Below are 114,204 nucleotides of genomic sequence, written 5' to 3'. Positions count from 1 at the left end.
GAGGTGAAATCGCCCATTTCTATTGTGAACTGGCGTTGCAGGCGATGGGCAGCGACGATCTCGACAAGGCGCAAAGCCTGTTGAAGAAGGCGGCGGTGGCAGATAAGGGCTGCGCGCGGGTTTCTATTATGCAAGGGCGGGTCTATCAAGCCTTGGGTGAGCCGGCGAAGGCCGTAACGGCCTTCGCTCAGGTTCTGGAGCAGGATCGTGCTTTCGTTAGTGAGGTCTTGCCGCTGATGGAAACCTGCTATCAGGCGCTGGGTCAAGCGGCGCCGTGGCATGATTTTTTGCGTCGTTGCGTCGAGGAGGATGCCGGTGCCAGCGCCGAGTTGATGTTGGGCCAGGTGATTGAGGCCGAAGAGGGGCTGGAAGCCGCCCAGATCTATGTCAGCCGCCAGCTACAGCGTCACCCGACTATGCGCGTGTTTCACCGTCTGATGGATTACCACCTGGCGGAGGCCGAGGATGGTCGGGCGCGCGAGAGTCTTTTGTTGCTGCGAGACATGGTGGGCGAGCAGATCCGCACCAAGCCCCGTTACCGTTGCTTGAAATGCGGCTTCACCGCCCACAGCCTGTACTGGCACTGTCCTTCTTGTCGGGCTTGGGCGACGGTCAAACCGATCCGCGGATTGGACGGCCAGTAAACACTGGGCGGGATTTGTCCCTAGATACGATGGCGATGCCCTAGGCAGAGCAGGGCGCGCTGTGTACAATGCCCCCCCTGAAAAAGGTATTTCTCCGATAAACGCCAGATTCAGGAACCCACCATGTCAAAATCTATCCCGATGCGTGCCCCTAGCCACTCGCCGATCATCGTCGCCCTCGACTATGCCGACCAAAATGCCGCCCTGGCGCTGGTGGATACTCTCGATCCACGCGACTGCCGTCTGAAGATCGGCAAAGAGATGTTTACCCTGTTCGGGCCGCAACTGGTTCGTACCTTGCAGCAGCGTGGCTTCGATATCTTTCTGGATCTTAAGTTTCATGATATTCCCAATACCGTAGCGCGTGCTGTCGCGGCGGCGGCAGAGCTGGGGGTATGGATGGTCAATGTGCATGCCAGCGGTAGTGCGCGGATGATGACGGCTGCGCGTGAGGCGTTATTGCCTTATGGCGCGGAGGCGCCACGGTTGATCGCGGTGACGGTATTGACCAGCATGGCGCAGGCCGATCTACAGGCGATCGGTATCGACATGGCGCCGGCCGATTACGCCGAGCACCTGGCGCGTTTGACCCAGTCTTGTGGGTTGGACGGGGTGGTCTGTTCGGCCCAGGAGGCGGCGCGTCTTAAGGCCTGTTGCGGGTCGGCGTTTAATTTGGTCACGCCGGGCATCCGCCCGATGGGAAGCGAAGCCGGGGATCAGCGGCGTATCATGACGCCGCAACAGGCGCTACAGGCCGGCGTCGATTACATGGTGATCGGGCGTCCGATCACCCAGGCGGCGGATCCCGCCGAGGCGTTGCGCGCCATTCTGGCGAGCCTGGCATAATAAGAGACAGAGAAGCGAGTCATGCAAGATAATAACAGTCGTCTGGTTTACTCCACCGCTAGCGGGCGTGTCCCGCAGGCGCCGGAGACGGTCGTACGGCCCAAAGGGGACGGTATCGTGCGTATTCAGCGCCAGACCAGTGGGCGTAAAGGGAAGGGGGTCTGCGTGATCACCGGATTGGATCTGGATGATGCCGCGACCCACGCGCTGGCGGCCGAGTTGAAGAAACGTTGTGGCTGTGGTGGCAGCGTGCGCGATGGGGTGATCGAGATCCAGGGCGATAAACGCGACCTGTTAAAACAGTTAATTGAGGCGAAAGGGATGCGGGTGAAGTTAGCCGGCGGTTAAGATCTGCCCCACGCGGCCGTAAGCGAGCCAACAAGAAAGCCGGCAATCTTGCCGGCTTTTTCATTTGTACGCTGGGCGTTACCCCGTTGGTATCACCGACCGACCTGATGGCCGATCAATCCGCCGATAGCGGCACCGCCGACGGTACCCAGTGCACTGCCATCGGTCAGAATGGCACCGCCGATCGCGCCGGCACCGGCACCGATGGCGGTATTGCGATCGCGTTTAGACATGTTGGAACAGGCACTGAGGGAAGCGACCAGGGCGAGGGCTAAGGCGACGCTGGTGGCGCGTTTCATGGAGAGGTTCATGTTGGGCTCCTTACTGCGTCCGACACGTTTTAAGTATAGTTGAGGCGTGCCGGAACCGGCTGATAATGAGTGCAGTATAGGCGGCAGGGAATTTATCGACAGGTAAATAGTCTGATTTCTGCCGCCCTCGGAACAGCGTTGCTGAGGGCGGCAAAAGAGAGGATCAGGCATGTGGTTGTCGGCGGCGGCGTAGCAGCAGCAGTAGGGTACCGATCAAGCCGCTGACCAGTAGTACTACCGGCAGGACGATGAGGATCGACATCACCTGATCCTGATGCTGCTGGACGAAAGGGATGTGGCTAATGGCCAGCCCCAAGCCCATCACCACGCCAACCCAGAGTAGAGCGCTGATCCAGTTGAAGAGCTGGAAACGCGTGTTACGCAGCCCGGACAACCCGGCGAGAACCGGTAGGATGGTACGCACGAAGGCCAAGAAACGACCAATGAGCAAGGCCATCAAACCATGACGATGAAACAGATTGTAAGCACGCTGGTGGTATTGCGGCGGCAGACGTAACAGCCAGCCTTGCACCAGACGGGTATCTCCCAGCCAACGCCCCTGCAAGTAGCTCAACCAACACCCTAGGCTAGAGGCGATGACCAGCAGGCACAGCGTCGGGAAAAAGGGGAGCACTGAGCGCGCGATCAGGGCACCGGATAACAGCAACAGACTGTCGCCCGGTAGGAAGGCGGCGGGGAGCAGGCCATTTTCTAATACTAGGGTAGTAAACAGAATGGCGTAAATAATCCAGACAATATGCGGATCGCTTAGCACGGCGAAATCGTGGGCCCACAGTGCATGCAGGATCGCTTTGATGACTTCCATTACGTTACCTTAATTAACCACGAACAGGGGTCTGAAGGAAAAAGCCGCGTTGGGCAGTGCGCATACCGGTGATCAGGCTGGTTGCCTATTATGTGATCTGCCGCACCCCAAATATCAGACAAGTTCGCAGGAGAGAGATACCCAACAATGGTACCATAAATAAGATAATACAATTGTAAATCAGTCTGAAATAGCGTGCGGGAATGTGACTGCCGTGGGAATCCGAGGTGTCCGGCGTTGAAAAAATGCGCAGCTGTCCATATCGGCGGTCGCCGAGGGCGGGAGATATGGCAGACGGCGAAGACACAGACTGATACAGAATGGGCCGCGGCACAACAGATTGGCCCTTTTCTTGTCCGCTTGACGCATTAGGATAGTAGCAAAACATTTCTAGAGGAAATGATGATGAATAAACCCTTTCTATGGCTGGGCGCCGGCCTGATGGCATGGTATGCCGCCAGCGCATTGGCGGAGCCCAGCACCTCGGTGGCGATCGATACGCCACATCCGGTCAGTAGTGTCCCCTCAGCCGCTATTGCGCCGGCAGTTGGCGCCGCCGCGGACAACAGCGCCGCCGCGGCCGCTCAAGCGCAGGTGAAGGTGCCTGCCGCTAGCCTGCGTTATGAGCAGGCATTGCAGTTAGCTTTTTATCATGAGGTCTACCGGCGCTGTAATCAGCAGAACAGCTTATCACCGCTGTATAACACTACAGTGGATGCGTTGCGTACGGTGACATCGTTGGGCGAGAAGAACCGCCTGACGGATCTGCTGTATAACGAGATGGCAGGTAATGCATTGGGAATGGCGATGGCCAGCGATCCCGATCGTCAGCGTTGCACCGTGGCGGGCGATATCTACCAACAATTGCTAAATAGCGGCGCGCCTAACGCTCTACAGCAAGATTTCCGTCTGCAATTACCAAGCGATGCGCCGCCTGCCGCCTGAGTGGCAGCATGACGACGCATTTAGGCCAGCTTTAACTCCTTCGCCGCTCGGGCGATGATCTCTAGCGCCCGGCGGATCTTTACCGCCGACAGGGCACTAAAGCCAAAGAGCATCAGCGGAGCGCCATCCTGCTCCAGGTAGGCGCGCTCCGAGCCGTTACACATACTTTGCAGGGTATCGAAGCGCACGCCGTCGCGCAGGCAGCGCTCACGCAGGCGATTGACACTCTGCGCACTGAGATCGGTTTTGAGCGTCAGGTGCAGCCCGGATGAGGTGCCTAACAGGCGGGCGCGGGGAAACAGCGCGCTCAACCCCTCGCGCAGCAACGCCTGACGAGCGGCGTATTCCAATTCCAGCTTACGCAGGTGGCGGTGATAGCCCTGATCCGACATGAAATCGGCGAGAAACTGTTGGTATAGCCAACTGGCGCCATGATTCCATAACGCCTTCAGATTCAAGATAGGCTCGACCAGCCGATCCGGACAGACCATAAAGCCGAGACGCATCCCCGGGCCCAACGTCTTTGAGAAACTACTCAGATAGATTACGTTGTTGGCGTCTTCCAGTGATTTGAGCGCGGGCAATGGCTGGGTGCCATACAGAAAGGTGGTGTCGTAGTCATCCTCTATCACATAGGCATTAGAGCGGCGTGACCAGTCGAGCAGGGCAAGGCGGCGTGCCAGCGGTAGGGTACTGCCGACCGGGTATTGATGCGAGGGGGTGACATAGGCTAAGGCACACTGCTGCTCGGGTAACCGATCGGTACGTAGCCCGTATTCATCGACCGGAATAGCGTGGATCTGCGGGGAGAAGCTATTAAACAGATTCCAGGCACCGGAGTAACATGGCGACTCGACAGTGATGTGCTCCTGCGGGGTTAGCAAGGTCCGCGCCAGCAGAGCTAACCCCTCCTGTACGCCATTGGTGATGATGATGTGTTGTGCATCGGTATGGATCCCGCGCGCCGCGGCCAGATACTTGACCAGCTCCTGACGCAGCGAGAGCAGACCGGCCGGTGGATGATAGCGAGTCATCAGCAAATGTTTGCTGCGCGATGCTTTGTTGTTCCAACTACGCCAACGTTGCCAGGGGAAAGCCGACTCATCTGGGTTACCTAGGCTGAAGAACAGAGGACTGTCGACGTCGACATAAGTGTCCGGGGCTTGAGTACATAGCACACTGGGGGGATGATCCAGTTCATGCCGCGCCGCCGGCGTTTCAGGGAGATCGATGTGACTGGCGTAGATCACGTCATAGCCAACACCGGGCCGACTAGCGATAAACCCTTCTTGCTGTAGCTTTTCATACACGGCGGTGATGGTATTGCGTGATACGTGCAGCTTACTGCCCAATTCACGGATCGAGGGCAGACGTTCACCATGTTGCAATGAACCATTGTGAAGCGCGGTGTGGAATTGCTGATAGAGTTGCGTTTGTAGCGCAAGCGGGCTGTTGCGATCTAGAGTAAACGACAGCATAGCAGATACCAAAGAGGATTAACGTACTGATAGCGCAGCCATCAGCATAGCGGATCGTGAGGCGCGCATGCAATGCACCTTGCGCTCAACTCACCATGAAGTAGTAGAGATCGAAGGCTAACAGTAACAGCGACACGACGAGGTAAAAGATCAGGTGATGGCGAACATTGTCGATCAGGCGTTGCAGTAGACGGTCAAGCATGATGCCTCACGGCACAAGGAGCGAGATTCGAGTATAGGAAAAACCCGTCTGCTCCTCAACCTTCGTCATCACCCTCTAATAGAGGTGGCGCAGCAGGTTATACAGATAACAGAGTTCGATGCGGTTTCTTACGTGCATTTTCTCGATAATACGCCGCTTGTGGGCGTAGATCGTCCGGGGACTGAGGTGTAAACGCTGGGCGATACGATGGTTGACGATCTGCTGCATCCAGTCATGCAGTACGCTGATCTCGCGTGCGGTGAGCAGCGGCCAGGCGCCGTAGATCTGTGCGATCGGATAAGCGGGCTCTAGCGCTGGTGGATGCGGCAGTCGACTGATCAGGTGCAATAACGCCGGGGTCATCTTTTTATTGATTAAATAAATGCCATTTTTTAAATACAGCGGTTGTTTAGTATAGGGATAGTGAGCCTGTGTATAAATAAAGCAGACCGCGCGCCGTGGGCGATGGAGAAAAGCCTGTAAGCCGCGATTAATATCATGGTGCTGGCAATAGACGCTGAGGTTAGCGAAGATAAAATCCATTTGCTCTGTCGTGTGGTTATCGCGGATGCTCGTGATGTCATCAATATAATTAATATTGATGTTTTTCTCATCCTTGATAAATAAATCGATGCCCATTTGGGTATAGCGGCAGGGCTCAATAACCAATAACTCCATGACTCGTCCTTTAGCGATCGCGCCGGTCGTTTATGGCGCGAGGTAAGGCGCCATGCTTGGCGTAGTTCCGTGAGCAGGCGTGACACGGGGCGATAATAGGGAATAACGCTACGAGGTGTTTTAAGCGCTCAAACTAATTTCTTTGCCGTACCCTGTCAATGGGAAAAGCCCCCATCTGTAAGTGAGGTGGGATTATTTTTCTTTCGATGAGATAACATATAAATAATAAAAATAAATCGTCATAATTAAATAGATATTGGTAAGTGAAATTCCCTTGGCGAGCGAATGAGGAGAGAGGGAGGCTCGTCTCGTCTGGGGGGCCGGGTAGCTACGGTTGGCCTCCTAGCCCGCGCTTTGCGATGGCAGAGGAGAGGAGCAGCGGCGCAGGCTATCCCACCAGGACAGAGGCGCGTTGTTTAATGCCACAGTCAACGTACGAGGGCCGGCACATGGAGCGAGTGCTGGGTGCGTCCAGCCTGCGTCAGGTTAACGTTAGTTGAGCGCTAGTCCAAGCGATGCGCCCCTCGTCGGATAGCGAGGAGGGGCGGGGATCTGGTCAACGCTTAGCGAGTCACCGCCGGCCAACGTCCCAGCCGAAAGGGACTCAGATTGAGCGCGGGCGCTTCACCGCGCGTCAGGGCAAGTGCCAGTTCGGCTAACGCCGGCGCCAATTTAAATCCATGGCTACCGAGGCCGGCAACTACGGTGATCGCCGGCGCTTGGGGCAGGCGATCGAGGATAAGATGATCGTCAGGCGTACAGGCGATGCTGGCGATGTCGCCGTGTAGGCAGGGGCCAACGTGGGGGAGAAATCGTTGCAGATAGTCATGGATCTCGTCATCCTCTTGGGCGTCGCGGGCTCGGGGGCAGCGCGCGGGTGGGGTGACGCGCACCCCACCATCGTAGCGCCCAGCCTTAAGGGCGCCATCGACGGCAGGGAAACTGTAGAAATAGTGGCCCTGCGCGGTCAGGGTGTGCAAGGCAGGGAAGTGCTGCGCCTCGCTGAGATTCGGCCCGGCTTGATACCAGGCGAAGGGTTTACATAGGATACGCAGCGGTAGTTGGGGTAACAGACTGTGTGTCCCGCTACCGGCACAGATGATGACGCGTCGGGCGCGCCATTCGCCCTGGGCGGCTAACAGGCGTACACCATCCCTCTCAGGATGCCAGGCGTGTAATGGACAATCAAAGTGCAGTTGGGCGCCTAATTCTGCCGCCTTCTCGATCAGGCTGGCGATGGCCAGATGGCATTTCAGGTAGCCGGCATCCGGCTCCAACAGTGCATCGTATGTCGCCGGTAGGGCGATTGCCGGCCAGCGCTCCGCGAGCGCCGCCTGGCTCAAGTCGTTGAGCGTTACGCCCTGCTGGGCCGCGCTGGCTCGGGTACCGCGCATGAAGGTACTGTGTCGTGGCCCCAGGCTGAGTACACCGCAGCGATGAAACAGGGGTAAGGCGCTGATCTCCTCTAACGCGAGCCATAGCTGTTGTGCCCGTTGGGCTAGCGCAGCGTATTGTGGGGTCGCCGCGTCGGTGTGGCGGATGAGACGGGTATCGCCATGATGGCCGCCCTGATGGTGCGGGGGCGAGTGGCGATCAAACAAGGCGACGTTGAGGCCGGCTAGCGCGGCATAATAACCGGCCGCGGCGCCGACAGAGCCGCTGCCAACGATTGCCAGATCATAGTCCATCTCCGCCTCCGTTTCGCTTTCTCCGCACCTGTCGCATCCGGCGCGTATGTCGTCTCACTACCTGTTAGTGTATACCGGGATGGCGTAGGCCGCCTGAGGGGGCGAAAGAAAAACACCGCCTGGCGGCGGTGTTGGGGGGAACGTTAATGCTTGATATAGTCAAGCTGTTGGTAATCGCTCTCTTCGATCTTGGCGATCCCGGCCTCCAGGATGGTAATGAGTTGCCGGGCTACATCGGTAGTCAACCACAGCGTGCGGTCGACGCGAGCATCCTCCGGGGGTTGATCTTGCGATGAAAGGTAGTGAAGACGGATCATTAAGGCATCGTAACTGTCTACGGTACTGATATCCCAACCGACAACCGGGTGCGTCTGGATCACTTCATCTTTGCCGTTCATAAGACCCCCTTAAGCGTAGTCACTAAAAATGCGTACTAACGAGGAGCAATAAGCTAGGATCAACAAACGCATGCCATGCGCCTTTTCAGTATATGCTTCCGCGCCACGGGCGATAGTTTTTTTCCCTCTTTACAATAAAAAACCTGATGTAGCAGGTAATTGGGCCAGGATTTAGACCTGGCGGCATTTCACTCGGGGATGTCGGGGCTGAACCAGTCGTCGGCACTCTCCCAGGTTTCTTGCAGGATCGTTTCGATGATCTCCCGATCGCTCTTACCGCCTCCCAGAACACTCAGGTTATTGGCACCAGCCTGGCGTACCTGCACGATGCAGTCGGGGTAGCGCGGTTGAAGACGCCGGGAAAACTCTTGCTGAAAGGCATCAAGCGCCCCGTCAGGTAGCGGGTTGCGCTTGTCTAGAGTCAGTTCAATGCGCATGGTTCACTCCTTAATGAGTTGTTTACTGTGAATATATACAGTATCGCTAGCCGCACGCAAGCGCTGACGTAGGTTTTTTTCTCTATCATCCCTATCAACGAATACCGTTTTCGGAGACTTTATCGACGGCGATCGCCAGCGCCTCTAACTGCGCTCGCGCTGTCTCGGCGAGACGATAGTCGGTGATCACGCGGCTGATAGCGCCGCTGGGCTGCAAGGGGTTGGGATGGATCTGGCCGAACTTCGACGCGTCGGTCAGGATGATATTTTGCGCCCCCTTGGCGAGAACCGCATTGACCACATCGGCGCGCATCATGTCGCGCCCGGTGAATCCGGTGTCGGGATGGAAGCCGTCGATGCCGATGAAAGCCTTACTGAAATAGACCTGTTGAATGCACTGGCGCGTTAACGGGCCGACGACGGTCTCGCTACGCTTCTGGTGCAGACCGCCCAACAGGATGACATCGCAGTCGGTCTCCTTGAGCAGGTGGGCGATATAGGTGCTGACGGTGACCAAGGTAATGTGTTTACGCTCGGCTAGGTAGCGCGCCAACAGGGCATTGGTGCTGCCGCTTTCGATGAAGATGGTTTCGCCGTCGTCCACCAGCGAGGCGGCATAGGCGGCTAGCTGCTGCTTCAGCGTGAAGTTGATCATCATGCGTGCATCGACCTCGTCGCTGTCCAGCGCAAGGGCAAAGCCGTGTACGCGTTTGAGGTAGCTACGTTTCTCTAGTTGCGTCAGATCCTGGCGAATGGTGACCTCGGAAACCTGGCAGAGATGAGCCAGTTCAGCGACGCTGATACGGCGTTTGTCGTTTACTAATTGCAGAATGCGTTGTTGTCTGGCGTTCATGGCGTCCTATACAAGTAGGCGGCAGGCGGCGCCGACGAAGTGTGCGCCACGATCGATACAGTCATGATAACACTGCATCTTGATGGGATGAATATGTCACGCCTGGGGCTGAGCCGTGCGCGGGGGCGGAGTGCGCATCGCCAGCTTAGCGCACGGTGCTTGAAGTGTAAAAAATCGGCGCTAGCGCACAAAAAGTAACCAAACAATCGCAGCTTTCTTTGATTTGAATCAATTTTGGTATGACCATATTACCCTTTGTGGTATCGTGCCCGCAGTGAATGACATTAACCTTCGTCAGCCAAGCCGCCACGCTGGGTTATGCGGAAGTCATCTTCGGTTAACGAATGGTTTACATTTTTTACCAAGGGAGAGAGCTTTGAGCGCAGCAAAAAAGAAAATCGTGATTGTCGGCGGTGGTGCCGGCGGACTCGAACTGGCAACCAGTCTGGGCCATTCGCTGGGGCGGAAAGGCAAGGCGGAGGTGGTGCTGATCGATCGTAACCATAGCCACCTGTGGAAGCCCTTATTGCACGAAGTCGCGACCGGTTCGTTGGACGATGGGGTCGACGCGTTGAGCTACCTGGCTCACGCGCGGGCGCATCATTTTACCTTCCAACTGGGCAGCATGACTGCGCTCGATCGCCAGAGCCGCCGAGTGACCTTGGCGGCGATCCATGACGAGCAGGGTGCCTTGTTGGTGGCTGAGCGCCAGCTCGATTACGATATCCTGGTGATGTCGTTGGGCAGTACCTCGAACGACTTCGGGACACCGGGCGTCAGCCAGAATTGCATCTTCCTGGACAGTCCGCAGCAGGCACATCGTTTCCATAACGAGATGCTTAACCTCTTCCTGAAATACTCAGCGGCGGGTAAGCCGGAGGAGAAGGTTAATATTGCCATCGTCGGCGGGGGCGCGACTGGGGTAGAGCTGTCTGCCGAACTGCACAACGCGGTCCAGCAACTACAGAGCTACGGTTACGAGAACCTGAGCAGCGCAGCGTTGAATGTGACATTGGTCGAGGCGGGGGAACGTATCCTGCCGGCATTGCCGCCGCGCATCTCGGCCGCGGCCCATCAGGAACTGAGTAAACTCGGTGTACGCGTGCTGACTCAGACTATGGTTACCCGCGCCGAGAGCAACGGTCTACAGACCAAAGGCGGTGAGTTTATCCCAGCCGATCTGATGGTGTGGGCGGCAGGTATCAAGGCGGCGGACTTCTTGCGCGATATCGGTGGCCTGGAGAGCAACCGCATCAACCAACTGGTCGTTGAGCCGACGCTGCAAACCACGCGCGATGCGCACATCTTCGCGATCGGCGATTGCGCCGCCTGCCCGCAGGCGAACGGCAGCATTGTGCCGCCGCGTGGGCAGGCCGCACACCAGATGGCGAGCCTGTGTGCCGACAACATCCTGGCGTTGTTGCAGGGCAAAAAGCTGAAACCATTCATCTATCGCGATCGCGGTTCGCTGGTCTCGCTCTCCGAGTTTAGCGCCGTCGGTAGTTTGATGGGCAACCTGACGCGTGGCTCGATGATGATCGAGGGGCGTATCGCCCGGCTGATGTACATCTCGCTTTACCGTATGCATCAGATAGCGCTGCACGGTTACCTGAAGACTGGCTTGCGCATGTTGGTCGATAGCATCAACCGGGTGATCCGCCCACATCTCAAACTGCATTAATCCCGCGACAGGCGCCGCGCGGCGGCGCCTGTAACCTATCTATTGACCGCGTTAGGTGTGACGCGCACACTGAACAGTCCGTTATCTGCGACTGGTTTTTCTCGATGTCATCCGATTCTGCTTTTCGTCTGACGCTCTCGCGCCAAGAAGTGATCCTGATCTTCATTACCATGCTCTGGGGTGGCACCTTTCTCATCGTGCACCATGCGATGACGCTAAGCGGCCCTTTCTTCTTTGTCGGCTTACGTTTCGCCGCCGCTACCCTGATGCTACTGTTGCTAAGCTGGCGTCATCTGCATGGTTTCACCCGCCGTGAACTGGTCTGGGGGATGAGCATCGGCGCGGCGATTGCCGCCGGCTATGGTTTGCAGACCTATGGCCTGCAAACCATCAGCAGCAGTAAGTCGGCCTTTATGACCGCGCTGTATGTGCCGTTGGTGCCGCTGTTACAGTGGCTGTTCCTCGGACGCCGGCCGCAGCTGATGGCCTGGATTGGCATTGGCCTAGCGTTTCTCGGTCTGCTGCTGCTGTCGGGACCGCAGGCAGGGAACGGTGAGTTCGGCATCGGCGAGATGACGACGCTGCTGAGTACCTTGGCTATCGCCGCGGAGATCATTCTGATCAGCGGCTGTGCCGGTCGGGTGGATGTGCGCCGGGTAACCCTGATCCAGTTGGCGACGGCGTCGTTGCTCAGCTTTATGCTGATGTGGCCGAATGGCGAGGCGCTGCCGCCCTGTTCAAGCTATTTGTTGTTCAGCGCCTTGGGGTTGGGGGCCGCTAGCGGCATCATTCAGGTGACCATGAACTGGGCGCAACGCAGTGTCTCGCCGACCCGCGCCACGGTGATCTACGCCGGTGAACCGGTATGGGCCGGAGTGGTGGGGCGCATCGCTGGCGAACGCCTGCCGGGGGTGGCGTTGCTGGGGGCCGCGCTGATCGTGATTGGGGTGGTGATCAGCGAATTGAAGCTGAAATCCCGCCGGCGTCGCGTGCGCCCCTCAGAATAGTCTTGAATCCTGTCCCGCTGCCCGCGCGGCGGGCATTTCTTCCGTTATTCCGATTGTTGATGCCCGGCGCTCTGCGCACACTGACTGCCATCACTTGGCTCATCACGGGTCGTAGCGCGACATTGGCCGCGGCACCGGGCTAGAAAACAAGAAGGATCACGCAGATGATGAATAAATCCATGTTGGCCGGTATCGGCATTGGGGTGGCGGCGGCGTTAAGTGTGGCGGCGGTCGCCGGGTTGAAGGTCTTTGATACGGCGCCGCAGTACGCGCGGGTGCTCTCGGTTCAGCCGATCCATGAGATGATCAAGACACCGCGTCGGGTATGCCGTGAGGTGACCGTGATGCATCGCCGGCCGGTACAGGATGAGAATCGCCTGGCGGGCTCACTGTTGGGCGCGGTAGCCGGTGGGGTGCTAGGCCATCAGGTCGGCAGTGGACGGGGACGCGATGTGGCGACGGTACTCGGGGCGCTGGGCGGTGGTTATGCTGGCAACCAGATCCAGGATCGTATGCAGCAGAATGATACTTATGCCACCCGCGAACAGCGTTGCAGCACCGAGTATGATAAGTCGCGACGTCTGCTGGGCTATGACGTCACCTACTTAATCGGTGAACAGCGCGGCCGGGTACGCATGGATCGCGATCCCGGATCGCAGATCCCGCTGGACAGCAAGGGACAACTGATTATCGACCAGAAAGCCTAACGCATCCAGCGTGTGACATGATGCACGCTCGATGAGCGAAAACACAGACGGCCCTACGGGGCCGTCTGTGTTGATTGCTGCCGACCTCAGCGCGGGCCGAGGGCGAGACACCGATTAGAGACGGTGCTCGGCGAAAGCCGCCAACAGTTGGCTGATGAACGCTAACCGCACCGGACGTTCGCTGAGATCGCGGATAAACTTCAGCTTGCTGGGGCCATCCAGGCGGAAAACCCCTGGCTGCTGTTGCAGCAGTCCGATCAGATAGCTCGGGTCGACGTGGTTGTTCTCGCTGAACTCGATGAAGCCTCCCTTGTCATGCCCTTCGATGCGCCGAATACCCAACGCCGCCGCCTGTTGACGCAGCGCGGCGCACTGTAACAGGTTGCGTGCCGCATCGGGCAACGGGCCGAAGCGGTCGATCAGCTCGGCGCGTAGATCGGCCAACGCCTCCGCGTCGCTGGCGCTGGCGATGCGCTTGTAGAACGAGAGGCGGGTGCCGACGTCGGGGATCATCTCCTCCGGCAACAGGGTCGGCATGCGTAGCTCCACCTCGGTCTGTTGGCTAGTCAGATCTTCCAGCGAGGGTTCGCGCCCGGCCTTCAGGGCATCGACGGCGCTCTCCAGCAACTCCATATACAGCGAGAAGCCAACGCTGGCCATCTGGCCACTCTGATCGTCTCCCAGCAGCTCGCCGGCCCCGCGGATCTCCAGATCGTGCGTTGCCAGGGCGAAACCGGCACCGAGATCTTCCAGTGAGGCGATGGCCTCCAGACGTTTCTGGGCGTCGACGGTCATCGCTTTCGGCGGCGGGGTGAGCAGATAGGCGTAGGCCTGATGGTAAGAGCGGCCTACACGCCCGCGCAACTGGTGCAATTGCGCCAGACCGAAGTGGTCGGCACGCTCGATGATGATGGTGTTGGCGCTGGGGATGTCGATACCCGTCTCAATGATGGTGGTACACACCAGCACATTGAAACGCTGGTGGTGGAAGTCGTTCATCACCCGCTCCAGTTCGCGTTCGCGCATCTGGCCATGGCCGATGGCGATGCGCGCCTCCGGCACCAGAGTCGCCAGCCGATCGGCGGCCTTCTGGATGGAGTCGACGTCGTTATACAGGTAGTACACCTGACCGCCACGTAGGGTTTCGCGCAGGATCGCTTCGCGCACCAACAGGCTATCGTACTCGCGCACGAAGGTCTTGACCGCCATACGGCGCGCCGGCGGGGTTGCGATGATGGAGAGATCGCGCATGCCGCTCATCGCCATGTTCAGGGTGCGCGGGATCGGCGTCGCCGTCAGGGTCAGGATGTCGACGTCGGCGCGCAGCGCTTTGATACGCTCCTTCTGACGCACACCGAAACGGTGTTCCTCATCGACGATCAGCAGCCCCAGATCTTTCCATAGCACATCGGTCTGTAGCAGCTTATGGGTACCGATCAGGATGTCGACCTTGCCCTCGGCGGTATCCGCCAGCACCTGGGCCTGTTCCTTGGCGCTGCGGAAGCGCGAGATCAATTCGATGCGCACCGGCCAGTTGGCGAAGCGGTCGCGGAAGTTATCATAATGCTGTTGCGCCAGCAGGGTGGTCGGCACCAGCACTGCCACCTGTTTACTGTTATGCACCGCCAGGAAGGCGGCGCGCATCGCTACCTCCGTCTTGCCGAAACCGACGTCGCCGCATACCAGACGATCCATTGCCAGCGGCTGGCACATGTCACTGAGTACCGCATTGATCGCCATCTCCTGATCCGGCGTGGTTTCGAACGGGAAGCCCTGACAGAACAGTTGATAGGCTTCACGGTCGTGGTGGAAGGCGAAGCCCGCCTTGGCGGCGCGCATGGCGTAGATGTCCAACAGCTCGGCGGCCACATCACGCACTTTCTCCGCCGCTTTCTGGCGTGCACGCGTCCAGGCGTCGCCCCCTAGGCGGTGCAGAGGCGCGCTTTCGTCGGCACCGCCGGCGTAGCGGCTTAGCAGATGCAGGGAAGAGACCGGTACATAGAGCTTGGCATCGCCGGCATAACTGAGGATCAGGTATTCGCCCTTGATCCCGCCCGCCTCCAGGGTGGTCATGCCGCCGTAGCGTCCAACACCGTGCTCCAGATGCACCACCGGTTGGCCGGGGGCCAATTCGGCTAGGTTGCGGATCAGGGTATCGGTATTGATGGTGCGCCGATTGTCTTGGCGCCGTCGGCTGACGCGCTCACCGAGCAGATCGCTTTCGCAGATCAGTGCCAGCCCCAGCGGGCTGTTGATGAAGCCGTGCTCGCTGGCGCCGACCATGATGTAGTGACCGCCGGGTTCGGCTTCCTCCAAGCGGGCGATCAGCCGGGGAGTGATCTGAATGCGCGCCAGCAGCTCCAGCAGGGTCTCACGCCGGCCTTCGCTCTCGGCGGAGAACACCACGCTGCCGTCGAACTGTGCCAGGAAGCGTTGCAGGTTTTCCAGCGGCTTCTTGCTTTGAGCCTCGACCGCCAGGCGTGGGAGCGGTTGGTAGTGCAGATTGCTGTGCCCGGCCCGCTCGCTGAGCACCTCACGGGTCAGTTGGATGCGTGGCCACTGCTTGAGGGCGGCAAATAACTCGTCGACCCGCATCCACAGACTTTCCGGTGCCAGCAGGGGACGCATCGGATCGACACCCCGGCTCTGGTGGCGCTGCACGATGTCTTGCCAGAAACGCTCGGCGGCCTGATGCAGATCGCCCAGGCCTAACACCAGGGTGCCGGCGGGCAGGTAGCTGAACAGGGTGGGCAGCGGTTGGCTGAAGAATAATGGTTGCCAATACTCGATCCCTGCCGGCCAGATCCCCTTGCTAACCTGCTGATAGATATGCTCGGCGTCGCGACGTACCTCGAAGTGCTCGCGCCACTGGCTGCGGAACAGTTCGATGGCGTGCTTGTCGGTCGGGAACTCGTGTGCTGGCAGCAGATCGATACGCTCGACGTCGTTTAAGGTGCGTTGGCTGTCGACGTCGAACAGACGCAGGCTGTCGATCTCGTCATCGAAGAAGTCGATGCGGTAAGGTTCATCGCTGCCCATCGGGAACAAGTCGAGCAGGGCGCCACGGGTGGCGAACTCGCCATGCTCCATCACCTGATCCACACTGCGGTAGCCGGCTTGTTCTAATTGGCCGCGTAGGGTGTCACGCGAGAGACGCTGCCCCTTTTGCATCACCAGGGCATGGCTGTGCAGGAAGCTGTGCGGGCAGACGCGTTGCATCAGGGTGTTGATCGGCAGGATGATGATTCCGCGCTCCATCCCCGGCAGATGGTAGAGGCTGGAGAGACGGGCGGAGATGATGTCCTGGTGCGGTGAGAAGTTGTCGTAGGGCAGGGTCTCCCAGTCGGCCAGGGTGGTGACCCACTGGCGGCTAAATTGGGGGATCTCGTCGCGCAGACGGAGCGCGGTCTGCATGTCGGGCACCACCAGCATCACCGCCCCGGGATGGCGTGCGGCGATCTCGGCGCATTCCAAGGCGCAGGCCGAGCCGCTGAGCTGGCCCAGTTGGCGGACATCGCCGGCGCGGGCCGGCAACGGGTAGCGTTCTGGCAGGGTAAGTCGATATTGTTCAGACATAGGGCGTTAGCGGATCTCGTGTACGTCGTGTCCCGCGCTGGGGAGCAATACGGATGTCAGCATAGATAATACCACTATATGCTCGTGGCGCGACATGCGCGCGCCATGACGCGATACCGCTGGCGGGCGTCGCGATGCCCATTGTGGTAACCTGTTCACAGACATATACTTGCCAATCACTTTGCGCATTGCAAGAAAGAGAGCCATGCATCAACCTGTCGCCCTATTTATTGGCCTGCGTTACATGCGCGGGCGCGCTTCGGACCGCTTCGGTCGGTTTGTTTCCTGGTTATCCACTATCGGCATCACATTGGGCGTGATGGCGTTGGTCACCGTGTTGTCGGTGATGAACGGCTTTGAGCGTGATCTGGAGCAGAGCATCCTCAGCCTGATGCCGCAGGCGCTGGTCACCACGCCGCAAGGCGAGTTGGATCCCACCCACTACCCGGCCTCGTTGCTGAGCGGGTTGCCCGGCGTGACGCGCGTCGCGCCGCTGACCAGCGGTGATGTGGTGTTGCAAAGCCCACACAGCGTTGGGGTAGGCGTGATGATCGGCGTTAACCCACAGGAGGCCGATCCGTTGGATCGCTATCTCAGCGGCGTCAGTCAGCAACAGTTACAGCCGGGTCAGTACCGCGCCATTCTCGGCAGCCAGTTAGCCGCCTCCCTTGGCGTCAAGGCGGGCGACCGGGTACGCCTGATGGTGCCGAGCGCCAGCCAGTTTACCCCGATGGGGCGTATTCCCAGCCAGCGCATCTTCACCGTGATCGGCACCTTTAACGCCGATAGCGAGGTGGATCAGACGCAGTTGCTGGTCAACCAGCAGGATGCCTCGCGCCTAATGCGCTACCCGTTGGGGCATATCAGCGGCTGGCGCCTGTTTATGCAACGTCCGCTGGACATCGAAGCGCTGGTGGCACATCCGTTGCCTGATGGCCTCGTGTGGCAAGACTGGCGGGCGCGGAAGGGCGAACTGTTCCAGGCGGTGAAGATGGAGAAGAACATGATGGGGCTGCTGTTAAGCCTGATCGTCGCCGTCGCCGCCTTTAACATCATCACCTCTCTGGGGCTGCTGGTGATGGAGAAACAGGGGGAGGTAGCCATTTTGCAAACCCAAGGGCTGACCCGGCGCCAGATCATGAGCGTCTTCATGGTGCAGGGGGCCAGCGCCGGCATCATCGGCTCGCTGTTGGGCGCCCTGTTGGGGGCGTTGCTGGCCAGCCAACTGAATACCCTACTGCCATGGCTGGGCGATATGCTTGGCGGCGGTACGCTACCGGTAGACATTCATGCCGCCCAGGTAGTGACTATCACCCTGGTTGCCATGCTGCTTTCCCTGTTGTCAACGCTTTATCCGTCATGGCGCGCCGCCGCCGTTCATCCTGCCGAGGCATTACGTTATGAGTAACCCTTCATCCCCGACGCCCATCCTGTTGCAGTGCAACGACCTGAGCAAGAGCTATCAGGAGGGCAAGCTAAGTACCGATGTCCTGCGTCATGTCTCGTTCGACATTCATCCGGGGGAGATGATGGCGATCGTCGGCAGCTCCGGCTCTGGTAAAAGCACCCTGTTACACCTGCTGGGGGGGTTGGATAGCCCGAGCGCCGGGGAGGTGATCTTCAAGGGGCAGTCGCTCAACCGCATGTCAGCGTCGGACAAAGCGGCGTTGCGTAATCGTGAGTTGGGCTTTATCTACCAGTTTCATCACCTGCTGCCCGACTTCAACGCGTTGGAGAATGTGATGATGCCGCTATTGATCGGCGGCATGAAGCCGAAGCAGGCTCAGCCTCAGGCGCTGGCGATGTTAAAGGCGGTCGGGCTGGCGCATCGCGCCCACCACCGCCCGTCGGAGTTGTCCGGTGGCGAGCGCCAACGCGTTGCTATTGCGCGGGCGCTGGTGCATAACCCGTCGCTGGTGTTGGCCGACGAGCCGACCGGCAACCTGGACATGCGCACCGCCGACACCATCTTCGATCTGTTGGGCGAACTGAATATGCGTCAGGGTACCGCTTTCTTGGTGGTGACCCATGACCTGGCGCTGGCGCGTCGTTTACGCCGCCAGTTGGAGATGCGCGATGGTCAGTTGACCCAGGAGCTGACGCTGATGGAGGCGCAGTGATGGGCATGCCGCTGGCTTTACAGATTGCCCGGCGCTTCAGCCGGGGACGGCGCCGAGGCGGGATGGTTTCGCTGATCTCGGTGATCTCGACCGTCGGTATCGCGTTAGGGGTGGCGGTGTTGATCGTCGGCCTGAGCGCGATGAACGGCTTTGAGCGCGAACTGGATCAGCGCATCTTATCGGTGGTTCCGCACGGAGAGATTTATCCGGTGGAGCAGCCCTTCCACGACTGGTCGTCGGTTCTGACGCGCGTCGCGCGGGTCAAGGGGGTGGTGGGAGCGGCGCCCTATGTCACTTTCACCGGTCTGATGGAGCATGGCAGTCAGCTGCGTGCGGTGCAGGTGCGTGGGGTCGACCCCACCCAGGAGAGTCAGGTTAGTGCGTTGCCGCGTTATGTATTGGATAACGCCTGGGCGGATTTCCGCGCCGGTAGTCAACAGGTGGTCTTGGGTAAGGGCGTGGCTGACGCTCTGGGCGTCCGGCGTGGCGACTGGGTAACGGTGATGGTACCTAACAGCGATCCGCAGATGAAGCTGCTACAGCCTAAGCGTATCCGCCTCCAGGTGAGCGGCATCCTCCAGTTGAGCGGCATGTTGGATCACACCCTGGCGCTGGTGCCGTTGGCCGATGCCCAGCAGTATCAGGAGCTGGGTGACAGCGTGACCGGGATCGCCATCAAGGTGGCCGATCCGTTCAGTGCCGATAAAGTAGTGCGTGCCGCCGGTGAGGTGACCCACGACTATGTCTATATTCGCAGTTGGAAAGGCACCTACGGCTATATGTTCCGTGACATTCAGATGATTCGCGTGATCATGTATCTGGCGATGGTGTTGGTGATCGGTGTAGCCTGTTTCAACATCGTCTCCACCCTGGTGATGGCGGTAAAGGATAAGAGCGGCGACATCGCCGTGCTGCGTACCCTGGGGGCGAAGGATGGCCTGATCCGCGCCATCTTCATCTGGTATGGCTTGTTAGCCGGCTTGCTGGGTAGCCTGTGCGGGGTGGCGATCGGCGTGCTGGCTTCGTTGAAGTTGACTCTGATCGGGCGTTTCATCGAGCGTCTACTGGGGCATCGCCTGCTCTCAGGCGACATTTACCCGATCGATTTTCTTCCTAGCCAGTTACAGTGGCTGGATGTCCTGGCGGTATTACTGACCGCCATCATCCTCAGTCTGCTGGCGAGTTGGTATCCGGCGCGGCGCGCGAGTCGTATCGATCCGGCGCGGGTATTAAGCGGCGGCCAGTGATGGAGGCGACGATGTACTACGGTTTCGATCTCGGTGGCAGCAAGCTGGCGCTCGGCGTGTACGACCAACAGCTCAGCCAGGTAGGGTATTGGCGCGTGGCGACGCCGCGTGACGATTACCCGGCGTTACTGGCGGCGTTGACGGCGCTGACCGAGGAGGCCGATCGGCGTTATGGCACTGCGGGCAGTGTCGGCATCGGCATCCCTGGCCTGCAACGCCCGGACGGTACGCTATTCTGCGCCAATGTGCCGGCGGTGATGGGGCAGCCGTTGGCCGCCGATCTGGCGGCGCGTCTCGCTCGTCCGGTGCGTATCGAGAATGACGCCAACTGCTTTACCCTTTCAGAGGCTTGGGATCCGGCGGCGCAGGCCTATACCAGCGTGCTGGGGATCATTCTGGGCACTGGCGTCGGCGGCGGCTTGGTGAGTGATGGGCGTATCTACCGGGGTGCCAACGGCGTGGCCGGTGAGTTCGGCCATCTGCGCTTGCCGCTGGATGCGCTCGACTACCTGGGGCGCGAGACGCCGCGCCTCGCATGCGGCTGCGGTCAGTGTGGCTGCCTGGAGAACTACATCTCAGGGCGAGGCTTCGCTTGGCTGTATCAGTGGCGTCATGGGGAGACGTTGAGCGCTCCCCAGCTTGTGGCGCGTTATCGCCAGGGGGAGCGGCGCGCGCGGCAACACGCCGCCGATTTCGCCGAACTACTGGCCATCTGCTTGGCCAATCTGTTTACCGTGCTCGATCCCCAATTGGTGGTGATCGGGGGCGGTCTGTCTAATTTTAGCGAGTTGTTTGCCTTGCTGGAGTCGCGTATTGCGCGTCACCTGCTACGCGTCGCCACACCGCCGCGCATCCTACCGGCGCGTTACGGCGACGATGGCGGGACACGCGGCGCGGCGTTCCTGCATCTGAGCGACGCCCGTTGCGCGGCCCGAGGGTCGGCGTGTGCGGATTAAGGAGTCATCATCATCATGAAAACGCGTCATCGTATCTGTCGCTTCAGAAAGAATAAACGGCTGCGCCATCAGCGCCTACGCTCGCTGGTCTATTATGAGGATATAGTATGGGGAGGCGGCATGAATAAAGAGGATACGATGAATCGACCGCGCGTCGTGGTGTTGACGGGTGCTGGCATCTCTGCCGAGTCCGGTATTCGCACCTTTCGGGCGGCGGATGGTCTGTGGGAAGAGCACCGGGTAGAGGATGTCGCCACCCCAGAGGGCTATCGGCGAGATCCCGCGTTGGTACAGGCATTCTACAACGCTCGCCGCCGTCAGTTGCAAATGCCGACCATCCAACCAAATGCCGCCCATCTGGCGCTGGCTCGCTTGGAGCAGGTGCTGGGCGACCGTTTCCTGTTGGTGACTCAGAATATCGATAATCTGCACGAGCGGGCCGGCAACCAGCGCATCATCCATATGCATGGCGAACTGCTCAAGGCGCGCTGTACCCAGTCGGGGCAGGTAGTAAAGTGGCTTGGCGATCTGAGCGTGGACGATCGTTGCCACTGCTGCCAGATCCCAGCACCGTTGCGTCCGCATGTGGTGTGGTTCGGCGAGATGCCTATCGGCATGGATGAGATCTATCAGGCGTTGCAGCAGGCGGATGAGTTTATCGCTATCGGTACCTCCGGCCATGTCTATCCGGCAGCCGGCTTCGTCCATGAGGCGCGGCTAAGCGGTGCCCATACCGTGGAGTTGAATCTGGAGCCGAGTCAAGTCGAAAGCGAGTTTGCCGAGAAGCATTATGGCCCGGCCAGTCAGGTGGTGCCGCATTATCTCCAGCAGCTGTTAATCCGCTGCGGACTTCCTTCCACATCAGTGTGATGGTGCGGGGCGCTGATGCGCCCCGGCCTGTGTTGCCCCCCTTAATGGGGGGGAGCGTTAGTCCTGAAAGAACCAATAACCGTTATTGACTAGCCCGGTCAGGATGGTGAGAAACGCCGGGTCTTCTAGCGCCGCGCCCAAACGAGCGCTGTTCAGGCAGCTGTGACGCGCCAGGGCGTCGAGCGCGGCCGAGTTCGGGCAGTCGAGTTGCTCCCCATTGACGTAGCATGCCTCGGCGATACGCAGTACCCGAATGCCGCCTAAGCGTTCCAGCACTTCACCGGCCTGTAGCAGTTCGTAGATCTCGCCCGCCTGGTAGGGCGGTTCCGGCGGCGCGATGTCCAACTCATGGCGTGATTGGCTGATGAACTCGCCGAACCATTGGCGGAAGTGGTCACCATCGTTCAATTGGGCGATCATCATGGCGCGCAAAGCCTCCAGCTCCTGTGGCAGGATCTCGGCCGGATTGTCGCGCGCTGTCAGTTGCGGATCGGCATAGTGGTTGGCGCCGAGATCGTGCGCCAGCATATGATCGGCGAAACCGCTGATCAACTCGCGGGCATTGGGTGCGCGGAAACCGACGGAGTAATTGAGCGCATTCTCCAGGGCGTATCCCTCATGGGGAAAGTGGGGCGGAATATATAGAATGTCGCCGGCGCTCAGCTCCACATCGATAATCGCCTCGAAGGGATCGACCTGGAGTAGATCCGGATGCGGACAATGCTGCCGGCGTTGCCCTTTCTCCCCGACACGCCAGCGTCGGCGGCCGCTGCCCTGAATAATAAACACGTCGTACTGGTCGATGTGCGGGCCGACGCCGCCGCCAGGGACTGAGAAAGAGATCATCAGATCGTCCACGCGCCAGTCTGGCAATTGGCGGAACGGGCGCATCAGCGCCGCTGCTGGTGAGTGCCAGTGATCGACCGCCTGCACCAGCAGCGACCAGTTGGTCTCACCGAGGTGGTCATAGCTGGTAAACGGGCCGTGGGCAACCTGCCACGCGCCCTCCTCGTGACAGACCAAGCGGCTGTCCACCTCTTGCTCCATCGCCAGCCCTGCCAGCTCGTCCGGCGACAGTGGATCGATGAAATTCTTGAAACCGTGCCGGATAACCAACGGGCGCTTTTGCCAATATGTTTGCAGGAATTCCTGCCAGTTGAGATCGAGCTGATAGTCCATGATTGCAATCCTGTGATGGTTGGTGGCACAGCGGCAAGTATAACGGATGGCACGCCGTCAGCCGCCGAGGCCGAGGGCATTTTGTGCCCTCGTCGACGGAATTAATCATTTTCCAACTGCTGCTGGCCGAAGCGCACGCACATGCGCGCGCCGCCCAAGGGGCTAGCGCCAATGGTGACGCTACCATCATATTGCGCAACCAACTCATCCACCAACGCCAGCCCCAGTCCCTGACCGGGGCGTAGGGTATCGGCCCGCTGACCGCGGGCGAACACCAATTCATGCTTATCGCTGGGGATGCCCGGGCCATCGTCGTCCACCCACAACAGCAGGTTATCGCCCCGTAGACAGGCGCTGACTTCGACGAACTCCAGGCAGTATTTGCAGGCGTTGTCCAACAGGTTACCCATCACCTCCATCAGATCGTTCTTCTCGCCGATGAAGGTCAACTCCGGCGGGATATCCAGCGAGATGTCGACCCCTTTACGTTGGTAAACCTTGTTGAGCGCCGAGGCCAGGGCATCGAGGATCGCCGGTACCGAATGCACCTCGCGATTGAGCACGCTATGCTCCGACTGGGCGCTGGCGCGGTGCAGGTAGTAGCCGATCTGTTGGGAAATTCGGCTGATTTGTTCCAGCATGATCGGTTCGGCCTGCTCGATGGTTAGGCTCTTGCTGTTGCGCAACGAGCGCAGGGTGCTCTGTAACACCGCCAGCGGGGTCTTCAAGCTGTGAGTCAGATCGGCGAGGGTGGTGCGGTAGCGGGTATAGCGTTGCCGCTCGTTGCTCAACAAGATGTTGAGGTTACGCACCAGACCGCGCAGTTCGAGAGGCGGATTTTCGCTTAGACTATCCCGTTGCCCTTTTTCCAGTTCGCGTACTTGGCTGGCGACATCTTTAATCGGTTGCAGGCTCCAATAGGCGGCCAGCCACAACAGGGGCACCACTAACAAGACGTTGGCGATCAACACATAGCTGAACCAGCCCCAGACCATATCCGAGTTCTGTAGCTCCTGTGGGATGGTATCGACTACCACGATGGTCAGCGCCGGGAGATGGTCGGTGGCGGCGTACTGGCTGACGGCGACCGAGTGGGTCATGGCATCGGCGCTGTCGTCGTCGTAATCTTTGAGTTGATCCTGCATTTGCGGGTTATCACCCAGCACCGTACTACTGAAGTGTTTGTTGCTATCGATCTCGTAGAAACCGGGTTTCTCCAGCCAGGCGTGATCGATGCGTTTCTCCAGCGCGGGTACCCGACGCTGACTCCAGAGCAGACGCCCCTCGCGATCGTAGATCATCACCAGGGTCGGGGTATTCAACGCCATGTTGGGGGGCGGGGTGATGGTCAGTCGTCCGTCCTGCCAGTGAGCCAGGCTGAAGAAAAGATTGCTTTCGCCGCGCAGCAGACGGTAGGTGGTCTTATCGAAGCTGACGGCGTAGCCGACCACGGCCACTAGGCCATAGGCCAGCGACAAGAGAAACACCATGGCGGCGGTGGCCAGCATGAAACGGGTGCGTAGTGAGAAAGGGCGAGCGTTCCAGGCTCGCCAGCGCTGACGCATCATGCCGGTACGTCGAAGCGGTAACCTTGACCACGTACGGTGGTGATGACCTCCGCCGGAAACGCACTCTGTAGTTTCTTACGCAAGCGTCCCATTAGGACGTCAATGGTATGGCTTTCGCGCAGTTCGGCATCGGGGTAGAGTTGCAGCATCAGCGCATCCTTACTGACCACCTTGCCGTTGTTGCGGATCAGCGTCTCCATGATGGTGTATTCGAAGGCGGTGAGTTTGATCAGCGTGTCGCTGACCCGTAGCTCGCGGCGCGACAGATCGACCTGGAATGGGGGCAGGCTGATGATCTGTGAGGCCAGCCCGCTATTGCGGCGCATCAACGCCTGCATGCGCGCCAGTACCTCCTCCAGGTGAAACGGTTTGGTGACATAGTCATCGGCGCCGGCTTCCAACACCGTCACTTTCTCCTGCCAACTTTCGCGGGCGGTGAGCACCAGGATCGGCAGGGTAACCTGCTCGCCACGCCAGCGGCGGATCAGACTCAGACCATCCTCGCCCGGTAAACCGAGATCGACGATCGCGATGTCCGGGCTCTGTTCGCGGACGAAAAAATCGGCCTCTTTAGCATTTTCCGCCGCATCGACCTGGTGGCCCAGTTCACGCATCTGTACCGCCAGATGGTGGCGCAGTAAGTTGTTGTCTTCGACGACTAAGATACGCATATTCAGATCCTTCCACTATCGTGTCGGGGGTACAATAACTCCCCGAAATGCATGGTTTCACCCTAGCGGAAAGTGGCTATAGCGTCCATGAAATATTGCTGACGTTGCCCGCTTTCCCTGAACCTGCCCGCCGGGTGTTGCCGACGGCGTCAGATGGGCTAACCATAAACACCTTAATGTCAACGCAAGATAAACTGGCTGATTATCGTTGGCGGGAGACGCTGTGTCGGCAGGGTGTGATGCAGCGCGCGCGGCGAAACGGTGATGATTGCTGCTTTTGGTATTGTTAAGGTACTATTGGCGATTGATGAGCGAACAGAGTGAGAGAGCGAGTATGACTGAGTTGGCGACGCAAACCGATGCCCAACGCGGTAACGAAGCGGAGACGGCGCCGCGTATCTTGGGCGCGTTATATGGCCAGATGTTGGGGGATGCCTTGGCCATGCCATCGGAGTTGTGGCCGCGGGAGCGGGTTCGCCAGCACTTCGGTTGGATCGATCGTTTCCTTGATGGACCGGCAGAGAATAGCGCCGCCTGTTATTTCCTCGCCGGGCAGTATACCGATGACACCTCGATGGCGTTGGCACTGGCTGATGCATTGATCGAGGCGGAGGGCGAGGTGGTGCCCGAGTTGATCGCGCGTAATATCATGGCCTGGGCCGAGGAGTTCAATGCCTTCGAGCGCAATATCCTCGGCCCCAGCTCACGCCAGGCGTTGAGCGAACAGCAGGCCGGGATGGCGATCGCCGCACAGGAGAATAACGGTATTACTAACGGTGCTGCGATGCGTATCTCCCCCTTAGGCTGTCTATTGCCGTCGGCACCGCTGCCGGCATTCGTCGAGCAGGTGTGGCAGGCTTCGAGCCCGACCCATAAGTCGGACATCGCAGTTGCCGGGGCGGTAGTGATCGCCTGGGCGGTCTCGCGGGCGATCGAGGGGGCGAATTGGGCGGAGATCCGCCTGGCGCTGCCCGGCGTGGCCGCCTATGCCCAACAATATCGTCCCTCCACTTTTAGCCCGTCGCTGGCCGCCCGTCTCGAACTGGCACTGGGGGTGAGCGAGACGGCATCGGGCTATGAGCAGGGTAGCGAACGGATCTATCAGTTGATCGGCGCCGGCGTCTCGACCATCGAGTCGGTGCCGGCGGCCATCGCCATGGTCGATCTGGCGCAGGGATGTCCGAACCGTTGCGCCGAGCTGTGCGCCAATTTGGGCGGTGATACCGACACCATCGGGGCGATGGCGACGGCGATTTGCGGGGCGCTCACCGGGGTTCAGGCGATCCGCGCCGATTGGCTGGCGACCTTGCAGCGGGTCAACCCACTGGATATGCAGCATTACGCCACGGCGTTGCAGCGTCTACGTCAGCAGCACGCGCAGTGCTGATTGTTGCACGGGCCGCGCTGCCGGCCCGCTCGTCTTAATCCTCCGCCGTGTATTCGTACATATCCCCACGGCAGTAGTTGATGCTGTATTCCAATGGTCGTTGAGCCTGATCGCACAGTAATTGACGGATCACCAGCATGGCGGTCGGCGCCGGAATGCCCAGCTTCTGTTGTAGCGAGGGGTCAGCTAGGCTGGCGCTGAGCTGGCTGGTGAGCCGGCCGAACTGGATCTGGCGAGCGCGCAGATAGGCATACAAGGAGTCGCCGATCTCGTTGCAGTGACCGATAGCCTCGCGCACCACGTAAGAGATGGCCAGCGAGAGATTCTCGCCATCCACGCTGCGGATACGCTCCAGGCGATAGACTGGTGTGTCGATAGGCAGCGCCAGTTTTTCGGCGATGGTGGCGGATGCCGGCACCAGTTCCCGTGACAGCCAACGGGTGCCAGGTGTATGGCCCAGCATGGCGACCTCATCGGAGAAGCCTTTGATATTGGTGAGCGAATAGGCCAGCGCTGGCACCGGCACCTGTTTGATCTGGGTACCAAAGCCACGTCCGCGCCCGATGATGTCATCTTGTTCCAGGCAGGCTAACGCCTTGCGTACCGTGATGCGTGAGATCTTCAACGCTTCGGTGAAGGCACGTTCGCTAGGCAGAAAGTCGCCCGGTTGCAACATCCCCTGAGCGATGGCTTGGCGGATGGACTCGTTGAAACGTAGATAAATGGGCATGGAGCCAGGTTGAGCGAGGTCATCACGGAGCTTGTGTAGCAGTGGAGTTGGATCGGCACTCATAGCGTTCGGCATCAATCATAAGCTGTATTGGATGATCCCAGTGTAATCGCTGGCGGGGCGAGGCAGAAGTAAAAAGTCGGTATGCTGTGACAGAAAGCGCGTCGTGGAGGGGAATTTGCGCCATCCGCAGGCGGCAGATGGCGCAAAAGTGAACATCAGGCGAATCGATTACTTCAGCTTATCGACCAGTTGGCTGGCGGCGCCGAGATAAGAGGCCGGCGTCATCGCCTTCAGCCGCTGCTTCTCCGCTTCCGGCAATGCCAGGCCGTCGATGAAGCGCTGCATCCCAGCGGCATCGACACGTTTACCGCGCGTCAGCTCTTTCAGCTTCTCGTACGGTTTCTCGATACCATAGCGGCGCATGACCGTCTGTACCGGTTCGGCCAGCAGCTCCCAGTTATGATCCAGCTCGTCCAGCAGGTGATCGTGATTAACCTCCAGCTTGCTCAATCCCTTCAGGGTCGCCGCATAGGCGATCAGCGCATATCCCAGGCCAACTCCCAGGTTGCGCAGTACCGTGGAGTCGGTCAGATCGCGCTGCCAGCGGGAGACGGGCAGTTTGGCGGCCAGGTGGCCGAGCAGGGCATTGGACAAGCCGAGGTTGCCTTCGGAGTTTTCGAAGTCGATCGGGTTGACCTTGTGCGGCATGGTTGACGAGCCGATTTCACCAGCGATGGTCTTTTGCTTGAAGTGGTTCAGCGCGATATAGCCCCACAGGTCGCGATCGAAGTCGATCAGAATAGTGTTGAAGCGGGCGACGCAGTCAAACAACTCGGCGATATAGTCGTGCGGCTCGATCTGGGTGGTGTAGGGGTTCCACTGAATACCCAGCGAGGTGACGAAGCTTTCGCTAAAGGCGTGCCAATCGATCTGCGGGTAGGCCGCCAGGTGGGCGTTGTAGTTACCGACGGCCCCGTTGATCTTGCCCAGGATCTCGACTTGAGACAGTTGACGCAACTGGCGCTCCAGACGGTAGGCGACGTTAGCGAACTCTTTGCCGACGGTAGTCGGGGTAGCTGGTTGACCATGGGTACGCGCCATCAACGGGATGTCACGGTACGTCTGTGCCAAGCCCTGAATGGTCGCGATCAGTTGGCGCCAGGTCGGCTTCAATACATCTTCACGCGCGCTGTGCAGCATGAGGGCGTGGGAGAGGTTGTTGATGTCTTCGGAGGTGCAGGCGAAGTGGATGAATTCGGAAACCGCGTGCAGCGCCGGGTACTCGGCGACCTTCTCTTTCAGAAAGTATTCGACGGCCTTTACGTCGTGATTCGTGGTGCGCTCGATGGTTTTGATGCGGCGGGCATCCTCTTCGTTGAATTCGCTGACGATACGGTCGAGGAAAGCGTTTGCCTGGGCGTCAAAAGCCGGCACTTCGCCGATCTCTGCACAGGCGGCCAGTTTTTGCAGCCAACGCACTTCTACCTGGACACGAAACTTCAACAGACCGAACTCACTAAAGATCGGCCGCAGGGCGGTGACTTTGTCGCCGTAACGGCCGTCGATCGGTGATACGGCGGTCAGAGAGGATAATTCCATCGGTAGCAACTCCTGGGGTTGGGAAAGGTTAACTATGAGTCAATAAATTCTGCGCCATTTGGAACAGGCGGTTACGCGAGAACATCAGCTGTAGGCGGCTGCCGCCGACCTGTTGCCACAGGATCCCCGCCCGGATACCGGCCAGCAAGGCGGCGCGCACTCGAGCTTGAATCAGCGAGTTTTGCAAGATGCTGGGCGAACCGGTGACCTGGATGCGCGGCCCCAATGGGCTAATGACATCGACATAAATGGCGGCCAGCGCGCTGATGATGGTGTCGGACTCCAGATCGAAGTGCGCCAGTTGGCGATCGAGCTCAGCGATGCGCCCGGAGAGGGTCGCCAGGGCCTGCCGGTTGCTATACAGTTTGCGCTCAAGCAGCATCAGACTCAGGCAGTAGCGGGTTAACTCGGCCCCCGGTCCTTGGCGGTTGGCGTTCAACACATTGAGCAGTGTCTCCAGCCCCGGTTTAAGTACGCGCTCATGGTCACCGAACACCGCCAGGGTCGTAGGCGGATCGGTTTGAAGAATACTGTGCAGCGAGGTGCGCAGAGCGCTACTGTCGCATTGTCCCTCATGGGCTAACTGCTGAACCAGACGCGCTGACTGACAGATACCGGCTAATGCCAGGGTGATGTCATAGTAATTCTTCGCCACGTTGACTCCTGTTTGCGGGCAGCGAGGCACCGACGATGAAGCGCCGATGCGGGATTCTGACGCCCGATCATGCCATAAACCCGACGCTAAACCTAGCGACATGGGCGATTGAAACCGACAACTGGCGCACATCTGCGCAAACGATGGCGTCGCAGCCGATCGCTCAGGTGACGATGATGCAGTTTTTCCCCTGGCGTTTAGCGCGGTATAGCGCCTCATCGGCCTGGGCGATGGCATGTTTAAGGTTGGAATGGCCGTCGAAATGGGTCAGGCCGAAGGAGGCGGTGACCCAAGCGCGTTGGCCGTGACCGAGATAGAGTGGGGCATGGCTGATCAGCCGGCGCAGATGTTCGCAGCGTGCGTTGGCCTGAGTGATCTCCAGCCCGGTGAACAGGATGATAAACTCCTCGCCGCCGAAACGGGCGATATAGTCTTGCGGCGAGAGGGTTTGGTTGGCCATCTTCGCCAGCGTGATCAGAACCTGATCGCCACAGAGATGGCCGTAATGGTCGTTGATCTGCTTGAAGTTATCGATATCGATCATCGCGATGCAACAGGGACGCCGCTCACGCTCTAAGGTCAGGATCTGTTGTTGCAGCCCTTGACGGTTGTAGGTTTGGGTCAGTTGATCGCGCAGCGCGGATTCGCGCAGGGTGAAGTAGGCGTTGATACTGCGCTGTTTTAGGGTCAGCGTCTGGTAGCAGAGCAGCAGGCAACAGTAGGCGATAACCTGGTGCAACAGCGCATCCAGCAGTTCGATGCGTTGCGCCAGTTCCGGAACGATGATCAGCAGGTGGAACAGGGCAACCAGCGAGATGCACAGGATAAACACACGCAGGGTATTGCGCTGCCAGATGCGGCTCAGCAGCAGCGGTGCCAGCATCAGGCCGATAAACAGATTATCGAGAACAAAACCTCCGGTGGTGATGAAGTTCAGAAGCCAGGCGGTCAGTCCGGCGCACCAACCCGCGAAAAAAGTGACCAGGATCATCGGCACAATTTCGAACGAATAGTGGATATGGGCGCTTACAGGCATTTTGCTGCCGCTGAGGTACCAGGAGAGTAAACCGGCGATCACCCCCCACAGGATACGTCCCGGCAAGGGCGAGTAGGGACCGAGCGCCCGCTGCTGACTCAGCGCAAAGTAACTGACGGAGAGAGTCGCGTAGGTGACGCAAGCGTTGATATACAGAAGATCGAGGGATTGCAGCGGACTCATGACTCAGTATCGACCGGGTTCAGACTTTTCTGAGTGTAACATAATCGGGACAATGAGCCGCCCACCGTGAGTGCAGTGCGCGGCGGGACAAGCGTAAAGCCAGCCAGACAGTTGTGTCTCACCGCCCCGGCTGGCCGAACGGATTAATCGATAAGACGCGCTTCAATGATGCCGCCACCGAGGCAGACTTCATCTTGATAGAAGACAGCGGATTGACCTGGCGTGACGGCGGCGACCGGTTGATCGAAACGAACCTCGATGCGGGTATCGTCGAGCGGGATCACCCGGCAAGGGATATCGGCCTGGCGATAGCGCGTCTTCACCGTGCAACGCAGCTCGGTGGTCAGCGGGCGACGATCGACCCAGTGTAGCTGCTGGGCGATCAAGCCATTGGAGAACAGGCGCGGATGATCATGCCCCTGGGCGACCACTAGCACGTTATTGGCCACATCTTTATCCACCACATACCATGGTTCCTCGTTACCGTCTTTCGTGCCGCCGATACCCAGCCCCTTGCGTTGGCCCAGCGTGTGGTACATTAACCCCTGGTGCTCGCCGATCGTCTGGCCATCGACAGTGATGATCTTACCTGGCTGCGCCGGCAGATAACGCCCGAGGAAGTCGCGGAACTTGCGCTCGCCGATGAAGCAGATGCCGGTAGAGTCTTTCTTCTTGGCCGTTGCCAGATCCAACTGGGCGGCAATGCGCCGTACCTCGGGTTTCTCCAGCTCACCGACCGGGAACAGGCTCTGTGCTACTTGCTGGTAGCTAAGGGTATAGAGAAAATAGCTCTGATCTTTGTTGGCATCCACGCCGCGCAGTAACTGGGTGGTACCGTCGATGTCACGCCGGCGCACGTAGTGGCCGGTGGCGATGTAGTCGGCTCCCAGATCTTCGGCGGCGAACTCTAGGAAAGCCTTAAATTTGATCTCTTTGTTGCACAGGATGTCCGGGTTAGGCGTGCGTCCGGCACGGTACTCCTGCAAGAACAACTCGAAGACATTGTCCCAGTACTCGGCGGCGAAGTTGACGGTGTGCAGTTCAATACCAAGCTTGTCGCAGACCGCCTGGGCATCGGCCAGATCGGCGGCTGCGGAACAATACTCGTCGTTATCGTCCTCTTCCCAGTTCTTCATGAACAGGCCAGCAACCTGATACCCCTGTTGTTGTAATAAATAGGCGGATACGGAGGAATCGACGCCGCCGGACATCCCGACGATCACTTTTTTCTGGCTGTTATCTGACATGAGACTCTCGCAGTCTGAGTGGAACATAAACGAACGCGTAGTCTACCACGTTGCCGCAGGGCGCGCACCGCCTGTGCGCGGCCGTCAAGGGATGGGCGGATAGGCGCACAGCAGAGACAGCGGATAACGTTCCCCGCGCTGATAGCTGAGCAGGCTCTCTGCTACCAGCGGCGAACGTAACTGCGACGAGGCGAGAATCTGTTCAGCGGGGAGCCACAGGCAGCGGTCGATGTCGCTGTCGTGTGGTTCGGCGGCCAGACAATGAGCCAGATCGATGGCAAAGGTGAAGCGTAGAAACGGGGTGGCGTCCGGCGCTACCCATTGGAATATTTGTAGCAGGGATTGTGGTTCGGCGCGCAGCCCGCTCTCTTCCCACAATTCGCGCGCTGCGGCCTGCAATAGCGTCTCGCCCGGCTCCAGATGGCCGGCGGGCTGGTTCCAACGCGCCTGACCATCGATGGTCTCTTCGACGATCAAAAAGCGCCCCTCCGCCTGCACGACGCAGGCGACGGTGACATGCGGTTTCAACATAGTGACTCCTCACTGGCCACCGGGGTGAGTTGCCTCAGGGCCAGTCGATCTCACGCCAGCAACCCGGCGCCAGATCCTCTAAGGTAAGGGTACCGATACTATACCGGATCAGACGTAGCGTGGGATAACCGATATGCGCCGTCATGCGGCGGACTTGACGGTTGCGCCCCTCATACAGCGTGATCTTCAGCCAAGTGGTGGGGATATGCTTACGCTCGCGGATAGGCGGATTGCGCGGCCACAGCCAGTTCGGTTCGCACACCCGTTCTACTTGGGCCGGTAGCGTCGGGCCATCCTTTAGTGTCAGGCCTTGGCGGAAGCGGGCCAGGTCAGACTCCGTCGGCTCGCCCTCCACCTGTACGTAGTATACCTTGCCAGTGCGCTTGCCCGGTTGGGTCAGTTGTGCCTGAAGTTGCCCATCGTTGGTTAATACCAGCAAACCCTCGCTGTCGCGATCCAAGCGCCCGGCGGCATAGATTCCCGGCAGCGGGATATAGTCTTTCAGGGTGGCGCGTCCCTGCTCATCGGTGAACTGGGGCAGTACGTCGAAAGGCTTATTGAAGATCACCACCCGCCGCGGTGCCGGCGGGCGTTTGTCTATACTGGGACGACGGAGCGGGCGTTGTGGACGGCGTGTACGAGATTTGGGGTCTGATTTTGACATTTTCCTGGCCATATAGGATGTTAGCAAGGCGCATGAGCAAAACTGTGCGTCATGGCGCACGGATTATAGCTAAAAATGTATTCCGATTGGCGTTATCCTTCAATTCAAGTAATATTGACACGGATTTTACAGGTGATTAACAAAAAATAGGGTAAAACACGAGGTAATATTTATTAAATCAACCGGTTGATTCCTGCAAGGTGCGGGCGAAACCTAAGCAAGTTACGCGGAGGGAGAAGTTAATGGAAAGTAAAGTCGTGGTGCCGGCTGAAGGGCAGAAAATTAGTGTTGACGCGCAGGGAAAACTGAACGTTCCGGCACAGCCCATCATTCCGTTTATCGAAGGGGATGGCATTGGGGTCGATGTGACGCCGGCGATGATCAACGTAGTCGATGCCGCCGTTGCTAAGGCATATCACGGTGAGCGCAAGATCGCTTGGATGGAGATCTACACCGGTGAGAAAGCGACCCACGTTTACGGCCAAGACGTATGGCTGCCTGATGAAACGCTGGCGTTGATCCGTGAATACCGCGTAGCGATTAAAGGCCCTTTAACGACTCCGGTCGGTGGTGGTATTCGTTCGCTCAATGTCGCTCTGCGTCAGCAGTTGGATCTGTATATTTGTCTACGACCGGTGCGTTACTACCAAGGGACTCCGAGTCCGGTGAAACAGCCGGAGTTGACCGATATGGTGATTTTCCGCGAGAACGCCGAAGATATTTACGCGGGTATCGAATGGAAGGCCGATAGCCCTGAAGCGAAGAAGGTGATCAACTTCCTGCGTGAGGAGATGGGGGTCAATAAGATTCGCTTCACCGATCACTGCGGTATCGGGGTGAAGCCGTGCTCCGAGCAGGGTAGCAAACGCCTGGTGCGAGCGGCTATCGAGTATGCCATCGCCAACGATCGTGAGTCGGTGACCCTGGTGCATAAGGGCAACATCATGAAGTTTACCGAGGGTGCCTTCAAGGATTGGGGCTACCAATTAGCGCGCGAGGCGTTCGGCGGAGAGCCGATCGATGGCGGTCCATGGCTGGCGGTGAAGAATCCGCGTAACGGTAAAACCATCGTGATCAAGGATGTGATCGCCGATGCCTTCCTGCAACAGATCCTGCTGCGCCCGGCGGAGTATGACGTAATCGCCTGTATGAACTTGAATGGTGACTATATTTCCGATGCATTGGCCGCTCAGGTCGGCGGCATTGGCATCGCGCCGGGGGCTAACATTGGTGATGCGTGTGCGTTGTTTGAGGCGACTCACGGCACCGCGCCTAAATATGCCGGTCAGGATAAGGTGAACCCGGGCTCGATCATCCTCTCTGCCGAGATGATGCTGCGTCACATGGGCTGGACGGAAGCGGCGGACCTGATTGTTAAAGGTATGGAAGGGGCGATCGCCAATAAGACCGTGACCTATGACTTCGAACGTCTGATGGATGGTGCTAAGCTGCTGAAATGTTCAGAGTTTGGCGATGCGATCATCGACAACATGTGATTTTTTCAGATAACATATAGCCAACATAAATTGTTAATTTTATGTTGGCTTTTTATCTGCACATCTTTCCCCAAAACTTCCCCAAAACTCTTCCCCAAAACCGTGCAAAAAATAATCAACTTTAGGGTGCTCATATCAACGCAAGCTAGGATGAGAGAGCTCGCTGCTAAACGGCAATAACCATCCATGCTTTCCCTCGGTCATCGTTATATTTATCCGTCATTTTCTGTGATTTATGTCCCAGCAGTTTTTGTGTCTCCAGTCCCTGTTCCCGCTAGCGTCGTTCAGACAGAGTACGTTGTGGTTGGCCGTCTGTCGTCAGCCGCGAGGCGGTGGGTATCGCCTGGGGGGCGTTTTACGGGAGGGGGGATCATGGCTAAGTATCCGCGAGTCGGCCATCTGTACCAAGACGTGTATGAGCATACCGTGCGTGTGGTTGCGACGAGTGCAGAGAGGCAACGGATTACCTATCAGCGAACTGAACCGGCCTATGGCTGGACGATTAACGCGGCCTTGGTTGTGTTCAACGCCCGTTTCAGGAGGCTAGCATGAGCATTGATCAACGATTAATCGCCCACCGGCGGGTGGGTAGGTACGATCAGATTTTGACATCCGCCGGGTTGTGCTGCTTCAGCCAGTCCTTGAGGGCGGCATCCATGCGTGTTTGCCATCCACGTCCGGTTGAGCGGAATGCGGCGATGACCTCCGGGGAGTACCGGATAGTGGCGGATTGTTTAGTTGGCTTATCGGATGATGGTCTTCCGCGCCGAACACGTTTTTTGCCGTCATACAGGTCTGCACTGGCAAAAAACGCCTCATCCAGCTCTGGCGCATCATCCGGATCAACCCAGGTACTTTTCAAATCTTTTAATTTCTCGCTCATTGGCTTTCCTCATAGAGATAATGCGCCGCACGTTACCGCGTGGCGTCCAGACCATGACAACAATTCTGGCATCCAGTTTCCCTACGGTGATTTTTCTGATCTCCCCATAGTCCTGGCGGCAGTCTTCGGCGGTGAAGTGCATCCCCGCGAAGATTTCACCGGCTCTGGCGAAATCAATGCCGCGTTCCAGCAGCGTTTTCTCCCGCTTGTTCTGGTCGTATTCAATTTTCATACAATTAGTGTAGTTACATTAAATCGGAAGTCAAACGTTGATTCTTTAAATTGCGGGCGCTACACTGCGCTAGCAACGGCAAAATCCGTTGCCGGGATTTGCACCCCGGAATTGATCACAGCGCACGACCGCGCTTTAGCGGTTTTTTTGTGTGCGATGCACGGCTACATCCAGTTTATGGTGGGGCGTGCAGGGCAGTCTTCGGACTGGCCGGTTTCTGTGGTCACCGGTAGTGCAAACCCTGCACGTCTCACCACCCATGAGATTTGCACCTCTAGTGGTGAGTTGAAAAAACTGACCACAGAGGCTGCCATCATGGCTACGATCCCCGTCCTCGATCACCCTGAAATCACCGTTATCAACGGTCAGGTTGTTACTTCTTCTGTCGCTATTGCCGACTATTTCCTCAAGCGTCACGATGACGTTCTAAAGAAAATCCGTACTCTCGAATGTTCCTCCGATTTTCATGCCCGCAATTTTGCGGAGATGTTTATCGATGTGACCATTGGTAATGGAGCCGTTCGCCGAACCCCTACCTACCAAATCACCCGCGATGGTTTCGCGTTCCTGGCGATGGGCTTTACCGGCAAGCGGGCGGCCCGGTTCAAAGAAGCCTCCATCACCGCCTTTAACCAGATGGAAAGGGTCCTAAATGGCGTACCAGCGCTACCAGGCCCCGCACCCAATGCGCACGCGGTATATCTCTACATGACAGAGATCCACCGGGTGTGGATGGCTCACCTGTACCCGATGCTGGTGGCTTCCCAGTCTCCACTGGCTCACCGCCTGCATGACGACATCAACGATGCTCTTTTCGCCTCAGCGCTTGTCGATCGTTCGCTGAACAGCAACAAGGAGGTATGCGATGAGTAGCAAATTGCATGGCCTGGTATGGGAAGGGTGTGCCCATGCTGGTCTGATCCTTTCTCGCGTGGCTGTGATGGCACGGTTAGCGGATGACAGCAACGATGAGGGGCTGTCGTGGCCGGCGGTGGAGACTATCCAGCGTCAGATAGGTGCCAAGAGCAAGACCACAGTTTCGGCGGCGATTGATGAGCTGGCGCGTGATGGCTGGCTGACTAAGGCTGCCCGTAAGTCTGGTGGGCGTGATCTGAGCAATGTTTACCAGATCAATGTCGATAAGCTGGAGGCGGCGGTTGTTGCATGACTACTAAGTCTAGGAAGTAGGGGGAGCGCGTTGTTCCCCCCGCGCTTGCCCCCATTATAAGGGAGCAAGCTAGGTAACGCTCTACTTGCTGGAGGCGTGATGACTTATTTAGTTACATTCCATGTTGTTTTCCAGCCATAACTATCAAAAATAGTTTTAGCTTCGTTGCTAGATAAGAACGCAATGAACTCTTTTGCTTTCTTGTTATTAATCCCCGCTGGGGTATAGGCGATGCTCACGGGGCGATAAATACGGTACTGAGGCTCAACAGGGATCAGATCCGCCGAGTCTTTCAAGTTGTAGTACCAGTGATTCCAGATGATCATTGCATCAATGCTGGTGTCCTCTTGCCATTTTTTAACCGCTTCCGCGCTGTTATTAGCATAAAATGCAATTTTATGGTTGATGTTATTGATATCTGCAATATTACCAGTTCTACCGATTACATCCTCCCACAGGCCGCTTTGACCGGCACCATTTACCACGATAATCTTCACCGGCTCCTTGAGCAGTGAGTTAATACCGTGGATGCCTTTAGGGTTATCCTTACGGACTAGGATGGATACCGGGCGCAGATATAGCGCAGTATTATTTGTGAGATTAAAGTCCTTTTTTAATTGATGTAGCATGATTTCTGAACCGGAAAAGATCAGATCGGCATTTTGCTTAGCTTTTGCTTGCCATTTGGCAGGCGGACCGAAGGTTACGTTGACGGTGACACCGTATTTTTCTTGAAACTGTTTGGCGCTTGCTTGCAGCGCCGGGGCGGGGCCGCCGGGGCCATAGATATTGAGAGTTTCTTGTGCCATGGCGCTGAGGGGAAGCAATAATGTTGCAGTAAGTAGATATTTCTTCATGATACCTCCTGTTACGTTGTGTGCTTAAATGTTGTTTTTGAGTTTAAAGGAGGCGGATTTAGGTTCTTTAATTGTTACTACCTATTTATTTAATTGGAAATACCTATTGAACTAACTGGCGTATCGCAGAGGGAGCGCGTTCGGCGGTGTTGTGTTTTGGGGAGGTAAGAATTTACTAGCCTCTCTCCCTATAGTAGAAAAGGCCGCGGGTATGCCGGGGATGCGGACGGCGCGGGGAGAGTCGAATACGATGCCTATTGCCTGCACGCTGATGCTATTCCGGCCCCTTTAGGCTGTCGGAACAAAACGCATGTGCACGGTGATCTCGCTTGCTGTTTCTTGTGTTGCGGCGTGAGGTGGTTCGTTATCGCTGTGGCCCTCTCTATCTGGAGCGCGGTATGCACAGCGGCATACGCTGGCGTTGCTACATGTGTAGATCCCTGGCCTAAGGCGCGCGGTTACGAGCAGGAATCGTCATCGTCTGGGTGGCGGCGCTAGCGTGCGACGTACCGGCGGATCTGCGCATCCCTTTTGCCGTGGGGATGCCAAGCCCAGCGCTCAAGAGACAGCTTGTTACTCCCCATCGAAGGCGTGACGCTCCTGAGGAACGTTGAGACTAGCCTTGCCATAGTCGGGTCAATCCCCCCCGGCGGCGAGCGCCCAGCAGCGCCACGGGCAGTGGTAGATGTCCTAGCAAGAAATACAGGGAGAAGAAGATAGCTCAGATAGGGAATGATGGCCCATAGCCCGTACAGGAGAGTGTGGCGCAAGGCATCGAGGGCGCGCTCACGGCCAACGATGTAATGCGTGAGCCAGACGAAGCGGGGAAACATCGGTTCCAGCCCGGCCAGATAGTAATTTTTACTGCGGGAGCAGAGGGCGATCAATACCACCGCCAATGCGCCGATCACCGCTTTGAGCGCGAGCCCCATGCCGGACTCCTGATGCCGACTGCGCATCCGACATCCCCGGGGAAGGCGTGTAATGGTACATAACGCCCTGCCTGGCCGGGGTAAGGCAGCCTGTCGGTGCGTAAGTCGCCGACTTACTGACGATAGACGTGTTTGATTTGCGCCATGGTTTTCTTGAAGGCTTCGGATTGTTCCTGATCTTCCAACCGGCCCGCATATTTTTCCATATTGATGATCACTTTACCGGCATCAGCCTGCCCCATGGCCTTGAGCATCTCGGTCAGGGTGGCTTTCAGACAGGTGACCTCGTGCGTCAAAGCTTCGAGGGTCGCTTCGGTAGAAAAATCAGCGTTGCTCATACGTTACCTTTTGTTAATCTGGCGCACCCGTTGCGGGATGCGCGGTTGTTCGTTTGACGATCCGCCACCATGCGCCTGCGCGCGGCCACGGCATAATCGGCGGCGAAGTATATCACAATATATCGGATATTGTGCTGTAACATTGTTAGTATTGATTTTATGGCGATGAAGGCTATTTTTCTTATTTTTGCCTAATCTTCGGCCGCCGTTGTCGCCATTCTTGCGCCTGCTGAGGTCATTTCAGCGGGATCATTTCGGAGGTATCGCCGTGGCTATTTGGCCGAGCACGCTATTATATTCCCGCGAGGTGTTTTTGGCGCTGAAACGGCCATCCAGCGAGGTGATAGGTTTGCACTATGGAAAAAGCATTGATTTAATAAATTGATTTTTAATGATATTTTTATATAAGCTGAAAAAACGAACAATTGTGCTGACCTATCTTTTTTAGCGAATTTTCTGCATTAAGTAACATTTAATCTATTCATTCTTTCGCTAAAAAACAGTAGACTGAGAAAGCTACTTATAAAGTATGTTGTTGTTTCCACAGCTGGGAGATTTATCTTTGATTAGCGTTCTTCTTGTTGATGACCACGAACTGGTGCGCGCAGGGATACGACGCATTCTTGAAGATATTAAAGGAATTAAAGTGGTGGGAGAGGCGCAGTGTGGCGAAGACGCGGTGAAGTGGTGCCGCAGCAACTGTGCCGATATTGTGTTGATGGATATGAATATGCCGGGGATCGGCGGTCTGGAGGCGACCCGTAAGATCTTACGGGTGAAGCCCGAGGTGAAAGTCATCATGTTGACCATCCACACGGAAAACCCGTTGCCGGCTAAGGTGATGCAGGCCGGTGCTTTCGGCTATCTCAGCAAGGGCGCGGCACCGCAGGAGATGATCAGTGCGATTCGTGCGGTGTATTCCGGCCAGCGCTACATTGCTTCCGACATCGCCCAGCAGATGGCGTTGAGCCAACTGGCGCCACAGAATGAGTCGCCGTTCGGTTGTTTATCCGAGCGTGAACTCCAGATTATGCTGATGATCACCAACGGCAGTAAGGTGACGGAGATTTCCGAACAGCTGAATCTGAGCCCTAAAACCGTTAACAGCTACCGTTATCGCATGTTTAGCAAACTGAACATCAGCGGGGATGTCGAATTGACCCATTTGGCGATCCGGCACGGGCTGTGCAATGCAGAGAAAATCCTAAGCGGTGAGTGAATGTTTCGATGCGGTCGCCTTCCTCAAGACGGTGACCTGCCAACCGGGGGTGTACCGGATGTACGAGGCCGGCGGCGAGGTGATCTACGTCGGCAAGGCTAAAGATCTCAAAAAACGTCTCTCCAGCTATTTCCGCCGTCAGCTCGCCAGCCGCAAGACCGAGGCCCTGGTCCGCCAGATCGCTCATATCGATGTCACCGTGACTCACACGGAGACCGAGGCGTTGTTGCTGGAACACAATTACATCAAGCGTTACCAGCCGCGCTACAATGTCTTGCTACGCGATGATAAGTCTTACCCTCTGATCTACCTTAGCGCCGAGCGTCACCCTCGTCTGGCGGTGCATCGCGGTGCCAAGCGCGCTCGTGGCGACTATTTCGGCCCCTTCCCGAACGCCAGCGCGGTGCGGGAGACCCTGGCCCTGCTGCAAAAGTTGTTTCCTATTCGTCAGTGTGAAGATAGCGTTTACCGCAATCGCTCGCGTCCCTGCCTGCAATACCAGATCCAGCGTTGCTTGGGGCCCTGTGTCGCCGGCCTGGTCAGCGACCAGGAGTATGCACGTCAGGTTGACTATGTGCGCCTGTTCCTTTCTGGTAAAGACAGCCAGGTGGTGGATGCGTTAGTCGCCCGCATGGAGGAGGCCAGCCGAGCGTTACGTTTTGAAGAGGCGGCGCGCTTGCGCGACCAGATCCAGGCGGTGCGCCGGGTGACCGAACGCCAGTTCATCTCTGGCGATCACGACGACATCGATGTCGTCGGCGTCGCGTTTGAGGCAGGGATGGCCTGCGTCCATGTGCTGTTTATCCGCCAGGGGCAGGTGTTAGGCAGTCGCAGCTACTTTCCACGCGTGCCCGCCGGCACGGAGCTCGCCGAGGTGGTGCAGACCTTCATCGGTCAGTTCTATTTGCAAGGCAGCCAGACGCGTACCTTGCCCGGGGAGATCTTAATCGACTTCGCGCTGCCGGAGCGACAACTGTTGGCCGCATCGATCAGCGAGCTAGCCGGGCGTCGCATTCACATCCAGTCACAGCCACGCGGTGATCGGGCGCGTTACCTGAAACTGGCGCGCACCAATGCAGCCACGGCGCTCAGCAGCAAGCTCTCCCAACAGTCGACCATCCTGCAACGCCTCAGTCAACTGGAGCAGGTGTTACAGCGTGCCGACATTCAACGCATGGAGTGTTTCGATATCAGCCACACCCTGGGGGAGGAGACGGTGGCCTCCTGCGTGGTCTTCGATCGCAATGGACCGCTGCGTAGCGAATATCGACGCTATAATATTAGTGGTATTACCCCTGGCGATGACTATGCCGCCATGCGCCAGGTGTTACGCCGCCGCTATGGCAAGGCGCTAAATGACGAGAAGATCCCCGACGTCATCTTCATCGACGGTGGCAAAGGGCAACTGGCACAGGCCAAAGAGGTCTTCGCCGAGTTGGCGGTGACTTGGGATAAAACGCGCCCCTTGCTGCTGGGTATCGCCAAGGGGAGTGATCGTAAGGCGGGATTGGAAACCTTATTCTTGGTCCCACACGGTGAGGGCTTCTCCCTAGCCCCAGATTCACCGGCGTTGCATCTGATCCAACATATCCGCGACGAGTCGCATAACCATGCCATCAGCGGTCACCGGAAAAAGCGGGCTAAGGTGCGTAACACCAGCGCGTTGGAGTCCATCGAGGGCATCGGCCCGAAACGACGCCAACAGTTGCTTAAGTATATGGGAGGAATGCAATCGCTGCGCGACGCCAGTGTCGATGAGATCGCAAAAGTGCCCGGTATTTCAGTCGCATTGGCGGAAAAGATCCACTATGCGTTGAAACAATAAGGGCGTTGTAGCAACATAAACGCAATATCCACGAAAGGAAGATAGTCACCGTACTATGCGCTTAAATATCCCTACGCTATTGACGCTGTTTCGCGTCATTCTGATCCCGTTTTTTGTCTTGGCCTTCTATCTTCCGTTCACCTGGGCCCCTTTCGCCTGTGCGCTGATCTTCGTGGTGGCGGCGGTGACCGACTGGTTCGATGGCTTTCTCGCCCGGCGCTGGAAACAAACCACCCGTTTCGGCGCCTTCCTCGACCCGGTGGCCGATAAGGTGATGGTGGCGACGGCGCTGGTGCTGGTGACTGAGTATTATCACGTTTGGTGGGTGACGCTGCCGGCGGCCACCATGATCGCCCGCGAGATCATCATTTCTGCGCTGCGGGAATGGATGGCGGAGATCGGTAAACGCAGCAGCGTGGCCGTCTCTTGGATCGGTAAGGTGAAGACGACCGCACAGATGCTGGCGTTAGTTGGGCTATTATGGCGCCCGGACATCTCTATCATCATCGCCGGGGTAGTGGCACTGTATATCGCCGCCGTGTTGACCTTCTGGTCGATGTTTCAGTACCTGAGCGCCGCGCGTGGCGATCTCTTGGATTCATGAGGCCGCTGCGTTAAAAAGCGGCAAACGCACGTCCGATGCGAAAAAGAGAGTTGACGCCGTCAGTCAGATAAGTAGAATGCATCGCATCGGACGGCAATAATGAAATGCCAGAAGATACAACTAAATAAGTTGATTATGCGGGAATAGCTCAGTTGGTAGAGCACAACCTTGCCAAGGTTGGGGTCGCGAGTTCGAGTCTCGTTTCCCGCTCCAAATTTTATGACTGTGCCGATGCGGCTAGGTCATCCGGTTTGGCGCGTTAACAAAGCGGTTATGTAGCGGATTGCAAATCCGTCTAGTCCGGTTCGACTCCGGAACGCGCCTCCATTTTATTTGTCGCCGCCCGGATGGTGGAATCGGTAGACACAAGGGATTTAAAATCCCTCGGCGTTCGCGCTGTGCGGGTTCAAGTCCCGCTCCGGGTACCATGACAAATAATATAAAAATCAATGCGAAAGCATTGCATCTAAACCACCGTAAGGTGGTTTTTTTGTGCTTCTACATCACCTTTCATAATATTCTCCCGGCCATCACTGCCCATCTACCGTCGGAACGATCGGGATCTTTCGGTCATAACGAGCGGTTTGCTCTACGTTCTTATGACCAGAAATGGCCTGCTTCTCGTAGATGTTCCCCTTCAGATCAGAGATACCCTGAGCCTTCAGATCGTGAAAGGTGAAGTTAAAGTCCAACTTGGGGTATTGCTCTTAGGCTGCTTTCTTTGCCTGACGCCAACGACTGTTGAAACCGTCCCGGCTGTACTTGTGACCAGAGCGCTACCTGATGGCATATCGTGTACTTTTACCTAGTGGGGGGGAGGATATCTGCCAATTATTCCTTGAGTGTTCCCCGCGCTCGCGGGGATAAATCGTTTGGCCAATGCTTGGATGACGCCGCGCGTTAGTGTTCCCCGCGCTCGCGGGGATAAATCCCATTCCGCCGGTGACGCAACCGTTAAGCGAGACGGTGTTCCCCGCGCCCGTGGGGATAAATCGTCGTTTATGAAGATCGCGTTGTCCGGTCGTTTTGTGTTCCCCACGCTACAGCTGATAGCCTGTATGGCATTCATTGCGCGTCGCAGAGACTCCGGTTAGGAGGCCTATCCCATCGCGTTGTGTTTAGCTCTAGTAGAACGTAGCTGGGGCATTATGAATAATATCTAAGGCTATGGCTTTTTACTGTTATGGAAAACCTGCACCATGTTAAAAAAATGCCTTTCCCATCCTATTATCGCCTTGGCTTCGCTGCTACTGATTATCCTTATCATCGTGTTGTTCCTCTTCTTCTTGCACCGCCCACAGACGCCGGAATATGTCACCGCTCCTGTACGCAAAGGTGATATCGAAAATGCCGTGCTGGCAACTGGCCGAATCGATGCAATCGAGCGTGTTAACGTCGGGGCTCAGGTATCGGGCCAGGTTAAGTCGTTGAACGTGAAATTGGGCGATCGTGTCACTAAAGGGCAACTGATTGCCTATATTGACGATGTGCCGCAGCGTAATGAGTTGCGTAACGCCGAAGCCGCGCTCAATGTGGTTAACGCCGATCTGCAAGCAAAAAAAGCACTCTTGAAACAGGCTGAACTGCGTTTTAAGCGTCAGCGCCAACTGCTGAGCGAAGACGCTAGTTCGCGCGAAGATGTTGAATCCGCAGAGGCCACACTCGCGACTGCTCGCGCTGAATTATTGTCTCTGAATGCCAAGCTTATCCAAGCACAGATAGAAGTAGATAAAAAAAAGGTCGACCTGAGTTATACCCGGGTTGTCGCCCCGATGGACGGTATCGTTATCGCCGTCGTCACTCAACAGGGGCAGACGGTTAATGCCAGCCAAAGTGCCCCCACGATTATTAAGCTAGCGCGGCTGGATGTTATGACCATCAAAGCACAGATCTCCGAGGCCGATATCACCCGGATATCCGCTGGGCAGAAAGCACGGTTCACCATTTTCTCTGAGCCGGACAAGCACTATGAGGCGACCTTGCGCACCATAGAGTTAGCGCCAGAGTCGGTGATGAAAGATGATTCGCTTGCCGGCAGCAGTTCCACTTCGGGGAGCGCGCCCTCGAATGCCTCTGTTTACTATAACGCGCTGTTCGACGTGCCTAACTCCGCAAATCATTTTCGTATTGGCATGACAGCGCAGGTCACGTTGTTGACCAGTGAAGCTAACAATACGCTGCTGGTGCCGATTCAGGCGGTGCATCATGCGGATGGGAATCAGCAGCAAGTACAGGTTTTGACTGATGACGGTAAGCTGGAAAACCGCGCGGTGAAAACCGGGATAACGAACAGCGTGGATATTCAGATCCTAGAAGGCGTAACGGTTGGGGAAAATGTCGTATTGTCGCAGTCGGGTGAAATCGCGTCTGAGGAGGGGAATATTCCGTGAGAAATATCATCGAATTGCGAGGGATTACCCGGATCTATGGCAAAGGCGATCAAGCGATTACTGTCCTGAACAATGTGCATCTGACTATTGCGGCCGGGGAGATGGTGGCGATCATCGGGGCCTCCGGCTCAGGGAAGTCGACCCTGATGAATATCATGGGTTGTCTTGATGTCCCCACTCGCGGCGACTATTTCATCGATGGAAAAAACAGCGCTCAGCTTTCTGCGGATGCGTTGGCAGAGGTACGGCGGGAGTATATCGGCTTTATTTTCCAGCGTTACCATCTGATGCCGGATCTTAGCGCGCTGGATAACGTGGAGATCCCTGCGATTTACGCCAATAGTCGGCGTGACCAGCGTAGGTTACGAGCGGCCATGTTGTTGGCTAAGCTTGGGCTGGCGGGGCGGGAACACCATAAGCCCAGTGAACTTTCCGGTGGCCAGCAACAGCGCGTCAGCATTGCCCGTTCGCTCATTAACGGGGGCGAAATTATCCTGGCTGACGAGCCAACCGGCGCCTTGGATTCACAGTCCGGGCAGGAGGTGTTGGCCATTCTGCATAAGCTTAACCAGCGTGGTCATACGGTTGTGATGGTGACCCATGATATGAAGGTGGCGCAACACGCTAACCGTATTATCGAGCTGCGTGACGGCGAAATTATCTCTGATAAAGGCAGCCGTGCCCTGTCCGCAGCGACCTTTACGCCGCCGGACAAGACTCAGCAGCGTCGCTGGCAGAGTGTGCTCGATCGTAGCCGCGAATCCCTACACATGGCGCTAAAAGCGATGAATGCGCACCGACTGCGCACCATGCTAACCATGACGGGCATTATTTTCGGTATCGCCGCGGTGGTTACCGTTGTGGCTCTGGGGGAGGGGGCAAAGCAACAAACGCTGGATAATATCAAAGCGCTGGGCACCAACATGGTCAGTATCTACCCTGGCCAGGATTTCTTCGACGATAGCAGCGAGGAGATTCGTACATTGGTTCCAGCCGACGCTGAAGCATTAGCACAACAAGGGTTTATTGACAGCGTGAGCCCGGAGGTTAGCGCCTCGGATACTATTCGTTTTCGCGCGAAATCAGCCACCGCTTCAATCAATGGCGTCGGTCGTGACTATTTCCGAGTTAATGGTATTACGTTATTGCAAGGGGCGACCTTTCGGGACGATCGTGCCGCCCAGCAGGAGGTGATCATCGATGAAAATGCGCGCAAAGCATTATTCGATGCCGCTGGATTACCAGCCCTGGGGCAAGTTGTCTTCCTCGGATCCGTGCCCGCGCGTGTCGTTGGTGTCGCGAAAAGCAATAACCGTCGCTATGCGCCAAACCGTATTACCGTGTGGATGCCTTACAGCACGGTCATGTACCGTATGACTGGCAAACCCATTCTGAGCAGTATCAGCGTCCGGTTGAAAGATCATGTCGCTAATGAGGCGGCGGTTAACGCTATCTCACAGCTCCTAACTCAGCGCCACGGAGTAAAAGACTTCCAGCTCTACAATGTCGAGCAGATAAGAAAATCTATCGAGCGAACCTCAATGACGTTTAACCTGCTCATTATCATGGTGGCCTGCATCTCGCTGATGATCGGGAGTATCGGGGTGATGAACATTATGCTGGTTTCCGTCACTGAACGAACCCATGAAATAGGGGTGCGCATGGCGGTAGGGGCGCGCCGGATCGATATTATGCAGCAGTTTATGATTGAAGCTGTGCTGATTTGCTTGATCGGCGGTGTCGTAGGGATTGCGCTGTCATACGCGGCAGGCGCACTGTTTAGCGCGCTAGCGGGAGGCATGTTTACGGCGATTTATTCGTGGCAGAGCGCCATGGTAGCATTTTTCTGCTCAACGCTCATCGGCATGATCTTCGGTTATCTCCCCGCGCGTAAGGCGGCAAGAATGGATCCGGTCGTTTCACTGGCCAGCGAGTAATGCATGAAAATTTTATCCTCTTTATCGTTGTCCCTTGCTGTTATGCTCAGTGCAGGCTGCGGCAACACGTTAAAAAGTGACTATCACGCGCCCAAAGTAGATTATCCCGCCAATTGGTACCAGGATGAGGCGTCCGACGATCAGGTGCCGTTTGACTGGCAAGCATTTAACGATCCCTTGCTGGCGCGTTGGCTCCGCCAGGTCATGGAAAGCAATAACGAGGTAGCCATCGCCATTCTGCGGCTATACCGTGCCCGGCTTGATGCGGAAAGGGTCGGCATTACCAGCGCGCCTGGCTTAAACGGCGCATTAAACGCGGACGGCAAAACGCCGCTAGACAACGGCGCTGGCTGGATGAAAGGCAGCAGCGCCACCCTCAACACCAGCTATGAACTGGATCTCTGGGGGAAAATCGCCCGTCAGCGCGATGCCGCAGAATGGGCGAGCCGTGCTACCGAGCAGGATTTGCGCTCAGCGAAACTGACGCTACTTGCTGAGGCCAGTAATAACTACTGGCACCTCGGTTATGTTAATCAACAGATAGCCGTTCTTCAGCAGAGCATCAGTTACGCAAGGGCGACCCTGCGTTTGGCTGAGGCGCGCTATCGAGCAGGGAGCGCTTCGGCACTGGATGTGGTAGAGGCGCAACAAAGCCTACTGACCCAGGAAAATAGACTGACAGCGTTGCAGCGTGTACGTTTGCAGACGTTAAACCAGCAAGCGGTTCTGCTGGGTAGCGCGCCAGGCCAGCCCGTTGTTGAACCCAGCACGTTGCCAAAAGGCGCTATGCCGCAGGTGAAAGCCAATATTCCAGCCAGTGTACTGTGGCGTCGGCCCGATATCAGCGCACAAGAATGGCGCGTGCGCGAGGCGTTAGCCAACGTTGATATCCGGCGCAGCGAATACTACCCCACCTTCACGCTGACAGGCTCCCTCGGCACCAGCAGTCATTCGTTACTCACGTTCTTGCAAAATCCGCTGGGCTCCGTAGGTGGCAGTTTGACGCTACCTTTCCTGGAGTGGCGGCAGCGAGGGATTGAGGTAAAGATAGCCCGCAATGACTACCAGCGACGACTGTTGGAGTTTAAACAGGCGCTTTATAAAGCCATGAGCAGTATCGAAGACGCACTCTCCCTACGTAAGCAGCTTCTGGCTCAGGAGGTCAGGCTGCGGGAGGCCCTTGCGTTAGCGCGAAGGTCGGAGCGACTAAATGAGGCGCGTTACCGCCAGGGGGCTGTGCGTATCTCGTTCTGGCTTGATGCTCAGGAAAAACGCCGTCAGAGTGAACTGTTGCTAGATGAAAACCGCTTTCATCAGTTGCAGAATCTGGCAAAAATCTATCTGGAATTTGGTGGCTCGCCGACCTTTCCCTAAGCGTGATTACCCCATCCCCGGGCGCGGTAATAGGGATTTACTGCGCCCCGGGGCGTTCAACGCGTCCTCAGGCGAATACGGTTGCCTCCAGACGGTGAGTATGAGCAAACCCCGTTTTATGAGTTTATCAGGTAAATACGGTCGCCATCGCGTCTTCGGTGCGGTGGCCTGGCTTCCTGCGTGGCGGAGGCTCCGCGAGTAGACAACCTATTTTCAGCTTGGGGGGGTTAACCTTGCGCGCTATTTTCACGTGTTGTCGGTGATAGTATGCCGGAGGATTCGTGAGTTTCCTCCCTCTGCAATGTAGGTCGCACTGCGAGAATGATGGTTTTTCTGTTAAGTCAATATTGTTTCTGTTAACGCCATTGCTGCGGGCTTTTATTATTTAATGTCCGCGCTTATTAGTTTTTTCGCTATCATCTATCTCTGTTGTTGAATAATATTTAATTTTAGATTTTTCGGTTATTTTTTAGCTAATTTATATTGTTTTGTTTTTTGTTGTTTTTATTTTTTCTTGCTGATTTTAAAGCACTATTTCTGTTGGTGTGAGAATAAATTAATATTTTGCCAAGTTAAGTAATTGCGATGTTTATCTGGGGTCCATTGCTTGCTTTTTAGTGGATGGTTATTGAGTTGTGTTATGCGCTCAGATGTATGTGCTGATCATATGCTTCCTGTGCGATATAAAAGAGTGTGCAATATATTTTCCATACTCAATCCATTTGATTAGAATAGTCTGCGCTGAGGCCTATCACTCTCAGCATTAATTTATCCGTCGTTTGCCGAGTAGCGTGCCTCCAGGAAGATTGGTGGGGTATGGGAATAGCTGCTCTCTTAACTAACGCGGCAATGAATCCTGGTTTTTTCGGCTTGAGATAGCGCGCATGAATTCCGGCGCACATGACTGAAAATCCATCCTAGTTATTAATCGTAATATTGCCGACGCACAGCGCACGGATTGTCATGGCGTTACGGGATTAGCTCCTGCGCGGCTATTACTATATAAGCAACTGAAGTAGGTAATAGGTTAAATGGAACGATTTATTCTGTCAGGAACCTGCTTTTATGAACTGAATGGACTCGGGCTGCTGTTGCAAGAGGCCGGTTACTCCGTGTGCCGCGAGGCGGCGGTCACGGCGTTCACGCCCAACGATGTGTTTGTACTGGCGTTGAGTGCCGAGCCCTTGTTGGGCTGGGGGCGCCATGTGCGTCGTATCCGCCACTACCGCCGCCAACTGCCTTGCCGTATGGTGGTACTGGTTCCCCCGAGCCTCAGTACCTTGCGGGTCTTTGATAGCACATGCCCGGTGATTTCGGGCCGTCTGCCGGGGGAAGAACTGGTCGCTCAGCTTCAGAACTTATGTCAGGCAGCGTTAGCGCTGCCGTGCGAGCCGCAGAGCTCATCTCGCTTACTGAACTTTCGCCAGGGCGGCAGCCGACGGCAATTATTAAAACAGTATCGGGAGAACGCGCCCTTACGTGGAATGAGCAAAAGCGACTATTACCATCGTGACCGCTTGCTGAATGTGTTGGGAATACAAAAAATGCAGACCTTGCACATCGTCGGGCAAGAGTTGCTGAGCTGAGCGGTTAACCCGCGGGCATGATGAGATAGTTTTTGGCCGCCACGGATGTTGTGAGCAAGAGATTCCGTGATGAAAAGACGCATTGTGTCTGGGTTAAGCGCCAGCGGGATGCCGAGGGGGAGACGTTCAGGCTCGCGCGGGGCGAGCCTGGCAGTGGGACACTATCGGCTGCGGTGTTCGTCCGTAAAAGGGGCTGGACGTCGCTGGCCGAGTCCATAACTGGGCGGAAAGCGTGGGGAAAAGGGGAGGGGATGCCGCTAACGTCGCGCATCCGACCTAGCTCTAGGGGGATACGCGTTAGCGGCGCTCGGCAAACGGCACTATTCCCTTGCTTGCAGGTAACGCCGACCATACTGGTCGGCAACCAGCAGGGCGGCGTAAACCTGATCCGGCGTAGCGCCGCCAGGCATGTTGTGCATTGTCTCGCCATCACCACAAGAGGCATCCGCCACGATGCGCATTTTCGCTGGGATATCCTGTTTGATGCCCAGTTGCGCCAGGGTGATGGGCAGGCCGACGGTATGACACAGCGCGGCGACCGCTGCGATCTCATCAAGCGGGGCATTTCCCAGCACCAATTGCGTTAAGGTGCCGAATGCGACCTTCTCGCCATGGTAATAGGGGTGGGGGTCCGCAATGGCCGTCAGACCGTTATGCACCGCGTGTGCCGCTGCCAGACCGCCGCTTTCAAAACCGACGCCGCTTAGGTAGGTGTTGGCTTCAATTACGCGCTCTAGCGCTGGTGTGACCACCTGTTGCTCTGCGGCCAACATCGCTTTCTCCCCCTCTTCGAGCAGGGTGTGGTAGCACAGTTTAGCCAGCGCTAGCGCGGCCTGAGTACAGGCGCCTCCCGCCAGGGTGGTTGCGCTGCTGCGTGAGCAGGCGCGCGCCTCAAACCAGGTTGCCAATGCATCGCCGATCCCGGCCGCCAGTAGACGTGCAGGCGCACCCGCAATGATTTGGCTGTCGACAATCACCCGATCCGGGTTATGAGGCAGCACCAGGTAGCGCTCAAACTCACCGCTGTCGGTGTAGATAACGGCGAGCGCGCTACATGGCGCATCGGTTGATGCGATGGTCGGTGCGATCGCGACAGGGACACCCATAAAATGTGCCAGTGCCTTGGCGCAATCCAGCGTTTTCCCACCGCCGATACCCAACACCGCATTGCACTTGGCTTGCTCAGCGATGCCATACAGTCTATCGATTTCATTTTGTGAGCATTCGCCGTCAAAGGGGGTTATCTCCAGCGAAAGGTGCGCATTTTTAAAACTTTTCTCTAGTGCATCCTGGGCAAAGCTTAAAACATAGTGATCCCCGACTACCAGCCAGCGTTCTGCCAGCGGCGTGAGGTATTCACCCAGACGTGTGATGGCATGCGCTCCTTGGATATACTTACCCGGCTATTGAATAATGCTATCCATTGTTTATCCCTTAAAGCGCCAGGTTGCCGAATGCGTTTTGCCAATCTTGCTCAAACTTATCTATTGCCGCCAGGACCGCCGGGGTATCCAGCAACTGTTGTGCGATCGCGACAGGCAGGGTGAGCGCCGTGCAGCCGGCCAGCAAGCAGTCCAACGCTTGGCGCGGCGTCTTAAAGCTGGCCGCCAACACTTTGCTTTCTGGCGCGTGCTGTTCCAGTAGGCGTTGTAATTCCCGCACGGTACGAATACCGTCACCGCCTTGTGCATCAATGCGGTTAACGTACGGCGCGACATATTTCGCCCCCGCCAGCGCCGCGAGCAGTCCCTGCGAGGCACTGTACACGGCCGTCCCCAATGTGGTGATCCCCTCTTTTTTCAGCTGCTTAATCGCCGCCAGGCCTTCAGACGTCACCGGAATTTTCACTATGATCCCCGGCATGGCATTACTCAGCCGTTTGGCTTCCTCCACCATCCCTTGTGCGTCGCGACTCATGGTCTGGGCGAACAGAATGCCCTGCTGGCCGATGGCGTGTTGTAACCGCGGCAACAGCGCCCAGATAGGCGTTTTACTGGCGGCGACAATGCTTGGGTTCGTCGTGACGCCGGCAAGCGGGAAGATCCGCCAGAGACGTTCGACCTCCGCCACGTTGGCGGTATCCAGATACAGTTCCATAGTTTTTCCTTTACAGTGCTAGTTCATGTCGCAGCAGGTTGGCGATAGCGTCGGCGGACGCGGCGTTAACCAGCGCGTTGCGGAATTCTTCGTGCATGATGCGGCGGGCCAAGCGCGAGAAAATACGCATATGTTGGTCGCCAGCGGCGTGTTTGTTGAGCGTCAGCATGATGATGAACTGTGCATCGTCATCACCCCAGCGCACCGGGGCTTTCAGGCGCGCCACACTGATGGTCGACTGCTCAATATGCGCCGATTTGCTGTGTGGAATTGCGAAACCGAAGCCCAATCCGGTGGAGAAGACCGCTTCGCGCGACCACAGTTCGGCCTCCAGCTTACGCGGATAGCGGCAGCGGTTTGCCAGCAGCAGATTGTCGGTCATCCCTTTGAGCACCTCTTCTTTGCTACGCCAGTCGCTATCCAACGTAATGCATTGGAGGCTGATTAGCGGTGCATCTTGCTGGGTCATGCGGAACTGGGTTAATAGATGCTCCACCTCGAGGACAGTACAACAGGCCATCGCCTGATTGAGCAAGTATCGACAGGCGCAGCTGTCGAGTTGCGCCATCTGCGCCTTAGCGCTGGGGATGGAGGGCGCGCTCATGCTGATCTCATCCAGTCCCAGTCCTACCAAGAGCGGCAGTATCGCGCTTTGTGCGCCGAACTCGCCGCATAAGCCAATCCATTTCCCCTGCCGATGAACCGCCTGCACGGCGAAATCCAGCGCGCGCAGGAAGGCCGGATTCAGGCTGTTATAGTGACGGGTGACTTTGGCGTTGTCGCGATCGACCGCTAACAGATATTGCGTCAGGTCATTACTACCGATACTAAAGAAATCAATCTCTGCACAGCATTGATCGATGATGAACATCACCGACGGAACCTCCAGCATAATACCGAGCGGGATCGTCTCATCAAATGGAATCTGTTCATCGCGTAGCTGCTGCTTAGCCTCTGCCAGCTTCTCTTTCACCCACAAAATCTCCTCCATGGCGGAGATCATCGGGAGCATGATTTTCAGGCTGCCGTGGGCCGATGCGCGGAGGATTGAGCGCAACTGAGTGGTGAAGAGTGCGGCGTACTCTTCATAAATACGTACAGCACGATAGCCGAGAAAGGGGTTGGTTTCGGCAGGAATATTCAGGTACTCGACTGGTTTATCGCCACCGATATCCATGGTGCGGACAATAATGCTGCGCCCCTGGGCGGATTCCAGCGTCTGGCAGAAGAGTGTGTACAGTTCGTGCTCATCCGGGGCGCAGGTGCGATCCATATACAACATTTCTGTGCGGAACAGGCCAACGGCCTCTGCACCGTGGGTAACAGCCGCTTGCGCCTCCACCGCATGGGCAATATTGGCGGCAATCTCTATGCGCATGCCCTCAGCCGTGCGGGCCTCCCGTGTCCGCCAGATACGCTGCTGTTCCTGGAGGGCATGTTGTACCCGAGCCTCCTGCTGATAGTAGCGAGTGATCGCTTCATCGGGGGCAACGATAAGCGCGCCCGCGTTACCATCCAGGTAAACCGTCTGTTGCAGCCACGGTGTTAACTGCGCAGTCTCGACACCGACCAGCGTAGGAATGTTGCATGATCGGGCGAGAATGACGGTGTGGGAGGTGGTGCCGCCACTTTTTAGCAGCAGGCCTTTGAGGTGAGTTTTATCCAGTTCAAGAAACTGGCTGGGAGTGAGTTCATCCGCCATACAGATAGCGGGTTGCGTAAGTTTACCCGGTGCCGGGAAACGGTGTTCGCCATAAATTTGCTGGAGAAGTTGGTAGCAGACGTCACGGACATCCAGCACTCGCTCCTGGAGATAACGATGACTGGAGCGGCTGCATTCATCACTGAAGTGTTCGGCGCTGTCGATAATCGCTTGGGCACAGCTTAACCCGCGAGAGACGCCCGCGATCATGTGCTGGCGTAATGCAGCGTCGCCCGCCAGCGAACGATGGACTTGCAGAATGGCACTGGTAGTGCCGTCGCTATCGGGGAGGCGGGATTCAATATTTTTCATTAACTGCACTAGGCCATTATCCGGCGCGGACTGCTCGCTATCCCTATCGTGTATGGGGGGAAGGGGGCCTAACGCATTGAAATCCAGGGAGGCGAGCCGCGTCAGAACGCCGCCCGCGCTGCCTGAACAGACGCTGCGGGCGCGGAAAAGTTGTGGATGTAGATGGGTTAGCGATGCCGGAAGCGGTGCCAGCACGCTGTCTTCGACGTCCGGCAGCGGCGTATCACAGAGGGGAAATTCATCGTGTAGCCATTGGCTCAGGCGCTGGTGGGCAGCCTGTTCGTCGGTGTCAGAAATCAATAACTGGCAGCAGTCACCCGCCAAGGTGTCGGTACCAATCAGCGCGAGCGCGCTTTTGGCGTTACCTTTACGGCCGGTGCGCCGGTTATGCCATTCAATATGCGAGGTAAATGTATTGCACAATGTCTCAATGTGACTTGCCGGACGTGCATGTACCCCGTTGGCTAGCGCACAAGTAAATTCCACAATTAAGGACATCGCCTCTCTCCCATAGCGGTTTTCTGGTTACAGAATAAGAGGGGATTGCCGGGGCGTGCCATGTGACAAATCTGCCAAACGCTGGACAAATGTAATATAAGCGTCAAAGTGAGAACTCCCTCACACGTTACTCCCTATCCCCTGCATCTGAGTTCCTCATTCGCAATAGGGCTTAAGTTATGAGGCGGGTCGCATTTTTTTGTTGATGTTACAAAAATCCAGTAAATGGCCTTTTTATCCACTGTCTGCACCCTAGCGGATTACCTATTATTTTCCGCAACAACATTATTGACATGGCCTTAATCCGCCCGGGAGCGACTTATGAAAGCGTTGGTGCCGATCCTGAAAAATACTCGCCAGCACCTGATGACCGGTGTTTCGCATATGATCCCCTTTGTGGTGGCTGGCGGAATTTTGCTGGCGGTCGCCGTGATGCTGTATGGCAAGGGAGCGGTACCCGATGCGGCAACAGATCCCAATCTCAAGAAACTTTTTGATATGGGGGGCGCGGGACTGACGTTGATGGTGCCTTTCCTGGCGGCATATATCGGTTACGCCATCGCCGAGCGGGCTGCGCTGGCGCCTTGTGCGATAGGCGCATGGGGCGGTAATAGCTTCGGCGCTGGGTTCTTCGGGGCGTTGATTGCCGGGCTCATCGGCGGCATGGTGGTGCACTATTTGAAACAGATCCCCGTGCACAAGGTATTGCGCTCAGTGATGCCTATTTTTGTTATTCCTATCGTTGGCACCTTTATTACCGCTGGCATCATGATGTGGGGACGGGGTGAGCCTGTGGGCGCTTTGACCACCAGTTTAACCGCATGGTTACAGGGTATGCAGCAGGGTAGCATTGTCGTGCTGGCGATTATTTTAGGATTGATGCTGGCCTTTGATATGGGCGGGCCGGTGAATAAAGTCGCTTACGCTTTCATGTTGATTTGTGTGTCGCAGGGCGTTTATAGCGTAGTGGCCATCGCCGTGGGCGCTGTCGTCACGGCAGTCTGTGTTAACGTGCTGAAAAGTCTGGCGCGTAAGAAGGTGTCTCCGGGGGACGAAAAAGATGCCGACTTGGATTTGGATTTCGCAATTAATTAAGCGAGGAATGCGCCATGACTAAAATTATTGCAGTAACAGCCTGCCCGTCTGGTGTCGCACACACCTATATGGCGGCCGAGGCGCTGGAAAGCGCCGCCAAAGCCAAAGGCTGGGAAGTCAAAGTCGAGACTCAAGGCTCAATTGGGCTGGAAAACGCGCTGACTGCGCTTGACGTGGCCGAGGCTGATCTCGTCATCCTGACGAAAGATATCGGCATCAAGTTTGAGGCGCGTTTTGCTGGCAAAACCATCGTGCGCGTCAACATCAGCGATGCGGTAAAACGTGCCGACGCCATTATGAACAAGATCGGTGCGCATCTTGCGCAAACCGCGTAACGTTAAGCTACCTGCTGGCGCTGGGTGCCAGCGTATCGGTGCTACAGGGTGAGTGCATGTAGGCCCGATACGACATTCACGGCGCTATTCGGCAATCAGTATGCCCACCGAGGTTCTTTATGAGCAATCGCATCCAACGTTTAAAACATGCGCTATTCCAAAATGATCGTGAGATTTCACTGGAGCGGGCGCTGTTGTATACCGCCAGCCATCGGCAGACGGAGGGCGAACCCGCTATTTTGCGTCGAGCGAAGGCGACGGCGTATATCCTTGAGCATGTCGCGATCGCGATCCGTGATGAAGAGCTGATTGCCGGGAACCGTACCGTTAAGCCGCGCGCGGGCATTATGTCGCCGGAGATGGACCCCTACTGGCTGTTGAACGAGTTGGATCAGTTTCCGACACGTCCGCAGGACCGTTTTGCGATAAGCGACGACGATAAGCGTCTTTATCGGGAGGTGTTGTTTCCCTACTGGGAAAAACGCGCAATGAAGGATTTCATCAATGCCCAGATGACCGATGAGGTAAAGGCTGCGGTCAGTAGCCAGATTTTTAGTATTAACCAGACCGATAAAGGGCAGGGGCATATCATTATTGATTATCCGCGCCTCTTGAATCAGGGACTCGGCGCGCTGGTAACACAGTTGCGATGCCACCGCCAACGGCAGCCGGATAACCACTTTTATCAGGCGGCGTTGTTGCTGCTTGAGGCTTCACAAAACCACATTTTACGTTATGCGGTGCTGGCGGAGGCGATGGCGGAAAACAGCCCAGATACGGCGCGTCGCCAGGAGTTGCTCACGATTGCCGCCAACTCCCGCCATATTGTGCAGCACAAGCCACAGACTTTCTGGCAGGCGTGCCAGTTGTTCTGGTACATGAACATCATTTTGCAGTATGAATCTAACGCTAGCTCGCTCTCGCTGGGGCGTTTCGATCAGTATATGTTGCCGTTCTACCAGGCTTCGTTGGCTCAGGGGGAAAATCCCGACTGCTTACAAGAACTCCTGGCGTCATTATGGGTGAAATGCAATGACATCGTTCTGTTACGCTCCACCAGTAGCGCCCGTTATTTCGCCGGCTTCCCAACAGGATATACCGCACTGCTCGGTGGCTTGACCGAGAACGGACGCAGCGCGGTGAACGCGCTTTCCTTCCTCTGCCTCGATGCATACCAGGGAGTACAACTGCCGCAGCCAAATCTTGGGGTACGCGTTAATACGTTGGTTGACGCCCCTTTCTTGCTGAAAACAGCTGAGACCATTCGTCTCGGTACCGGCATTCCGCAGATCTTTAATGATGAGGTCGTGGTACCCGCTTTTCTAAATCGTGGCGTGTCGCTGGAGGATGCGCGAGATTACGCGGTGGTCGGCTGTGTGGAGCTGTCGATTCCGGGCCGAACGTACGGCTTGCACGACATCGCCATGTTCAACTTGTTGAAAGTGATGGAGATCAGCCTATATGAGAATGAAGGCAAGCCGGCCCTGACCTATGAAGAGCTGCTGGCGCATCTTCGCGCCAATATTAGCCACTACATCACGTTAATGGTCGAGGGTAGCAATATCTGCGATATTGGCCATCGTGACTGGGCGCCGGTTCCTTTGCTCTCGTCGTTCATCTGCGACTGCTTGGATAAGGGCCGTGACATTACCGACGGTGGTGCTCGTTATAACTTTTCTGGCGTACAGGGCATTGGGATCGCCAATCTGAGCGATGCGCTGCATGCGTTAAATGGGCTGGTGTTCGACCAGCAGCGCTTAAGCTTTGATGAGCTACTGTCGGTGTTAAAAGAGAACTTTGCCACGCAAGAAGGCAAAAAAGTGCGCGCTAGACTGATTAATCGCTTTGAAAAATACGGCAACGATATTGATGATGTGGATAACATCAGCGCTGAACTGTTGCGTTTTTACTGTAAAGAAGTGGAAAAATACCGTAATCCGCGCGGTGGGCAATTCACGCCAGGCTCCTACACCGTTTCCGCTCACGTGCCGCTAGGCTCCGTCGTGGGGGCGACACCGGATGGCCGCTTGGCCGGCGAGCAACTGGCTGACGGCGGTCTGTCGCCTATGCGGGGGCAGGATATGCAGGGGCCGACGGCGGTGCTGAAATCGGTAAGTAAGCTGGATAACGTACTGCTTTCAAACGGCACCTTATTGAACGTAAAGTTTACTCCGGCAACGCTCGATGGCGAGGGCGGGTTACGCAAACTGGCGGATTTCTTGCGGGCCTTTACCCAGCTTAAGCTACAGCACATCCAGTTTAATGTGGTGAATGCCGAAACCTTACGGGAGGCGCAACGCCGTCCACAAGACTTCGCCGGATTGGTGGTGCGCGTCGCAGGTTACAGTGCCTTCTTTGTCGAGTTATCGCGGGAGATTCAGGATGACATCATTCGTCGCACCGCGCATGAACTGTGAGGTTATTGCGCCGCGCAGCGATGAGGTCGCGCGCATCTTCAATATTCAACGTTATTCGCTGAATGATGGGCACGGTATTCGTACGGTGGTCTTTTTTAAAGGCTGTCCGCACTCGTGCCCATGGTGTGCGAATCCGGAGTCAATCTCGCCGCGCATTGAGACGGTACGGCGAGAGAGTAAATGCCTGCATTGTATGCCCTGCCTGATGGATGCCGATGCGTGTCCATCCGGGGCGTTTGAGCGTATTGGCCGAGATATTACCTTGGATGAGCTAGAGCGAGAGGTACTAAAAGATGAGATCTTTTTTCGTACTTCCGGCGGAGGGGTAACGCTCTCCGGGGGAGAGGTGTTGATGCAGGCGCCTTTCGCCAGCCGGTTTTTACTGCGGCTGACGCGGCTGGGGATTCCGTGCGCCATCGAAACCGCTGGCGATGCTCCCGCTCGCCGCCTGTTATTGCTGGCAAAAGCGTGCGATGAAGTGCTGTTCGATCTCAAAATGATGGATGATATTCAGGCGTGCGAGGTACTCAATATCAATCTGCCGCGAGTGCTGGACAATTTGCGCCTGCTCGTCAGGGAAGGGATCAATGTCATCCCGCGTTTGCCGTTAATTCCTGGGTATACACTCACTCGCGCGAATTTACAGCAAGCGTTGGCGTTCCTGGCAGCATTGGGTATAAAACAGGTCCATCTGCTACCGTTCCACCGGTATGGTGATGCAAAATATCGCTTGCTTGGACGGACGTGGTCGATGAAGACTGTCCCGACGCCATCGGTGTCAGCGTTGGCGGCAGCGCGTGAGATGGCGGAGCGCGCCGGTTTTCAGGTAACCCTAGGAGGTTAATATGGCAATGGTACCCGTACGACATCTGGTCGCAGTGACCGCTTGCGTGAGTGGTGTCGCGCATACCTATATGGCCGCCGAACGGTTGGAAAAGCTCTGTCAACAAGAGAAGTGGCACATTAAGATTGAGACTCAAGGCGCGCTCGGCACCGAAAATCATTTAACGCCAGAGGAGATCTGCTGTGCCGATGTGGTGGTGTTGCTCACCGATATTGAACTGGCGGAGGCGGAGCGTTTCAGCCAGTGTTGCTATGTCCAGTCCGGCATCAGCACTTTTCTGCGCGATCCTGCGCGGGTGATGAGCGCCGTGCGTAAACTCCTTTCTGCCCCCCAACACACCCATCTTATTCTGGATTAATTTTTTTCTGTCAATTGGCTGTGATACTGCCGACGATACTCCGACGGCGAACGCTCTGTGTTTTTACGAAACAGACGACAGAAGTAGTTACTGTCGACAAACCCACAGCTGTGCGCCACCTCTTTCACCTTCAGATCGTAGCCTTTCAGCAGCGTCTTGGCATGCTCTAGACGCGTAGCGTTCAGGTATTCGTTAAAGCCGATGGTTCCTATTTTTTGAAACAGATGAGAAAGATAATTGGGTGAAATATAAAACGCTTGCGCGACCGACTCCCGGGTAAGAGGACGGGCGTAATGATCGTCGATGTAGTCGCGGATGGCCTCAAACAGCGCTTGGCTGCGTGATGCGGTTTGGATCTGGCTGCCCAACAGGTCGCGGCAATGGCTTAACAGGCTAGCGACAATTAAACGGGCGGTTTGCTGCTCCTGAGGCTGCATCTGCATCTCATTAAGCGTATGCAGCAGGAATGCGCCGATACGCGGCCCGCGTCGAGCAACATTCTGCTTCGTCAGGTTTTGATGCTGCTTGCCATCCCAATGAACGATGCTGAAACCCAGTTGCTGTTTACCGAACAGGATACTGAGCGTCGTCACCGGCGTTTGCCAGCGTGGGAAATTCCAGCTCCCCGCCGGAACGTATAGGACATCACCGGCCATTAGAGGAATGTCAGCGCCGCCGATACTGCTATCAGCAAACTCGCCCTCCAGCACTATCTCCAGCCGGGGGAAACTGACCTGGTAAGCCAGTTCCGGCGTCAGGCCGCCAGTGTTGGCAAAATAGATCTGGTGTAGCGCTGTAGGGCCAGTGATAAGGCGGGAGAGCTGATGGCTGACGTCGTGATACATGTTAATCCTTTGCTGAGCGCAGAGAGAGAAACAGTAACGTTGATAATGAAAAAAGGCCACACCTAAAAGCGCAGCCTGGGGAGCAATGACTGATTCGTCAGCCAGTGGATAATGCGGTGTCCAGATGCCGGCGTGGAACGCGTGTCCAGCATTCATCCTCGCTCCACGCTGTGCTAAAACGTGTGGCGACATGCTCGCCGTTGCGGGATGCAGCAGGCCGCGGGCGCGTTGAGCCACACGACATACCTAGTTATTGGCTGCGGCGTCAGTTTTTCTTTGGTTTTCCTTTTTAGGAAATACAAAGATGATGACAATGCCAACAAAAATGAGTGCGACACCAATCAAGTCTCTGATGGATAGCATGTTACCCAAAAAGATCATACCTGATGCCATCGCAATCGCGGGGGCGGCCAATGAGTTGATCGCGGCTATATTGGCAGGCAACTTACTGGCAATTGAGGCCCAACAAAGCCAGCCGATTGCGCTAGCAATGACCGAAACGTAAAGGAATGAGAACACGAATGTTTGATTAATCACCATTGGGCTATGAGGCATATACCAGGCTAAAAACAGCAAAGGCACGGTTCCATAAAGCATCTGCCATGATGTCAGGTTCAATACATTCGTTGCCGGGTTCTTTTTAAGGATCCATTTGAGGATGAGTACGCTGATCCCCCATGACAACCCGCTTGATAATGCCATCAATGAAGAGAGGATTTGCTTGCTGTCATTAATATTCCATGGTGCAACAACAATCACAAAGCCGATGATTGGAATCAACAGTTTGATCCCTTGAGTGATGGCGATTCTTTGCTTTAACACCAAAACATTCAGTAAAATCACCCAAATTGGCATTGAGTAAACCAATACGGATACTTTACCCGCGCCGCCATGTGTGAGTGCAAAAACCGCAAACGCGGTAAAGCCGGTCGTTTGTGTCAAGCCATACAATAGGGTCGGGATAAATGGCGGCGGCGCCATGGATACGCTTTTTCTTTTGATAAATAGTACGATAAATAATGCAACGACACCCCCGCCGATCTTGAATAGGCTTAACATCCATACGCCGCCCATCAGAGGGAGGGCGTTTTTTGATACCACCCAAAAATTGCCCCAAACGAGCCATAAAACGATAAGCAGTAAATATGCTGTTTTTTTGTCTTTAGATATGGAAGCCATATATCAGTCGCTATGTTATAAGAAATAATGCGGCCAGGAAAAAGCATATCTCATGCCAATCTTTTCATCTTGTTGAATTTAATGGGTTTGTTTATTAGCCAAGGTCGTCATCTAACGCGGATGATGACATTTTCGTTATCATTGCGCCTCAAATAAGATGCGGAGATGTCGTGTGTTTTGTGACAATGATCACAAAGCAAACATGCTCGATTAGGGGCGGCATGACGCCTGTCGCGTAGACTGCACCGGGTGTGAAACACGAGGCGGGACAGGGGGAAATACGGTTGCTAGCCACATAATACGTTATCAGAGGGAAGCGACGTTAACGTCATGGCTGGTTAGCGCGGTGTGCCAAGTGATGATGCGGAATATCGTCTGGCTCCTGCGTTGTCAGCGTTGGCGAGAAGTACCGAGCGCGGAGACTGCCGATCCAGCGGACGGGCGCTTTATTCAATAACGCTCTGAACATGGGGGTGAAAAACACAGGTTCAGACTAATCCGAGTCCGTATTTATAGTGTAATAAATCAAGGTGATTATCGTTTTAGGAAACGACACCTGACATCAAATTAATGTATTATTTTAGATCTGCATCACATTTTTATTACTGCCGCATTGCGCACTCGTTATTTCGAGATAATTATATTTGCGACTTGAGAATTGATAATTGAATATTTTATGTGAATAATGCCAACGGTTTGATTTTATGGAAAAAACATATGTTGCGTTATGATTTTGCCCGCCTCCTCCGGCGGGTTTTTTATATCTCTAATTAATTTCCGTTTGAAATGAAATATTAATTATCATGTATTGTAATGTGCAATTATTAAATTACTTTATGAATTATGTCATTCAGACCAAGAGAGCACGCGCTGGCTGACGAGGGCCGGCGCGGGCAGAGAGGGATAATGGCGCTTGGCAGCGCGTTAAATTATCCGTCTGCTCTCACACCTTTGGCGCTTACACTGTTTGGCGTCACCTGATCCGGCTCTCCCCCCAGGACGCCAGAAGGCGTCGCACGCCTCTTACTTGCTAGTTTTCCCCCGCTCACGGACGGTGATGCGCCGTGTGATCACGCTACGGAGTTGCCTAAAGACATCACGCTATACGATCGTGCCGCGCTTGATCTTTCGCTGTTTACGCCTTCTCCCATGAACGGAGGCCAGTAGATGACAAGCTTTTGCTCATTGTGTCAGTGTTGGGTAGCATGAACGGGCATGGGTTAGGTTGTACAGCAAGGATATCCAGGATGCAGAAGCGGCTGACGATTAAAGATATTGCCCGGCTCAGTGGTGTGGGTAAATCCACCGTATCACGGGTGCTGAATCAGGAGAGTGGGGTTAATCCCGCCACCCGCGAACGGGTGGAGGCCATCATGAAGCAGCAAGGGTTCGCGCCGTCGCGCTCTGCCCGGGCGATGCGTAGCCAGAGTGATAAAGTGGTGGCGATCATCGTGACCCGCTTGGATTCCTTGTCGGAAAATCTGGTGATACAGACGATGTTGCCGGTGTTCTACGCGCATGGTTATGATCCGATCATGATGGAGAGCCAGTTTTCGCCAGATAAAGTCGCCGAGCACCTTGGCATGCTGCGTCGCCGCTGTGTCGACGGCGTGATCCTGTTCGGTTTCAGCGGCGTAGATGAGCGATTGTTGGCCGCATGGCAGTCCTCGTTGGTGATGCTGGCACGTGATGCCGATGGCTTCTCCTCGGTTTGCTACGATGACGAGGGGGCGATTGTCATGCTGATGCAGCGGTTGTATCAGCAGGGGCATCGTCATATTAGTTTTCTGGGCGTCCCCTCCAGCGATGTGACGACCGGCTTGCGTCGTTATCAGGCATATTGTCAGTTTTGTCATAAAAATCATCTGACTCCGCGAGCCACATTGCCAGGGTTGGCGATGAAGCAGGGATATGATGCGGTGGCGGATGTCATCACGCCGGCGACTAGCGCTCTGGTATGTGCCACCGATAGTCTGGCGCTCGGTGCCAGTAAATACCTCCAAGAGCAGCAGCTTACCTCCCTACAGTTGGCCAGCGTGGGGAATACGCCGTTGATGCAGTTTCTACATCCCGAAATCATTACCGTTGACCCCGGTTATGCCGAGGCAGGACGACAGGCCGCGAAGCAGCTGTTGGCGCAGATCAATGGCCGCACCGAGGTGCGCCAAATAGTGATCCCTGGGCGTCTGGCCTAATTCACTCTGATCATAAATTAGACGAATATTTGTGATCTCGGCCAATGATCGGGAACGTTCCCATTTTTCTTTCACCCCAAAGGGGATAGCCTGACGCCAGGTCGTAACTACCTTGGATACGGGGCCTCTTTATGAAAAAAGTTAATCAGCAAGATATTGATACACTGATCCAACTGGTTGGCGGTCGTGAAAATATTGCGACCGTTAGCCACTGTATTACTCGTCTACGTTTTGTGTTGAATCGGCCTGAGAAGGCCAATCCACAGGCGATAGAAGCGCTGCCGATGGTTAAGGGATGCTTTACCAATGCAGGGCAGTTCCAGGTAGTAATTGGCACGGATGTCGACGATTACTACCGGGCATTGCTAGCAACAACGGGGCTCGATTCTGCCGATAAAGATCAGGCGAAGCGGGCTGCGCGTCAGAATATGAAGTGGTATGAGCGTCTGATTTCCCATTTCGCCGAGATCTTCTTTCCCTTACTACCGGCCTTGATCAGTGGTGGCCTGATCCTGGGTTTTCGTAATGTGATTGGCGATTTGCCGATGAGCAACGGTCAGACTCTGGCCCAAATCTACCCGGTGTTGAAAACGGCTTATGATTTCTTGTGGCTGATCGGTGAGGCCATCTTCTTCTACCTGCCGGTGGGGATCTGTTGGTCCACGGTGAAGAAGATGGGGGGCTCGCCCATTCTGGGGATCGTGCTGGGTATCACCCTGGTTTCTCCCCAATTGATGAACGCCTATATGCTGGGACGTCAGGTGCCTGAAGTGTGGAATTTTGGCCTGTTTACCATCGCCAAGGTGGGCTATCAGGCCCAGGTGATTCCGGCGCTGTTAGCCGGTTTGACCCTTGGCTTCATTGAGACACGCCTTAAGCGGATCGTGCCGGATTATCTCTATCTGGTGGTGGTTCCAGTGTGTTCGCTGATCCTGTCGGTATTTTTAGCCCATGCGCTGATCGGCCCCTTTGGGCGTTGGATCGGTGATGGGGTGGCGTTTGCGGTACGTCATTTGATGACCGGCAGTTTCGCCCCGGTGGGGGCGGCGCTGTTTGGCTTTCTGTATGCCCCGCTGGTGATCACCGGGGGACACCAGACTACCTTGGCTATCGACATGCAGATGATCCAGAGCATGGGGGGAACGCCGTTGTGGCCGTTAATCGCTCTGTCGAATATCGCCCAAGCTTCTGCGGTGGTCGGCATTATCATTTGTAGCCGCAAGCGCAATGAGCGTGAGATTTCGGTTCCTGCGGCGATTTCGGCTTATCTGGGGGTGACCGAACCGGCCATGTATGGGATTAACCTGAAGTACCGCTTCCCCATGCTGTGCGCGATGATCGGCTCCGGGCTAGCCGGTTTGCTGTGTGGCTTGAATGGCGTCCTTGCGAATGGGATTGGCGTAGGTGGCTTGCCTGGTATCCTCTCGATCCAACCAATCTACTGGCCGGTTTATGCCTTGGCGATGATCATCGCCGTGGTGGTACCGATTGTTCTGACCTCGCTGGTTTATCAGCGTAAGTTTCGTCAGGGCACACTACAGGCAGCGTAGGGGGCGGGAAAGACCTTGGTTATTCCCAGGACGTTGTTAATGAGGAAAATGTGATGGAAACCGTAGCTCACTGGTGGCAAAACGGTGTTATTTACCAGATCTATCCGAAAAGTTTTCAGGATACGACCGGCAGCGGCAGCGGCGATCTCCCAGGCGTTATCTCCCGACTCGATTATCTGCAAACCTTAGGGGTCGATGCCATCTGGTTAACGCCATTTTATGTGTCCCCCCAGGTGGATAATGGCTATGACGTGGCGGACTACACCGCCATTGATCCGGCCTATGGCACGCTGGCCGACTTTGATCAATTGGTGGCCGAGGCAAAAGCGCGCGGCATCCGCATCGTGCTGGATATGGTGTTTAACCATACCTCCACCGCTCATCCATGGTTTCGTGCCGCCTGTCAGCCAGATAGTGCTTATCGCTCGTTTTACATCTGGCGCGATCGGCCCAATAACTGGAGTGCCAAGTTTGGCGGCAGCGCCTGGGCGTGGCAGGCCGATCGCCAGCAATACTATTTGCATTTGTTTACCCCACAACAGGCGGATCTTAACTGGGAAAATCCGGCGGTACGCGCCGAACTGAAGAAAGTCGCCGCCTTTTGGGCCGATCGCGGCGTTGCCGGCCTGCGTCTTGATGTGGTTAATCTGATCTCTAAAACGCAGAGTTTTCCGGATGACCAGCAGGGAGATGGTCGGCGTTTTTATACCGATGGCCCGCGGGTACATGAGTTTTTACAGGAGATGAGCCGTGATCTATTCACTCCGCGTAATCTGATGACCGTCGGAGAGATGTCATCGACCTCGCTGGCACACTGCCAGCGCTATGCGGCGCTGGATGGACGGGAATTGTCGATGACCTTCAATTTTCATCATCTGAAGGTGGATTATCCGAACGGAGAAAAATGGACACAGGCGCAGCCGGACTACGTGGCGTTAAAGGCGTTATTCAGCCACTGGCAACGCGGGATGCATTCGGTGGCTTGGAATGCTTTATTCTGGTGTAACCACGATCAGCCACGGATCGTATCGCGCTTTGGCGATGAGGGCGAGTACCGGGTTCCGTCAGCCAAAATGTTGGCGATGGTGCTTCATGGCATGCAAGGGACGCCTTACATTTATCAGGGGGAAGAGATTGGCATGACCAACCCGCACTTTCGTCAACTGAGTGAATATCGCGACGTGGAAAGCCTCAATATGTTTCGCCAGCGGCAGGCGCAGGGGCAAGACGCCGAGACATTGCTGGCGATCCTGGCCTGTCGCTCACGCGATAATGGACGGACTCCGATGCAGTGGAGTGCGGCCGTGCATGCTGGGTTTAGCAGCGCGACCCCGTGGATTGGCCTATGTGATAATGCGGACGAGATTAATGTCGAGGCGGCCCTAGGCGATCGTGATTCGGTCTTTTATACCTACCAGGCGCTGATTGCGTTGCGTAAACGTCTGCCGCTGCTCTGTTGGGGGGATTACCAGGATCTCTTGCCGGCCTCGCGCGTGTTGTGGTGTTACCGCCGGCGCTGGCAGGGACAGACATTGCTGGTGGTCGCGAATCTCAGCCGGGAGCGACAACGCTGGACGCCTAGCGAGCCCGGCGGTGACGGCTGGCAATGTTTGCTCAGCAACTATCCGGATAGCGCCGAGCAGCCGCAAGCAATGTATTTGCGTCCTTATGAAGCGGTATGGTGGTTACAGCACTGAGTGATCCCGTCTCCCCGGGCGGCGTTCGAAGTAGAGAGGAGCCATCCGGGCGCGCGTTTTAGCTGGTAGTAGCAGGCACAGCCCTCATCATACCTTGGTGCTGTATGAGCACCGAGGTATGATGAGGTGAGCGGGCATGTTCTGCCACGAATACACGCGCAGCCCGTGCATATCTCCCCCTGTTGCGCGCGTCGCCTCAGGTGTTAAACGCGCATCACCGTCACGCCACGGGCCTCAAGCTGTTGCAGGATCATAGGGTTAGCATTTTTCCCCGTGATCACCATGTCGATTTGCTCGGCTGTACTAAATAACATGCCGGCGCGTTCCCCCACTTTACTGCTATCGACCAGTACGACCAGTTTACTGACGACGCTGAGCATTTTCTGTTCAGCCATGGCTGTGAGCATGTCGGTCTTGTACAAACCATCGGCGGTGAGGCCTTTACCACTGGTAAACATCCAGTGGCCTGCATATAGCGTGTTTTCGCTGCTCTGCGGACTCAGCGTAATCGACTGGGTCTTATGGTACTGCCCGCCCATGATGATGACGCTTTCGTGTTCTTGGTCGATCAGGTAATTCGCCAATGGCAGATAGTTGGTGATAATCTGTACCGGTTTGCCACACATCTCGCGGCCCAGCAGAAATGCGGTCGAGCCGCAGTTGATGACCACACTTTCGCCTGAGCTCACCAATTGAGATGCCGCCTTGGCAATACGGACTTTTTCATCGTGATTTTGTGCCTGATGCAAGTTCAGCGGCGTCCAGCGTGGGCGCTGCTGGGCGATGGCTTTTGCGCCGTTGCGTACTTTTTTGAGCTTACCGCTGGCATCGAGTTTATTGATATCACGACGCGCCGTCGCTGGAGAGATCCCCAGGCGCTCGGTGACGTTTTCCACGGTGACAAAGCCCAATTGTGCCAGCATCTCCAGTAATATTTGATGTCTTTGTGCTTCGGTCATGCGCGATTCCGGGATGAATTGATTTAAAAAGATGATATCTGAAATAAACTGAAAATACTAAGGCCAAGAGGAAAATGCCGGAGAGATCCGGCATACGTTATGGTTAGAGGAAGGATTTAAACGGCAAGTCCGGCTCTATACTAAAGCAATCATCAAAACCGCGTGGGTAGTGATATTCGATGTTATCTTTATCAAGCGGCCAGATGAATTTTCCGCCGACTTGCCAGATAAACGGCTTGAAATGGTACTTGAGGCGATCCTTTTTCATTTGCCACAGCGCACGGATCTCCTGGGGATCGGCTTGGAAGTTTGACCAGATATCATGGTGGAACGGGATAATAACCTGGGTATTCAGCGACTCTGCCATACGCAGAATATCCGCGCTGGTCATTTTATCCGTGATACCACGGGGGTTTTCACCATAGGAGCCTAGGGCGACATCAATCCGATATTCATTGCCGTGCTTCGCATAGTAGTTAGAGTAATGGGAGTCCCCACTGTGGTACAGATTACCGCCCGGTGTTTTAAACAGATAGTTTACCGCACGGGCGTCCATACCGTCTGGCAAAACCCCGGCCGCTTGTTGGTTGGCCGGTAAAGTGATCAGTGCAGTACGGTCAAACGAATCAAGAGCATGTATCTCAATATCTTTGATTTTTACCACATCCCCTGGTCTCACCACGATACAGCGAGCCTTAGGCACGCCCCAGCTAACCCATAAATCCACGCAGGTCTGTGGTCCAATGAATGGCACATCCTGTGCACAATTCTGGATTACGGCTGCCGCGACATTCACATCAATATGATCGTTATGATCGTGGGTTGCCAGTACGGCATCGATCTGACGGATGGCGAACGGATCGAGTACAAACGGCGTGGTACGTAGATTAGGCTGTAATTTCTTCACCCCCGCCATACGTTGCATCTGATGGCCTGCTTTCATCAACGGATTGCCGTGAGTTCGTTTGCCGGTTCCACACCAGAAATCGACGCAGACATTCGTCGCGCCTTCTGATTTCAGCCAGATCCCGGTACAGCCGAGCCACCACATGGCAAAGGTGCCTGCTGCCACCTGTTCCTGCTCTATCTCTTCATTCAGCCAGGTTCCCCATTCCGGAAAGGTGCTGAGGATCCATGATTCACGCGTGATACTGTTCACTTTACTCATCGTATTCACCTTCATAGCGGTTCAGTTTAAATCATACTGTGACTTAATTTGATTCATACTGACACTTTGCTATCAAGATGGCAATGGCTGAATTGACACTTTAGCATGGGTTTAGCAAAGGTAATATAATGGACTGGTAAGAGGGGGTAGTGATGATTTTTTTCTATCAATATGATCTGTATTGATTTTTTTCAACATATCTCGCTGGGTAGCCAAGCATCACGCAAGCATGCTAATTATTGCGCGTCACGTCACATTTAATCAAAATAAATCTTATTATGATTGTTTTTGAAATCATGAGTGAATGTGAAGCATTGTAAATAGGTCAGTATTGAGCAATTCCGTCTACTGGAGATCGTTATGGAGATCCTCTACAACATTTTTACTGTTTTTTTTAATCAGGTCATGACGAATGCGCCATTGCTACTGGGTATTGTGACCTGTATCGGTTATATCCTGCTGCGAAAAAGTATCAGTGTCATTATTAAAGGAACGATAAAAACGATTATCGGTTTTATGCTGCTACAGGCGGGTTCTGGGATCCTGACTAGCACCTTCAAACCGGTCGTCGCGAAGATGTCGGAAATATACGGTATTAATGGTGCCATTTCAGATACCTATGCAGCGATGATGGCAACCGTTGAGCGCATGGGCAACGCCTACAGTTGGGTGGGCTATGCCGTACTGCTAGCGTTGGCACTGAATATTGGTTATGTCCTGTTGCGCCGAATTACCGGTATCCGCACCATCATGTTGACCGGGCACATCATGTTTCAGCAGGCCGGGCTGATCGCGGTTTCTTTCTACATCTTTGGTTATTCGATGTGGACGACGATTATCTGTACGGCGATCCTGGTCTCTCTGTATTGGGGGATCACCGCCAATATGATGTACCAGCCAACACAGGAGGTAACCGGAGGTTGTGGTTTCTCCATTGGTCACCAACAGCAGTTTGCTTCGTGGATTGCTTATAAAATTGCCCCTTATCTGGGGAAAAAAGAAGAGAGTGTTGAAGATCTTAACCTACCGGGCTGGTTGAATATTTTCCATGACAACATCGTTTCTACCGCCATTGTGATGACTATCTTTTTTGGCGCGATTCTACTTTCTTTCGGTATTGATACCGTACAGGCGATGGCGGGTAAAACCCACTGGACGATCTATATTCTGCAAACCGGTTTCTCGTTCGCGGTGGCCATATTCATCATTATCCAAGGTGTGCGCATGTTTGTGGCCGAACTCTCTGAAGCCTTTAACGGTATCTCACAACGACTGATCCCCGGCGCGGTGCTGGCGATTGACTGCGCCGCCATCTATAGCTTCGCGCCGAATGCGGTAGTCTGGGGCTTTATGTGGGGTACCGTCGGTCAACTGATTGCCGTGGGGATTCTGGTGGCTTGTGGTTCATCCATTCTGATCATTCCCGGCTTTATTCCGATGTTTTTCTCTAACGCCACCATCGGTGTCTTTGCCAACCATTTTGGCGGTTGGCGCGCGGCGCTCAAAATTTGCCTGGTGATGGGGATGATAGAAATCTTTGGCTGTGTGTGGGCGGTGAAACTGACCGGCATGAGCGCCTGGATGGGGATGGCGGATTGGTCGATTCTGGCACCGCCGATGATGCAAGGCTTTTTCTCTCTCGGCATCGCATTTATGGGGGTGATGTTGATTATTGCATTGCTCTACATGTTCTTTGCCGGGCGTACCTTGCGCGCTGAAGAAGATGCGGAAAAACGACTAGCGGATCATTCTGTTCAATAAGAGGTTTGGATTATGACGGTACGAATTCTGGCAGTATGTGGTAACGGGCAGGGCAGTTCCATGATCATGAAAATGAAAGTGGATCAGTTTTTAACCCAGGAGAATATCGATCACTCGGTGAATAGCTGTGCCGTTGGTGAATATAAAAGTGAGCTGAATAGTGCGGACATTATTATCGCATCTACCCATATCGTCGGTGAGATTAGCGTTTCCGGTAACAAATATGTTATTGGCGTCCGCAATATGTTATCGCCGGCGGATTTTGGGCCGAAATTGCTGGAGGTGATCAAAGCACATTTCCCCCAGGATGTAAGGTAAGGAGTTCTCATGAAATTACGTGATTCGCTGGCAGAAAACCATTCTATTCGCTTGCAAGTCGCCGCCGATACCTGGCAGCAGGCGGTAAAAATCGGGGTTGATCTGTTGGTTAGCGCTGATGTGGTAGAGCCTCGTTACTATCAGGCGATTTTAGATGGCGTCGCGCAGCATGGCCCCTATTTTGTCATCGCACCAGGCCTGGCGATGCCGCATGGTCGACCAGAAGAGGGCGTGAAAAAAAATGGCTTTGCACTGGTGACCCTGAAGGAACCGTTAGTGTTTAACCACGAAGATAACGATCCGGTTGATATTCTCATCACGCTGGCGGCGGTCGATGCAAATACGCATCAGGAGGTCGGTATCATGCAAATCGTGAATTTATTTGAAGATGAAGCCAATTTCGATCGGTTGCGCGCCTGCCGTACCGAGCAGGACGTGTTGAACTTAATTGACCGCACTAACGCTACGCTTAATGCCTAGGAGGTAAATATCATGTCATTACCCATGTTGCAGGTCGCGTTGGATAATCAAACACTATCCCATGCCTATGAAACGACTCGTCTGATCGCACAGGAGGTCGATATTATTGAAGTCGGCACTATTTTGTGTGTCGGTGAAGGCGTACGTGCCGTTCGTGACCTGAAGGCGCTCTATCCGCATAAAATCGTATTGGCCGACGCTAAAATTGCTGACGCCGGGAAAATCCTCGCTCGGATGTGCTTCGAAGCCAATGCGGACTGGGTGACGGTCATCTGCTGCGCGGATATTAATACCGCGAAAGGGGCATTGGATGTTGCACGAGAATTCGGCGGGGATATACAAATCGAACTGACCGGCTACTGGACGTGGCAACAGGCACAGGCCTGGCGTGACGCAGGAATTCAGCAGGTCGTGTATCACCGTAGCCGGGATGCGCAGGCGGCCGGTGTGGCGTGGAGTGAGGGGGATATCCACGCCATCAAACAGCTGTCGGATATGGGATTTAAAGTCACGGTCACCGGCGGTTTGGCGCTGGGCGATCTTCCCCTGTTCCAAGGCATCCCTATTCACGTTTTTATCGCCGGTCGCAGCATTCGTGATGCCGCCTCTCCGGTTGAGGCGGCCCGTCAGTTTAAACAGGCTATCGCCCAATTGTGGGGATAAGGAGCGGATATGTTGTCACAACAGATCCCGCTTGGCATTTATGAGAAAGCCCTCCCTGCTGGGGAGAGTTGGCTGGCCCGCCTGCAACTGGCAAAAACGCTGGGTTTCGATTTTGTTGAGATGTCAGTGGATGAAACTGATGCGCGCCTGGCGCGTCTTGACTGGGGCGCTGAACAGCGCTTGGCGCTGATCCGCGCCATTGCGGAAACCGGTGTGCGTATTCCCTCTCTCTGCCTGAGCGCGCATCGCCGTTTCCCTCTGGGCAGTGAGGATGATGATGTGCGGGCACAGGCGCTGGAGATCATGCGTAAAGCCATCCAGTTTGCCCAGGATGTGGGGATCCGCGTGATCCAGTTAGCGGGCTACGACGTGTATTATCAACAGGCGAATGCTAATACACGTTGTCGGTTCCGCGCAGGGCTGAAAGCGAGCGTGGATATGGCCAGTCGTGCACAGGTGACGCTGGCGATGGAGATCATGGACTACCCGCTGATGAACTCCATCAGCAAGGCATTGGGTTACCTGCATTATCTCAATAACCCCTGGTTTCAGCTGTACCCCGATATCGGAAATCTGTCGGCGTGGGATAACGATGTGCAAATGGAATTGCAGGCAGGAATTGGCCATATCGTGGCGGTGCACGTCAAAGATAGCAAGCCGGGCGTGTTTAAGAATGTCGCGTTCGGCGAGGGGGTGGTGGACTTTGAGCGTTGCTTTGCCACGCTCAAGCAGCATGGCTACTGCGGGCCGTACTTGATTGAGATGTGGAGTGAGACGGCGGATGATCCTGCGCGTGAAGTGGCGCAAGCTCGTGATTGGGTGAAGGCGCGCATGGCTGGCGCCGGTCTACTGGAGACAGAGTAATGCACACGTTGAAACAGCAGGTATGCGACGCCAACTTGAGTTTACCCCGTTACGGGTTGGTGACGTTTACGTGGGGGAATGTCAGCGCCATCGATCGTGAACGTGGGCTGGTGGTGATCAAACCCAGTGGTGTCGCCTACGAAACCATGCAGACCGACGATATGGTGGTGGTGGATATGGCGGGGCGAGTCGTAGAGGGGCGCTACCGTCCTTCTTCCGACACCGCGACGCACCTGGCCTTGTACCAGCGTTACCCGTCACTCGGCGGCATCGTGCATACGCACTCTACTCACGCCACCGCATGGGCACAGGCCGGGTTGGCGATACCGGCGCTAGGAACGACCCATGCCGATTATTTTTTCGGCGATATTCCGTGTACCCGAGCGCTGACAGTAGAGGAGGTGCAGGGAGAATATGAATTGAACACCGGTAAGGTGATCTGCGAGACGTTGGGGGAGGTGGAGCCATTGTATACCCCGGGAGTGGTGGTCTATCAGCATGGTCCGTTTGCCTGGGGTAAAGATGCGCAGGATGCGGTACACAACGCGGTAGTGATGGAAGAGGTGGCTCGGATGGCCTGGATTGCGCGCGGGATCAACCCGCATCTCTGCCCCATCAACGATTATCTACTGAATAAACACTTTATGCGCAAGCATGGACCGCATGCCTACTATGGGCAAAAATGAAACGGGAGTCCCGGATCGTCGCATCGTTTGATGGGGATTTCCGGGGCGCTTTTTACCCGCCCCAAAATACCGCTATGCCTCGCTGTCGCGGCGCGACGTGCAGCCCCGTTGTCATCCGTGAGCCTTCTCCGTGGCTATTCAGGACGTGACTGCCCTCTATGATAATGCGGCCGCTTGGGCGGAATGACTCTTCGGTAAGGGGTTACCGAGTCGAGCGAGCTGTGGCTGAGTGGATGGCACAGAGCAGGCCGTTGTGTTGGCATCCCGCAATAGGCGATTGATATGATGCGCTTTCGGCGCGTCCTGTCTCTGGCATAAGACATTCCCCGTGGGAAACGAGGTAAATACGATAAGAGCGAGTGATTCATATTGATATAAAAAGTTAATGAGGTGCGTCGTCCCGCTCGGATGTATTATCATAGGCAGAAAATAAAGCGTACTTTTTTATTGTTTGGCTGTTGCTAACAAGCCATATCTTTATATTAATCATCTGATGATGAATCTATTATTAGATGCGCAGGCCGTTGCGATGCACTGCATGGTAATGTTGTGAGCAAGAGGCCCTGGCTGAAGAAGCGACGCGCTGCGATGGTGTTCGTTTGAGCGCGGGCGGTGTTGCGGCACATTATTGCTATCATGACTGTAATCTAAATAAAAGTGGGTGATGGCTGACATGTTAATTCGCTGAGGGGGTTCCCCCTAATGCATTATCACCGGGCGTTATTTCGTTCCCGAGGAAAAACTCTCCGAACTAAGCGTATTTAACCGGGGGCGTTGCGTTATATCAAAAAATTGACTCGCGCTATTGCGTTCAGCCTCGTAGTGTTCGACGTCTAGCTAAGACGTAAGAGCAATAATGATAAGTGCTGCAAATGCGCGTACTACTCACATCAGCCTCAATAGGGAATGATGCCGCACGGTCGTCGCAATATCTTAACCCGTCTTGTTTGGACGGGTTTCTTTTATGGTGCCGTGGTACGCCGATCATAATATAAGCAACGCGCATCTTGCCCGTTTTCCCCTCCTAACGACCATGCTTCGCGACGCCATTCAATGCTGGCATACCGCCATCCATATAGTCAGACGTGTCGCCATGGCCGCTCATGGGCCCAGGCCGGGGAGTGCAAGGTAGATACGCGCGCAGGTAATCATTAATTATTAGCATGACGTTAATGATCTCGTCACGCGCTTAATTGATTGCTTTATTACCACCACCCACACTCTACCTCACGTCAAGCAATCAAAACGATTCGCTGAATCAGGAGGTTGATAATGTTATCTGGGCAAAGACCCGCACGCGTCTGGAATACCCGCCATATCGAGAAGCAGCGGCGGCTGGCGTCTATACCGGTGCAGGGTAAGGTTCTCGCCACCGCAGATATGAGCGCGATGTTGGAGAAACTCATCGCACCAGGAGATCGCGTCGTACTCGAGGGGAATAACCAAAAACAGGCAGACTTCCTGTCGCGCATGTTAGCTGAGGTGAATCCTCGGCAGGTTCATGATTTGCATATGATCATGCCAAGCGTAGGCCGCAGTGAGCATCTGGATATTTTTGAAAAGGGCATCGCTCATAAGCTGGATTTCTCTTTCTCGGGAACCCAAAGCTTGCGCATCGCGCAACTGCTGGAGGATGGCCTATTGGAAATCGGTGCCATTCATACTTACATCGAACTGTATGCGCGTCTTTATGTCGACTTGGTTCCTAACGTGGCGCTGGTTGCCGGCTATAAAGCTGATCGGAAAGGTAATCTTTACACCGGCCCCAGTACCGAAGATACCCCGGCATTAGTCGAGGCCGCCGCTTTTCACGGCGGTATTGTCATCGCTCAGGTGAATGAGTTGGTGGAAGATGAATGTGACTTGCCGCGGGTCGATATTCCTGGATCATGGGTCGATTATGTCGTCGTCGCAGATAAGCCCTTTTTTATTGAGCCCCTATTTACCCGTGATCCCCGCCTGATCAAACAACAGCATATCTTAATGGCGATGATGGCCATCAAAGGCATCTATGCGGCTCATCAGGTGCATTCGTTGAATCACGGTATTGGATTTAATACCGCGGCTATCGAATTGCTGTTGCCGACTTATGGCGAGCGGCTTGGTTTGCGCGGCAAAATTTGCCAGCACTGGACGCTAAATCCGCATCCGACACTGATACCGGCGATTGAAAGCGGTTGGGTGGAGAGTGTGCACTGTTTCGGTGGTGAGTTGGGCATGGAGGCATACACGCGCGCCCGTCCCGATATTTTCTTTACCGGAATCGATGGTTCAATGCGTTCTAACCGCGCGCTGTGCCAATTGGCCGGCCAATATGCGGTCGATATGTTCATCGGCGCTACGCTACAAGTGGATGGGGTGGCCAACTCGTCCACGGTGACCCAGGGACGCCTTTCCGGTTTTGGCGGTGCGCCCAACATGGGTCATGACCCGCATGGTCGCCGCCATGCGACGCCAGCCTGGTTGCATATGATCACCGAGCCAGATCCGCTTAAGCGGGGGAAAAAGCTGGTCGTTCAGATGGTGGAAACCTTCCAGGCGGGGGTGAAACCGACCTTTGTCGAAACACTGGATGCGGTTGAGGTGGCGCAGACGGCTGGGATGCCGTTGGCGCCGGTGATGATCTACGGTGATGACGTGACCCATGTCTTGACCGAAGAAGGCATTGCTTATCTTTACCGGGCGGAGAGTTTGGAAGAGCGCCGGGCGATGGTCGCAGCCGTGGCGGGGATCACGGATATTGGCTTGGGTGTTGATGCTAAGCGCGTCGCCGCATTACGCCAGAGTGGCAAGGTGGTTTATCCGGAAGATCTCGGGATCCGTCGTACCGATGCAACACGTTCGTTGCTGGCGGCGAGCAGTGTCGCCGACTTGGTGACGTGGTCCGGCGGCCTCTATAACCCGCCGGCGAAATTCCGGAGCTGGTAATGAAAGGCCTGCCGCAAATCCAGCCTGAGGATAGCGCCGCATGGTTGGCAGAGCTCGCGACGCAGTGCCTGCTGGCCGAAGCGCGATTAACGCCGAAACCCGGTCTGGTCGATCAACGAGGGCGTGGCGCTCACCATGATTTATCGCTGCCATTGATGGAGCGCTCCGCATACAGCCTGACCGCTATGTTTCAGGCGCTGGCGCAACACAGCTGGCGGCGCCCGGCAGATATGGCACTCAGACAAACTATCGGACAACTCGGCCGTGCGGGCGAACGCCAGATGATGACGGCAACGGGCGGGGTTAATACTCACCGGGGAGCCATCTGGGCGCTGGGCTTGTTGGTCAGCGCGCTGGCGATGCGCGGGGGACACGGCACGGCGCGGCAGGTGGCGATAATGGCCGCGGAATTGGCAACGATTCCGGATGACGCGGCGCCGAAGATCTTCAGCAATGGGTTGCGTGTTACACAGCGCTATCGTCTACCGGGGGCGAAAGAGGAGGCGCAACAAGCGTTTCCCCATGTGATGCAGCTTGGCTTGCCTCAGCTTCGGTTAAGCCGACGCAACGGTAGCCGTGAGGATCAGGCCAGGCTGGATGCCTTGATGGCCATCATGACCTCACTCCCCGATACCTGTGTGCTCTCTCGTGCGGGCATGAGCGGACTCACCACGATGCAGCGCGGTGCCCGCAGCGTACTGCGGATGGGGGGCTGCGCGCACCCGGCGGGCGTACAGGCGTTAGCCCGTTTAGATCAGCAAATGCTGGCGCTGAACGCTTCACCGGGCGGTGCGGCGGATCTGCTCGCCGCCACGCTGTTTCTCGATCGTATTGAATCGCCTTATTAAAGCGTTAAGAGGATGTTATGGAACAGATTAGGTTAACCATACCGGCCAGCCGTACCCTGAAGGGGAAAGCGTTAGCCGGTGTCGTGGGCTCTGGGGATATGGAGGTGTTATTTAGCGCCGATCAGAGTCAGACGTTATCCGTTGATATCACGACTTCCATCGATAATAGCCGTGCGCGATGGGAAGCGTTATTCGCCCGTTTGCAGATGGTTAGCCGCTTGCCGGCTGGCGAAATGATCATCCACGATTTTGGGGCAACGCCCGGAGTGGCGCGCATTCGTATCGAACAGGTTTTTGAAGAGGTGAGCTATGCATGATGATGACAGCTTTATCGAATTAAGCGCACGCCAGCGTGCCCGCGTACTACTGGATGCAGGCAGTAGCCGGGAACTGCTTGACCCCTTTGCTGGGGTGATGTCGCCGTGGCTGGGGCCGCAGGGGATTGTTCCTCAGGCCGATGATGGCATGGTGGTGATGAAAGGAACCCTCCAAGGTAAGCCGACAGTTGTTGTAGCGATAGAGGGAGCGTTTCAAGGCGGCAGCATGGGGGAAGTGTCGGGCGCGAAAATGGCGGCGGCGCTGGAGCTGGCCGCCGAGGATAATCGGCATGGCATCCCAACGCAGGCCGTGCTGAGCCTTGAGACCGGCGGTGTGCGTTTGCAGGAGGCAAACTTGGGTCTGGCGGCGATTGCCGACATCCATGCCGCGATCGTTGATCTGCGGCGTTATACCCCGGTAGTTGGGATTGTGGCCGGAACGGTAGGTTGCTTCGGCGGCATGTCCATCGCCGCGGGGCTGTGCAGCTATTTAATCGTCACCCGCGAGGCGCGTCTGGGATTAAATGGCCCGCAGGTGATTGAGCAGGAAGCCGGGATTGCCGAGTATGATTCCCGTGATCGGCCGTTTATCTGGCGTATGACCGGTGGCGAGGTGCGCTATCACAGTGGGTTAGTGGATGCCCTTGTCAACGATGGGGTTAACGCGGTGAAAACTGCGCTAAACAGCGCGCTGGCGCAAGGTATTCCCGCCCAATACCGTACCGACGATTACGATGCGTATCTGGCACGCCTCAACCGTTTCGATACCCGCAATCAGGCGGATGCCGAACAGATTAACGCCTTCTTTGCCCAGGAGGTGAAATGATGAGTCATGCCATGAAACGTAACCGAGCTGAGGTCTGGTTGGAAACCTTGGCGCCAGCGGCCCCGCGGTTGGGCGGGTTGTGCCCATCCGTGCAGGTACGTGATGGTGAATTGGACGCGGAAACCGTCCGTTTTGTCGCGGTAGTCCCCGATGCCAATAACCACTTTCCTCGCGCTCGCAATGGGGAAGTTGGCCTATTAGAGGGGTGGACCTTGGCTAAGGTGATCAGTGAAACCATCGACGCTGACGCCGATAACGCCGTGAAGCGTCCGATCGTGGCACTGATTGATGTCCCCAGCCAAGCATACGGGCGCCGTGAAGAGGGATTCGGCATCCACCAGGCGTTGGCGGGGGCCGCCGCGGCCTATGCTAATGCGCGTCTGAACGGTCATCCGGTGATTGGTCTTATCGTGGGGAAAGCAATGTCGGGGGCGTTTTTGGCGCATGGTTATCAGGCCAACCGCCTGATCGCCTTCGATGATGAGACGGTACAAATCCATGCGATGGGTAAAGCTTCCGCTGCCCGCATCACCCTACGCAGTGTGGCGGCGCTGGAGAAACTGGCGGCAACGATCCCCCCGATGGCCTATGACATTACTAGTTATGCTTCGCTGGGGCTGCTTGCGGATCTGCTAGCGATTTCCCACCCTGATGCCCCCTCAGCACGCGATCGGGCCTTGGTGGTCAGCGCCTTACAACACGCCATTCATGAGGCTCGCCAAGATGCGACGCTCACCAGCCGCTTAGGCGCTAAGCATCGTCGCAGCTCTGTTTTCGTTCGCTCATCCATGCGAGCGAGTTGGTAAATAAGACGTAGTTACAGACTCGGCCTTACGGGCGTGCCATGCGCCTGTGTGGCCGAGCGGATCAGGAAAATAATAATCATTGCGTCTGTATTAGCAGGTTTATTCGTTACAAGGTGAATTATGACTTATGTGATTGTTCATGCGCTGGCACCGATTTTTATCATCATGTTGCTGGGGTTTTGGGCCGGAAAGGCCAAAATGGTAGATAACAACAATGTTTCCTTGCTCAATATCTTTGTCATGGATTTTGCGCTGCCCGCGGCGTTATTTAGCGCCACAGTACAAACACCGTGGCTTGGGATCGTCGCGCAGTCACCGTTGATCTTGGTGTTGACGCTGGCGATGTGGATCACGTACGCGGCGATCTATTTCTTGGCGACCGGTGTCTTTCATAAAGCGCCGCAAGACGCGGCGGTACTGACACTGACGGTGGCCTTGCCGAACTATGCGGCGTTGGGTTTGCCGATCCTCGGGAGTGTGTTGGGGGAAGGGGCCTCGACCTCGCTCTCCGTTGCGGCGTCTATCGCCTGTGGTTCTGTGCTGATGACGCCGTTCTGTTTGCTGATCCTGGAACGTGAGAAGGCGCGCGCGACGGGCGATAACGCCGATTCGACGCTGGCGATGTTGCCGCTGTTGATGTGGCGTTCATTGAAGAAGCCAATCGTCCTGGGGCCGCTGTTGGGGGTTGTGCTGTCGGCGCTCGGCATCAGCATGCCGGCATTGCTACTGGCGGCGATCAAACCGTTAGGATTGTCCGCCACTGCCGCGGCGTTGTTCCTGACCGGGGTGATCCTGTCCGCCCGTAAGCTACAAATCAATACCATAGTGATCAGCGCCACCGTTACCAAACTGTTGATTCAACCGGCGATAGCTTGGGGCATTGTGCTGGCCCTCGGCTTACATGGCGCGTTGGCGATCACGGCCATTCTCATGGTTGCGTTGTCCGCCGGTTTCTTCGGGGTGGTGTTCGGTAATCGTTTTGGTGTCCAGTCACCGGATGCGGAGGCGGTGTTACTGTTGAGCTCGGTACTGTGTATTTTGTCGCTGCCGTTGTTTATCTCACTGACAGCAGGCTATTAAATGAAGATGGCACCCTTACGTCCGCATGATCTTGTGTGGCTGAACAGGCGTGATGCCCTCGAGGGGGTGACGGCGGAGTGGCTGGATCAGCACTGGACGCTCGACCTACCGTTGGTTGTGCGGCGTGATGTTGACGCACAGGGCAGGATCCCCGTCGGCGTCCGGGGTGTCAGTCGTGAGCAGCGGGCCGCCGGCTGGGTTAAGCCCGCGGCGATCACGCGCGTCTGCACGCCCCTATCGTTGGCTGATGTGCCAAGATTATTGCGTTCAAACTTTATCACCCAGCCCACGCTACAGATGGCCTTATGCTTGGCGCGGCAAGTGTGGCCGTGGGAATGGGGAATCACCGGTAGCGTGGGGTACGCATTAGCGACGGGGCGACCGGTGATCCATGTGACCAGCGATCTGGACTTACTGATCCGTGCACCTCGACCGCTGTCAGGCGAAGTGGTGGCGAGATGGTGCCAACAGTTGGCGACGGGGCCCTGTCGAGTGGATACGCAAGTAGAGACGGCACTCGGCGCATTTGCTCTCAATGAATGGCGGCGCAGCGAAAAAGTATTGTTAAAAACCTCGTATGGGCCACGCCTCGTGCGCGACCCATGGGGCCAGGAGGCGTGAATGAGCATTTTGTTTACCTTCCCTGGACAGGGCACGCAACATCCAGGCATGTTGCGACACCTTCCAGGAACGGAGTTAGCCCAGGCGCGGAGCGTGCTGGGGGATGAGGTGGATACGCTGGACGCGTCCCATGCCTTACAGCATACCCGGGCGGTGCAGCTTTCCTTATTGATCGCTGGGGTGGCCTGGGCGCGTGAGTTAGTCCGTGGTGGCGTAACCCCTTCTATGGTCAGCGGCCTGTCTATCGGTGCGTATCCGGCGGCGGTTATTGCCGGGGCATTGGATTTTAGTGATGCACTAAAGCTGGTTGCACTTCGTGGCGATCTGATGGAACAAGCGTACCCCCACGGTTACGGGTTAACGGCGATCATGGGGTTAACTGCGCGCCAGATGAGCGCATTGCTTACAGACAGTGGCGCCTACATCGCGAATCTTAACGCGGAATGTCAAATTGTCATCGCCGGGAGTGACGAGGCGATGGCTGAGGTGGCCGCACGGGCTAGAGCGGCGGGGGCCAGCAAAGTAGCACGCTTGGCGGTGAGTGTCCCGTCGCACTGTGCGCTCTTGGCGCAGCCGGCGCAGCGCTTGCTGGCGGCATTTCACCGGGTGACACTCTCTCGTCCGCGTTATGCTTACCTTAGTAGTAGTAGCGCTCGCCTGTTATGGCAGCCGGAGCGCATTGCCGAGGATCTGGCAATGAACATGGCGCGTACCGTTCGTTGGTACGAGACCATGATTGCCGCGAACGAACGCGGGGGACGTTTGGCGATTGAAATGCCGCCAGGCAATGTATTGACCCGCCTGACACGCCAGGCTGCATGGGAAGGCGAGGCGGTCGCATTAGCACAGTGTGGGATGACGACGGCGCAAGCGTTAGCGAAGCGCGTCCAGGAGTAATGCTGTGCAGCACTGACACGATGCGTGGTGAGCAAGCGATGATTCGCCACAAATTAACCGGGGTGTTGTAAGGCGTGGGCGTACATCCGCCCCTCTGCCGCTAACGCCAGCAGGTTAGGATCCCGCTCGCGATTGCGGGCGAAGACAATCGCGATGAGCTGTTGCATTTGGTAGGGGGAGGCTAACGTTAACAACTGTACCGAGTGTTTATACATTGCCTGCATGCGTCCCGGCACCAAGGTAAAGCCTACCCCCGCTTGCACCAGGCTGAGCATCGAGAAAATATCGTTCACGTGGGTAATAATCTCGGGTTTAAACCCGGCGATATGAAAGGCCTCTTGAAAGCCGGCGTAGGTCGCAAACCCTTCCGCCAATGAGACGAATTTCTGCTCCCGATAATCGCGCAGATCTGCGCATGGCTGGGGCCGCAGGGGGGTGTTCAGCGGGGCCGCCAAGTAGATACTGTCATGAAACAGGGGGAGGACTTCCAAGGTATTATGGTCGATATCACTTTCTGAAGTCGATATCAGTATTGCGTCTAGGCTGCCGTCCTCCAGCATTGCCAACAGCGCCTGGTTAGAGTTCATTGTTAACTCCAATTCCAGATCGGGGCGGCGCAGTTTCATTCCCATAATTAGGCGCGGCACGGTTTCTAGCGTCAGTGAGTAAAGTGTCCCGAGGCGTAAACGTCCTTGCCCAATGCCTGCCGTGTGACGGGTTTCCTCCAGTCCTCGCGCCATTAATTGACTAATTTCCTGGCAATATTCTAGCAAGGTCCAGGCCGCCGGCTGTGCTAGCAAATTACGGCCTTTATGTACAAACAGCGGGCAGCGAACATTCTCCTCTAGTGTATGCAGGGCGCGGTGGACGCTGACGCCACTGATATCTAGGGCCTCCGCCGTCCTGGCAATGTTACCTTTTTCCATAAACGTCATGAAGATACGTAACTTGCGAAAGGTGATCTCATCGAGACTCAAGGGCGGCATCGATCTACTCCTGGGCGATAAAATCGCTTCTCTGATGGTCGGGAGCGAGCTCAATGGCCGATTCCCACTGTGTCTATCATACCACCCCTCAGGTTGCGAGCAGAAACGAAGCGTGTCGACAGTGAGTGACGATTATCGTGGCTTATGTGGCTTATATAGTAACGGGTGTTTGTTCCAGCAGTTGAAGGCTCGCGGAGCTACCAGTGTGCTGCCGCGGATAATTTTCTTGTGTGTTATACCGGCCATCTCCGCGATTAAGGCGGCGATGGCCGAGTTTATGCAAGGGATAGCTTAGCGAGGTTCACCAAGGGGGATCTCAGGATCTGGCTGATGAGTTATCCGGTTTCTCAGGTCGCGTCGAATAATTTCAATCGTCCAGAACCAAATAAGATGACCGACGATCTCTGAAACATTCTCATACCAAGGAAGATCAATCAGCGGCGGTGTTAATCCCATCAGTGGCAGAGAAATCATATGGACAAAAATTTGCGCTAATAGACCCGCAAACAACCCTTGCCACAGTTTAATCTTAGGGAAGCGCTCTGCCACTACACAATATCCCACGGCAAAGATGACTGAGAAGATAATGTGTGTTACACCGACCCAGTTGAAGACATGTCCGGCAAAGGTATACACCGCGGCATTCGGATCTGCCACCCCTAACCAGTCACGCAGGAAAAGATAGGGGGGGTTGAGGAAATTACGAGAGCAATCAATATGATTGGCCGCGCGGATTAATGACTCAGGGCCACATGCCGCGCTAAATATATCCGTAGGGCTCCGTGGCGGCAGGGGATTCTCCGCCCCCCATTTTACGAATGCCGAAATAACGCCGGCGATTAAACCAATAAATAAGGCCACGCCATAGTGCCTACGCGCGGGAGGTGTTTGCTCAAACAAATTCATTTCATTACCTTTTCTCAGTGTGTTACAAACCATATTCAAATGGATGGATATTAAATATGAAATAATTTACACAAGCGTAACAAACGTGCCGCGGCTATATATCCTAGGCTCGTTCTGGCGCTTAGCGTATCCACCATGCTGAGATGTTCTTATAGTAAACCAATAGGGTTATTCAGCACGCAGTGTATTGATATCAAAGAAGCGATGCTAATCCTGGCGCAGCGAGATAGAAGCTGAATCGTGAGTTATTTTTTACTCCTCATCTTATATTAATGCAACAAGTATTTAAGTATTGCGGGCAATGAGCTTAATCGTTTTTGCTCGTTTCTTGTGATTATTATTTACCAAGCGTTATCTTACCTGATGATAATTATCAGGCGGACGTAATGATATTCTCTGTTTTGGTTCACTGACGTTGTTTATGATTGTTCTGTTGGCAACAGCAGGTTCGCTGGGAGGGATAGGCCTGTGGCAGAAAATAGGGCTTATCTTAGGGAGGCTTGGCAGGCAAAAAGCAGACACGTCATCGCCGTTGCAACCCGTTTCGCCATTTACCGGCGGTTATCATGCATAGCGTGCTGGCAGGTGAAAAACAGGTTGCAATGCGCAACGATTTTTTTATTTTGTAGCGGAGCCATCCATGGTTACGGATGTATTTTTCTTGTGTTGGTCAGGATACGCTGAACGCAGGCGGATGACTATGTTGTGACCAAGTCGAGTGTTGGCCGGTGATGGTAACGCGTTGAGCACGTAGCGTAGTACGAAGCGGATGGCGAGTGGTTGACGACGAAATCGGGAAGGGGAGCAGCATCAGTAACGCTATCTGCGTTCATATCGTCAGAGTGACGCCTTTTAGCGCTGGAGGCGCAGCGGACATTGTGTTTAAGCAAACATGCCGCTCACTTGGCGAGTAGCCTGAATGGAAATCAACGGGGGCCACAAGTAGGCGCTACGCCGCCACGATGAAAACATGAAGGATAACAGAGTCGCATCTCTGTGGCTCTGTTACGTTTCATATTAACGGTACTTAACGTGCATTTGTCGGAGCGGTTAAACGGGCTTCACCGATCTTATGTTGCAAAATAAAGAAGCCAGCATAGGCAGGAGAAACATTCGCTGGAATATCTAATTTTGCGACATTCAACGCATACACGGTAATTTGGTAGTTATGAGGTTTCGCACCCGCCGGAGGGCAAGCGCCACCAAAGCCATCATAGCCGAAATCATTGCGCAATTGAATTGCACCTTTCGGCAAATCAGTGCTGTTTTTTGCTCCGACATTTTCAGCTAAATGGTGTACATCAGCCGGAATATCTATCATCATCCAATGCCACCAACCGCTTCCAGTGGGGGCATCGGGATCATACATCGTCACCGCAAAACTCTTTGTCCCGGCGGGAACATCAGTCCATGTCAGCGCCGGCGACTCATTTTTCCCAGTACATCCCCAACCATTAAAAATTTGTGCATTCTGTAGCCCTTTACTATTTTCTACCGTTGGGCTAGTTAGCTCCATCGCCTGCGCGCTCAGACTAAATAAACCACATAGTATTAATGCGCTAGAGAGGATTTTTTTGGCAAACATAAGCTTATCTCCATATGGTACAACTGTTATTGACGCTTACTAGGGTGATAATCATATTGTCCGTAAAGAATAAAATCTATTTTCTAATTCCAGCTATTCATCGGCAAGGTATGATCTGTAACAGATGATGAGAAAATCGCATCTTGTAATATTTGCAAGCCATAGCTGGAATGGTGTTAATTTAACAAGCAGCAGAACACGATCTGAATACTGATCGTGTTCTTGGTTCGTGAGTATTTTCGTTTTCCGCTACCAGTATATTATTGCAAAATGCTGCTGCGTAGATAGAAGTAACCATCTAGCAATACTCTGGCGGTCCGATTGACTACTGACTTGGCTAGTTTATAGCCATTACCATCCTGAGCAACCGCAGTATCGATAAAGATAATTCCGCTGGGATGGCCGATGTTCAGCCGTTCACGCTGATGAGCATGTAATGATAGGATATCATGGACTAGGGTGCCTGGAATACGTGCCGCGGCGCCTAATGCAATGGTCCCGGTAACCGGATGTGCCTTGTGCATTGTTTGCATGAAAACCAAGCGCGAAATAATATCGCAGTCGACTTCATCAATGTCCCGGCCATTAAATGTCGTGTGTTTCTTTGGCGCACTAACGATGGAGAAGAAAGGTGCAAAGGGGATTTCACTGGCGGCTTTGCGCCAATCATCAATCAACCCGATCTTTTGCGCCGCCTTGCCTCTGATTTCCTCAATCAACTTCATTCGTTCGGGATCGGCGATAATTTCAGCGGGGGTTTCGGTACCCTTCAGCCCTAAATCGGACGAAGAAATAAAGACGGTGACGTTACCCGCATCAACAATGGATACTTTGTAGTTTTTATCACCGCATTGAATCAGATCATATGCCTGCCCGGTAGGTAATAAGCATCCGGTTGCCGCGCCGCCGCTATCGGCCCAGTCTAACTCAACGTTAGCCGCCGTTCCCGGTACACCATCGATTTGTGTTTCACCATCAACGCAGGGCATACCATCTTTCACCGGCACATGGGCGATTAAGATACGGCCCGTATTGACCATATGGATGCGTATGGTGGTCATCGGCTCTTTGGCTTGTACCAAGCCTTTATGGATGGCAAAGCAGCCCACCGCGGAGGAGATATTGCCACAATTACCTTTATAATCGATAAAGGCATCGGTAATGCTTACCTGGCCAAAAATATAGTCAACATCGGCATCAGGTCGGCTGGATGGAGCGATAATGGCTAGCTTACTGGTCAGCGGATCGGCGCCTCCCAGACCATCGATTTGACGCAGATCCGGGCTACCAAAAATCGACAGAATGATGCGATCTCTTAAGGCCTCATCCTCTGGCAAGGCATTTTTCATAATGAAAATGCCTTTGCTGGTCCCGCCCCTGACAATGGAGACAGGGAACAGCGTTGTTTCAGTTTGCATGATTAGCTCCTACTTTTTTCAAATAGTTGACCAACCCACCTTCACGGATCATTTCCATGATATTATCAGGCAACTTAGTGCACTGATAAACCGTTCCCTGAGTGATGTTTTTAATCTCACCGTGAGTAATATCAATCACTAACTCATCCCCTTGACGGATCTCGCCTGCCTGAGGGGTGGTGATTGCCGGGATACCTAGGTTAATGCAATTGCGATAAAAAATACGGGCAAAAGAGCAGGCGACAACCGCCTGGATGCCAAGGTATTTTAATGTTAACGGCGAGGTTTCCCGTGAAGATCCTGAGCCCAGATTATTCTCGGCGACAAAGATGTCACCCACTCTAACTTGACCGGCAAAATCAGGATTAACAGCTGACATGCAATACGGCGCCGCATCCTCAATGCTCAACTCCATATATTGAGGAGGTGAGATGATATCCGTATTTATATTATCACCGAACTTCCAAACCTTACCCCGAATATGATCATTCATTATCGCATCCTCACATAAAGTTTTGCGGTGAAGTGATGTATCCTGTCAATGCTGCCGCCGCTACAGACAGCGGTGATGCCAGGTAGATATTTGATGTTTTGCTTCCCATACGGCCGATGAAGTTCCGGTTACTGGCGGAGATACATGTCTCATCATCAGCCAACAGACCGGAGTGCAGGCCTACACAAACGCCACAGGTCGGAGCAAGAATGGTAGCACCGGCATCGGCAAGCGTGCTCAGGATCCCATTATGGCTGGCTTTTTGCCAAATTTTTTGCGATGCCGGGGAGACCAAGAAACGAATGCCACTGGCTATTTTTTTTCCTTTTAAGAAGTTGGCTGCGGCTTCCAGGTCACTATAACGGCCACCGGTACATGAACCCAGGTAAGCCTGATCGATTTTTTTCCCTGCGACATTAATAATATCGGTCACATTATCCACATTATGCGGACAAGCGATTTGCGGAGGTAGTTCCTCAGCATTAAAGTGGAGCGTGTTAATATAGTGTGCATCGGCATCAGGTTGATATACTTGATATTGTTCTGAGGTGATGCCCATGTCTTGCAAATATTCTTGCGCCAGTTTATCAACCGGCATTAATCCGACTTTTGCCCCCATCTCGACGGCCATGTTGGTAATGGCCATACGCTGCTCAATCGGCATATCGGCAAATGTTGAACCACAAAACTCAACTGAATGGTAGGTTGCCCCGGCATGACCGATACAGCCGATGGTTTTTAAGGAGATATCTTTCGCCATCACCCCTGGCTGGAGTTTACCACTCCACTCGACCTTCTGGGTTTCTGGTACTTTCAGCCAAGTTTTCCCGGTCACCAGGATCCCCAGCATTTCCGTGGAACCGACACCGCTGGCAAAAGCCCCAAGCGCGCCGCCCATACAGGTATGGGAATCTGTGCCTAGGATCAGACTGCCAGGAAGAACATGCCCTTCTTCGACCATGATTTGGTGGCAGGGCCCTTTAAATTCATGATAATTACAGATGCCGTGATCGTGGGACCAGTCGCGGGTGAATTTAACAATATCAGCCTGGCGGGTATTCGCCGGCGGCGTGTAGTGATCCGAAATAACAACGACGCGATCGCGATGCAGAATGGGCATCTTAAGCATTTCCATTTGCTCTGCGATTTGCACTCGCGGCCCGAGGATATCATCCATCATCGCCTTATCTACATCTACCCAAACGACATCACCAGCACTCACTTCGGCTACGCCTGCTTTTGCCGCGATAATTTTCTCAGCAATTGTTTTTCCCATACATCCTCACTGTAGCGAAGCAGACAATGCATGTCTGCTCCGCATTACATGCTAGTTAAAAAGAAAACTCGTCATAACGTCTAGCTTTTATCAACATGCCACTGATAGAGCATGGTACGAGTTCCCGTATCTGATTGGCAACATCTAAAAGTTTGGCTAAATCGATATTGCTGTTAATCCCCATACGATTTAGCATGTTGACTAAATCTTCTGTCGCCGCATTTCCCGCAGCACCCGGAGCGAAGGGGCATCCGCCCAATCCGCCGATGGCACTTTCAAAGCGATCCACCCCTTGCAGCATGGCGGCATAGATATTTGCCAGCGCCATCCCATGCGTATTATGGAGATGCAATGCGAGCTGAATATTAGAGAAGTTCTGCTTAACTTCATGCAGTAAAAGCTCAACTTGCCGAGGATTAGCCACACCGATGGTATCGCATAGCGTAAAACTGTTGATACCAATCTCTTGGGCCGAACGCATTAATGCAATCACGTCACTAACCGGCACTTTTCCCTGGAATGGGCAGCCAAAAGCCGTTGCAACACCCAGCGTTACTTCTGCTTCAGGCAAATTTTTCTTTAATTCACACAGCGCCTCAAATGATTGCTGTGGCGTCCGATTCATATTTTTTTGGTTATGTAAGGGACTGGCTGAGATAATATAGTTAACTTTTTTGATACCGCAGGAGAGCGCGCGCTCGGCACCCTTCACGTTTGGAATGAGCGCCATGATGTTAACATCAGTATCTTTTGCCATGGCAACAGCATATTCTGCAACGGTTGCCGCATCTTTCATTTGTGGAATCGCTTTCGGGCTAACGAATGAGGTGACCTCAATATTTTTAGCGCCACTGCGGAAGATGCCTTCAATAATATTTATTTTGGTTTCGGTTGGAATCCATTGCTCAATATTTTGAAATCCGTCACGCGGACAGACTTCTGTCAGCGTAACGCGCTCCGGTAGCTTAAAGCATGAGCTGTCTAGAGGATAGCTATTCATGATCACAGCGCTCCTTTGGCCGCTAATGCGTTAACTTCTTCAGCGCTCAGGTTCAGGTATTTTTGCAAGATCTCTACGTTATGCTCACCCAACTGCGGTGAGGATTCCGGCTGTTCGTAATGATCTTCACTCAGCTTAATCGGGTTGCCGGTAACTTTAATTTTGCCGGCGATGGGATGTTCCATATCTACAAACATTTCGCGCACTTCCGCGATATGGTGATCATTAACGACACGGTCAATGGTATTGATCGGGCCGGCAGGAACGCCCACCTCCAGGATCATATTGGTGGCGGTATCAATTGTTTTATCGCTGAGCCACTCTTCGATGATTTCTTTCAGTGCGCTATGGTTCTTGACACGCAATGGGTTGGTCAAGAAGCGAGGATCTTCGATCAGATGAGGCATCTCCATCAGATTACACAGGGCATGGTACAATTTATCGTTACCGGCCCCAATAACCATGCTGCCGTCTGAACATTTGAATGAGTCGTAAGGATAAATTGACTCATAACGGTTGCCGTTACGACCCGGGAGGCGGCCAGAGCTGAGGTAGATCTGATTAATGATTTCCAGCCCGGCGACGACGGAATCGACCAAGGCGACATCCACTTTTTGTCCTTCGCCAGTTACTCTGGCACGGTGTTCAGCGGCGAGCACGCCAACCGTCATAAACAAACCGGCGAGGACATCAGAGATGGCAGTACCGCAGCGGGTGGCTTCACCTCCCGGCCAACCGGTAGTACTCATCAAGCCACCCATTGCCTGACCGATGATGTCATAACCGGCACGTTTTGAATAAGGACCGTAGTGACCGAAACCAGATACGCAACCATAGACGAGGCGAGGATTAATTTCTTTTAATTTGTCATAGCCAACGCCGAGTTTTTCCATGGTCCCGGGACGGAAGTTTTCAATAAGAATATCTGCTTTGGCAACCAGTTTTAAAAAGATAGCCACGCCATCGGGATCTTTAAGATTGATGGTCATCCCTTTTTTATTACGGTTTAAGTTCATGTAATAAGCACTCTCGCCATTAATAAATGGGGCAAAAGAGCGGCTGTCATCACCATGAACCGGTGTTTCTATTTTGATCACCGTGGCACCCATATCAGCCAGTAACATCCCGCTAAAGGGACCTGCTAATACACGGGTCAGATCCAGTACCACCAGATCACTGATTGTTTTATTACTCATATCGCATCACTCTCTATAGGTGTTTGTTGATGATGCCTTTAAGTTTGCAGATATCGTGCCAACTTTTAATTTGGCAAAATTCGTTACTAATATATTGAAAATAAAGTAATTTTTGTTTTGTGCCCAAAGATGGCTTTTTATGCACCCATAACAATATCGTTATCTGTAAAACAATTTTGTTATGGGTGGGATTCTGTCAATCACAATGACGTGAGACTTAGCGCGATATGGCGCCATCGGAGAGAGAAATTTTTATATAAGAATTCACAGGATACTCAGCCTGTATCGCGAACAGCAACAAGTCGCCCAGTGCCCCCCAGACGCCGCTCAGCGATAACGTTTCAGTGAGCGAAACGCGAGAGTCGAATAGCGCCGCGCTCTCCCCATGATGCCGACGGGGATGGCGTCAAGCCGTTTCCATCGTGCCCGCCAAAACCTCGATGACCAGAGCTAATCCGCGCTGTGCTCGGGCATATTGGTGCTTGCCTGGGTGGGCGTTGGCGAAGGCGGCAGGTACTTTAGCCAGCATAGGATTGATTCCGTAATAGCGCACGCAGCCGGTAAGCGCACAGCAATACGTTACTTCTGCTCGTTGGGCGGTAACGCGGCTAACACAGGGTTAGGTGCATTGCCGCAGGAGTCAAGGTAGTATATTAGCGCTAGCACGACAGCTTACCGGTGTGGGCAATGAGGTATGATGTCCGGCGAGACGATGCTTGCCAGAACAAGGTTTGTAGCAAATTGGTGTTGAACTTATTTTAATTAATGCTACGGAGGTGCCGAGATGATAGATGTGCTGGACATGGATATCGCCAAGAGTTTTATTCTCAATTTCCCTGGGATCATATCCGTTCGTGATTCTCATCATAAAATCGTCTATGTAAATCCTCCCTTTTTGGACTGGCTAAAAAAAATCACTGACATTAATCCAATCGGATTTACTAATCAGGAATTGGGTAAAAATTTCGATGCCGGCACCGCTGAGCTATTTGCTCAGTGTCATGATTTGGAAATAGCCTACAAATTTAATGAAAAAATAAATAATAGGATTATTAATTATAAAGATAAGACTGGCCGGCTTTGTTACTTCGATATACTTAAATTCAAGGTTTGTATCAATGGGGAGGATTATATCTTTTCTATTGGTAAAGATGTGACAGACATGTATAGCAAACTTACCCTATATAAACATAAAGCGGCTAGAGATGTCTTGACCGGTTTGTTAAACCGTTCAGCCTTAGATGAGATTGGTGTTTTTAACAACAGTGTTTTTATCTACATCGATCTCGATAACTTCAAGAAAGTCAATGACTGCTATGGTCATGTGACTGGTGATAATATATTGGTGCGTTTTTCTCAACTCCTGCTCAAGGTGTTCTCCGTGAGTAATGGCATTGTGGCCAGGATCGGCGGCGATGAATTTTTGGTTATCATTAAAGAGGTTGCCTCTGAGGCTAATGTAAAAAATCACCTCCGAGAGGTCAGAGCATTATTCAATGCGGAATTCGGCGACTATACGGGTATCGGGTTCGATTTCTCGCTGGGTTACTGCCGATTTAGCCACAGTATTGAGCATACCCTGGTTGAGGTTGATGGTTTGATGTATAAAGATAAATCCGAGAAACAGTGCTGATAGTGGTAATTGCTGTCTGGCTGGTTTAGGTAAGCTAAATCAGCGGGGAGGGGGAAACAAGGGGGAGGGCTAACCGCTAAGATCCCTTCAGTCTATCGGCATGACAGAGGTCGTGATGAAATGGAGGAGGCCGCGCTGAGTCGGTTATTTCTCTGGCGATTTCCGTAAGACGGACATCGGATGATGTCTAGATGAGATGAATGGGAATTGCCATCCTGATACAGGATGGCAATCTGTAGGGAAGAGATAAGTTTCTATCTTGTATTGATTGGTGAATTTATTATCTTATGATTTTTGTGACGCGGTTACCGGAGCGGTACCCTCATTACTTTTCTTTTTTGAAGTCGCAAATATAATAATGATGCCGCCAAAAATCAGTGCTACCCCTAAGAGATCCGTTGTAGATAGCATATTGCCTAAGAAAATCATACCAGACATCATGGCGACAGCCGGCGCAGCAAGTGAGTTGATGGAGGCAATGTTAGCAGGAAGTTTACTGGCAATAGCAGCCCAGCAGAACCAGCCCAACGCACTGACTACGATAGAAATGTAGAGGAAAGATAGAATAAATGTTTGGTTAAAGACGATCGGCGTATGGGGCATATACCATGCTAAGGCGATCAATGGGACTAAGCCATACAGCATTTGCCATGCAGTCAGATTTAATACATTAACGGTAGGGTTCTTTTTCAGAATCCATTTCAGGATAAGTACGCTAACCCCCCAGGAGAGGCCGCCCAGCAGCGCCATAACAGAAGAGATGACTTGTTTGCTTTCATTAATATTCCAAGGGGCAACCACGATCACAAAGCCAATAATCGGAATAGCGAGCTTCATCGCTTGACTAACGGCTAGTTTTTGTTTTAACACCAAGGTGTTTAAGACAATAACCCAAATTGGCATTGAATATGCCAGTACCGAAACTTTACCAGCGCCGCCATGGGTGAGAGCGAAAACCGTCAGTGCAGTAAAACCGGTGGTTTGCGTCAATCCGTAAAGCAGTGTTGGGATAAATGGCGGTGGTGTCATTGACAGGCTATTTCTTTTAATGAAAAGCACGATAAATAATACGACAACCCCCCCGGCTATCTTGAATAGACTGAGCATCCAGGCGCCCCCCATGACTGGGAGCGCGTTCTTTGATACAACCCAAAAGTTCCCCCAAACTAGCCATAGGACAACGAGAAGCAAATAAGCTGTTTTTTTATCTTTAGACATACCATCCATAAGACCCTCACTCATTTATGTAATCGGAAGTGATTTAACGGAAAACGACGAATTGTATAAAGCACTTAGCGTGCCAACTTTTCAAGTTACTGAATTTGATTGGTTTTTAATGTTTTTCGAGAGGCCCGATGGAATATTAATAACTTTTTTGTTATTGCTTCATTTCAAATTAGATATTGATATTTCTGATGATTGTGATCACGATCACTCGGCTATCTGTTGCGACTAACTTATTGCGCCGACTTTTTTTGGCTGATAATAACCACGCTGAATAAAAATAAGTTATCATGAAGTGAATGCGGCTGTGGTTTTAAGCGCGCATGATATTGGCGACTTTCTTTGTTGTAACGTAGCGACGGCAAGATATCCTGGAGTGATTGACGCATGGCCTGTGGCGATATTAATGTGATTGTCAATATATATAGAGCAAAAGTGTTATCTAAAACATGTTGAGTGATGCGCTAGCGTTTGTTTCGGGAAAATTTAGCCGGCGGCGCGTATCGCGCTCCCTAAACGTGCGCGGCGATGACAGCGCATCACGGGATGCCGTTGCCGTACCTGTCGTCAGTAAACGGATAGTGCGAGTGACGACGAGCTTGCAGGAGACGGCACCATCGCTCTAGCTGGTGGTATCATAGCCAGTATGCCGATGATTTAAAAAGATAACACACTGGAAATTTTATACTTTGTCCCGAGAGGCAATGATGTGTCTTGACCGATAACGGGACATCATTCAGAGGAATCGCTATGGCTATCCCGTTTCATTTTGCCTTTATCGCGCCTTATCCCCAGTTGGCAATGCTGGCACAGCAGCAGGCTGACGCGTTGAACTGTCGTTTAACGGTGATTGATGGGGCTTTTGATGCCGTAGCGCGTCAGGTGTCCTGCTTACCGAAAGAGATCGCGGCGGTGATCAGCCGCGGCGGTACTGCGGAGAAAATCCACTTATATACGCACAAACCGGTCGTCTCGATTGAGACGAGCGCCTTAGACTTGTTGGCGCTACTGTTGCCGCTACGTGGTCAGGCTACGACCATCGGCGTGATCAGCTATCACCAACCGTTACCAGGGGTTGAGTTGATTGCTCAGGCATTGGGGATGCGTATCTACCAGGATGTCTTCCATAGCCGGGAGGATATCGATGCGCTGTTGCAGCATGATGATATGCGCCAGTTAGATATTATCGTGGGCGGGATCCTGGTGGTGAGCGCCGCGCAGCGTTTGGGGGTGAATGCGCGTTTATTGACGGCGGATGCAGATGCGATTCATCGCGCGTTGCAGCAAGCCATATTGTTGGCGCAGGCGGAGGATGAAAGCCGTCAGAAGGCCGCACAACTGGATACGATGCTGTCGACGATTGCCGAGGCCCTGATTGTGACCGACGATCAAGATCGCATCATCCAGGTCAACCCTGCGGCGCTCAAGATCTTGCAATGCGAGTTGTCGGAAGTCATGGGGTTGGAGATCCGTACCCTAATCCCCGAGTCTCAAACCCAGGACGTGTTAAGAAGCCAACAGAGTCAATTGGGGCAAGTGCTAGAGGTCAAAGGTGAAACCTTTGTGGCGAACCGAGTCCCAATTATTAGCCAAGGACGTAGTCTGGGGGTTGTCTGTACGCTGTCGGCCTCGCGCTTGATCCGCCATGCCGAACACCGCCTACGCGAGAAAGAGCGGCATCGCCAAGGGTTTGTTGCGCGTTATGACATCGATGATATTCTAACCGCCTCGCCGAAGATGCAGGCGCTGAAAACGCTGGTGCTACACTATGCCGCGACCCAGGCTAACGTCTTGATCCAGGGGGAGTCGGGCACCGGTAAGGAGTTATTCGCCCAGAGCATTCACCGCAACAGCTCGCGCAGCCACCGTCCCTTTGTCGCGATTAACTGTGCGGCGATTCCGGAAAACTTGTTGGAGAGTGAGCTATTTGGCTATGTCGATGGCGCCTTTACCGGGGCGACGCGTAAGGGTAAGGCCGGGCTGTTCGAGTTGGCGCACGGCGGCACGCTCTTCTTAGATGAGATTGGTGAATTACCCTTGAATATGCAGACCAAGCTGCTACGTGTCTTGCAAGAAAAAGAGATCATGCGTATTGGCAGTAACGAGGTCGTGCCGGTCGATGTCCGTATTATCACCGCGACTAATCAGGACTTACAGGGGCAGATTGGTGAGCGTCTGTTCCGTAGTGATCTGTATTATCGGTTGAATACGCTCCATATTCAGATCCCACCCTTGCGTAGCCGAGATAATGATATTTGTTTTCTGGGGCATCGTTTTCTGCAAGAAATGGGATGTGATTTGACCGAGCAGAAAGAGCAGGCGCTTCTGGCGGAACTGTGCCGCCATCCATTTAATGGTAACGTGCGCGAGTTGCGCGCTATCATAGAGCGCTTTTCCATCCTCTACCGTGTTTTTCCCGCCCTCTCACCGAACCAACTGTTGCAACGTTATTGCCTGAGCGAAGAGGGCGCTAACATAGCGGAAAAGGTCGCCGCCGCAGAGGGCGATGTGTTGGTCTGCCAGATCCCCCTATTGGATGATTTCAAATTGATGACCAACCACTGCCAAAACCAGATCATTCAGTATTACTTGGAGCGTAATCAGCAAAATCAGAAGAAGGTTGCCCAACTACTAAACATTAGCAAGATGAGTATCTATCGTCATCTCAATGGGCAACTGGTGGCTAAGTAGGTTGATGAGGTGCGAACGCGGCCTTCAGGCCGCGAGACACCGTTAGCCACAGCGAGGTTAGCGTCGAGGTGCTCAAGGCGCGCTGCCTGGTCGAGGCGCACGCAGATGACCCCGCGACAAAGCGCGTCGTACCGGCTCGCCATCTTGGTGAGCGGATGCGGCTGGCTTAACATGCAGGCATCGGCACGAGGAGGGACGATGGCAGCGGTTGAACCGTCGTTACCCGGAGTGCGCCTTTTGCCATGTCGGCCTCCCGCCAGCGTACTGATGGTTAACGGGTGCCATCACTCATGACGGAAAAACATTGGTAATACTATATTACTTATATTTGCATCTTTGTCTGATTGCTTTTTTCTAGATTAATGCTAAAGACGCCATGAATTAATAGGGCATAAGTCGTAACAAAAAATAACGCGTCAAGGCATCGCGCGCCGCGCTATTCTATTAAAAGAGCGACGCATACCTACAACGATAGTGTCGCTCGCGGCGTCAGGGCGATTTTTCTACATTAAGTGTCGTTCAGCGCCGGAAATTGATGTTATGATCGCGCCCCCAATTCGCTCGGCGGATGGCGTGTATTGCGTGGAAAAGACTATCTCGCGCGGTTATTTTATTTTGTCAAACTTTTACCTTGGCAACTATTTTTTTATTCAGTTATGAGGATGTTTATTCATGTCCCAATCGGCTATTCGTCTGCAAGATTCTATTGCCGCAGGCTTGATTAATGGTGTGATCAACGGCTTGATCGCGCACTGGCATTTTAAGGCGGTGGCAGCAGTACCGCTGTCGCTCAATGCCATCGCACATGAACAAACATCGGTATGGGGAGAGGCGATCTCGCTGACATTTGGTCTGGGGATTATATTGTCGCTGATTACCGCCAAGTTATTTGTTAGACATTTGCACAAGGCATGCCCGGCGATGCAAAACAGCATTAATCCGTCATTTTGGCGACGCATGCTGCCCATCGCGGTCACTCAATGTGCGGCACTCTTCGGCTGGTTTGTGGCGCTGGCGGTGATCTGGACCAAGTATATGGGCGAGATCCTTGTCCCCAGCACGTGGGCGGCCTTCTTGGTCGGCGGGTTTGCATTTGTCATCACGCTGTTCATTGAATACCGCACCAAACAGAGTCTAATTACCAAAAAAATTAGTCTGTTAGATTGATTTCGTTTTCCCTATGATTTTAGCAAAGGAACAAGAGTAATGCGTGACCCCAATACGCTGGACGCGCGTGGTGCGGCGCCATCTGCGCAGGACAAGACCAAGCAGGCGCGTTCGCTGACGTATTTCATTTTCCTGGCGGTTTTTATTCTGTGGATCTATAGCTTGTGGGCCGATCGCATGACTCCGATGACCGATATGGGCCGGGTCAATGGTGAAGTCATCCGTCTGGTTCCGCAGGTTTCCGGCCCGATTGCCAGTATTCATGTCGCCAATAACGAAGCGGTGACGAAGGGGCAACTGCTGGTCACCATTGATAAAGCGCCTTTCGCGCTGGAAGTCAAAGCGGCTGAATTGGCTTTGCAACAGGCCGCCCAGTCCTACCATGCGGACTCGGCCTCCATCAAGGTTGCGAAAGCTAACGAGGCATCAGCCCGCGCCGTTGCCAATAATGCCCGGTTACAGGTCGAACGGTACAGGGTGCTACTGAAAAAGGGCACCATCAGCCAGGCTGCCATGGATGATACGCTGACCCAGTTGAGAACCGCCGAGGCCAATCTGGCGCAAATGAGCTCCGCACTGGAAAAGGCCCGTTTTGAGATTGGCCCGCGTGGGGAAGAAAATCCCGAAATTCAGGCGGTACTCAACAAGCGCGCGCAAGCCAGGCTTAATCTCGAATATACGGATTTGAAGGCGCCGGCCAATGGCGTCATCACCAACATGGTGCTGGCAACCGGCAACTACGCCAGCGCCGGCCAACCACTGCTGACCTTTATTAATACCGATAAACTGTGGCTGACCGCCATGGTCAGGGAGAACTCGCTGGCGCATTTGAAGCGGGGGGATGGCGTCAAAGTGGTGTTGGATGCGTATCCTGGTCAGGTATTCTCGGGGAAAATCAGCTCCATCGGCTTTGGTAGCAGTGGCAACGGCAACTTGCAGGTCGATGCGAGTAGCGGGCTGCTGGATTCACCGACCACGAACCCGAGCGCCCAGCGTTTTCCCGTCAATATCCAACTTGATGCTCTGCCGCCCAGAGTGAACCTACGCTACGGCGGTCGTGCGGTGGTCGCGTTCTATCCGGGACGCTCATACCTAGGCGAGCGACTGGAAGATCTGTGGATATGGGCATGGAGTTACATCAGCTATGTTTCATAGTCCCGCCAACGCCTTACTGCGGGTCGCGCTATTCCCGGTGCTGTTGCTGTTTTGGCAATATGTATTTGGGACGGATTTACCGCTGTTGGCGCCGGCTATGTGCGCGGTATTCCTCACCACGACGCACAATCCTCCGCCGCTCATCATGGTGTTTTTGATGGCGGTGGTGCTGTACCTGACTTCCTGGCTCCAAGCCTGGTTGGCCAATTTGCTGCTGGATTATCCTTACGTCTATTACCTGGCCCTATTAGGGATATTCTACTGGTGCATGGATCGAACGCGGAAAAATGCGCAGGACCTGGTGGCGATTTTGCTCATGGTGGCAACGGCGATGATTGCCGTTTTCGTTAAACAGAAAGCGATTTCGGTTGATCAAATACCGCTGGCCCTGCTGAAGAATATCTTCGTCGCAGGGTTTACCGCCTACCTCGCCTATTTTATTTTCCCGGGCGGAGAGCCATTAACCGATGCCAGTGCAGCCGCCAATAGCGCCGGCACACGTCCCCATCAGCGTTGGCACACCCTGTTTAAGGCGGCACTGGTGCTGGTTATCCTCTATATCGGCATTACGCTCGATCTGGAGCAGAGCACGATTATTACCATCGTAGTTGCGCTGATCATCAAAGATTCCAATCCCGCCCTGGGGCACAACTACGGCATCAGGCGTCTACTGACGACCTATGCCAGTGTGCTCTATGCGCTTCCTCCTTTGATCATGTGCGTGTTGCAAACCAACTTGCTTGGGCAATTGGGCGTCACGCTCGTTTGCGCCTTATTTATGGGGATCCACGCGGTCGAGAAAAAGGCCAGTTATAACTCGATTCAACTGCTCTATTCGAGCTATGTGGTCTTGGTGTTTTACTCGATTACTTCAACTAGCATCGATGCCTTTAGCGATGGCCTGATCCGCTTTAGCTCCGTGATGTTGGCGGTAGCCCTGGGCGTCATGGCGCTGATTGTCATGCAGCCCACCACAGCCGCAGACAACGCCAGCCGGTAGCCAAATGGCGCTACGCGCCTCTTCTACGCCCGCGATGAGCGCCAAATAGCATCGTGGTGCACAGCGTTGTTAAGGCGCATGAAGCTTACACGGGTCGCGTCATTTAATGGTGATTTTTGCGATGAGTGCCTGAATGTTCACCGGTACCTGTCACGGGAAGATGCGCGGGAAAAGATCGCGCCGAGGCAACAGGAATGTAACCGACGCAGATGTCACCCATCGTTAACTAACCCGCTACGCAGGCGTTTATCTAACGTCAGCCAAAAGGCCCGGCATCTCTGATGCAACCCGGCCCAACGCCTGGGGGAGGTCATCTTGTCGAGCCTTACATTAAGTTGACGCCGCCGCTGATCAGTTTGAGCAGGTGCTGCGTAGGCCAGTGGCGGGTTAACCCGTGTTGCGCGAGGTGGTGCTTCAGCGCATCGACATCATGTCGGCGCTGATCCAGCAGCAAACCGACGACGCTGCCGCTGTGCGCCACGTTGACGCCATACAGGCCGTACTTCTCTACCATGGCCAGCAGCGCGGGAAACCCCGCCTTTGGTAACAGCCGCTGGCTGGCGATGGCGCTGAGGGTGGTCGCCTCGCCTAGGCGGTAAGGATCGTGGCGCTGGCAGGCCTCTCGCAGCCGCTGCCAGGCGCGTTGCAGCGCCGCCGCCTCCGCCACTAACGCCTTTTGGCGCGCGCGGCGATGGTAGTCCGCTGTACGTAAGGTTAGCGGGCTTTCGAGCAGCAACACATCCACTTCGGGCGCGCTGCCGCAGGCGATCTGGGTGGAGGCATCGTTATGATCGAACAGGGTCAGCTGGCGAAACAGGGTGCTGTCGGTCGGCTCCAGCGCCACGCACAGTGCGGCCAGCGTCGGCTCGTCCAACTGCCGCCCCAGATGTTGTGCGGTCGCCACGGCGGTGGCGGCGATATCCGCCGTGCTGCTGGCCATCCCCTTGGCCAAGGGGATGGTTGAGTGGATAGTGAGGCGTAATGCCCGGCTCATCTGCGCCGGGTAGCCCCAGTGGTGCAGTAGGCGCTCGATCATCGCCCGGGCGAGCGGGCGCTCCTGCGCTAGCGGCGTGCCGTCGCACACTTCGACCGTGCTGTACCAGGCGATGGGGCAGGAGACCAACTTCTCACCACCTAAAATCCAGCCCTGGATGAGCTCTCCGCATGATGCGGGACACTGGGCAACTGCCACCGATTTATCCTCTTTTGCTCTCTTTTGCCGCATAGTGTCATGCTAATTGATGGATTGCTATATTTTTTAATGTGTTACGACTGGATGGCGCGGTAGACGCAGCGGGATCTCCGCAGGCGACGGCGCAGGGGAACAACAACAGAAATAGGTCACGATATTGTAGACAAGATTAGTGTAATAAATTGATTCAAAACTATAAATAATAAAATCCCACCCAAATGCAGAGACCATCAGCACATAATGATATTTTTATGCTAAATTGCGTCGGTTTTTATCGATGTGATGGGATACAGTATATCCGAGAATCTATTGGCGCATGCATTGCGCACTGAATGAACGTATAGCGCACCGCCTCGACCAAAAGTGCGTCGTACCCGGTTTCGCGACTGTGCCGTGGCGCCAGGCCGCTAAGAATAAAGAGACCGACAGGTTTTGCCATCGTGTATGGCAGGGAAGGGGGTGAGAATCCCCCGCAGCCCCCGCTGCTGTGATGCTGACGACCCCGTGAACACCACTGATCGCAAGATTGGGAAGGCCGGGCGAGGAGGACGCTAAGCCAGAAGACCGGCCTGTCGGTGACGATCAACAACTTCGGTGGGAAGTGGGTTGCTCAGATGCATCGCGTCACCGAACGGGGCTGGCGAGCATCGATACATCCCTACCACCCTGAATAGGATCAGGGTCATGACGGCAAAGCCGTACGCGTTTGTTCTGGCCGGCACCGGCAGCGGTTGTGGTAAGACCACGCTGACGCTGGGACTGCTGAAGGTATTGCAGCAGCGTGGATTACGCGTGCAGCCGTACAAAGTGGGGCCGGATTATCTCGATACCGGCTGGCACACGGCGGTTTGCGGGGTTGCCTCCCGCAATCTCGACAGCTTTATGCTACCCGCCCCGACGCTGAATGCGTTATTCAACGCGCAGATGCAGCAGGCCGATGTCGCCGTCATCGAAGGGGTGATGGGACTGTATGACGGCTATGGCACCGATCCTGCTTATTGCAGTACGGCGGCGATGGCCAAGCAGCTCGGCTGCCCGGTGATCCTGCTGGTGGACGGTAAGGCGGTGTCCACCTCCATCGCCGCGACGGTCATGGGGTTTCAGCACTTTGACCCGAGCCTGAATATCGCCGGGGTGATCGTCAATCGGGTCAACAGCGCGGCGCATTTTGCGCTGCTCAAGACGGCGATCGAGCACTATTGCGCCCTTCCGGTGCTCGGCCATGTGCCCAGCGTCGAGGGGATCTCCCTGCCGGAGCGTCACCTGGGACTGGTGACCGCGCGCGAATCGTTGGTGACGGCGCAACCCTGGCGCGATTTCGCCGCTACGCTCGAACAGACGCTCGATATCGATCGGCTACTGGCCCTCTGCTCGCTGACGTCGTTACCGCCGGGCGTCTGGCCGGATTTGCCTCCTGCCGACGCCGGCCGCGGGTTGCGGCTGGCCATAGCCGAAGATGAGGCGTTCAACTTCTATTATCCGGACAATATCCAACTGCTCGCCCGCTGCGGCGTCGAGATCGTGTCTTTTAGCCCATTGCATGATGCCCAGTTGCCCGATTGTCAGATGGTCTGGCTGGGCGGCGGCTATCCGGAGCTGTACGCCAAGGCGTTGGCGGCCAACGAGACGATGCTGGACAGCCTGCGCCAGGCGCAGCGGCGTGGTGTGGCGATCTATGGCGAATGCGGCGGGTTGATGTATCTCGGCAGTACCTTAGAGGATGCACAGGGCGAGACGCATCGCATGGCTAATATTATTCCCGGTCACAGTAAAATGGGGAAGCGGCTCACCCGCTTTGGCTACTGCGAGGCGCAGGCGTGCCAGGCGACGCTGCTGGCGGCGCCCGGCGAGGTGCTGCGCGGTCACGAGTTTCACTATTCCGATTTTACCCCACAGACCCCGGCGCTCCTGGCGTGCCGCAAGGTGTGCGATGGTCAAACACGTCAGACCTGGTCGGGGGGCTGGCAGGTGGGCAGTGCCTTTGCCAGTTATCTGCACCTCCACTTCGCCCAGCGTCCGCGGATGCTGATGCATTGGCTGGCGGCGGCTAGGAGGGCGCAATGACGTTGTTAGCCTGGTGTGTCGCCTGGCTGCTCGACAGCCTGATTGGCGATCCGCCGCATTGGCCGCATCCGGTACGCTGGATAGGCCGACTGATTGACGTGGTGCAGCGCCAGGTGCGGCGCTACTGCCATAGCGACCGGGCGCTGCGTATCGGCGGTGGGGTGATGTGGCTGTTGGTGGTGGGCGTGACCTGGGGCGTGGCTTGGGGAGGATTAGCGCTGGCGCGGGCCATCCATCCTTGGTTGGGCTGGCTCGTCGAGGTGTGGATGATCTTTACCGTGCTGGCGGGGCGTTGCCTGGCGCAGGCCGCGCGCGCGGTGGCGTTGCCGCTACAGGCGGGGCGGCTCCAGGAGAGCCAGGAGAAACTGGCCTGGATCGTGGGGCGTGACACCCGCCAGCTGCAACCCGCGCAGATCAACCGTGCGGTGGTCGAGACCGTCGCAGAAAATACCGTGGATGGCGTTATCGCGCCGCTGTTCTTCCTGTTGCTGGGCGGCGCCCCGTTGGCGATGGCCTATAAGGCGGTCAATACCCTCGACTCGATGGTGGGTTACAAGCAGGAAAAATACCGGGCGATCGGTATGGTCAGCGCCCGCATGGACGATGTGGCGAATGCCATCCCGGCGCGGCTAAGCTGGTTGCTGCTGAGTGTCGCGGCGGGCTTGTGCCGCGCCGATTTCAGCCGCGCGCTGCGCATTGGCTGGCGCGATCGTTATCAACACAGCAGCCCCAATTGCGCCTGGTCGGAGGCGACAGTGGCCGGTGCGTTGGGTATTCGTCTCGGCGGGCCTAACGATTACTTTGGCGAGCGGGTCGAGAAGCCCTGGATCGGTGACGCGCTGCGCCCGATCGCCGTCGCTGATATTTCCCGCACGATCCGATTGATGTGGGTCGCCTCCACGCTGGCGCTGCTGCTGTTTATCGCCGCGCGCTGGTTGCTGGTCGGCGCGGCCTGAGGAGCACACCATGCATTACATCCAGCAACCCCAGGCGATCGAAAGCAAGAGCTTCGCCATTATCGATACGATCATCCGCGAGACGCGGCCGGATTATCGCTTCGCCAGCCCACTGCATGAAGCGATCATCAAGCGGGTTATCCATACCACCGCCGATTTCGACTGGCTGGATATGCTCTGGTTTTCCCCGGATGCGTTGGCGCGCCTCACGGCAGCGTTGAGCCGTCCTTCTATTCTTTATACCGACACCAGCATGGCGCTCGCTGGCATCAATAAGCCGCTGTTGGCCCGCTTCGGCGGCGAGTGCCGCTGCTATATCCGTGATGCCCGGGTGATGGCGCAGGCACAGGCACAGGGGATCACCCGCTCCATGGCGGCGGTGGATGTCGCGCTGGCGGAGACAGCGGCCGAGGCGCGGGTGTTCGTCTTCGGTAACGCGCCGACGGCGTTGTTTCGTCTGTTAGAGCTGGGCGCACCGGTCAGCGGTGTGATCGGGGTGCCGGTGGGATTCGTCGGGGCGGCGGAGTCGAAGGCGGCGCTGACGCGCAGTGCGCTGCCGGCCATCGCCGCACTCGGACGTAAAGGCGGTAGCAATGTGGCGGCGGCGATCGTCAACGCCATCCTTTATCACTTGCGGGAGGCGCAATGAGCGACCCGACCTTTACGGCCCCGGTATGGCACCACGGTAAGGCGTTGCGTAAGGGCTATACTACCGGCTCCTGTGCGACGGCGGCGGCCAAGGTCGCCGCGTTGATGGCATTGCGCCAGCATCTGATCCACCAGGTGTCCATCGTGACGCCGAGCGGCGTCACCCTGACGCTGAATGTCGAGTCCCCGCATATCGAGGGACAACAAGCCGTCGCCGCCATTCGTAAGGATGGTGGCGACGACGTCGACGCGACGCACGGCATGCTGATTTTTGCGCGGGTGACGCTCGACGGCAGCGGCGAGATCCACCTGCGTGGTGGCCAGGGGATTGGAACCGTAACGCGCCCCGGGGTGGGGCTGCCGGTCGGCAGCGCGGCGATCAATCACACTCCGCGCCAGACCATTGAGGCCGCGGTACGCGAGGCGATCGGGCCGGCGCGCGGAGCCGAGGTCGAAATTTTTGCTCCCGAAGGCGAGGCCCGTGCGCAGCAGACCTATAACGCCCGGCTCGGTATCCTGGGCGGCATCTCGATCATCGGCACCACCGGCATTGTGACGCCGATGTCGGAAGAGAGCTGGAAACGTGCCTTGGCGCTGGAGTTAGAGGTGAAGCGCGCCGCCGGGCTGGAGCGAGTGGTGCTGGTGCCCGGCAATCACGGCGCGCGCTTCGCCGGCGAGCAGTTGGGGATCGACGCCGACAGCGTGGTCACCATGAGTAACTTTGTCGGCTATATGATCGATGAGGCGGTGCGCTTGGGCTTTCGCCACATCGTGCTGGTCGGCCATCCCGGCAAACTGAGTAAGATCGCCGCCGGGATCTTCCACACCCACAGTCACATCGCCGATGCCCGTATGGAGACGCTGGTCGCCCATCTGGCGCTGCTCGGCGCCCCGCTGGCGCTGTTGAAATTGGTCAGTGAGTGTGACACCACCGAGGCCGCGTTGGCGCCGATCGCAACTTACGGTTTTCAGTCTCTGTTTGATCATCTCGCCGAGCGCATCTGTCAGCGTGTCCAGGAGCGGTTGCGCTTCACCCGCCAGCCGCCGGTCTGTGACGCTATCCTGTTTTCCTTCGATAATCAGGTGTTGGGCAGCAACCGCCCCGTCGCGGCGATCGCCGAGGCGCTGCAATGTTGACGGTGGTGGGGATGGGGCCGGCGGGCGGGCAACTGTTGACGCCAGCGGCGCGCGCGGCGATCGACGGCGCCGAGATCCTGGTGGGCGGGCGCCGTCACCTGCAACAGTTTGCGGAGTTTGGCGGGACGACCTTTACCTTGGGGGCCAACATCCCCGAGTTGCTGCGCTGGCTCGAGGCGCAACAGGAGAAGCGGGTGGTGATCCTGGCTTCGGGCGACCCGCTATTTTATGGCATCGGTACGCGACTGTTGGCGCATTTTGGCCGCGAGCGGGTATGCATCATTCCCGGCATTAGCGCGGTGCAGTACCTGTGCGCCCGGGCGGGAATCGATATGAACGAGATGTGGCTCACCAGTAGCCATGGACGGCCAGTCGACTTTGATGCGCTGGTGCGCCATAGCAAGGTGGCGCTGGTGACGGATGCGCGCTGCGGTCCACGTGAGATCGCCGCGCAGTTGGTGGCGCGTGGAAAAGGGCGGCGTTGGATGGTGGTGGGAGAAAACCTGGCAATGGACAACGAACGTATTCACTGGCTGCGCGCCAGCGAGGTCGATGGCGAATATGACATGAATAGCGTGGTGATCCTTGATGAAAGATGAGCGATTCTTACGCGGTGAGAACGTGCCGATGACCAAGGAGGCGGTACGCGCCTTCGTCCTGGCCAAGCTTGAGCTGCATCACGCCCGCCACCTGATCGATGTCGGCGCCGGCACCGGGAGTGTGTCGATCGAGGCGGCGCTACAATGCCCTAGCTTACAGGTGACGGCGATTGAACGAGAGCCCGCGGCGTTACGCCTGCTGGCCGAAAACCGGCAGCATTTCGCGTGCGCTAATCTGACGATCCGGGCGGGCGAGGCGCCACTGCCTGGGGTCGAACAAGCCGATGCCGTGTTTATCGGCGGCAGCGGTGGCCGCCTGACGGCGCTGATCGACTGGTCTTTAGTGCAGCTTCATCCTGGCGGCCGCTTGGTGCTGACCTTTATCTTGCAGGAGAGTCTGCATGAGGCGTTGGACTATCTGCGGCACTGTGGCGTCGCGGCGCTCGACTGCGTACAGATGCAGGTTGCCACCCTCAGCGCGCTCGGTCGTGGCCACTACTTCAAAGCACATAATCCGGTTTTTGTCCTCGCCTGTCACAAGGAGTAACAGCATGTCTGAGCGTTTCGATCCGCGGTGTGTGTGGTTTGTCGGTGCCGGGCCAGGCGACCGCGAACTGATCACCCTCAAGGGTTACCGCCTGTTGCAGCAGGCGCAGTTGGTCATCTACGCGGGCTCGCTGATCAATCCGGCACTGTTGGAGTATTGCCCACCCGAGGCCGAGCGCCACGATAGCGCGACGCTGCATCTGACGCAGATCCTCGATCTGATGGAGGCGGGGGTGAGGGCCGGCAAGACCGTGGTACGCCTACAAACCGGCGATGTCTCGCTCTATGGCTCGGTGCGTGAGCAGGGGGAGGAGTTAACGAAACGCGGCATCGCCTGGCAGGTGGTGCCGGGCGTCAGCGCTTTCCTCGGCGCGGCGGCCGAACTCGGCGTGGAGTATACCGTGCCGCAACTCTCCCAGAGCCTGATCATCACCCGGCTCGCCGGGCGGACGCCGGTACCGGAGGGCGAGCGGTTGGAGGCGCTGGCCAGCCACCGTACCTCGATGGCGATCTACCTGTCGGTTCAACGCATTCAGCGGGTGGTCGAACGGTTGATCGCCGGCGGCTACCCGCCTCAGACGCCGGTGGCGGTGCTGTATAAGGCGACCTGGCCGGACAGCCAGTGTGTGCGCGGCACCTTGGGGGATATCGCCGAGCAGGTCAAGACCGCCGGGATCCGCAAGACGGCGCTGATCCTGGTCGGAGATTTCCTGGGCGCTGAGTATCACTATTCCCGGCTTTATGCGGCGGACTTCAGCCATGAATATCGCCAAGCCTGAGTCCATCGCCTTATTTTGTCTCACCCCTGGTGGCGTGGCACTGGCGCAGCGGTTGGCGGCGCAGTTGCCGCTCACCTGCTTTACCAGCGATGCACTGTTAGTCCCGGGATTTCTGCCGTGCGAGGGGGGCTTTGCTCAGGCGGCGCGCGCGGCTTTCGCCCACTATTCGGCGCTGATCTTCATCGGTGCGACCGGCATCGTGGTGCGGGTATTGGCCCCCTGCCTACAAGACAAGTTATGCGATCCGGCGGTACTGGTGATCGACGAGCGTGGTCAGCATGTCATTAGCCTACTCTCCGGTCATGCCGGCGGCGCGAACGCGCTGACGCGTCATCTGGCAGGGCTACTGGAGGCCGATCCGGTGATCACCACCGCCACGGATGTCAACGGCATGGCGGCGCTGGACATGCTGGCCATCCAGTTGCAGGCCCGGATGCCCGATTTTCGCTCGGCGGTGAAACGCGTCAACCAGATGTTGGTGAGCCAGCGACGGGTGGGGCTGTGGGGGGACGGTCACTGCGCACTGGCGCTCAGCCAGTGCGATCTGCGCGGTTTTATCCGCGTGGACGATCTGCAACGGTTACCGCCCCTGGACGGGCTGATCTGCGTCACCCTGCGTGACTCGCTGCCGCCTCTGGCGCTACCGCATTGGAAACTGGTGCCGCAGCGCGTGGTGGCCGGTATCGGTTGTCGACGCGGCACACCGTTTGCCTTGTTGGCGGCGCTGTTGGCGCGCCAGTTGGCGGCACTGCACCTCGATCCGCTGGCGCTGAAGGCGATTGGCAGTGTCGAACAGAAGCGGGATGAGGCGGGACTATGGCAACTGGCCGACCATTGGCAGGTGCCGTTTACCCTCTTCAGCGCCGACGCGTTGCGTGCCCATGAGCATCGTTTTCCCGCTTCGGCTTTCGTTCGCCGTACGGTAGGGGTCGGCAGTGTCTCGGCGCCGGCCGCCTGGCTGCTGAGTCAGGGGCACATATTGGGCGATACCCTGCGAGCGCAGGGCGTCACTATCACGTTGGGAGTCACACACTGATGTTAACGGTAATCGGTATCGGCCCGGGTTCACAGGCTATGATGACCCAGGAGGCCATCGAGGCGTTACAGGCGGCGGAGATCGTCGTCGGTTACAAGACCTACACCCACCTGGTGAAGGCTTTTACCGGTGATAAGCCGGTGATCAAGACCGGGATGTGCAAGGAGATCGAGCGCTGTCAGACGGCGATCGATCTGGCGCAAGCGGGGCATCGCGTCGCGTTGATCAGCAGCGGTGACGCGGGGATCTACGGCATGGCGGGGCTAGTGCTCGAACTGGTCGGCAAACAACACCTCGATCTGGAGGTGCGCCTCATTCCCGGCATGACCGCCAGCATTGCCGCCGCCTCCTTGCTTGGCGCGCCGTTGATGCATGACTTCTGCCATATCAGTCTTAGCGATCTGTTGACCCCGTGGCCGGTGATCGAAAAACGCATTATCGCCGCCGGCGAAGCGGACTTCGTCATCTGCTTCTATAACCCGCGCAGTCGGGGACGAGAGGGGCATCTGGCGCGGGCGTTTGCGCTACTCGCCGCCAGCAAGCCGCCACAGACCCCGGTCGGGGTGGTGAAGTCCGCTGGACGCAAGAAACAGGCGAAGTGGCTGACCACCCTGGAGGAGATGGACTTTGCCCCGGTGGACATGACCAGTCTGGTGATCGTCGGCAATCAGGCGACCTATGTGCAGGACGGCTTGATGATCACGCCGCGGGGATACGCGCTGTGAGCGTGGGCGAGGTGTTGGTTATCGGCGGCACTCGTGATGCGCGAGCGTTATGCCAGCAACTGGACGCGGCCGGCGTGCGCTATACCCTGTCGGTGGCGACGCCGACGGGGGCGGCGCTGGCCGGTGAGATCCTCGGCCAGGTGCGTTGTGGCCGGATGGAGCGCGCGCAGATGGTCGCGTGGCTACGCGCGAACGGCACTCGCTGGGTGATCGACGCCTCACATCCCTACGCCGAACTGGTGAGCCGTAACATCAGCGCGGCCTGCCAGACCTTGGGTGTGACGTTGAGCCGGTACCAGCGTCGGTCACAACTCAGTGAACTGACCCACCCGTTACTTTACCGTGCGGCGGATATCGCGACGGCCTGCGAGCTGGTGCGGCCGTTGGGGGAGCGCGTGTTGCTGACCACCGGCAGCAAGGATCTGGCGCATTGGTGCGCCGGATTACCGGAGAAAACCTTACTGGCTCGGGTGTTACCGCTGCCTGAGGTGCTGGCGCACTGTGCTGCCCTCGGCCTCGGCGTCGGACAGATCTTCGCGCTGTGTGGGCCCTTCGATGCGGCGTTTAATGCCGCGTTCTATCGTCACTGCCGCGCCGATGTGGTGATCACCAAGGACTCCGGCGCGGAGGGGGGCTATCGGGAGAAGGTCGAGCCCTGCCTCGCGGCCGGCATTCCTTGCATCGTTATTCGGCGCCCGGCCACGTTAGTGACGGGCGCGGAGTTATTGGACAGTCCGGCTGCTTTTCAACGGCGTTTAGCGCGCTGGTTGGCCGACAATTAAAGGAGTAGCAGATGAAAAAGGCGCTTCTGGTGGTGAGTTTTGGCACCAGCTATCACGAGACTGGCGAAAAGAACATTGTGGCTTGCGAGCGCGCGCTGGCGGCCAGTTGCCCCGAGCGGGATCAGTTCCGGGCCTTTACCTCTGGAATGATCATTCGCAAGCTGCGTGAGCGCGACGGGATACGGATCGATACCCCGTTGCAGGCCCTGCAACGACTGGCGGCGCTGGGCTACCAAGATGTGGCGATTCAGTCACTGCACATCATCAATGGCGATGAGTACCAGAAGATCGTCCGCGAGGCCCAGATGATGCGCCCGTCGTTCGCGCGCCTTACCCTGGGCGGGCCGTTACTGAGTCACCATGCGGACTACCAACAGCTGATGCAGGCGTTGCGCCAGCAGATGCCGGCGCTGACGGCACGCGAGCGGGTGGTGTTTATGGGCCACGGCGCCAGTCATCACGCCTTCGCCGCCTATGCCTGCCTCGATCACATGATGATGGCGCAGGGCTTTCCCGGACGGGTCGGCGCGCTAGAGAGTTACCCGGAGGTCGAGGTGCTGATCACCAGCTTACGCCGCGAAGGTGTCGACGCGGTGCATCTGATGCCGCTGATGCTGGTCGCCGGCGATCATGCGCTCAACGATATGGCCTCCGATGAGGCGGACTCCTGGAAAATGCGCTTCAACGCCGCGGGGATCTCGGCGACGCCGTGGCTGAACGGCTTGGGTGAGAATCCGGCTGTGCGGGCGATGTTTGTCGCGCACTTGCAGCAGGCACTGGATGGCAGCATGGAGGCGGCGGCGTGACGGGAAAACTGTATGCCCTGAGTACGGGGCCGGGGGCCGCCGATCTGGTCACCGTGCGCGCCGCGCGTCTTCTCGCTACGCTGGATGTGCTCTACGCCCCGGCGGGACGGCGCGGCGGCGATAGCCTGGCGCTCGCTATTGTGCGGGAGTATATCGCGCCGCAGACCGAGATCCGCTGTTGCCACTTTCCGATGAGCGCCGACAATGCGGAAAAGACGGCGGTATGGGATGCGATCGCCACCGAGCTTACCCAGGCGGTCGCTGCGGGTAAGCGCGTCGGTTTTATCACGCTCGGCGACGCTATGTTGTTCAGCACCTGGGTCTTCCTGCTCCAGCGCATCGGTCATCCCGAATGGCTGGAGATTGTGCCCGGCGTGACCGCGTTCGCCGCCATCGCTGCGCGCGCACAAACGCCGTTGGCGATGGAGCAGCAGTCGTTGGCGGTGATCGCCTGCACCGCGCCGGAGGCGGAGATCGTCCAGGCGTTACAGCGGCATGATAGCGTGGTGCTGATGAAGGTCTATGGCCGCTTTGCCCGCATTAAGGCGTTACTGGCGCAGGCTGGGCTGTTGGGTTGCGCGTTGATGATGAGCGAGGCCACGCTCCCCGGCGAACGTTGCTGGCGTCAGTTGGATGAGGTCGACGATGAACAGCCACTCGCTTACTTTTCTACCATCTTGGTCAACAAGCGGTGGCGGCGGACGCCAGGCGACGAAGTTGTCTGCTGAGGCGGATGCCGTGTAACGGGCGAGTGGCGTCCGAACGGCACAGGCGCGCCCCTCTGTCGGCCAGGGGGCCCAAGGTCGTAGATATCTGTCCAGCGGGCGAGTGGTGTGGCGGCTAGCGGTCGATTTGCAGTTCAAAACGGTAAGGCTTCACCTTGTGGCGCCGCGCCTCCGCACGGCTTTGTAAGATACGAAGCTGATATTTCCCACTGGCGGGTAAGGTGTAACGCCCTTGGCTATCCAACGCTGGCGAGTATTTTCCTAAGTCAATCGCATCGTCGATGCCCGGGCCGAATAGCATGGCATCGACCGTCTCTTTGTCCAGGGTGAGACGCAGGCGTTGCCCCTGGTTGGCACGGAAGACATAGCTATCGTAATCATATCCTGTAATGCTACCGCTATAGTGTGCGTGGTCATGCCCCTTGGGAAATTCGACGTTGATCTGCTTGCCGGCAGCGGTGGCAGTGATGCTGAGCGTGGAAAGCAATAAGGTGAGGGCGGCGCGGGTTGTCCTGTTCATAGGCGTTCTCTTCTCCTATCGGTTAGACGCCGATTTTAGCCTAACTTCGGCGCGTGACTTAATCGGATTTTTCTTGTAACTAACTGGATTTTAGTCGTTTTATTCCTTTTTTGGGCAGAGTAAACCCTGGGCCGCCACGGCACATCCCCATCTACCGGGCGACCTCATCTAGCGAACTTTGCGCTTGGCCTAGGGGTGGATCTGTTGCTGCCATGCCGCCCCGAAACGGTAGTCAAATTCAGCGGGGAAGAAGCGCATCCGTCCGGCGTAGGGCGTAAAGGTGAACTCGCTAAAGTAAATCTCGTCGCCGACTAAGAACCAATCCATCCGGCAATAATCGAAGTCGGCGGTCAGCTGGCGTGAGAGAGCCAGCATTTCGTCGAGCTTGGCGGGCTTACTGATACGCGGATCGAGATTGTTAGGGTAATGGGTTTGGCGATAGCCGACACGGACATCTTGGCGTTGCCAGTTTTCATCATAAATATTGACCGATTCCCGGCCCCGGCTATCACTGAAATCCACTTCGATGAATTTAGGCTGGCCCGCGAAGCAATGCACCCGAAATAGCTCTGGAGTAATGTCTTGCTCGCCCTGGGCAAAGACATCCAAATATTTTTCACAGAGAATTCTCGCTGTTATATTCTTATAGTGCCTTTCGCGAGTGGTTACATACATATTTCGCGATAAGTAAAAGTTTATTTTTTCCCGTGCGCTGGCAATATCGAACCGGGCCTTATCGGTGCATACGATGGCACTGGCGCTATCGTGCGAACATTTAATCACGAATTTCTGCGGCAGAGTATTAAAATCGATATGATCGAAGGATGAATAAACGCCTAGGGTTGCTACCACATACTTTTCACCGATCTGTTGACGCACGAATTCACGGGCGTTGATCTTGTCGGCCAGCTCTGTAAAGCGTTGGTTTCTATCAAAGAGCATACGAAATATGATTTTTTCATTAAACGTTTGCGGCGGTGAGAGTTGCAGTTCTCGACCGAAGTCATCATAAAAACGTTTGGCTTTGAATCGTCTGTCGCTTTGCAACCAGGCGCGTAATACCTTTAGACGATATTCGCCCCTTTTTAACAGCCATTTATTCGTCATGGCAAATCTTCCCTTGTCTAAAATCATGCCGTAGAGCTTTATTGGTATTTGGCCTATGTGTAATTGTGTGACTTATCTTGGCGGATAAATCATACCTATTTCTTTGCCTCGAAGAATAAATGTTAAGTAAACGGCAGAGGGCTTCATGATAATTTCTGCTTTGAATTATAACGTCAGTTACGGTGTGTGGCGGCTCGCCCTATTCGTTAGACGCGATGTACAGAAATTTCATTCATCGGGTTAGCGACGGCGAGTTGCCATTCGAACTGATAATACTGTGCGGAGCGGTTTTCCCTGGCGTGAGCGGCCAGCGGCCTTTGCGTGAGGTACGCCAAGCCAGCGGCTGGCGCGAGGATTGCTTGCTGCACCCAGGCCTGGGGGGACGTCGGGCGTG

General features: G+C 55.6%; 108 protein-coding genes, 3 tRNA genes, 2 pseudogenes and 1 riboswitch (1 of these 114 only partly in view). Of the genes and pseudogenes, 67 read left to right on the top strand and 46 right to left on the bottom strand.

Features of this window, described 5'->3' with window-relative positions:
* The 3 genes from lapB to yciH form a co-directional block, all read left to right on the top strand.
* A protein-coding gene (gene lapB / locus EHO01S_RS01395; protein ID WP_024522277.1) for a lipopolysaccharide assembly protein LapB crosses the window boundary here: on the top strand, window positions 1–644 show its 3' portion. The gene continues 526 nt to the left of window position 1, outside the view; 644 of the gene's 1,170 nt are visible here — the last part of the coding sequence; its start codon lies off the left edge, out of view; the stop codon is at window positions 642–644.
* Between the two features lie 123 nt (window positions 645–767).
* Window positions 768–1,490 carry an orotidine-5'-phosphate decarboxylase gene (pyrF, locus tag EHO01S_RS01390; protein ID WP_024522276.1) on the top strand — a complete coding sequence of 241 codons (723 nt, stop codon included), beginning with the start codon at window positions 768–770 and terminating at the stop codon, window positions 1,488–1,490.
* Window positions 1,491–1,511: 21 nt separating this feature from the next.
* A complete protein-coding gene (yciH, locus tag EHO01S_RS01385) occupies window positions 1,512–1,838 on the top strand; it encodes a stress response translation initiation inhibitor YciH (RefSeq protein WP_024522275.1) in 327 nt (108 codons plus the stop codon).
* Window positions 1,839–1,930: 92 nt separating this feature from the next.
* Here yciH and osmB read toward each other — a convergent pair whose 3' ends face one another.
* Window positions 1,931–2,149, bottom strand: coding sequence for an osmotically-inducible lipoprotein OsmB (osmB, locus tag EHO01S_RS01380; RefSeq protein WP_024522274.1), 219 nt, complete (start codon window positions 2,147–2,149; stop codon window positions 1,931–1,933).
* 163 nt (window positions 2,150–2,312) lie between these two features.
* The gene (locus EHO01S_RS01375) at window positions 2,313–2,975 is read right to left on the bottom strand and encodes a DedA family protein (RefSeq protein WP_024522273.1); all 663 of its coding nucleotides are present in this window, start codon (window positions 2,973–2,975) and stop codon (window positions 2,313–2,315) included.
* A 405-nt stretch (window positions 2,976–3,380) separates the two neighbouring features.
* Between EHO01S_RS01375 and EHO01S_RS01370 the strand changes: the two genes are divergently transcribed.
* On the top strand, window positions 3,381–3,920 hold the full coding sequence (locus tag EHO01S_RS01370; RefSeq protein WP_024522272.1) for a hypothetical protein: 540 nt from the start codon (window positions 3,381–3,383) through the stop codon (window positions 3,918–3,920).
* A 20-nt stretch (window positions 3,921–3,940) separates the two neighbouring features.
* Here EHO01S_RS01370 and pdxR read toward each other — a convergent pair whose 3' ends face one another.
* From pdxR to EHO01S_RS01335, 7 genes are all read right to left on the bottom strand, one after another.
* Window positions 3,941–5,398 (bottom strand): MocR-like pyridoxine biosynthesis transcription factor PdxR, encoded by a 1,458-nt coding sequence (gene pdxR / locus EHO01S_RS01365; RefSeq protein ID WP_024522271.1) that lies wholly within the window; start codon window positions 5,396–5,398, stop codon window positions 3,941–3,943.
* A gap of 85 nt (window positions 5,399–5,483) precedes the next feature.
* Window positions 5,484–5,600: a DUF2770 family protein gene (locus EHO01S_RS18795; protein WP_115314482.1), complete on the bottom strand. Its 117-nt coding sequence runs from the start codon at window positions 5,598–5,600 to the stop codon at window positions 5,484–5,486.
* Between the two features lie 75 nt (window positions 5,601–5,675).
* Entirely contained in the window at window positions 5,676–6,278 is a 603-nt protein-coding gene (locus EHO01S_RS01355) for a helix-turn-helix domain-containing protein (protein WP_024522270.1), read from the bottom strand.
* Between the two features lie 563 nt (window positions 6,279–6,841).
* On the bottom strand, window positions 6,842–7,966 hold the full coding sequence (solA, locus tag EHO01S_RS01350; RefSeq protein ID WP_024522269.1) for an N-methyl-L-tryptophan oxidase: 1,125 nt from the start codon (window positions 7,964–7,966) through the stop codon (window positions 6,842–6,844).
* A 143-nt stretch (window positions 7,967–8,109) separates the two neighbouring features.
* On the bottom strand, window positions 8,110–8,364 hold the full coding sequence (gene bssS / locus EHO01S_RS01345) for a biofilm formation regulator BssS (protein WP_024522268.1): 255 nt from the start codon (window positions 8,362–8,364) through the stop codon (window positions 8,110–8,112).
* Between the two features lie 188 nt (window positions 8,365–8,552).
* Window positions 8,553–8,801 carry a DNA damage-inducible protein I gene (gene dinI / locus EHO01S_RS01340; RefSeq protein WP_024522267.1) on the bottom strand — a complete coding sequence of 83 codons (249 nt, stop codon included), beginning with the start codon at window positions 8,799–8,801 and terminating at the stop codon, window positions 8,553–8,555.
* Window positions 8,802–8,895: 94 nt separating this feature from the next.
* Window positions 8,896–9,654, bottom strand: coding sequence for a DeoR/GlpR family DNA-binding transcription regulator (locus tag EHO01S_RS01335; protein WP_024522266.1), 759 nt, complete (start codon window positions 9,652–9,654; stop codon window positions 8,896–8,898).
* Between the two features lie 376 nt (window positions 9,655–10,030).
* Between EHO01S_RS01335 and EHO01S_RS01330 the strand changes: the two genes are divergently transcribed.
* From EHO01S_RS01330 to EHO01S_RS01320, 3 genes are all read left to right on the top strand, one after another.
* On the top strand, window positions 10,031–11,335 hold the full coding sequence (locus tag EHO01S_RS01330; RefSeq protein ID WP_024522265.1) for an NAD(P)/FAD-dependent oxidoreductase: 1,305 nt from the start codon (window positions 10,031–10,033) through the stop codon (window positions 11,333–11,335).
* 104 nt (window positions 11,336–11,439) lie between these two features.
* Complete coding sequence (locus EHO01S_RS17340; protein WP_035370158.1) at window positions 11,440–12,342, top strand: DMT family transporter; 903 nt, start codon at window positions 11,440–11,442, stop codon at window positions 12,340–12,342.
* Window positions 12,343–12,509: 167 nt separating this feature from the next.
* A complete protein-coding gene (locus EHO01S_RS01320; protein WP_024522264.1) occupies window positions 12,510–13,049 on the top strand; it encodes a glycine zipper 2TM domain-containing protein in 540 nt (179 codons plus the stop codon).
* Window positions 13,050–13,163: 114 nt separating this feature from the next.
* Here the strand turns inward: EHO01S_RS01320 and mfd are convergent, their stop codons facing one another.
* Complete coding sequence (gene mfd, locus EHO01S_RS01315) at window positions 13,164–16,625, bottom strand: transcription-repair coupling factor (protein WP_024522263.1); 3,462 nt, start codon at window positions 16,623–16,625, stop codon at window positions 13,164–13,166.
* 205 nt (window positions 16,626–16,830) lie between these two features.
* Here mfd and lolC point away from each other — a divergent pair, with 205 nt between their 5' ends.
* The 5 genes from lolC to cobB are packed head-to-tail and all read left to right on the top strand — an operon-like array spanning window position 16,831 to window position 21,818.
* Window positions 16,831–18,033, top strand: a complete 1,203-nt coding sequence (lolC, locus tag EHO01S_RS01310; protein WP_024522262.1) for a lipoprotein-releasing ABC transporter permease subunit LolC — start codon at window positions 16,831–16,833, stop codon at window positions 18,031–18,033.
* The gene (gene lolD / locus EHO01S_RS01305; RefSeq protein ID WP_024522261.1) at window positions 18,026–18,745 is read left to right on the top strand and encodes a lipoprotein-releasing ABC transporter ATP-binding protein LolD; all 720 of its coding nucleotides are present in this window, start codon (window positions 18,026–18,028) and stop codon (window positions 18,743–18,745) included. The genes lolC and lolD overlap by 8 nt, the downstream gene beginning before the upstream one ends.
* A complete protein-coding gene (lolE, locus tag EHO01S_RS01300) occupies window positions 18,745–19,992 on the top strand; it encodes a lipoprotein-releasing ABC transporter permease subunit LolE (RefSeq protein ID WP_035370157.1) in 1,248 nt (415 codons plus the stop codon). Before lolD ends, lolE begins: the two co-directional genes overlap by 1 nt.
* Window positions 19,993–20,003: 11 nt before the next feature.
* Complete coding sequence (gene nagK / locus EHO01S_RS01295; RefSeq protein WP_024522259.1) at window positions 20,004–20,948, top strand: N-acetylglucosamine kinase; 945 nt, start codon at window positions 20,004–20,006, stop codon at window positions 20,946–20,948.
* Window positions 20,949–20,957: 9 nt separating this feature from the next.
* Window positions 20,958–21,818 (top strand): Sir2 family NAD+-dependent deacetylase, encoded by an 861-nt coding sequence (gene cobB, locus EHO01S_RS01290; RefSeq protein ID WP_162147375.1) that lies wholly within the window; start codon window positions 20,958–20,960, stop codon window positions 21,816–21,818.
* A gap of 57 nt (window positions 21,819–21,875) precedes the next feature.
* Here the strand turns inward: cobB and EHO01S_RS01285 are convergent, their stop codons facing one another.
* From EHO01S_RS01285 to phoP, 3 genes are all read right to left on the bottom strand, one after another.
* Entirely contained in the window at window positions 21,876–22,997 is a 1,122-nt protein-coding gene (locus tag EHO01S_RS01285) for a ribosomal protein uL16 3-hydroxylase (RefSeq protein WP_024522257.1), read from the bottom strand.
* Window positions 22,998–23,098: 101 nt separating this feature from the next.
* Window positions 23,099–24,565 (bottom strand): two-component system sensor histidine kinase PhoQ, encoded by a 1,467-nt coding sequence (gene phoQ / locus EHO01S_RS01280; protein ID WP_024522256.1) that lies wholly within the window; start codon window positions 24,563–24,565, stop codon window positions 23,099–23,101.
* Window positions 24,562–25,236 (bottom strand): two-component system response regulator PhoP, encoded by a 675-nt coding sequence (gene phoP / locus EHO01S_RS01275; protein ID WP_024522255.1) that lies wholly within the window; start codon window positions 25,234–25,236, stop codon window positions 24,562–24,564. The genes phoQ and phoP overlap by 4 nt, the downstream gene beginning before the upstream one ends.
* Before the next feature lie 334 nt (window positions 25,237–25,570).
* Between phoP and EHO01S_RS01270 the strand changes: the two genes are divergently transcribed.
* The gene (locus tag EHO01S_RS01270; protein WP_024522254.1) at window positions 25,571–26,623 is read left to right on the top strand and encodes an ADP-ribosylglycohydrolase family protein; all 1,053 of its coding nucleotides are present in this window, start codon (window positions 25,571–25,573) and stop codon (window positions 26,621–26,623) included.
* A 34-nt stretch (window positions 26,624–26,657) separates the two neighbouring features.
* Here the strand turns inward: EHO01S_RS01270 and EHO01S_RS01265 are convergent, their stop codons facing one another.
* The 7 genes from EHO01S_RS01265 to rluE all read right to left on the bottom strand — a co-directional run bounded on the left by EHO01S_RS01265 (window position 26,658) and on the right by rluE (window position 33,271).
* Window positions 26,658–27,416: a GntR family transcriptional regulator gene (locus EHO01S_RS01265; RefSeq protein ID WP_024522253.1), complete on the bottom strand. Its 759-nt coding sequence runs from the start codon at window positions 27,414–27,416 to the stop codon at window positions 26,658–26,660.
* Window positions 27,417–27,584: 168 nt separating this feature from the next.
* Window positions 27,585–28,955: an adenylosuccinate lyase gene (purB, locus tag EHO01S_RS01260; protein WP_024522252.1), complete on the bottom strand. Its 1,371-nt coding sequence runs from the start codon at window positions 28,953–28,955 to the stop codon at window positions 27,585–27,587.
* Window positions 28,956–28,983: 28 nt separating this feature from the next.
* A complete protein-coding gene (gene hflD / locus EHO01S_RS01255) occupies window positions 28,984–29,610 on the bottom strand; it encodes a high frequency lysogenization protein HflD (protein ID WP_024522251.1) in 627 nt (208 codons plus the stop codon).
* 163 nt (window positions 29,611–29,773) lie between these two features.
* Window positions 29,774–30,829, bottom strand: a complete 1,056-nt coding sequence (locus tag EHO01S_RS01250) for a GGDEF domain-containing protein (protein ID WP_024522250.1) — start codon at window positions 30,827–30,829, stop codon at window positions 29,774–29,776.
* A 143-nt stretch (window positions 30,830–30,972) separates the two neighbouring features.
* Window positions 30,973–32,076 (bottom strand): tRNA 2-thiouridine(34) synthase MnmA, encoded by a 1,104-nt coding sequence (gene mnmA / locus EHO01S_RS01245; protein WP_024522249.1) that lies wholly within the window; start codon window positions 32,074–32,076, stop codon window positions 30,973–30,975.
* A gap of 84 nt (window positions 32,077–32,160) precedes the next feature.
* A complete protein-coding gene (locus EHO01S_RS01240) occupies window positions 32,161–32,607 on the bottom strand; it encodes an NUDIX hydrolase (RefSeq protein ID WP_024522248.1) in 447 nt (148 codons plus the stop codon).
* A gap of 34 nt (window positions 32,608–32,641) precedes the next feature.
* Entirely contained in the window at window positions 32,642–33,271 is a 630-nt protein-coding gene (gene rluE / locus EHO01S_RS01235; RefSeq protein ID WP_232238230.1) for a 23S rRNA pseudouridine(2457) synthase RluE, read from the bottom strand.
* Window positions 33,272–33,513: 242 nt separating this feature from the next.
* Between rluE and icd the strand changes: the two genes are divergently transcribed.
* On the top strand, window positions 33,514–34,767 hold the full coding sequence (gene icd / locus EHO01S_RS01230) for an NADP-dependent isocitrate dehydrogenase (protein ID WP_024522246.1): 1,254 nt from the start codon (window positions 33,514–33,516) through the stop codon (window positions 34,765–34,767).
* A gap of 166 nt (window positions 34,768–34,933) precedes the next feature.
* Here icd and EHO01S_RS19240 read toward each other — a convergent pair.
* A pseudogene (locus EHO01S_RS19240) lies at window positions 34,934–35,068 on the bottom strand (integrase); the annotation flags it as partial.
* A gap of 71 nt (window positions 35,069–35,139) precedes the next feature.
* Between EHO01S_RS19240 and EHO01S_RS01225 the strand changes: the two are divergent.
* From EHO01S_RS01225 to EHO01S_RS01210, 3 genes and pseudogenes are all read left to right on the top strand, one after another.
* On the top strand, window positions 35,140–35,319 hold the full coding sequence (locus EHO01S_RS01225) for a DUF4222 domain-containing protein (RefSeq protein WP_024522245.1): 180 nt from the start codon (window positions 35,140–35,142) through the stop codon (window positions 35,317–35,319).
* A gap of 566 nt (window positions 35,320–35,885) precedes the next feature.
* On the top strand, window positions 35,886–36,755 hold the full coding sequence (locus tag EHO01S_RS01215; RefSeq protein WP_035370168.1) for a Rha family phage regulatory protein: 870 nt from the start codon (window positions 35,886–35,888) through the stop codon (window positions 36,753–36,755).
* Window positions 36,748–37,047: pseudogene (locus EHO01S_RS01210) on the top strand (helix-turn-helix domain-containing protein); the annotation flags it as partial. The gene EHO01S_RS01215 and the pseudogene EHO01S_RS01210, both read left to right, overlap by 8 nt.
* A gap of 107 nt (window positions 37,048–37,154) precedes the next feature.
* Here the strand turns inward: EHO01S_RS01210 and EHO01S_RS01205 are convergent.
* The 3 genes from EHO01S_RS01205 to EHO01S_RS01195 all read right to left on the bottom strand — a co-directional run bounded on the left by EHO01S_RS01205 (window position 37,155) and on the right by EHO01S_RS01195 (window position 39,177).
* Window positions 37,155–37,907: a substrate-binding domain-containing protein gene (locus EHO01S_RS01205; RefSeq protein ID WP_024522241.1), complete on the bottom strand. Its 753-nt coding sequence runs from the start codon at window positions 37,905–37,907 to the stop codon at window positions 37,155–37,157.
* Between the two features lie 494 nt (window positions 37,908–38,401).
* The gene (locus EHO01S_RS17335) at window positions 38,402–38,866 is read right to left on the bottom strand and encodes a GlpM family protein (RefSeq protein WP_232238229.1); all 465 of its coding nucleotides are present in this window, start codon (window positions 38,864–38,866) and stop codon (window positions 38,402–38,404) included.
* An 86-nt stretch (window positions 38,867–38,952) separates the two neighbouring features.
* A complete protein-coding gene (locus EHO01S_RS01195; protein WP_024522240.1) occupies window positions 38,953–39,177 on the bottom strand; it encodes a DUF2594 family protein in 225 nt (74 codons plus the stop codon).
* 562 nt (window positions 39,178–39,739) lie between these two features.
* On the opposite strand from EHO01S_RS01195, the gene uvrY reads away from it, so the two are divergent.
* From uvrY to EHO01S_RS01165, 6 genes are all read left to right on the top strand, one after another.
* Window positions 39,740–40,396, top strand: a complete 657-nt coding sequence (gene uvrY, locus EHO01S_RS01190; protein WP_024522239.1) for a UvrY/SirA/GacA family response regulator transcription factor — start codon at window positions 39,740–39,742, stop codon at window positions 40,394–40,396.
* On the top strand, window positions 40,389–42,221 hold the full coding sequence (gene uvrC / locus EHO01S_RS01185) for an excinuclease ABC subunit UvrC (RefSeq protein ID WP_024522238.1): 1,833 nt from the start codon (window positions 40,389–40,391) through the stop codon (window positions 42,219–42,221). Before uvrY ends, uvrC begins: the two co-directional genes overlap by 8 nt.
* Window positions 42,222–42,276: 55 nt before the next feature.
* On the top strand, window positions 42,277–42,825 hold the full coding sequence (gene pgsA / locus EHO01S_RS01180; RefSeq protein WP_024522237.1) for a CDP-diacylglycerol--glycerol-3-phosphate 3-phosphatidyltransferase: 549 nt from the start codon (window positions 42,277–42,279) through the stop codon (window positions 42,823–42,825).
* A gap of 137 nt (window positions 42,826–42,962) precedes the next feature.
* A tRNA-Gly gene (locus EHO01S_RS01175) sits at window positions 42,963–43,038 on the top strand.
* A gap of 40 nt (window positions 43,039–43,078) precedes the next feature.
* Window positions 43,079–43,152: transfer RNA gene (locus EHO01S_RS01170), tRNA-Cys, on the top strand.
* A gap of 14 nt (window positions 43,153–43,166) precedes the next feature.
* A tRNA-Leu gene (locus tag EHO01S_RS01165) sits at window positions 43,167–43,253 on the top strand.
* A 102-nt stretch (window positions 43,254–43,355) separates the two neighbouring features.
* Here the strand turns inward: EHO01S_RS01165 and EHO01S_RS19235 are convergent.
* On the bottom strand, window positions 43,356–43,517 hold the full coding sequence (locus EHO01S_RS19235) for a site-specific integrase (protein ID WP_024522236.1): 162 nt from the start codon (window positions 43,515–43,517) through the stop codon (window positions 43,356–43,358).
* A 507-nt stretch (window positions 43,518–44,024) separates the two neighbouring features.
* On the opposite strand from EHO01S_RS19235, the gene etsA reads away from it, so the two are divergent.
* The 4 genes from etsA to EHO01S_RS17330 all read left to right on the top strand — a co-directional run bounded on the left by etsA (window position 44,025) and on the right by EHO01S_RS17330 (window position 50,112).
* The gene (etsA, locus tag EHO01S_RS01155; RefSeq protein WP_024522235.1) at window positions 44,025–45,215 is read left to right on the top strand and encodes a macrolide efflux RND transporter periplasmic adaptor subunit EtsA; all 1,191 of its coding nucleotides are present in this window, start codon (window positions 44,025–44,027) and stop codon (window positions 45,213–45,215) included.
* Window positions 45,212–47,152, top strand: a complete 1,941-nt coding sequence (locus tag EHO01S_RS01150; RefSeq protein WP_024522234.1) for a MacB family efflux pump subunit — start codon at window positions 45,212–45,214, stop codon at window positions 47,150–47,152. Before etsA ends, EHO01S_RS01150 begins: the two co-directional genes overlap by 4 nt.
* Before the next feature lie 3 nt (window positions 47,153–47,155).
* The gene (gene etsC, locus EHO01S_RS01145; RefSeq protein ID WP_024522233.1) at window positions 47,156–48,526 is read left to right on the top strand and encodes a macrolide efflux RND transporter outer membrane subunit EtsC; all 1,371 of its coding nucleotides are present in this window, start codon (window positions 47,156–47,158) and stop codon (window positions 48,524–48,526) included.
* A 1,031-nt stretch (window positions 48,527–49,557) separates the two neighbouring features.
* Window positions 49,558–50,112, top strand: a complete 555-nt coding sequence (locus EHO01S_RS17330) for a hypothetical protein (protein WP_024522232.1) — start codon at window positions 49,558–49,560, stop codon at window positions 50,110–50,112.
* 320 nt (window positions 50,113–50,432) lie between these two features.
* Here EHO01S_RS17330 and EHO01S_RS17325 read toward each other — a convergent pair whose 3' ends face one another.
* Genes EHO01S_RS17325 through ptsP form a run of 3 tightly spaced genes read right to left on the bottom strand, consistent with a single transcriptional unit; the run spans window position 50,433 to window position 54,721 of the window.
* Window positions 50,433–51,503 carry a glycerol dehydrogenase gene (locus EHO01S_RS17325; RefSeq protein WP_232238278.1) on the bottom strand — a complete coding sequence of 357 codons (1,071 nt, stop codon included), beginning with the start codon at window positions 51,501–51,503 and terminating at the stop codon, window positions 50,433–50,435.
* Window positions 51,504–51,546: 43 nt separating this feature from the next.
* Window positions 51,547–52,209 carry a fructose-6-phosphate aldolase gene (gene fsa, locus EHO01S_RS01130; RefSeq protein WP_024522231.1) on the bottom strand — a complete coding sequence of 221 codons (663 nt, stop codon included), beginning with the start codon at window positions 52,207–52,209 and terminating at the stop codon, window positions 51,547–51,549.
* A 10-nt stretch (window positions 52,210–52,219) separates the two neighbouring features.
* Complete coding sequence (ptsP, locus tag EHO01S_RS01125; RefSeq protein ID WP_024522230.1) at window positions 52,220–54,721, bottom strand: phosphoenolpyruvate--protein phosphotransferase; 2,502 nt, start codon at window positions 54,719–54,721, stop codon at window positions 52,220–52,222.
* A 321-nt stretch (window positions 54,722–55,042) separates the two neighbouring features.
* Between ptsP and EHO01S_RS01120 the strand changes: the two genes are divergently transcribed.
* From EHO01S_RS01120 to EHO01S_RS01100, 5 genes are all read left to right on the top strand, one after another.
* The gene (locus tag EHO01S_RS01120) at window positions 55,043–55,816 is read left to right on the top strand and encodes a fructose-specific PTS transporter subunit EIIC (RefSeq protein ID WP_024522229.1); all 774 of its coding nucleotides are present in this window, start codon (window positions 55,043–55,045) and stop codon (window positions 55,814–55,816) included.
* 14 nt (window positions 55,817–55,830) lie between these two features.
* Entirely contained in the window at window positions 55,831–56,151 is a 321-nt protein-coding gene (locus EHO01S_RS01115; RefSeq protein ID WP_024522228.1) for a PTS fructose-like transporter subunit IIB, read from the top strand.
* Between the two features lie 119 nt (window positions 56,152–56,270).
* On the top strand, window positions 56,271–58,568 hold the full coding sequence (locus tag EHO01S_RS01110; RefSeq protein WP_024522227.1) for a formate C-acetyltransferase: 2,298 nt from the start codon (window positions 56,271–56,273) through the stop codon (window positions 58,566–58,568).
* Window positions 58,534–59,412, top strand: a complete 879-nt coding sequence (locus tag EHO01S_RS01105; RefSeq protein ID WP_024522226.1) for a [formate-C-acetyltransferase]-activating enzyme — start codon at window positions 58,534–58,536, stop codon at window positions 59,410–59,412. The genes EHO01S_RS01110 and EHO01S_RS01105 overlap by 35 nt, the downstream gene beginning before the upstream one ends.
* A gap of 1 nt (window position 59,413) precedes the next feature.
* Window positions 59,414–59,770: a PTS fructose-like transporter subunit IIB gene (locus tag EHO01S_RS01100; RefSeq protein WP_024522225.1), complete on the top strand. Its 357-nt coding sequence runs from the start codon at window positions 59,414–59,416 to the stop codon at window positions 59,768–59,770.
* Here the strand turns inward: EHO01S_RS01100 and EHO01S_RS01095 are convergent.
* Together EHO01S_RS01095 and EHO01S_RS01090 are read right to left on the bottom strand one after the other, a co-directional pair.
* Entirely contained in the window at window positions 59,767–60,615 is an 849-nt protein-coding gene (locus EHO01S_RS01095) for an AraC family transcriptional regulator (protein ID WP_024522224.1), read from the bottom strand. The two genes, EHO01S_RS01100 and EHO01S_RS01095, sit on opposite strands and share 4 nt — an antisense overlap.
* A 246-nt stretch (window positions 60,616–60,861) precedes the next feature.
* Window positions 60,862–61,794: a DMT family transporter gene (locus EHO01S_RS01090; protein ID WP_024522223.1), complete on the bottom strand. Its 933-nt coding sequence runs from the start codon at window positions 61,792–61,794 to the stop codon at window positions 60,862–60,864.
* 1,247 nt (window positions 61,795–63,041) lie between these two features.
* Between EHO01S_RS01090 and treR the strand changes: the two genes are divergently transcribed.
* The 3 genes from treR (at window position 63,042) to treC (ending at window position 67,236) form a co-directional block, all read left to right on the top strand.
* The gene (gene treR / locus EHO01S_RS01085; protein ID WP_024522222.1) at window positions 63,042–63,989 is read left to right on the top strand and encodes a trehalose operon repressor TreR; all 948 of its coding nucleotides are present in this window, start codon (window positions 63,042–63,044) and stop codon (window positions 63,987–63,989) included.
* A gap of 131 nt (window positions 63,990–64,120) precedes the next feature.
* Entirely contained in the window at window positions 64,121–65,539 is a 1,419-nt protein-coding gene (treB, locus tag EHO01S_RS01080; protein WP_024522221.1) for a PTS trehalose transporter subunit IIBC, read from the top strand.
* A gap of 53 nt (window positions 65,540–65,592) precedes the next feature.
* Window positions 65,593–67,236, top strand: a complete 1,644-nt coding sequence (gene treC, locus EHO01S_RS01075; protein WP_024522220.1) for an alpha,alpha-phosphotrehalase — start codon at window positions 65,593–65,595, stop codon at window positions 67,234–67,236.
* A 203-nt stretch (window positions 67,237–67,439) separates the two neighbouring features.
* Here the strand turns inward: treC and ulaR are convergent, their stop codons facing one another.
* Together ulaR and ulaG are read right to left on the bottom strand one after the other, a co-directional pair.
* Window positions 67,440–68,195: an HTH-type transcriptional regulator UlaR gene (gene ulaR, locus EHO01S_RS01070; protein WP_024522219.1), complete on the bottom strand. Its 756-nt coding sequence runs from the start codon at window positions 68,193–68,195 to the stop codon at window positions 67,440–67,442.
* Window positions 68,196–68,298: 103 nt separating this feature from the next.
* Entirely contained in the window at window positions 68,299–69,363 is a 1,065-nt protein-coding gene (gene ulaG / locus EHO01S_RS01065; protein ID WP_024522218.1) for an L-ascorbate 6-phosphate lactonase, read from the bottom strand.
* Between the two features lie 360 nt (window positions 69,364–69,723).
* Here ulaG and ulaA point away from each other — a divergent pair, with 360 nt between their 5' ends.
* From ulaA to mdcH, 14 genes are all read left to right on the top strand, one after another.
* Window positions 69,724–71,124, top strand: a complete 1,401-nt coding sequence (ulaA, locus tag EHO01S_RS01060; protein WP_024522217.1) for a PTS ascorbate transporter subunit IIC — start codon at window positions 69,724–69,726, stop codon at window positions 71,122–71,124.
* Window positions 71,125–71,136: 12 nt separating this feature from the next.
* Entirely contained in the window at window positions 71,137–71,442 is a 306-nt protein-coding gene (gene ulaB / locus EHO01S_RS01055; RefSeq protein WP_024522216.1) for a PTS ascorbate transporter subunit IIB, read from the top strand.
* Window positions 71,443–71,451: 9 nt separating this feature from the next.
* Window positions 71,452–71,922 (top strand): PTS ascorbate transporter subunit IIA, encoded by a 471-nt coding sequence (gene ulaC, locus EHO01S_RS01050; RefSeq protein WP_024522215.1) that lies wholly within the window; start codon window positions 71,452–71,454, stop codon window positions 71,920–71,922.
* A 12-nt stretch (window positions 71,923–71,934) separates the two neighbouring features.
* Window positions 71,935–72,585, top strand: coding sequence for a 3-keto-L-gulonate-6-phosphate decarboxylase UlaD (locus EHO01S_RS01045; protein WP_024522214.1), 651 nt, complete (start codon window positions 71,935–71,937; stop codon window positions 72,583–72,585).
* A 9-nt stretch (window positions 72,586–72,594) separates the two neighbouring features.
* Window positions 72,595–73,449: an L-ribulose-5-phosphate 3-epimerase gene (locus tag EHO01S_RS01040; RefSeq protein ID WP_024522213.1), complete on the top strand. Its 855-nt coding sequence runs from the start codon at window positions 72,595–72,597 to the stop codon at window positions 73,447–73,449.
* On the top strand, window positions 73,449–74,135 hold the full coding sequence (locus EHO01S_RS01035) for an L-ribulose-5-phosphate 4-epimerase (protein WP_024522212.1): 687 nt from the start codon (window positions 73,449–73,451) through the stop codon (window positions 74,133–74,135). The genes EHO01S_RS01040 and EHO01S_RS01035 overlap by 1 nt, the downstream gene beginning before the upstream one ends.
* Window positions 74,136–75,407: 1,272 nt before the next feature.
* Window positions 75,408–77,063 carry a malonate decarboxylase subunit alpha gene (gene mdcA / locus EHO01S_RS01030; RefSeq protein WP_024522211.1) on the top strand — a complete coding sequence of 552 codons (1,656 nt, stop codon included), beginning with the start codon at window positions 75,408–75,410 and terminating at the stop codon, window positions 77,061–77,063.
* Window positions 77,063–77,911, top strand: a complete 849-nt coding sequence (locus EHO01S_RS01025; RefSeq protein WP_024522210.1) for a triphosphoribosyl-dephospho-CoA synthase — start codon at window positions 77,063–77,065, stop codon at window positions 77,909–77,911. The genes mdcA and EHO01S_RS01025 overlap by 1 nt, the downstream gene beginning before the upstream one ends.
* Before the next feature lie 17 nt (window positions 77,912–77,928).
* Window positions 77,929–78,228, top strand: a complete 300-nt coding sequence (gene mdcC, locus EHO01S_RS01020) for a malonate decarboxylase acyl carrier protein (protein ID WP_024522209.1) — start codon at window positions 77,929–77,931, stop codon at window positions 78,226–78,228.
* On the top strand, window positions 78,221–79,054 hold the full coding sequence (locus EHO01S_RS01015; protein ID WP_024522208.1) for a biotin-independent malonate decarboxylase subunit beta: 834 nt from the start codon (window positions 78,221–78,223) through the stop codon (window positions 79,052–79,054). Before mdcC ends, EHO01S_RS01015 begins: the two co-directional genes overlap by 8 nt.
* On the top strand, window positions 79,051–79,860 hold the full coding sequence (mdcE, locus tag EHO01S_RS01010) for a biotin-independent malonate decarboxylase subunit gamma (RefSeq protein ID WP_172462870.1): 810 nt from the start codon (window positions 79,051–79,053) through the stop codon (window positions 79,858–79,860). Before EHO01S_RS01015 ends, mdcE begins: the two co-directional genes overlap by 4 nt.
* 120 nt (window positions 79,861–79,980) lie before the next feature.
* On the top strand, window positions 79,981–80,940 hold the full coding sequence (locus EHO01S_RS01005) for an AEC family transporter (RefSeq protein WP_024522206.1): 960 nt from the start codon (window positions 79,981–79,983) through the stop codon (window positions 80,938–80,940).
* Window positions 80,941–80,946: 6 nt separating this feature from the next.
* Entirely contained in the window at window positions 80,947–81,561 is a 615-nt protein-coding gene (locus tag EHO01S_RS01000) for a malonate decarboxylase holo-ACP synthase (RefSeq protein ID WP_035370165.1), read from the top strand.
* A complete protein-coding gene (mdcH, locus tag EHO01S_RS00995) occupies window positions 81,562–82,458 on the top strand; it encodes a malonate decarboxylase subunit epsilon (protein WP_024522204.1) in 897 nt (298 codons plus the stop codon).
* 53 nt (window positions 82,459–82,511) lie between these two features.
* Here mdcH and EHO01S_RS00990 read toward each other — a convergent pair whose 3' ends face one another.
* The 9 genes from EHO01S_RS00990 to EHO01S_RS19230 form a co-directional block, all read right to left on the bottom strand.
* Window positions 82,512–83,444, bottom strand: coding sequence for a LysR family transcriptional regulator (locus tag EHO01S_RS00990; protein WP_024522203.1), 933 nt, complete (start codon window positions 83,442–83,444; stop codon window positions 82,512–82,514).
* A 291-nt stretch (window positions 83,445–83,735) separates the two neighbouring features.
* Window positions 83,736–84,350 carry a YagU family protein gene (locus tag EHO01S_RS00985; protein WP_024522202.1) on the bottom strand — a complete coding sequence of 205 codons (615 nt, stop codon included), beginning with the start codon at window positions 84,348–84,350 and terminating at the stop codon, window positions 83,736–83,738.
* Between the two features lie 1,027 nt (window positions 84,351–85,377).
* Window positions 85,378–85,935: a YbhB/YbcL family Raf kinase inhibitor-like protein gene (locus EHO01S_RS00980; protein ID WP_024522201.1), complete on the bottom strand. Its 558-nt coding sequence runs from the start codon at window positions 85,933–85,935 to the stop codon at window positions 85,378–85,380.
* Between the two features lie 260 nt (window positions 85,936–86,195).
* Complete coding sequence (locus EHO01S_RS00975) at window positions 86,196–87,353, bottom strand: 2-methylaconitate cis-trans isomerase PrpF family protein (RefSeq protein ID WP_024522200.1); 1,158 nt, start codon at window positions 87,351–87,353, stop codon at window positions 86,196–86,198.
* Window positions 87,343–87,846: a LeuD/DmdB family oxidoreductase small subunit gene (locus tag EHO01S_RS00970; RefSeq protein ID WP_024522199.1), complete on the bottom strand. Its 504-nt coding sequence runs from the start codon at window positions 87,844–87,846 to the stop codon at window positions 87,343–87,345. Before EHO01S_RS00970 ends, EHO01S_RS00975 begins: the two co-directional genes overlap by 11 nt.
* Before the next feature lie 10 nt (window positions 87,847–87,856).
* Window positions 87,857–89,122, bottom strand: coding sequence for a 3-isopropylmalate dehydratase large subunit (locus tag EHO01S_RS00965; RefSeq protein ID WP_024522198.1), 1,266 nt, complete (start codon window positions 89,120–89,122; stop codon window positions 87,857–87,859).
* 55 nt (window positions 89,123–89,177) lie between these two features.
* Window positions 89,178–90,122: a hydroxymethylglutaryl-CoA lyase gene (locus tag EHO01S_RS00960; protein WP_024522197.1), complete on the bottom strand. Its 945-nt coding sequence runs from the start codon at window positions 90,120–90,122 to the stop codon at window positions 89,178–89,180.
* Window positions 90,123–90,124: 2 nt separating this feature from the next.
* Entirely contained in the window at window positions 90,125–91,318 is a 1,194-nt protein-coding gene (locus EHO01S_RS00955; RefSeq protein ID WP_024522196.1) for a CaiB/BaiF CoA transferase family protein, read from the bottom strand.
* 406 nt (window positions 91,319–91,724) lie between these two features.
* Complete coding sequence (locus EHO01S_RS19230; protein WP_255209541.1) at window positions 91,725–91,847, bottom strand: hypothetical protein; 123 nt, start codon at window positions 91,845–91,847, stop codon at window positions 91,725–91,727.
* 255 nt (window positions 91,848–92,102) lie between these two features.
* On the opposite strand from EHO01S_RS19230, the gene EHO01S_RS17915 reads away from it, so the two are divergent.
* Window positions 92,103–92,951 (top strand): GGDEF domain-containing protein, encoded by an 849-nt coding sequence (locus EHO01S_RS17915; protein WP_051355183.1) that lies wholly within the window; start codon window positions 92,103–92,105, stop codon window positions 92,949–92,951.
* 285 nt (window positions 92,952–93,236) lie between these two features.
* Here the strand turns inward: EHO01S_RS17915 and EHO01S_RS00940 are convergent, their stop codons facing one another.
* Window positions 93,237–94,178, bottom strand: a complete 942-nt coding sequence (locus EHO01S_RS00940; RefSeq protein ID WP_024522194.1) for a DMT family transporter — start codon at window positions 94,176–94,178, stop codon at window positions 93,237–93,239.
* A 747-nt stretch (window positions 94,179–94,925) separates the two neighbouring features.
* Between EHO01S_RS00940 and EHO01S_RS00930 the strand changes: the two genes are divergently transcribed.
* The 5 genes from EHO01S_RS00930 (at window position 94,926) to EHO01S_RS18785 (ending at window position 100,470) form a co-directional block, all read left to right on the top strand.
* Window positions 94,926–96,866, top strand: a complete 1,941-nt coding sequence (locus EHO01S_RS00930; RefSeq protein ID WP_024522193.1) for a sigma 54-interacting transcriptional regulator — start codon at window positions 94,926–94,928, stop codon at window positions 96,864–96,866.
* A gap of 672 nt (window positions 96,867–97,538) precedes the next feature.
* On the top strand, window positions 97,539–98,033 hold the full coding sequence (locus EHO01S_RS00925) for a hypothetical protein (protein ID WP_035370154.1): 495 nt from the start codon (window positions 97,539–97,541) through the stop codon (window positions 98,031–98,033).
* A gap of 39 nt (window positions 98,034–98,072) precedes the next feature.
* Entirely contained in the window at window positions 98,073–99,188 is a 1,116-nt protein-coding gene (locus EHO01S_RS00920; RefSeq protein WP_024522191.1) for an HlyD family secretion protein, read from the top strand.
* Entirely contained in the window at window positions 99,178–100,188 is a 1,011-nt protein-coding gene (locus EHO01S_RS00915; RefSeq protein ID WP_024522190.1) for a DUF2955 domain-containing protein, read from the top strand. Before EHO01S_RS00920 ends, EHO01S_RS00915 begins: the two co-directional genes overlap by 11 nt.
* Window positions 100,189–100,266: 78 nt before the next feature.
* Window positions 100,267–100,470 (top strand): integrase core domain-containing protein, encoded by a 204-nt coding sequence (locus EHO01S_RS18785; protein ID WP_071990982.1) that lies wholly within the window; start codon window positions 100,267–100,269, stop codon window positions 100,468–100,470.
* A gap of 43 nt (window positions 100,471–100,513) precedes the next feature.
* On the opposite strand, the gene EHO01S_RS00910 is transcribed toward EHO01S_RS18785, so the two are convergent.
* Window positions 100,514–101,380, bottom strand: coding sequence for a GHMP family kinase ATP-binding protein (locus EHO01S_RS00910; protein ID WP_081702220.1), 867 nt, complete (start codon window positions 101,378–101,380; stop codon window positions 100,514–100,516).
* 410 nt (window positions 101,381–101,790) lie between these two features.
* Window positions 101,791–101,967: riboswitch (cobalamin riboswitch) on the top strand.
* Window positions 101,968–102,064: 97 nt separating this feature from the next.
* Between EHO01S_RS00910 and EHO01S_RS00905 the strand changes: the two genes are divergently transcribed.
* The 12 genes from EHO01S_RS00905 to EHO01S_RS00850 are packed head-to-tail and all read left to right on the top strand — an operon-like array spanning window position 102,065 to window position 112,186.
* A complete protein-coding gene (locus tag EHO01S_RS00905; RefSeq protein WP_024522188.1) occupies window positions 102,065–103,444 on the top strand; it encodes a cobyrinic acid a,c-diamide synthase CobB in 1,380 nt (459 codons plus the stop codon).
* The gene (gene cbiB, locus EHO01S_RS00900) at window positions 103,441–104,400 is read left to right on the top strand and encodes an adenosylcobinamide-phosphate synthase CbiB (RefSeq protein ID WP_024522187.1); all 960 of its coding nucleotides are present in this window, start codon (window positions 103,441–103,443) and stop codon (window positions 104,398–104,400) included. Before EHO01S_RS00905 ends, cbiB begins: the two co-directional genes overlap by 4 nt.
* 10 nt (window positions 104,401–104,410) lie before the next feature.
* Window positions 104,411–105,049, top strand: coding sequence for a cobalt-precorrin-8 methylmutase (locus tag EHO01S_RS00895; RefSeq protein WP_024522186.1), 639 nt, complete (start codon window positions 104,411–104,413; stop codon window positions 105,047–105,049).
* Window positions 105,046–106,185, top strand: coding sequence for a cobalt-precorrin-5B (C(1))-methyltransferase CbiD (gene cbiD, locus EHO01S_RS00890; RefSeq protein WP_024522185.1), 1,140 nt, complete (start codon window positions 105,046–105,048; stop codon window positions 106,183–106,185). The genes EHO01S_RS00895 and cbiD overlap by 4 nt, the downstream gene beginning before the upstream one ends.
* Window positions 106,179–106,784: a cobalt-precorrin-7 (C(5))-methyltransferase gene (locus EHO01S_RS00885; RefSeq protein ID WP_024522184.1), complete on the top strand. Its 606-nt coding sequence runs from the start codon at window positions 106,179–106,181 to the stop codon at window positions 106,782–106,784. Before cbiD ends, EHO01S_RS00885 begins: the two co-directional genes overlap by 7 nt.
* Entirely contained in the window at window positions 106,774–107,331 is a 558-nt protein-coding gene (locus tag EHO01S_RS17320) for a decarboxylating cobalt-precorrin-6B (C(15))-methyltransferase (protein WP_035370153.1), read from the top strand. The genes EHO01S_RS00885 and EHO01S_RS17320 overlap by 11 nt, the downstream gene beginning before the upstream one ends.
* A gap of 4 nt (window positions 107,332–107,335) precedes the next feature.
* On the top strand, window positions 107,336–108,109 hold the full coding sequence (locus EHO01S_RS00875; RefSeq protein ID WP_024522183.1) for a cobalt-precorrin-4 methyltransferase: 774 nt from the start codon (window positions 107,336–107,338) through the stop codon (window positions 108,107–108,109).
* On the top strand, window positions 108,090–109,145 hold the full coding sequence (cbiG, locus tag EHO01S_RS00870) for a cobalt-precorrin 5A hydrolase (protein WP_024522182.1): 1,056 nt from the start codon (window positions 108,090–108,092) through the stop codon (window positions 109,143–109,145). Before EHO01S_RS00875 ends, cbiG begins: the two co-directional genes overlap by 20 nt.
* Window positions 109,145–109,870 (top strand): precorrin-3B C(17)-methyltransferase, encoded by a 726-nt coding sequence (locus EHO01S_RS00865; RefSeq protein WP_024522181.1) that lies wholly within the window; start codon window positions 109,145–109,147, stop codon window positions 109,868–109,870. The genes cbiG and EHO01S_RS00865 overlap by 1 nt, the downstream gene beginning before the upstream one ends.
* Complete coding sequence (locus tag EHO01S_RS00860) at window positions 109,867–110,652, top strand: cobalt-precorrin-6A reductase (RefSeq protein ID WP_024522180.1); 786 nt, start codon at window positions 109,867–109,869, stop codon at window positions 110,650–110,652. The genes EHO01S_RS00865 and EHO01S_RS00860 overlap by 4 nt, the downstream gene beginning before the upstream one ends.
* Window positions 110,653–110,663: 11 nt before the next feature.
* Window positions 110,664–111,458, top strand: a complete 795-nt coding sequence (gene cbiK / locus EHO01S_RS00855) for a sirohydrochlorin cobaltochelatase (protein WP_024522179.1) — start codon at window positions 110,664–110,666, stop codon at window positions 111,456–111,458.
* Window positions 111,455–112,186, top strand: a complete 732-nt coding sequence (locus EHO01S_RS00850) for a cobalt-factor II C(20)-methyltransferase (protein WP_024522178.1) — start codon at window positions 111,455–111,457, stop codon at window positions 112,184–112,186. The genes cbiK and EHO01S_RS00850 overlap by 4 nt, the downstream gene beginning before the upstream one ends.
* A 112-nt stretch (window positions 112,187–112,298) precedes the next feature.
* Here EHO01S_RS00850 and EHO01S_RS00845 read toward each other — a convergent pair whose 3' ends face one another.
* The 3 genes from EHO01S_RS00845 to EHO01S_RS19190 all read right to left on the bottom strand — a co-directional run.
* Window positions 112,299–112,703, bottom strand: a complete 405-nt coding sequence (locus tag EHO01S_RS00845; RefSeq protein WP_024522177.1) for a PPC domain-containing protein — start codon at window positions 112,701–112,703, stop codon at window positions 112,299–112,301.
* Window positions 112,704–112,892: 189 nt separating this feature from the next.
* Window positions 112,893–113,810 carry an ATP-grasp fold amidoligase family protein gene (locus tag EHO01S_RS00840; RefSeq protein ID WP_024522176.1) on the bottom strand — a complete coding sequence of 306 codons (918 nt, stop codon included), beginning with the start codon at window positions 113,808–113,810 and terminating at the stop codon, window positions 112,893–112,895.
* A gap of 206 nt (window positions 113,811–114,016) precedes the next feature.
* Window positions 114,017–114,204 (bottom strand): hypothetical protein (locus tag EHO01S_RS19190; protein WP_035370152.1); only part of this gene is annotated, 188 nt, incomplete at its 5' end.

It is taken from the genome of Edwardsiella hoshinae NBRC 105699 = ATCC 33379 (assembly GCF_000474215.1).
GTDB lineage: Bacteria > Pseudomonadota > Gammaproteobacteria > Enterobacterales > Enterobacteriaceae > Edwardsiella > Edwardsiella hoshinae.
This window is presented reverse-complemented; position numbering and strand designations above follow the sequence as displayed.

Excerpts from the sequence above, each read along its gene's own strand:
- EHO01S_RS01095 (WP_024522224.1), bottom strand. The coding sequence starts at position 60,615 with ATGTATCACGACGTCAGCCATCAGCTCTCCCGCCTTATCACTGGCCCT.
- lolE (WP_035370157.1), top strand. The coding sequence starts at position 18,745 with ATGGGCATGCCGCTGGCTTTACAGATTGCCCGGCGCTTCAGCCGGGGA.
- EHO01S_RS18795 (WP_115314482.1), bottom strand. The coding sequence starts at position 5,600 with ATGCTTGACCGTCTACTGCAACGCCTGATCGACAATGTTCGCCATCAC.
- rluE (WP_232238230.1), bottom strand. The coding sequence starts at position 33,271 with ATGTCAAAATCAGACCCCAAATCTCGTACACGCCGTCCACAACGCCCG.
- EHO01S_RS01115 (WP_024522228.1), top strand. The coding sequence starts at position 55,831 with ATGACTAAAATTATTGCAGTAACAGCCTGCCCGTCTGGTGTCGCACAC.
- lolD (WP_024522261.1), top strand. The coding sequence starts at position 18,026 with ATGAGTAACCCTTCATCCCCGACGCCCATCCTGTTGCAGTGCAACGAC.
- EHO01S_RS00925 (WP_035370154.1), top strand. The coding sequence starts at position 97,539 with ATGTCCCAATCGGCTATTCGTCTGCAAGATTCTATTGCCGCAGGCTTG.
- EHO01S_RS01335 (WP_024522266.1), bottom strand. The coding sequence starts at position 9,654 with ATGAACGCCAGACAACAACGCATTCTGCAATTAGTAAACGACAAACGC.
- EHO01S_RS00840 (WP_024522176.1), bottom strand. The coding sequence starts at position 113,810 with ATGACGAATAAATGGCTGTTAAAAAGGGGCGAATATCGTCTAAAGGTA.
- EHO01S_RS01105 (WP_024522226.1), top strand. The coding sequence starts at position 58,534 with ATGACATCATTCGTCGCACCGCGCATGAACTGTGAGGTTATTGCGCCG.
- EHO01S_RS01195 (WP_024522240.1), bottom strand. The coding sequence starts at position 39,177 with ATGAGCAACGCTGATTTTTCTACCGAAGCGACCCTCGAAGCTTTGACG.
- fsa (WP_024522231.1), bottom strand. The coding sequence starts at position 52,209 with ATGGAACTGTATCTGGATACCGCCAACGTGGCGGAGGTCGAACGTCTC.
- EHO01S_RS01045 (WP_024522214.1), top strand. The coding sequence starts at position 71,935 with ATGTCATTACCCATGTTGCAGGTCGCGTTGGATAATCAAACACTATCC.
- etsA (WP_024522235.1), top strand. The coding sequence starts at position 44,025 with ATGTTAAAAAAATGCCTTTCCCATCCTATTATCGCCTTGGCTTCGCTG.
- EHO01S_RS17915 (WP_051355183.1), top strand. The coding sequence starts at position 92,103 with ATGATAGATGTGCTGGACATGGATATCGCCAAGAGTTTTATTCTCAAT.
- treR (WP_024522222.1), top strand. The coding sequence starts at position 63,042 with ATGCAGAAGCGGCTGACGATTAAAGATATTGCCCGGCTCAGTGGTGTG.
- mdcA (WP_024522211.1), top strand. The coding sequence starts at position 75,408 with ATGTTATCTGGGCAAAGACCCGCACGCGTCTGGAATACCCGCCATATC.
- EHO01S_RS00920 (WP_024522191.1), top strand. The coding sequence starts at position 98,073 with ATGCGTGACCCCAATACGCTGGACGCGCGTGGTGCGGCGCCATCTGCG.
- EHO01S_RS01250 (WP_024522250.1), bottom strand. The coding sequence starts at position 30,829 with ATGAGTCCGCTGCAATCCCTCGATCTTCTGTATATCAACGCTTGCGTC.
- EHO01S_RS00915 (WP_024522190.1), top strand. The coding sequence starts at position 99,178 with ATGTTTCATAGTCCCGCCAACGCCTTACTGCGGGTCGCGCTATTCCCG.
- EHO01S_RS01285 (WP_024522257.1), bottom strand. The coding sequence starts at position 22,997 with ATGGACTATCAGCTCGATCTCAACTGGCAGGAATTCCTGCAAACATAT.
- icd (WP_024522246.1), top strand. The coding sequence starts at position 33,514 with ATGGAAAGTAAAGTCGTGGTGCCGGCTGAAGGGCAGAAAATTAGTGTT.
- purB (WP_024522252.1), bottom strand. The coding sequence starts at position 28,955 with ATGGAATTATCCTCTCTGACCGCCGTATCACCGATCGACGGCCGTTAC.
- bssS (WP_024522268.1), bottom strand. The coding sequence starts at position 8,364 with ATGAACGGCAAAGATGAAGTGATCCAGACGCACCCGGTTGTCGGTTGG.
- mnmA (WP_024522249.1), bottom strand. The coding sequence starts at position 32,076 with ATGTCAGATAACAGCCAGAAAAAAGTGATCGTCGGGATGTCCGGCGGC.
- EHO01S_RS01015 (WP_024522208.1), top strand. The coding sequence starts at position 78,221 with ATGCATGATGATGACAGCTTTATCGAATTAAGCGCACGCCAGCGTGCC.
- EHO01S_RS00875 (WP_024522183.1), top strand. The coding sequence starts at position 107,336 with ATGTCTGAGCGTTTCGATCCGCGGTGTGTGTGGTTTGTCGGTGCCGGG.
- pgsA (WP_024522237.1), top strand. The coding sequence starts at position 42,277 with ATGCGCTTAAATATCCCTACGCTATTGACGCTGTTTCGCGTCATTCTG.
- EHO01S_RS00960 (WP_024522197.1), bottom strand. The coding sequence starts at position 90,122 with ATGAATAGCTATCCTCTAGACAGCTCATGCTTTAAGCTACCGGAGCGC.
- etsC (WP_024522233.1), top strand. The coding sequence starts at position 47,156 with ATGAAAATTTTATCCTCTTTATCGTTGTCCCTTGCTGTTATGCTCAGT.
- EHO01S_RS17335 (WP_232238229.1), bottom strand. The coding sequence starts at position 38,866 with ATGCGCAGTCGGCATCAGGAGTCCGGCATGGGGCTCGCGCTCAAAGCG.
- mdcE (WP_172462870.1), top strand. The coding sequence starts at position 79,051 with ATGATGAGTCATGCCATGAAACGTAACCGAGCTGAGGTCTGGTTGGAA.
- EHO01S_RS19230 (WP_255209541.1), bottom strand. The coding sequence starts at position 91,847 with ATGCTGGCTAAAGTACCTGCCGCCTTCGCCAACGCCCACCCAGGCAAG.
- cbiG (WP_024522182.1), top strand. The coding sequence starts at position 108,090 with ATGAATATCGCCAAGCCTGAGTCCATCGCCTTATTTTGTCTCACCCCT.
- EHO01S_RS01375 (WP_024522273.1), bottom strand. The coding sequence starts at position 2,975 with ATGGAAGTCATCAAAGCGATCCTGCATGCACTGTGGGCCCACGATTTC.
- nagK (WP_024522259.1), top strand. The coding sequence starts at position 20,004 with ATGTACTACGGTTTCGATCTCGGTGGCAGCAAGCTGGCGCTCGGCGTG.
- ptsP (WP_024522230.1), bottom strand. The coding sequence starts at position 54,721 with ATGTCCTTAATTGTGGAATTTACTTGTGCGCTAGCCAACGGGGTACAT.
- EHO01S_RS18785 (WP_071990982.1), top strand. The coding sequence starts at position 100,267 with ATGAAGCTTACACGGGTCGCGTCATTTAATGGTGATTTTTGCGATGAG.
- EHO01S_RS01110 (WP_024522227.1), top strand. The coding sequence starts at position 56,271 with ATGAGCAATCGCATCCAACGTTTAAAACATGCGCTATTCCAAAATGAT.
- EHO01S_RS01090 (WP_024522223.1), bottom strand. The coding sequence starts at position 61,794 with ATGGCTTCCATATCTAAAGACAAAAAAACAGCATATTTACTGCTTATC.
- mdcC (WP_024522209.1), top strand. The coding sequence starts at position 77,929 with ATGGAACAGATTAGGTTAACCATACCGGCCAGCCGTACCCTGAAGGGG.
- lolC (WP_024522262.1), top strand. The coding sequence starts at position 16,831 with ATGCATCAACCTGTCGCCCTATTTATTGGCCTGCGTTACATGCGCGGG.
- cbiB (WP_024522187.1), top strand. The coding sequence starts at position 103,441 with ATGACGTTGTTAGCCTGGTGTGTCGCCTGGCTGCTCGACAGCCTGATT.
- dinI (WP_024522267.1), bottom strand. The coding sequence starts at position 8,801 with ATGCGCATTGAACTGACTCTAGACAAGCGCAACCCGCTACCTGACGGG.
- EHO01S_RS00975 (WP_024522200.1), bottom strand. The coding sequence starts at position 87,353 with ATGCAAACTGAAACAACGCTGTTCCCTGTCTCCATTGTCAGGGGCGGG.
- pyrF (WP_024522276.1), top strand. The coding sequence starts at position 768 with ATGTCAAAATCTATCCCGATGCGTGCCCCTAGCCACTCGCCGATCATC.
- EHO01S_RS00845 (WP_024522177.1), bottom strand. The coding sequence starts at position 112,703 with ATGAACAGGACAACCCGCGCCGCCCTCACCTTATTGCTTTCCACGCTC.
- EHO01S_RS00865 (WP_024522181.1), top strand. The coding sequence starts at position 109,145 with ATGTTAACGGTAATCGGTATCGGCCCGGGTTCACAGGCTATGATGACC.
- EHO01S_RS00965 (WP_024522198.1), bottom strand. The coding sequence starts at position 89,122 with ATGGGAAAAACAATTGCTGAGAAAATTATCGCGGCAAAAGCAGGCGTA.
- ulaG (WP_024522218.1), bottom strand. The coding sequence starts at position 69,363 with ATGAGTAAAGTGAACAGTATCACGCGTGAATCATGGATCCTCAGCACC.
- EHO01S_RS01320 (WP_024522264.1), top strand. The coding sequence starts at position 12,510 with ATGAATAAATCCATGTTGGCCGGTATCGGCATTGGGGTGGCGGCGGCG.
- EHO01S_RS00970 (WP_024522199.1), bottom strand. The coding sequence starts at position 87,846 with ATGAATGATCATATTCGGGGTAAGGTTTGGAAGTTCGGTGATAATATA.
- EHO01S_RS00930 (WP_024522193.1), top strand. The coding sequence starts at position 94,926 with ATGGCTATCCCGTTTCATTTTGCCTTTATCGCGCCTTATCCCCAGTTG.
- EHO01S_RS01270 (WP_024522254.1), top strand. The coding sequence starts at position 25,571 with ATGACTGAGTTGGCGACGCAAACCGATGCCCAACGCGGTAACGAAGCG.
- EHO01S_RS00940 (WP_024522194.1), bottom strand. The coding sequence starts at position 94,178 with ATGGATGGTATGTCTAAAGATAAAAAAACAGCTTATTTGCTTCTCGTT.
- ulaC (WP_024522215.1), top strand. The coding sequence starts at position 71,452 with ATGAAATTACGTGATTCGCTGGCAGAAAACCATTCTATTCGCTTGCAA.
- EHO01S_RS01005 (WP_024522206.1), top strand. The coding sequence starts at position 79,981 with ATGACTTATGTGATTGTTCATGCGCTGGCACCGATTTTTATCATCATG.
- cbiD (WP_024522185.1), top strand. The coding sequence starts at position 105,046 with ATGAGCGACCCGACCTTTACGGCCCCGGTATGGCACCACGGTAAGGCG.
- EHO01S_RS00990 (WP_024522203.1), bottom strand. The coding sequence starts at position 83,444 with ATGCCGCCCTTGAGTCTCGATGAGATCACCTTTCGCAAGTTACGTATC.
- EHO01S_RS00955 (WP_024522196.1), bottom strand. The coding sequence starts at position 91,318 with ATGAGTAATAAAACAATCAGTGATCTGGTGGTACTGGATCTGACCCGT.
- EHO01S_RS00895 (WP_024522186.1), top strand. The coding sequence starts at position 104,411 with ATGCATTACATCCAGCAACCCCAGGCGATCGAAAGCAAGAGCTTCGCC.
- EHO01S_RS00905 (WP_024522188.1), top strand. The coding sequence starts at position 102,065 with ATGACGGCAAAGCCGTACGCGTTTGTTCTGGCCGGCACCGGCAGCGGT.
- EHO01S_RS01100 (WP_024522225.1), top strand. The coding sequence starts at position 59,414 with ATGGCAATGGTACCCGTACGACATCTGGTCGCAGTGACCGCTTGCGTG.
- EHO01S_RS00980 (WP_024522201.1), bottom strand. The coding sequence starts at position 85,935 with ATGTTTGCCAAAAAAATCCTCTCTAGCGCATTAATACTATGTGGTTTA.
- mfd (WP_024522263.1), bottom strand. The coding sequence starts at position 16,625 with ATGTCTGAACAATATCGACTTACCCTGCCAGAACGCTACCCGTTGCCG.
- EHO01S_RS17320 (WP_035370153.1), top strand. The coding sequence starts at position 106,774 with ATGAAAGATGAGCGATTCTTACGCGGTGAGAACGTGCCGATGACCAAG.
- EHO01S_RS01355 (WP_024522270.1), bottom strand. The coding sequence starts at position 6,278 with ATGGAGTTATTGGTTATTGAGCCCTGCCGCTATACCCAAATGGGCATC.
- yciH (WP_024522275.1), top strand. The coding sequence starts at position 1,512 with ATGCAAGATAATAACAGTCGTCTGGTTTACTCCACCGCTAGCGGGCGT.
- EHO01S_RS01000 (WP_035370165.1), top strand. The coding sequence starts at position 80,947 with ATGGCACCCTTACGTCCGCATGATCTTGTGTGGCTGAACAGGCGTGAT.
- EHO01S_RS01205 (WP_024522241.1), bottom strand. The coding sequence starts at position 37,907 with ATGAAGAAATATCTACTTACTGCAACATTATTGCTTCCCCTCAGCGCC.
- EHO01S_RS01120 (WP_024522229.1), top strand. The coding sequence starts at position 55,043 with ATGAAAGCGTTGGTGCCGATCCTGAAAAATACTCGCCAGCACCTGATG.
- osmB (WP_024522274.1), bottom strand. The coding sequence starts at position 2,149 with ATGAACCTCTCCATGAAACGCGCCACCAGCGTCGCCTTAGCCCTCGCC.
- EHO01S_RS01225 (WP_024522245.1), top strand. The coding sequence starts at position 35,140 with ATGGCTAAGTATCCGCGAGTCGGCCATCTGTACCAAGACGTGTATGAG.
- pdxR (WP_024522271.1), bottom strand. The coding sequence starts at position 5,398 with ATGCTGTCGTTTACTCTAGATCGCAACAGCCCGCTTGCGCTACAAACG.
- phoP (WP_024522255.1), bottom strand. The coding sequence starts at position 25,236 with ATGCGTATCTTAGTCGTCGAAGACAACAACTTACTGCGCCACCATCTG.
- solA (WP_024522269.1), bottom strand. The coding sequence starts at position 7,966 with ATGGACTATGATCTGGCAATCGTTGGCAGCGGCTCTGTCGGCGCCGCG.
- EHO01S_RS00885 (WP_024522184.1), top strand. The coding sequence starts at position 106,179 with ATGTTGACGGTGGTGGGGATGGGGCCGGCGGGCGGGCAACTGTTGACG.
- ulaR (WP_024522219.1), bottom strand. The coding sequence starts at position 68,195 with ATGACCGAAGCACAAAGACATCAAATATTACTGGAGATGCTGGCACAA.
- mdcH (WP_024522204.1), top strand. The coding sequence starts at position 81,562 with ATGAGCATTTTGTTTACCTTCCCTGGACAGGGCACGCAACATCCAGGC.
- EHO01S_RS01370 (WP_024522272.1), top strand. The coding sequence starts at position 3,381 with ATGAATAAACCCTTTCTATGGCTGGGCGCCGGCCTGATGGCATGGTAT.
- treC (WP_024522220.1), top strand. The coding sequence starts at position 65,593 with ATGGAAACCGTAGCTCACTGGTGGCAAAACGGTGTTATTTACCAGATC.
- EHO01S_RS01035 (WP_024522212.1), top strand. The coding sequence starts at position 73,449 with ATGCACACGTTGAAACAGCAGGTATGCGACGCCAACTTGAGTTTACCC.
- EHO01S_RS01040 (WP_024522213.1), top strand. The coding sequence starts at position 72,595 with ATGTTGTCACAACAGATCCCGCTTGGCATTTATGAGAAAGCCCTCCCT.
- EHO01S_RS01240 (WP_024522248.1), bottom strand. The coding sequence starts at position 32,607 with ATGTTGAAACCGCATGTCACCGTCGCCTGCGTCGTGCAGGCGGAGGGG.
- ulaB (WP_024522216.1), top strand. The coding sequence starts at position 71,137 with ATGACGGTACGAATTCTGGCAGTATGTGGTAACGGGCAGGGCAGTTCC.
- EHO01S_RS01025 (WP_024522210.1), top strand. The coding sequence starts at position 77,063 with ATGAAAGGCCTGCCGCAAATCCAGCCTGAGGATAGCGCCGCATGGTTG.
- ulaA (WP_024522217.1), top strand. The coding sequence starts at position 69,724 with ATGGAGATCCTCTACAACATTTTTACTGTTTTTTTTAATCAGGTCATG.
- EHO01S_RS00985 (WP_024522202.1), bottom strand. The coding sequence starts at position 84,350 with ATGAATTTGTTTGAGCAAACACCTCCCGCGCGTAGGCACTATGGCGTG.
- EHO01S_RS17340 (WP_035370158.1), top strand. The coding sequence starts at position 11,440 with ATGTCATCCGATTCTGCTTTTCGTCTGACGCTCTCGCGCCAAGAAGTG.
- cbiK (WP_024522179.1), top strand. The coding sequence starts at position 110,664 with ATGAAAAAGGCGCTTCTGGTGGTGAGTTTTGGCACCAGCTATCACGAG.
- treB (WP_024522221.1), top strand. The coding sequence starts at position 64,121 with ATGAAAAAAGTTAATCAGCAAGATATTGATACACTGATCCAACTGGTT.
- phoQ (WP_024522256.1), bottom strand. The coding sequence starts at position 24,565 with ATGATGCGTCAGCGCTGGCGAGCCTGGAACGCTCGCCCTTTCTCACTA.
- EHO01S_RS01265 (WP_024522253.1), bottom strand. The coding sequence starts at position 27,416 with ATGAGTGCCGATCCAACTCCACTGCTACACAAGCTCCGTGATGACCTC.
- EHO01S_RS17330 (WP_024522232.1), top strand. The coding sequence starts at position 49,558 with ATGGAACGATTTATTCTGTCAGGAACCTGCTTTTATGAACTGAATGGA.